96 protein-coding genes, 1 tRNA gene and 5 pseudogenes (1 of these 102 running past the window's edge) are annotated in these 115343 nt (G+C 71.5%); 56 read left to right on the top strand and 46 right to left on the bottom strand.

The window, feature by feature from the left end:
* From ABZ490_RS28555 to ABZ490_RS28540, 4 genes are all read left to right on the top strand, one after another.
* Nucleotides 1–239, top strand: partial view of a hypothetical protein gene (locus ABZ490_RS28555; protein ID WP_358995799.1) — the 3' portion only. 142 nt of this gene lie to the left of the window's left edge; only the last 239 of its 381 coding nucleotides appear in the window; its start codon lies beyond the left edge, outside the window; the stop codon is at nucleotides 237–239.
* Nucleotides 240–523: 284 nt separating this feature from the next.
* Complete coding sequence (locus tag ABZ490_RS28550; protein ID WP_358995796.1) at nucleotides 524–850, top strand: PadR family transcriptional regulator; 327 nt, start codon at nucleotides 524–526, stop codon at nucleotides 848–850.
* Entirely contained in the window at nucleotides 847–1203 is a 357-nt protein-coding gene (locus ABZ490_RS28545; protein ID WP_358995793.1) for a DUF1048 domain-containing protein, read from the top strand. The genes ABZ490_RS28550 and ABZ490_RS28545 overlap by 4 nt, the downstream gene beginning before the upstream one ends.
* Before the next feature lies 1 nt (nucleotide 1204).
* Nucleotides 1205–1531, top strand: a complete 327-nt coding sequence (locus ABZ490_RS28540) for a DUF1048 domain-containing protein (RefSeq protein WP_358995790.1) — start codon at nucleotides 1205–1207, stop codon at nucleotides 1529–1531.
* Nucleotides 1532–2043: 512 nt separating this feature from the next.
* Here the strand turns inward: ABZ490_RS28540 and ABZ490_RS28535 are convergent.
* Together ABZ490_RS28535 and ABZ490_RS28530 are read right to left on the bottom strand one after the other, a co-directional pair.
* Nucleotides 2044–2470 (bottom strand): annotated as a pseudogene (locus tag ABZ490_RS28535) (VOC family protein).
* Nucleotides 2471–2531: 61 nt separating this feature from the next.
* On the bottom strand, nucleotides 2532–3503 hold the full coding sequence (locus ABZ490_RS28530) for an NAD(P)-dependent alcohol dehydrogenase (protein WP_358995787.1): 972 nt from the start codon (nucleotides 3501–3503) through the stop codon (nucleotides 2532–2534).
* A gap of 341 nt (nucleotides 3504–3844) precedes the next feature.
* Here ABZ490_RS28530 and ABZ490_RS28525 point away from each other — a divergent pair.
* From ABZ490_RS28525 to ABZ490_RS28480, 10 genes and pseudogenes are all read left to right on the top strand, one after another.
* Nucleotides 3845–4789 (top strand): annotated as a pseudogene (locus ABZ490_RS28525) (alpha/beta hydrolase).
* Nucleotides 4790–5619: 830 nt separating this feature from the next.
* Complete coding sequence (locus tag ABZ490_RS28520) at nucleotides 5620–6693, top strand: aromatic ring-hydroxylating dioxygenase subunit alpha (RefSeq protein ID WP_358995784.1); 1074 nt, start codon at nucleotides 5620–5622, stop codon at nucleotides 6691–6693.
* Nucleotides 6690–6887: a hypothetical protein gene (locus ABZ490_RS28515; protein ID WP_358995781.1), complete on the top strand. Its 198-nt coding sequence runs from the start codon at nucleotides 6690–6692 to the stop codon at nucleotides 6885–6887. The genes ABZ490_RS28520 and ABZ490_RS28515 overlap by 4 nt, the downstream gene beginning before the upstream one ends.
* Nucleotides 6884–7822, top strand: coding sequence for a PDR/VanB family oxidoreductase (locus ABZ490_RS28510; RefSeq protein ID WP_358995778.1), 939 nt, complete (start codon nucleotides 6884–6886; stop codon nucleotides 7820–7822). The genes ABZ490_RS28515 and ABZ490_RS28510 overlap by 4 nt, the downstream gene beginning before the upstream one ends.
* Before the next feature lie 165 nt (nucleotides 7823–7987).
* Entirely contained in the window at nucleotides 7988–8956 is a 969-nt protein-coding gene (locus ABZ490_RS28505) for an ABC transporter substrate-binding protein (RefSeq protein ID WP_358995775.1), read from the top strand.
* Nucleotides 8953–9726 carry an ABC transporter permease gene (locus ABZ490_RS28500; protein WP_358995771.1) on the top strand — a complete coding sequence of 258 codons (774 nt, stop codon included), beginning with the start codon at nucleotides 8953–8955 and terminating at the stop codon, nucleotides 9724–9726. Before ABZ490_RS28505 ends, ABZ490_RS28500 begins: the two co-directional genes overlap by 4 nt.
* The gene (locus ABZ490_RS28495; RefSeq protein ID WP_358995768.1) at nucleotides 9723–10502 is read left to right on the top strand and encodes an ABC transporter permease subunit; all 780 of its coding nucleotides are present in this window, start codon (nucleotides 9723–9725) and stop codon (nucleotides 10500–10502) included. The genes ABZ490_RS28500 and ABZ490_RS28495 overlap by 4 nt, the downstream gene beginning before the upstream one ends.
* A gap of 29 nt (nucleotides 10503–10531) precedes the next feature.
* A complete protein-coding gene (locus ABZ490_RS28490; protein ID WP_358995765.1) occupies nucleotides 10532–11362 on the top strand; it encodes an ABC transporter ATP-binding protein in 831 nt (276 codons plus the stop codon).
* Between the two features lie 332 nt (nucleotides 11363–11694).
* Nucleotides 11695–12345 (top strand): helix-turn-helix transcriptional regulator, encoded by a 651-nt coding sequence (locus ABZ490_RS28485; RefSeq protein WP_358995762.1) that lies wholly within the window; start codon nucleotides 11695–11697, stop codon nucleotides 12343–12345.
* Between the two features lie 32 nt (nucleotides 12346–12377).
* Nucleotides 12378–12905 (top strand): toxin-antitoxin system, toxin component, encoded by a 528-nt coding sequence (locus ABZ490_RS28480; protein ID WP_358995759.1) that lies wholly within the window; start codon nucleotides 12378–12380, stop codon nucleotides 12903–12905.
* A gap of 16 nt (nucleotides 12906–12921) precedes the next feature.
* Here ABZ490_RS28480 and ABZ490_RS28475 read toward each other — a convergent pair whose 3' ends face one another.
* Nucleotides 12922–13923: an alpha/beta fold hydrolase gene (locus tag ABZ490_RS28475; protein WP_358995888.1), complete on the bottom strand. Its 1002-nt coding sequence runs from the start codon at nucleotides 13921–13923 to the stop codon at nucleotides 12922–12924.
* A gap of 246 nt (nucleotides 13924–14169) precedes the next feature.
* Here ABZ490_RS28475 and ABZ490_RS28470 point away from each other — a divergent pair, with 246 nt between their 5' ends.
* Nucleotides 14170–14430, top strand: a complete 261-nt coding sequence (locus tag ABZ490_RS28470) for a hypothetical protein (RefSeq protein ID WP_358995756.1) — start codon at nucleotides 14170–14172, stop codon at nucleotides 14428–14430.
* Between the two features lie 21 nt (nucleotides 14431–14451).
* On the opposite strand, the gene ABZ490_RS28465 is transcribed toward ABZ490_RS28470, so the two are convergent.
* Together ABZ490_RS28465 and ABZ490_RS28460 are read right to left on the bottom strand one after the other, a co-directional pair.
* On the bottom strand, nucleotides 14452–15141 hold the full coding sequence (locus tag ABZ490_RS28465) for a 4'-phosphopantetheinyl transferase superfamily protein (RefSeq protein ID WP_358995753.1): 690 nt from the start codon (nucleotides 15139–15141) through the stop codon (nucleotides 14452–14454).
* The gene (locus ABZ490_RS28460) at nucleotides 15138–16040 is read right to left on the bottom strand and encodes a metallophosphoesterase (protein WP_358995750.1); all 903 of its coding nucleotides are present in this window, start codon (nucleotides 16038–16040) and stop codon (nucleotides 15138–15140) included. Before ABZ490_RS28460 ends, ABZ490_RS28465 begins: the two co-directional genes overlap by 4 nt.
* A 326-nt stretch (nucleotides 16041–16366) precedes the next feature.
* On the opposite strand from ABZ490_RS28460, the gene ABZ490_RS28455 reads away from it, so the two are divergent.
* The gene (locus ABZ490_RS28455; RefSeq protein WP_358995747.1) at nucleotides 16367–17530 is read left to right on the top strand and encodes an ATP-grasp domain-containing protein; all 1164 of its coding nucleotides are present in this window, start codon (nucleotides 16367–16369) and stop codon (nucleotides 17528–17530) included.
* 134 nt (nucleotides 17531–17664) lie between these two features.
* Entirely contained in the window at nucleotides 17665–19350 is a 1686-nt protein-coding gene (locus ABZ490_RS28450; protein ID WP_358995744.1) for a carbohydrate binding domain-containing protein, read from the top strand.
* 390 nt (nucleotides 19351–19740) lie between these two features.
* On the opposite strand, the gene ABZ490_RS28445 is transcribed toward ABZ490_RS28450, so the two are convergent.
* The 5 genes from ABZ490_RS28445 to ABZ490_RS28425 form a co-directional block, all read right to left on the bottom strand.
* Nucleotides 19741–20571 (bottom strand): sulfotransferase, encoded by an 831-nt coding sequence (locus ABZ490_RS28445; RefSeq protein WP_358995741.1) that lies wholly within the window; start codon nucleotides 20569–20571, stop codon nucleotides 19741–19743.
* A gap of 255 nt (nucleotides 20572–20826) precedes the next feature.
* Complete coding sequence (locus ABZ490_RS28440) at nucleotides 20827–22077, bottom strand: alpha-L-fucosidase (protein ID WP_358995738.1); 1251 nt, start codon at nucleotides 22075–22077, stop codon at nucleotides 20827–20829.
* A 111-nt stretch (nucleotides 22078–22188) separates the two neighbouring features.
* Nucleotides 22189–25248 (bottom strand): glycoside hydrolase family 38 C-terminal domain-containing protein, encoded by a 3060-nt coding sequence (locus ABZ490_RS28435; RefSeq protein WP_358995735.1) that lies wholly within the window; start codon nucleotides 25246–25248, stop codon nucleotides 22189–22191.
* Between the two features lie 101 nt (nucleotides 25249–25349).
* The gene (locus ABZ490_RS28430; RefSeq protein WP_358995732.1) at nucleotides 25350–26690 is read right to left on the bottom strand and encodes a 6-phospho-beta-glucosidase; all 1341 of its coding nucleotides are present in this window, start codon (nucleotides 26688–26690) and stop codon (nucleotides 25350–25352) included.
* On the bottom strand, nucleotides 26687–27451 hold the full coding sequence (locus tag ABZ490_RS28425) for a DeoR/GlpR family DNA-binding transcription regulator (protein ID WP_358995725.1): 765 nt from the start codon (nucleotides 27449–27451) through the stop codon (nucleotides 26687–26689). Before ABZ490_RS28425 ends, ABZ490_RS28430 begins: the two co-directional genes overlap by 4 nt.
* Before the next feature lie 157 nt (nucleotides 27452–27608).
* Between ABZ490_RS28425 and ABZ490_RS28420 the strand changes: the two genes are divergently transcribed.
* The 7 genes from ABZ490_RS28420 (at nucleotide 27609) to ABZ490_RS28390 (ending at nucleotide 38484) form a co-directional block, all read left to right on the top strand.
* The gene (locus ABZ490_RS28420) at nucleotides 27609–28628 is read left to right on the top strand and encodes a carbohydrate kinase family protein (RefSeq protein ID WP_358995885.1); all 1020 of its coding nucleotides are present in this window, start codon (nucleotides 27609–27611) and stop codon (nucleotides 28626–28628) included.
* A 147-nt stretch (nucleotides 28629–28775) separates the two neighbouring features.
* Nucleotides 28776–30062 carry an extracellular solute-binding protein gene (locus tag ABZ490_RS28415; RefSeq protein WP_358995722.1) on the top strand — a complete coding sequence of 429 codons (1287 nt, stop codon included), beginning with the start codon at nucleotides 28776–28778 and terminating at the stop codon, nucleotides 30060–30062.
* Nucleotides 30062–31018, top strand: coding sequence for a sugar ABC transporter permease (locus ABZ490_RS28410; protein ID WP_358995718.1), 957 nt, complete (start codon nucleotides 30062–30064; stop codon nucleotides 31016–31018). The genes ABZ490_RS28415 and ABZ490_RS28410 overlap by 1 nt, the downstream gene beginning before the upstream one ends.
* 14 nt (nucleotides 31019–31032) lie before the next feature.
* Entirely contained in the window at nucleotides 31033–31869 is an 837-nt protein-coding gene (locus ABZ490_RS28405; RefSeq protein WP_358995715.1) for a carbohydrate ABC transporter permease, read from the top strand.
* On the top strand, nucleotides 31866–34808 hold the full coding sequence (locus ABZ490_RS28400) for a glycoside hydrolase family 2 TIM barrel-domain containing protein (RefSeq protein ID WP_358995712.1): 2943 nt from the start codon (nucleotides 31866–31868) through the stop codon (nucleotides 34806–34808). Before ABZ490_RS28405 ends, ABZ490_RS28400 begins: the two co-directional genes overlap by 4 nt.
* Nucleotides 34809–34885: 77 nt before the next feature.
* Entirely contained in the window at nucleotides 34886–36748 is a 1863-nt protein-coding gene (locus ABZ490_RS28395; RefSeq protein WP_358995709.1) for a LamG-like jellyroll fold domain-containing protein, read from the top strand.
* Nucleotides 36749–36816: 68 nt separating this feature from the next.
* Nucleotides 36817–38484: a histidinol-phosphatase gene (locus ABZ490_RS28390; RefSeq protein ID WP_358995706.1), complete on the top strand. Its 1668-nt coding sequence runs from the start codon at nucleotides 36817–36819 to the stop codon at nucleotides 38482–38484.
* Nucleotides 38485–38586: 102 nt separating this feature from the next.
* Here the strand turns inward: ABZ490_RS28390 and ABZ490_RS28385 are convergent, their stop codons facing one another.
* The 4 genes from ABZ490_RS28385 to ABZ490_RS28370 are packed head-to-tail and all read right to left on the bottom strand — an operon-like array spanning nucleotide 38587 to nucleotide 42380.
* Nucleotides 38587–39042, bottom strand: a complete 456-nt coding sequence (locus ABZ490_RS28385) for a MaoC family dehydratase (RefSeq protein WP_358995703.1) — start codon at nucleotides 39040–39042, stop codon at nucleotides 38587–38589.
* A gap of 14 nt (nucleotides 39043–39056) precedes the next feature.
* Nucleotides 39057–40562 carry a long-chain fatty acid--CoA ligase gene (locus tag ABZ490_RS28380; protein ID WP_358995700.1) on the bottom strand — a complete coding sequence of 502 codons (1506 nt, stop codon included), beginning with the start codon at nucleotides 40560–40562 and terminating at the stop codon, nucleotides 39057–39059.
* Between the two features lie 12 nt (nucleotides 40563–40574).
* Nucleotides 40575–41459, bottom strand: a complete 885-nt coding sequence (locus ABZ490_RS28375; protein WP_358995697.1) for an amidohydrolase family protein — start codon at nucleotides 41457–41459, stop codon at nucleotides 40575–40577.
* A gap of 3 nt (nucleotides 41460–41462) precedes the next feature.
* Nucleotides 41463–42380: an SDR family oxidoreductase gene (locus ABZ490_RS28370; protein WP_358995694.1), complete on the bottom strand. Its 918-nt coding sequence runs from the start codon at nucleotides 42378–42380 to the stop codon at nucleotides 41463–41465.
* 256 nt (nucleotides 42381–42636) lie between these two features.
* On the opposite strand from ABZ490_RS28370, the gene ABZ490_RS28365 reads away from it, so the two are divergent.
* The 4 genes from ABZ490_RS28365 to ABZ490_RS28350 all read left to right on the top strand — a co-directional run bounded on the left by ABZ490_RS28365 (nucleotide 42637) and on the right by ABZ490_RS28350 (nucleotide 46841).
* On the top strand, nucleotides 42637–43062 hold the full coding sequence (locus tag ABZ490_RS28365; RefSeq protein WP_358995882.1) for a MarR family transcriptional regulator: 426 nt from the start codon (nucleotides 42637–42639) through the stop codon (nucleotides 43060–43062).
* 28 nt (nucleotides 43063–43090) lie between these two features.
* Nucleotides 43091–43849, top strand: coding sequence for an IclR family transcriptional regulator (locus ABZ490_RS28360; protein WP_358995691.1), 759 nt, complete (start codon nucleotides 43091–43093; stop codon nucleotides 43847–43849).
* Nucleotides 43850–44018: 169 nt separating this feature from the next.
* A complete protein-coding gene (locus tag ABZ490_RS28355) occupies nucleotides 44019–45269 on the top strand; it encodes an Ig-like domain-containing protein (RefSeq protein WP_358995688.1) in 1251 nt (416 codons plus the stop codon).
* 174 nt (nucleotides 45270–45443) lie between these two features.
* Complete coding sequence (locus tag ABZ490_RS28350; RefSeq protein ID WP_358995685.1) at nucleotides 45444–46841, top strand: glycoside hydrolase family 16 protein; 1398 nt, start codon at nucleotides 45444–45446, stop codon at nucleotides 46839–46841.
* A gap of 84 nt (nucleotides 46842–46925) precedes the next feature.
* Here ABZ490_RS28350 and ABZ490_RS28345 read toward each other — a convergent pair whose 3' ends face one another.
* The 3 genes from ABZ490_RS28345 to ABZ490_RS28335 form a co-directional block, all read right to left on the bottom strand.
* Nucleotides 46926–47606 carry an SDR family NAD(P)-dependent oxidoreductase gene (locus ABZ490_RS28345; RefSeq protein WP_358995682.1) on the bottom strand — a complete coding sequence of 227 codons (681 nt, stop codon included), beginning with the start codon at nucleotides 47604–47606 and terminating at the stop codon, nucleotides 46926–46928.
* A gap of 61 nt (nucleotides 47607–47667) precedes the next feature.
* Complete coding sequence (locus tag ABZ490_RS28340) at nucleotides 47668–48438, bottom strand: 2-phosphosulfolactate phosphatase (protein ID WP_358995679.1); 771 nt, start codon at nucleotides 48436–48438, stop codon at nucleotides 47668–47670.
* Nucleotides 48439–48704: 266 nt separating this feature from the next.
* Nucleotides 48705–49601, bottom strand: coding sequence for an AraC family transcriptional regulator (locus ABZ490_RS28335; RefSeq protein WP_358995676.1), 897 nt, complete (start codon nucleotides 49599–49601; stop codon nucleotides 48705–48707).
* 145 nt (nucleotides 49602–49746) lie between these two features.
* Between ABZ490_RS28335 and tkt the strand changes: the two genes are divergently transcribed.
* The 8 genes from tkt to ABZ490_RS28295 are packed head-to-tail and all read left to right on the top strand — an operon-like array spanning nucleotide 49747 to nucleotide 60062.
* Nucleotides 49747–51822, top strand: a complete 2076-nt coding sequence (gene tkt / locus ABZ490_RS28330) for a transketolase (protein ID WP_358995673.1) — start codon at nucleotides 49747–49749, stop codon at nucleotides 51820–51822.
* A 19-nt stretch (nucleotides 51823–51841) separates the two neighbouring features.
* A complete protein-coding gene (tal, locus tag ABZ490_RS28325; RefSeq protein ID WP_358995670.1) occupies nucleotides 51842–52990 on the top strand; it encodes a transaldolase in 1149 nt (382 codons plus the stop codon).
* Nucleotides 52987–54522, top strand: coding sequence for a glucose-6-phosphate dehydrogenase (gene zwf / locus ABZ490_RS28320; RefSeq protein ID WP_358995668.1), 1536 nt, complete (start codon nucleotides 52987–52989; stop codon nucleotides 54520–54522). Before tal ends, zwf begins: the two co-directional genes overlap by 4 nt.
* Nucleotides 54519–55454: a glucose-6-phosphate dehydrogenase assembly protein OpcA gene (opcA, locus tag ABZ490_RS28315; RefSeq protein ID WP_358995665.1), complete on the top strand. Its 936-nt coding sequence runs from the start codon at nucleotides 54519–54521 to the stop codon at nucleotides 55452–55454. The genes zwf and opcA overlap by 4 nt, the downstream gene beginning before the upstream one ends.
* Nucleotides 55447–57087 carry a glucose-6-phosphate isomerase gene (pgi, locus tag ABZ490_RS28310; protein WP_358995662.1) on the top strand — a complete coding sequence of 547 codons (1641 nt, stop codon included), beginning with the start codon at nucleotides 55447–55449 and terminating at the stop codon, nucleotides 57085–57087. Before opcA ends, pgi begins: the two co-directional genes overlap by 8 nt.
* A gap of 9 nt (nucleotides 57088–57096) precedes the next feature.
* Nucleotides 57097–57978 carry a phosphogluconate dehydrogenase (NAD(+)-dependent, decarboxylating) gene (gene gnd, locus ABZ490_RS28305; RefSeq protein ID WP_358995659.1) on the top strand — a complete coding sequence of 294 codons (882 nt, stop codon included), beginning with the start codon at nucleotides 57097–57099 and terminating at the stop codon, nucleotides 57976–57978.
* Nucleotides 57979–57984: 6 nt separating this feature from the next.
* Nucleotides 57985–58578 carry a histidine phosphatase family protein gene (locus ABZ490_RS28300; RefSeq protein WP_358995656.1) on the top strand — a complete coding sequence of 198 codons (594 nt, stop codon included), beginning with the start codon at nucleotides 57985–57987 and terminating at the stop codon, nucleotides 58576–58578.
* A 41-nt stretch (nucleotides 58579–58619) separates the two neighbouring features.
* Complete coding sequence (locus ABZ490_RS28295) at nucleotides 58620–60062, top strand: membrane-associated oxidoreductase (RefSeq protein ID WP_358995653.1); 1443 nt, start codon at nucleotides 58620–58622, stop codon at nucleotides 60060–60062.
* Nucleotides 60063–60081: 19 nt separating this feature from the next.
* On the opposite strand, the gene ABZ490_RS28290 is transcribed toward ABZ490_RS28295, so the two are convergent.
* Nucleotides 60082–61899, bottom strand: coding sequence for a TIM barrel protein (locus tag ABZ490_RS28290; protein ID WP_358995650.1), 1818 nt, complete (start codon nucleotides 61897–61899; stop codon nucleotides 60082–60084).
* Between the two features lie 71 nt (nucleotides 61900–61970).
* Complete coding sequence (locus ABZ490_RS28285) at nucleotides 61971–62849, bottom strand: shikimate dehydrogenase (protein WP_358995879.1); 879 nt, start codon at nucleotides 62847–62849, stop codon at nucleotides 61971–61973.
* A gap of 171 nt (nucleotides 62850–63020) precedes the next feature.
* Between ABZ490_RS28285 and ABZ490_RS28280 the strand changes: the two genes are divergently transcribed.
* Nucleotides 63021–63686, top strand: coding sequence for a TetR/AcrR family transcriptional regulator (locus tag ABZ490_RS28280; RefSeq protein WP_358995647.1), 666 nt, complete (start codon nucleotides 63021–63023; stop codon nucleotides 63684–63686).
* Nucleotides 63687–63961: 275 nt separating this feature from the next.
* Nucleotides 63962–65305, top strand: a complete 1344-nt coding sequence (locus ABZ490_RS28275; protein WP_358995644.1) for an MFS transporter — start codon at nucleotides 63962–63964, stop codon at nucleotides 65303–65305.
* Between the two features lie 206 nt (nucleotides 65306–65511).
* Here the strand turns inward: ABZ490_RS28275 and ABZ490_RS28270 are convergent, their stop codons facing one another.
* A complete protein-coding gene (locus ABZ490_RS28270) occupies nucleotides 65512–65961 on the bottom strand; it encodes a PPOX class F420-dependent oxidoreductase (protein WP_358995642.1) in 450 nt (149 codons plus the stop codon).
* A 141-nt stretch (nucleotides 65962–66102) separates the two neighbouring features.
* On the opposite strand from ABZ490_RS28270, the gene ABZ490_RS28265 reads away from it, so the two are divergent.
* The 3 genes from ABZ490_RS28265 to ABZ490_RS28255 are packed head-to-tail and all read left to right on the top strand — an operon-like array spanning nucleotide 66103 to nucleotide 69414.
* Nucleotides 66103–66693: a TetR/AcrR family transcriptional regulator gene (locus tag ABZ490_RS28265; RefSeq protein WP_358995639.1), complete on the top strand. Its 591-nt coding sequence runs from the start codon at nucleotides 66103–66105 to the stop codon at nucleotides 66691–66693.
* Nucleotides 66690–68126 carry an MFS transporter gene (locus ABZ490_RS28260; RefSeq protein ID WP_358995636.1) on the top strand — a complete coding sequence of 479 codons (1437 nt, stop codon included), beginning with the start codon at nucleotides 66690–66692 and terminating at the stop codon, nucleotides 68124–68126. Before ABZ490_RS28265 ends, ABZ490_RS28260 begins: the two co-directional genes overlap by 4 nt.
* Nucleotides 68127–68184: 58 nt before the next feature.
* Complete coding sequence (locus ABZ490_RS28255) at nucleotides 68185–69414, top strand: serine hydrolase domain-containing protein (protein ID WP_358995633.1); 1230 nt, start codon at nucleotides 68185–68187, stop codon at nucleotides 69412–69414.
* A gap of 3 nt (nucleotides 69415–69417) precedes the next feature.
* On the opposite strand, the gene ABZ490_RS28250 is transcribed toward ABZ490_RS28255, so the two are convergent.
* The 4 genes from ABZ490_RS28250 to ribA all read right to left on the bottom strand — a co-directional run bounded on the left by ABZ490_RS28250 (nucleotide 69418) and on the right by ribA (nucleotide 73617).
* A complete protein-coding gene (locus tag ABZ490_RS28250; protein ID WP_358995630.1) occupies nucleotides 69418–70632 on the bottom strand; it encodes a saccharopine dehydrogenase family protein in 1215 nt (404 codons plus the stop codon).
* Nucleotides 70625–71695 (bottom strand): saccharopine dehydrogenase, encoded by a 1071-nt coding sequence (locus tag ABZ490_RS28245; RefSeq protein WP_358995627.1) that lies wholly within the window; start codon nucleotides 71693–71695, stop codon nucleotides 70625–70627. Before ABZ490_RS28245 ends, ABZ490_RS28250 begins: the two co-directional genes overlap by 8 nt.
* Nucleotides 71692–72837, bottom strand: coding sequence for an FAD-binding oxidoreductase (locus ABZ490_RS28240; RefSeq protein WP_358995624.1), 1146 nt, complete (start codon nucleotides 72835–72837; stop codon nucleotides 71692–71694). The genes ABZ490_RS28245 and ABZ490_RS28240 overlap by 4 nt, the downstream gene beginning before the upstream one ends.
* A gap of 120 nt (nucleotides 72838–72957) precedes the next feature.
* Nucleotides 72958–73617 carry a GTP cyclohydrolase II gene (ribA, locus tag ABZ490_RS28235; RefSeq protein ID WP_358995621.1) on the bottom strand — a complete coding sequence of 220 codons (660 nt, stop codon included), beginning with the start codon at nucleotides 73615–73617 and terminating at the stop codon, nucleotides 72958–72960.
* Nucleotides 73618–73655: 38 nt separating this feature from the next.
* Between ribA and ABZ490_RS28230 the strand changes: the two genes are divergently transcribed.
* A complete protein-coding gene (locus tag ABZ490_RS28230) occupies nucleotides 73656–74462 on the top strand; it encodes a creatininase family protein (protein ID WP_358995618.1) in 807 nt (268 codons plus the stop codon).
* A 239-nt stretch (nucleotides 74463–74701) separates the two neighbouring features.
* On the opposite strand, the pseudogene ABZ490_RS28225 reads toward ABZ490_RS28230, so the two are convergent.
* The 5 genes and pseudogenes from ABZ490_RS28225 to ABZ490_RS28205 form a co-directional block, all read right to left on the bottom strand.
* A pseudogene (locus ABZ490_RS28225) lies at nucleotides 74702–75445 on the bottom strand (lysylphosphatidylglycerol synthase transmembrane domain-containing protein); the annotation flags it as partial.
* A 263-nt stretch (nucleotides 75446–75708) separates the two neighbouring features.
* Nucleotides 75709–76794 (bottom strand): trans-aconitate methyltransferase, encoded by a 1086-nt coding sequence (locus ABZ490_RS28220; protein WP_358995615.1) that lies wholly within the window; start codon nucleotides 76792–76794, stop codon nucleotides 75709–75711.
* Nucleotides 76791–77999, bottom strand: a complete 1209-nt coding sequence (locus ABZ490_RS28215) for a glycosyltransferase family 4 protein (RefSeq protein ID WP_358995612.1) — start codon at nucleotides 77997–77999, stop codon at nucleotides 76791–76793. The genes ABZ490_RS28220 and ABZ490_RS28215 overlap by 4 nt, the downstream gene beginning before the upstream one ends.
* Nucleotides 77996–78394: a 6-carboxytetrahydropterin synthase gene (locus tag ABZ490_RS28210; RefSeq protein WP_358995609.1), complete on the bottom strand. Its 399-nt coding sequence runs from the start codon at nucleotides 78392–78394 to the stop codon at nucleotides 77996–77998. The genes ABZ490_RS28215 and ABZ490_RS28210 overlap by 4 nt, the downstream gene beginning before the upstream one ends.
* A 116-nt stretch (nucleotides 78395–78510) precedes the next feature.
* Complete coding sequence (locus ABZ490_RS28205; protein ID WP_358995606.1) at nucleotides 78511–79515, bottom strand: zinc-binding alcohol dehydrogenase; 1005 nt, start codon at nucleotides 79513–79515, stop codon at nucleotides 78511–78513.
* Between the two features lie 120 nt (nucleotides 79516–79635).
* Here ABZ490_RS28205 and ABZ490_RS28200 point away from each other — a divergent pair, with 120 nt between their 5' ends.
* Complete coding sequence (locus tag ABZ490_RS28200; RefSeq protein WP_055633344.1) at nucleotides 79636–80394, top strand: CDP-alcohol phosphatidyltransferase family protein; 759 nt, start codon at nucleotides 79636–79638, stop codon at nucleotides 80392–80394.
* Nucleotides 80395–80509: 115 nt separating this feature from the next.
* Here the strand turns inward: ABZ490_RS28200 and ABZ490_RS28195 are convergent, their stop codons facing one another.
* Genes ABZ490_RS28195 through ABZ490_RS28180 form a run of 4 tightly spaced genes read right to left on the bottom strand, consistent with a single transcriptional unit; the run spans nucleotide 80510 to nucleotide 85717 of the window.
* Nucleotides 80510–81763 carry an MFS transporter gene (locus ABZ490_RS28195; protein WP_358995603.1) on the bottom strand — a complete coding sequence of 418 codons (1254 nt, stop codon included), beginning with the start codon at nucleotides 81761–81763 and terminating at the stop codon, nucleotides 80510–80512.
* On the bottom strand, nucleotides 81760–83655 hold the full coding sequence (locus tag ABZ490_RS28190; protein WP_358995600.1) for an ABC transporter permease subunit: 1896 nt from the start codon (nucleotides 83653–83655) through the stop codon (nucleotides 81760–81762). Before ABZ490_RS28190 ends, ABZ490_RS28195 begins: the two co-directional genes overlap by 4 nt.
* A 5-nt stretch (nucleotides 83656–83660) precedes the next feature.
* Nucleotides 83661–85160: an ABC transporter substrate-binding protein gene (locus tag ABZ490_RS28185; protein ID WP_358995597.1), complete on the bottom strand. Its 1500-nt coding sequence runs from the start codon at nucleotides 85158–85160 to the stop codon at nucleotides 83661–83663.
* Between the two features lie 14 nt (nucleotides 85161–85174).
* On the bottom strand, nucleotides 85175–85717 hold the full coding sequence (locus ABZ490_RS28180; protein WP_358995593.1) for a GNAT family N-acetyltransferase: 543 nt from the start codon (nucleotides 85715–85717) through the stop codon (nucleotides 85175–85177).
* 157 nt (nucleotides 85718–85874) lie between these two features.
* Here ABZ490_RS28180 and ABZ490_RS28175 point away from each other — a divergent pair, with 157 nt between their 5' ends.
* A complete protein-coding gene (locus tag ABZ490_RS28175) occupies nucleotides 85875–86822 on the top strand; it encodes an ATP-binding protein (RefSeq protein ID WP_358995590.1) in 948 nt (315 codons plus the stop codon).
* An 84-nt stretch (nucleotides 86823–86906) separates the two neighbouring features.
* Nucleotides 86907–87299: an SCO5389 family protein gene (locus ABZ490_RS28170; protein ID WP_358995587.1), complete on the top strand. Its 393-nt coding sequence runs from the start codon at nucleotides 86907–86909 to the stop codon at nucleotides 87297–87299.
* A gap of 110 nt (nucleotides 87300–87409) precedes the next feature.
* On the opposite strand, the pseudogene ABZ490_RS28165 reads toward ABZ490_RS28170, so the two are convergent.
* Nucleotides 87410–87574: pseudogene (locus ABZ490_RS28165) on the bottom strand (sugar ABC transporter permease); the annotation flags it as partial.
* A 4-nt stretch (nucleotides 87575–87578) separates the two neighbouring features.
* Nucleotides 87579–88352, bottom strand: a pseudogene (locus tag ABZ490_RS28160) (extracellular solute-binding protein); the annotation flags it as partial.
* 277 nt (nucleotides 88353–88629) lie between these two features.
* On the opposite strand from ABZ490_RS28160, the gene ABZ490_RS28155 reads away from it, so the two are divergent.
* Nucleotides 88630–90498 carry a coagulation factor 5/8 type domain-containing protein gene (locus ABZ490_RS28155; RefSeq protein ID WP_358995584.1) on the top strand — a complete coding sequence of 623 codons (1869 nt, stop codon included), beginning with the start codon at nucleotides 88630–88632 and terminating at the stop codon, nucleotides 90496–90498.
* A gap of 168 nt (nucleotides 90499–90666) precedes the next feature.
* On the opposite strand, the gene ABZ490_RS28150 is transcribed toward ABZ490_RS28155, so the two are convergent.
* Entirely contained in the window at nucleotides 90667–92838 is a 2172-nt protein-coding gene (locus ABZ490_RS28150) for an elongation factor G (RefSeq protein WP_358995582.1), read from the bottom strand.
* Nucleotides 92839–93183: 345 nt separating this feature from the next.
* Complete coding sequence (locus ABZ490_RS28145; RefSeq protein ID WP_358995579.1) at nucleotides 93184–93885, bottom strand: nucleotidyltransferase domain-containing protein; 702 nt, start codon at nucleotides 93883–93885, stop codon at nucleotides 93184–93186.
* A 198-nt stretch (nucleotides 93886–94083) separates the two neighbouring features.
* Between ABZ490_RS28145 and ABZ490_RS28140 the strand changes: the two genes are divergently transcribed.
* The 7 genes from ABZ490_RS28140 (at nucleotide 94084) to ABZ490_RS28110 (ending at nucleotide 101308) form a co-directional block, all read left to right on the top strand.
* Nucleotides 94084–95244: an FAD-binding oxidoreductase gene (locus ABZ490_RS28140; protein ID WP_358995577.1), complete on the top strand. Its 1161-nt coding sequence runs from the start codon at nucleotides 94084–94086 to the stop codon at nucleotides 95242–95244.
* A 31-nt stretch (nucleotides 95245–95275) separates the two neighbouring features.
* Nucleotides 95276–95575 carry a (2Fe-2S)-binding protein gene (locus ABZ490_RS28135; RefSeq protein WP_358995574.1) on the top strand — a complete coding sequence of 100 codons (300 nt, stop codon included), beginning with the start codon at nucleotides 95276–95278 and terminating at the stop codon, nucleotides 95573–95575.
* Nucleotides 95568–96962, top strand: a complete 1395-nt coding sequence (locus tag ABZ490_RS28130) for an NAD(P)/FAD-dependent oxidoreductase (protein WP_358995572.1) — start codon at nucleotides 95568–95570, stop codon at nucleotides 96960–96962. Before ABZ490_RS28135 ends, ABZ490_RS28130 begins: the two co-directional genes overlap by 8 nt.
* Nucleotides 96963–97080: 118 nt before the next feature.
* Complete coding sequence (locus tag ABZ490_RS28125) at nucleotides 97081–97977, top strand: dihydrodipicolinate synthase family protein (RefSeq protein WP_358995569.1); 897 nt, start codon at nucleotides 97081–97083, stop codon at nucleotides 97975–97977.
* 39 nt (nucleotides 97978–98016) lie between these two features.
* Complete coding sequence (locus ABZ490_RS28120; protein ID WP_358995566.1) at nucleotides 98017–99018, top strand: proline racemase family protein; 1002 nt, start codon at nucleotides 98017–98019, stop codon at nucleotides 99016–99018.
* Between the two features lie 71 nt (nucleotides 99019–99089).
* The gene (locus ABZ490_RS28115) at nucleotides 99090–99800 is read left to right on the top strand and encodes a GntR family transcriptional regulator (protein ID WP_358995563.1); all 711 of its coding nucleotides are present in this window, start codon (nucleotides 99090–99092) and stop codon (nucleotides 99798–99800) included.
* A 209-nt stretch (nucleotides 99801–100009) separates the two neighbouring features.
* A complete protein-coding gene (locus ABZ490_RS28110; protein WP_358995876.1) occupies nucleotides 100010–101308 on the top strand; it encodes an NAD(P)-binding domain-containing protein in 1299 nt (432 codons plus the stop codon).
* Between the two features lie 137 nt (nucleotides 101309–101445).
* Here ABZ490_RS28110 and ABZ490_RS28105 read toward each other — a convergent pair whose 3' ends face one another.
* From ABZ490_RS28105 to sucC, 9 genes are all read right to left on the bottom strand, one after another.
* Entirely contained in the window at nucleotides 101446–102792 is a 1347-nt protein-coding gene (locus ABZ490_RS28105) for a cytochrome P450 (protein ID WP_358995561.1), read from the bottom strand.
* Nucleotides 102793–102800: 8 nt separating this feature from the next.
* Complete coding sequence (locus tag ABZ490_RS28100; protein WP_358995559.1) at nucleotides 102801–103394, bottom strand: ATP/GTP-binding protein; 594 nt, start codon at nucleotides 103392–103394, stop codon at nucleotides 102801–102803.
* Nucleotides 103369–103746, bottom strand: a complete 378-nt coding sequence (locus ABZ490_RS28095; RefSeq protein WP_055639149.1) for a DUF742 domain-containing protein — start codon at nucleotides 103744–103746, stop codon at nucleotides 103369–103371. The genes ABZ490_RS28100 and ABZ490_RS28095 overlap by 26 nt, the downstream gene beginning before the upstream one ends.
* Nucleotides 103743–104144: a roadblock/LC7 domain-containing protein gene (locus tag ABZ490_RS28090; protein ID WP_358995556.1), complete on the bottom strand. Its 402-nt coding sequence runs from the start codon at nucleotides 104142–104144 to the stop codon at nucleotides 103743–103745. Before ABZ490_RS28090 ends, ABZ490_RS28095 begins: the two co-directional genes overlap by 4 nt.
* Nucleotides 104141–105313, bottom strand: coding sequence for an ATP-binding protein (locus ABZ490_RS28085; RefSeq protein WP_358995554.1), 1173 nt, complete (start codon nucleotides 105311–105313; stop codon nucleotides 104141–104143). The genes ABZ490_RS28090 and ABZ490_RS28085 overlap by 4 nt, the downstream gene beginning before the upstream one ends.
* Before the next feature lie 562 nt (nucleotides 105314–105875).
* Nucleotides 105876–105960: transfer RNA gene (locus tag ABZ490_RS28080), tRNA-Leu, on the bottom strand.
* Nucleotides 105961–106326: 366 nt separating this feature from the next.
* Complete coding sequence (locus tag ABZ490_RS28075; protein WP_358995552.1) at nucleotides 106327–107868, bottom strand: aldehyde dehydrogenase family protein; 1542 nt, start codon at nucleotides 107866–107868, stop codon at nucleotides 106327–106329.
* 10 nt (nucleotides 107869–107878) lie between these two features.
* Nucleotides 107879–108847 (bottom strand): succinate--CoA ligase subunit alpha, encoded by a 969-nt coding sequence (gene sucD / locus ABZ490_RS28070; protein WP_358995550.1) that lies wholly within the window; start codon nucleotides 108845–108847, stop codon nucleotides 107879–107881.
* A gap of 17 nt (nucleotides 108848–108864) precedes the next feature.
* Nucleotides 108865–110001, bottom strand: coding sequence for an ADP-forming succinate--CoA ligase subunit beta (gene sucC / locus ABZ490_RS28065; protein ID WP_358995547.1), 1137 nt, complete (start codon nucleotides 109999–110001; stop codon nucleotides 108865–108867).
* A 143-nt stretch (nucleotides 110002–110144) separates the two neighbouring features.
* Here sucC and ABZ490_RS28060 point away from each other — a divergent pair, with 143 nt between their 5' ends.
* From ABZ490_RS28060 to ABZ490_RS28050, 3 genes are read left to right on the top strand one after another with little or no spacing between them, the layout of a single operon-like run.
* Nucleotides 110145–111827 (top strand): thiamine pyrophosphate-binding protein, encoded by a 1683-nt coding sequence (locus tag ABZ490_RS28060; protein ID WP_358995544.1) that lies wholly within the window; start codon nucleotides 110145–110147, stop codon nucleotides 111825–111827.
* Between the two features lie 11 nt (nucleotides 111828–111838).
* The gene (gene frc / locus ABZ490_RS28055; protein WP_358995541.1) at nucleotides 111839–113071 is read left to right on the top strand and encodes a formyl-CoA transferase; all 1233 of its coding nucleotides are present in this window, start codon (nucleotides 111839–111841) and stop codon (nucleotides 113069–113071) included.
* A 4-nt stretch (nucleotides 113072–113075) separates the two neighbouring features.
* Nucleotides 113076–115220: an acetate--CoA ligase family protein gene (locus tag ABZ490_RS28050; protein WP_358995538.1), complete on the top strand. Its 2145-nt coding sequence runs from the start codon at nucleotides 113076–113078 to the stop codon at nucleotides 115218–115220.
* Nucleotides 115221–115343 lie beyond the last annotated feature (123 nt).

The raw sequence follows: 115343 nt of genomic DNA, 5'->3' as shown, positions 1-115343 counted from the left end.
AGCTGCGCCGTCTCGCGGACGCGGGCAACGCCGACGCGACCGACGAGCTCATCCAACTCGCGGCGGAACAAGGGGATCTCGAAGAACTTCGCCGCCTTTCGGACGGCGGCAACGCCACGGCCACCGACCAGCTGATCGAACTCGCAACCGAGCAGGACAACCTGGACGAGCTACGGCGCCTCGCCACCCGGGGCAGCACCACCGCGGCCGAGCAGCTCGCCGAACTCACGGCCGAGTGACCTCGACGCCGGACAGCGCCGTGCCTCGCCGGGGGCGCCCGCAACCCGCCCGCGCGTCGACCGCTTGAGATCGCCACCGTTTGCCGTTAGGCACAAGCCGGCCGGCAAGCCACCTGGGGAAGCGGAGCCGGGCCGATGAGACAGCCGCCGCTGCGCAGCCTGGGGCCTCACAGATGGGTCCCGGGCCTGCCCCTACCGGAGATGCCGCCATTCCCACTACTCGGTGATACCGTATAGTGATACTCGGTAGCACGCAGTACCGACAGGGCCGAGGAGGAATCGCGATGGACGACCTGACGGAAATGCTGAAGGGCACGCTCGAAGGGTGCGTGCTCGAAATCATCGGCAGCGAGGAGACCTACGGGTACGCCATCACCCGTCAGCTGAACGAGCTCGGCTTCGCCGACGTCGTTGAGGGGACGGTGTACACCATCCTGCTGCGACTGGAGAGGAACGGACTCGTCCAGGTGACGAAGCGGCCGTCCGGGGTGGGTCCGCCGCGCAAGTGCTACGCGCTCAACGAAGCCGGACGCGAGGAACTCACGAAGTTCTGGGCGAAATGGCAGTACGTCTCATCACGCATCGACAGGCTGAAGGAAGGCGGGAGATGAACTTCTGGGAGACCATCACCGGCAGCGATCTCACGAGGGAATGGAAAGCGTTCGAAGCCCGGGCCGAGGCCCTGCCGGACGACTACCGGGCAGCGTGGGAACAGATCAAGGACCACCTCTTTCCCCACGGGGACTTCACCGGCCGCAACCTGATGCCGATCCTCGACGCAGCCCTGGGGCTGCTCGAAGAGACAGCGGCGGACGGGCAGAGCGTCCACGAGGTGCTCGGCGACGACATCCGAGGCTTCTGCACGGCGCTGGCCGGTGGAGAGGGGGCTCGAACCTATCGCGACCGGTGGCGCGAGCAGTTGAACAGGAACGTCGCAAGGAAACTGAGCCGGCTGGGAGGCTGACGTGGGCATCCAGGACATCATCGAGGGCAAGAAGCAGTGGCGGGCACACATGGCTCGGGTCAAGGCACTCCCGCCGGACTACCAGATCGTCTACAAGGAGATGCAGAAGTACCTGTTCAAGGTCGGACCGGTCGACCTGCCCGACGGGCCCCTGCTCCCCGGGATCGTCGACTTCTTCGAGGAGGGCGTCGCCGCGGGCAAGGGGGTCCTGGAACTCATCGGCAACGACGTCGCCGCGTTCTGCGACGACCTCGTCAAGGACTCTCCCACCTATGCGGACGTCTACCAGGAATCCATCGGCGGGGAATCGGGCACGGCCGAGAAGTAACACCCGCCGCTCCACGCCGGCGGCGGAGCCCGACCACGCGGTGCATTCACCTCGACGCAGCGCGAACAGGCGCCGGCGGACCGGTCACCAGAAGTAAGAGCGAACGCATCCGGAGCCGTTGCACACTCCGGCTGGAAGCCACACTCCGGGGGCGCGCCCCCGGGGTCGGCAGACCAGCAAGGTCCCGGCCTCACCGCCGACCGCAGGTGCCGTCCTACGGCGTTCGCCCGGTCCGCAGGACAGGCTGCCGACGGCCGGCAGGTCATCCCCGGGACCCTACGCCGGCCTCCTCTCGCTGCCTGCACCTGTGATCAGTTCGTCACCGACGCGGCGGCCCCCCGGACCCACCCACACCCTGCGCACCGGTCACTCTGTCCTCTGAACTTCCCTTCAGCGCCGGGGGAATCGCGGTGATGGGGGCAGCCCAGCTGGCGGCTACGACGAAGGAAGCGCGCGAGGTGACATAACACGTGGGCAGGGCATCGGGCTGGGCACCGATCGGATGCTCTGGCTCAGACGACCGGCCGACCGATGCCCAGCAGGTTCCCCTCGCTGTCACGGAACCAGGCACCGCGTTCACCCCGGGCGCCCTTGCTCGGGCAGTTCCCTTCGATCTCGGCGATCCCGTCCTTCGTCCGAAGCCCAGGTACGTCGACCTCTTCGAACACCACACCGCGCCATTTGAGCTCCGAAACGACTGACTCGATGTCGTCGACCCCCCACCCCATCTGGGTGAAGGTGCCAGGCGAGGCACCCGTCGACCGGAACAGCGCGAAGTCCGCGTCTCCGCACCGGTACAGCAGCCAGCCGGGCCGTTCGTCGACGGGCTCCAGACCGAGCTGCTCAGCGTAGAAGCGCCGTGCCCGGTCAAGGTCCTGCGGTGGGCAGCCTGGTCGCCGCGCGGCCCCGGGCCAGACCGCTCTTGTCGTCTGCGTTCATTTCTCCACTGCGCCGTGGACAGTGGCCGAAGGCGCGGCGACAAGGGGGCACTCGGTCGCGGTCAGTTCAGCGGTACGACGGTGATGACGACGTTGCCGGTCTTGCGTCCGGTCTCGACGTACCGGTAGGCATCGACGATCTGCTCCAACGGGTACCGCCGGTCGATGACCGGCCTGAAATCCCCCGACCCGATCAGGTCCCGGAGATGCCGCACCATCTCCTGGTCCTGCCTCGGAAAGGGAAACCGCACCCTCCTGCCGCGGAACAGGGGTGTGATGAGCGGGAGGAGCAGGTTCTGCCACCACGGGCCCAGCTCCGAGGACAGATACAGCCCGCGAGGCTTCAACAGCCGCCTGCAGCGGCCGAAGGTGCTCTTGCCGACCGCGTCGAACACCGCGTCATAGCTTTGCTCATCCCTGGTGAAGTCCTGGGCCGTGTGGTCGACGACCCGGTCCGCACCCAGGCCCTTCACCAGCTCCACGTGCGCCCCGTCGCACACCGCGGTCACGGTGGCCCCGCGATGCTTCAAGAGCTGCACCGCCGCAGAGCCGATGGCGCCTGTCGCGCCGTAGACGAGGACATCGTGTCCGGACCGGATGCCCGCCGTCCTGATGAACGACAGCGCGTAGTGCGAGCCCTCGGTACCGGGAGCGGCCTCCTCGAAGGTCACGCCCGTCGGCATGGTCGCGATGGCGCCGCTCTGAGGAACGGACAGATACTCCGCATGCGTTCCGAACGCGCCCTCGTTGTACCCGAACACCCGGTCACCGACCATGAAGGACGTGACACCGCTGCCCACCGCCTCCACCATGCCTGCATACTCAGTCCCGAGCACCGTGCACCGCGGCCGGACAAGGCCGGTGAGCATGCGCATGAAGAAGGGGCTGGCCGCCCGGTAGGCACAGTCCGTCCGGTTGACCGTCGTCGCGTGCACCCTCACCAGCACGTCGTGGTCCCCGATCGAGGGCCTGTCCACCTCGACGACCCGGACCACGTCCGGCGGCCCATAACGGCTGTGCACCGCTGCCCTCATGGGCGAACCCTAGCGGCAATGCACCCTGTTCCACACCGGTTGGTGGCGAACGCGACCTCACGGGCAACCCAGCCCTTTCAGCCGGTCCACTGCCAGTTCGCCAGTACCACACCGCCGCGCCCCAGAACGTGGTCCGCCCGGTGCACCGGCGGGCTCCCGGCTGCAGGTCGTGGGCGCGCGGGCGCAACGCCTCGTAGAGGGAGAGTTCACTGCCGCCGGGCAGACGGAGGCCGGTGACGCGTCCCCAACGCACGTCGTGGACAGGTTGGGTGAATTCGACCCCCTGCTTCCTGAGCTCGGCCGGCGGGGCCTCGAAGATGAGCCAGCCGTACTCTCGCCCCATGGTTGAGCATCGCACGGTCGAGGTGAACGGCGTCCAGCTGCACATAGCCGAGCAAGGCGAGGGTCCCCTGGTGGTGCTCCTGCACGGCTTCCCCGAGTCATGGCACTCTAGCGCCACCAGTTCGGGCCACTGGCCGACGCGGGCTTCCACATGGTCGCCCCCGACCAGCGCAGATACGGCCGCAGCGACCACCCCGACGACGTCGACGCCTACAGCATCCTTCACCTGGTCGGCGACGTCGTCGGGCTGGTCCACGCCCTGGGCGAGGAGCAGGCGTACATCGTCGGGCACGACTGGGGCGCTCCGGTGGCCTGGCACACCGCGCTCCTGCGCCCGGACCTGGTCCTCGGGGTGGCCGGCCTCAGCGTGCCGCCACCGTCCCGAGGCACGGAGCCCCCACTGACCGTCATGGACAGGAAATACGGCGGGCACTTCTACTGGAACTGCTTGCAGCGCCCCGGTGTCGCCGACACCGAGTTCGCGCAGGACACGCGCACCGCGCTGCGGAAGTTCCTCTACTCGGCCTCCGGGGACATCCCCGGCGAGCTCAAGCAACCGCTGGTCGACCCCGAACGCGGCTGGCTCGCAGCCATGCGCAATCCGCAGGTCCTGCCCGACTGGCTCACCGAGGAAGACCTCGACACCCTCACCGAGAGCTTCGCCCATGGCTTCACCGGCGCCCTCAACTGGTACCGCAACTGGGAACTGACCGCCCCCCTGGCACGGCGCCCGCATCACCCCGCCCGCCCTGTACATCTACGGCGACCGCGACCCGGTCCCCGCCTTCCCAGGCCCCCCCGAATTCATCGCCACACTCCCCGCCCGCATGCCCAACCTCCACCTCCCACCCCTCGAACTGGCAGGCTGCGGCCACTGGACCCAACAGGAACGCCCCGACGAAGTGAACGCGGCACTCATCGAATTCCTCACGGCCCGTACCTGAATCCGGCACTCCGACGGGGAACATCCACCGTTCGCGCCCTTCAACGCCCCACCAGCACAGGGACCACGCGATCAGCTAGGGCCTGTCGTTTGGATCAGGTCGGCTGGGCCGACGTCGCGTTTCGGCCGACCCGAGCGGGGTGTGGTGCGTGCGGCTGCAAGGCGGAGGAGGGCGGCGACGCGGAGCGTCGGCAACCGACGACAACGCGGCAGACGTGCGTGCCACACCCCGCGACGCGCGGCATGATCCAAACGACAGGCCCTAGCCCACTCCCTCTTTGATTCCGCATCCTCAGTGGGCTCGCTCAGGCTGAAGAACCCGCCCCGACGCCGGGCCGATGACTCCTGCCGGCCTGTGCCCTTCAAGCCTTCGGGTTCACCAACCCCACTCCCGCGGCCGACGCTGCCACCAACTTCTGATCATGCGGTTGACCAGCAACAACTCGTCGCGCGCACGAAAAGAAGGCGAATTCGACCCCGATTCGACCCCGACGCCCACTCATTTCGCGATGCCCAAGCTTGATCTGTGGCTTTGCAACTTCTGCCGCTGTACCAGCCGTATGCCGCCGGAGAAGCGCCAGAGGAGCGCCACAAAAGCAATGATAAGGACATGTCTCGCAATTGAACGGTCGGGGATCAACACCGACCGACACCGCAGGCACACGGCCTGCTGACTATCCCCGTTGTCGGCGGGCAGCGGAACAACGCCTCACATCACTGCTCTCACCAGGCACTTTCCAAGCACGCTTCCGTGACACGGAAGCCGTATTGCGCCCCCGCACACCCCTTCCCGACGATGTCGCCACGACCCAACGACGGGAGCCGAACGCCATGCCGCACACGACCGCCTTCGCCAGGAACCAGTGGTACGTCGCCGCCTACAGCCACGAGGTCGGGCGCGAGGAGCTGCTCGGCCGGACCATCCTCGGTGAGCCCCTCGTGTTCTACCGGACCGAGGAGGAGGGGACCCCGGTCGCGCTGGCCGACCGCTGTGTGCACCGCCGCTTCCCGCTGCACGAGAAGCCCAGCCGGCTCGACGGCGACCGGTTGGTGTGCGGCTACCACGGCTTCACGTACGACACCGGCGGCACCTGTGTGTACGTGCCGGGCCAGAAGCGCATCCCGCGCACGGCCCGGGTCGCGTCGTACCCGGTCGTCGAGCAGGACGCCCTGGTGTGGGTGTGGATCGGCGACCCGGCGCTGGCCGACCCGCTGACGATCCCGCGCGCCCGGCACCTGGACTCCCCCGGCTGGACCACCGTGCGCGGCATGGAGCCCATCGACGCCGACTACGGCCTGCTCGTCGACAACCTGCTCGACCTCTCGCACGAGACGTATCTGCACGGCGGTTACATCGGCACCCCCGAGGTCGCCGAGACGCCGATCACCACCGAGGTCGACGAGGGCGCGGGAGTCGTCCGGGTCAGCCGGCACATGGCCGACGCCGAGTGCCCGCCGTTCTACGCCCGTTCGACCGGTATCGAGGGCCGGATCACCCGCTGGCAGGACATCGAGTACCACGCCCCCTGCCTGTATCTGCTGCACAGCCGGATCGCGCCGGTGGGCGTGCTGCCGGAGGCCGACGGCAGCGACCCGAACGGGTTCCACACCGAGATCACGTACGCCATCACCCCGTCCTCCGACGGCAAGGTGTACGACTTCTGGATGGTCTCGCGGGACTGGGCGACGGACGACGACGAGGTCACCGAGTTCCTGCGGAGCAACAACCACACCGTGGTCATGCAGGATGTCGACGCGCTCAACCTCCTGCAGCGGACGCTGGGTTCGGAGCGGGCGGGCTACCAGGAGCTGAGCATCAACATCGACACCGGCGGTCTGGCGGCCCGCCGGATCCTCGCCCGGCTGGTCGAGGAGGGCGACAAGCCTGTGGAGAGGGTCCTGTGAGCAACAGCCCCACCGGCGAGATCTACCGCATCGACTGGCTGCCCGGCACCGATGTGCTGCACGGTACCTGTCACTGCGGCGCCGAGCACTCCGCCCAGGACCCGGTCGAGATGTGGGAGTGGATGCTCGGTCACCCCGAAGGACACCGGCCGGGCGCCCGGCCGGCCGACGAGCCGCGAGGAACCACCCCATGACCGATGTGTACGAGGCCGAACTCGTCGTCGAGCGAGCAGAGTCGGCTGCCGACGGGGTGCTCGCGCTCACGCTGCGCCATCCGCTCGGCGAGCCGCTCCCGGGCTGGGAGCCGGGCGCCCACGTCGACCTGGTCCTCGGCCCGGGTCTGGAGCGCCAGTACTCGCTGTGCGGTGACCCGGCGGACGTCACGTCGTGGCGGGTCGCGGTGCTGCGGGAGCCGGCCGGACGGGGCGGATCCGCCCATGTGCACGAGCAGGTGGGGCAGGGCGACAAGGTGCGGGTGCGCGGTCCGCGCAATCACTTCGCCCTGCGTCCCGCTCCCCGCTACCGCTTCATCGCGGGCGGCATCGGCATCACCCCGGTCCTGCCGATGGTGGCGGCGGCCGAGGCGGCCGGCGCCGAGTGGAGCCTGCTGTACGGCGGCCGCAGCCGTGACTCGATGGCGTTCACGGGGGAGTTGGCGCGCTACGGCGACCGGGTGACCGTCGCTCCGCAGGACGAGACCGGGCTGCTCGACCTCGGGTCGGTGCTGGACGGGCTGCCCGAGGGGACGCTGGTCTACTGCTGCGGTCCCGGGCCGCTGCTGGACGCGGTGGAGGCACGCTGCCCGGCCGGGGCGCTGCATCTCGAACGGTTCCAGCCCAAGGAGCAACAGGCGGGCGGGGACACGGAGTTCGAGGTGGAGCTGGCGCAGAGCGGCCGTACGCTGACCGTCGCGCCCGGCATGTCCGTCCTGGACACCGTGCGCGCGGCCGGGGTCGAGGTGCTGTACTCCTGCGCCGAGGGCACCTGCGGCACCTGTGAGACGGATGTGCTGGAGGGCACTCCGGAGCATCGCGACTCCGTGCTCTCGGCGGAGGAGCGGGAGGCGGGCGAGACGATGATGATCTGCGTGTCGCGGTGCGCGGGGAAGAAGCTCGTCCTGGATCTGTGAGAGCCCCGGCCCAAGAGGACCTCCCAGACTGTCAACAATTTCGTCAGCCAAAACCATTGACCCCGCCGGACGGCACGATCTACGTTCCCTGCACGCGAATTGAGCACTACTGTGCGGTGCACGCACAGCCTGTCGGAACACCGTTGTCTCTGCACAGGGGGAGCCATGCGTCGTCTGTCAGCCGGTCTCGCGGCCTGTACCTTCCTGCTCGCCACGGCGGCCTGCGGCTCGTCCGACTCCGGTTCGTCCGGCGGGAGTTCGTCGTCCGGCGGGGTCACGACCGTCAAACTGGGCCTCATCCCGATCGTGGACGTGGCGCCCGTCTACCTGGGCGTGCAGAAGGGGTTCTACGAGAAGCACGGACTGAAGCTGTCGATCACCACCGCGCAGGGCGGCGCGGCCATCGTGCCCGGCGTCGTCAGCGGCCAGTTCCAGTTCGGCTTCAGCAACATGACCTCCCTGATGGTCGCCCAGTCCAACAACGTTCCCGTGAAGGCCGTTTCGAACGGCATCGCCTCAACCGGGGTCCAGGGCAAGGACTTCGGGGCGATCACGGTGAAGAAGGACAGCCCCATCACGTCCGCGAAGGACCTGGAGGGCAAGAAGGTCGCCATCAACACCCTGAAGAACATCAACGAGACCGCCGTGCGCGAGTCGGTGCGCAAGGCGGGCGGCGACCCGGACAAGGTGCGGTTCGTGGAGCTCGCCTTCGACCAGATGCCGGCCGCCCTGGCCGGCGGGCAGATCGACGCGGCCATGGTGGTCGAGCCGGCCCTCGCGACCGTCAAGAGCCAGGGCGGGGTGGAGATCGCCTCCCCGCTGGTGGACGTGGCGCCGAACCTCACCGTCGCCATGTACTTCACCTCCACGCAGTACGAGCAGAAGAACCCCGCGGTGGTGAAGAAGTTCCAGGAGGCCACCGCCGAGTCCCTCGCCTACGCCGACGCGCACCCGGACGAGGTGCGGCAGATCGTCACCACCTACACCAAGATCCCCGCGTCGGTGCTGGCGCAGGTCACGCTGCCGGAGTGGCCCGCCGAGGCCGACCGTGCCTCCATCGAGGCGCTGGAGAGGCTGGGCGAGCAGGACAAGCTGTTCAAGACGGCTCCGGACCTGGACAAGCTGCTGCCGTGAGGGGCGCGAACCTCGCACTCGGTACGGCCGGGCTCGCGGCCTTCCTCGCCCTGGGCGAGGCGGTGCCGCGGCTCGGCCTGGTCGACGAGGCCTACTTCCCGCCCACCAGCCGCATCGCCCGGGCCCTGCGCGCCGAACTCGCCGACTCCGCGTTCTGGACCGCGCTCGGCGACACGCTCACCGGCTGGGCGCTGGGCCTGGCGATCGCGGTCGGCGCGGGCGTCGCGGCGGGCGTGCTGATCTCGGTCGTGCCGCATCTGCGCCGGGCGACGGCCTCCACGATCGAGTTCCTGCGCCCGATCCCCTCCGTCGCCCTGATCCCGCTGGCCGTCCTGCTGTACGGCACCGCACTGCGCTCGGTCCTGCTGCTCGTCGTCTACGCCGCGTTCTGGCAGGTCCTCGTCCAGGTCCTGTACGGCGTCCAGGACGTGGACCCGGTCGCCGAGGAGACCGCCCGCTCCTACGGCCTCGGCACCTGGGCGCGGGTGCGGCACGTGCTGTGGCCCACCGCGCTGCCGTACGTCATGACCGGTGTCCGGCTCGCCGCGGCCGTCGCCCTGATCCTCGCCGTCACCGCCGAACTGGTCATCGGCGCACCGGGGTTGGGCGCCCGGATCGCGGTCGCGCAGACCTCGCAGGCGGTACCGGAGATGTACGCGCTGATCGTCGTCACCGGTCTTCTCGGTCTGCTGATCAACGTCGGTGCCCGGGCGGTGGAACGGCGGGCGCTGGCCTGGCACCCGTCGGTGCGCGGGGAGGTGGCGGTGTGAGACGCGTCCTGCTGCGCCTGCTGTTCGCCCTCGGACTGCCGGCCGTGCTGGTGACGGTGTGGTGGCTGGCCTCGGACGGCAGCACGAACGTGTACTGGCCGCCGCTGCGCACGATCCTGAAGGCCTTCCCGGACGTGTGGACCGGCGAGCGGCTGCGCACCGACGTCCGGCCGAGCGTGCTGCGGCTCGCGGGCGGATACACGACGGCGGCCGTCGTCGGGGTCGCGCTGGGCACGGTCATCGGCTCGTACCGGCGGGTGCGGGCGGTGTGCGAGCCGGTGCTGGAGTTCCTGCGGGCGGTGCCGCCGCCCGTCCTGGTTCCGGTGATCATGCTGTTCGCGGGGATCGGCGACACCATGAAGGTGGTCGTTATCGCGAGCGGCTGTGTATGGCCGATCCTTCTCAACACCGTCGAGGGCGTACGGGCGGTGGACCCGGTGCTGGCGGAGACGGCACGGTCGTACGGCATCACGGGCCTGGCACGGCTGCGCTCGGTGGTCCTCAGATCGGCGAGCCCGCAGATCTTCGCGGGCCTGCGCCAGGCGCTGTCCGTCGGGATCATCCTGATGGTGATCAGCGAGATGTTCGCCGCGAGCAACGGGCTCGGTTTCACCATCGTGCAGTTCCAACGGGGCTTCGCCCTCCCTGACATGTGGACCGGCATCCTGCTGCTCGGTCTGCTGGGCTTCGTCCTGTCGGTCCTCTTCCAGGCGGTCGAGCGGCGCGTGCTCGGCTGGTACCACGGGCTGCGCGCCGCCACCCGGCGGTCCCCGTGAGCCGGGTGCCCCTCATGAAAGGGCGGTCCATGCACGGAACGCTTGTCGTCTCCGGCCTGCGCAAGGTGTACGAGGGCTCGGGCCGCCGGGTCGAGGCGGTGCGCGACCTGACGTTCACCGTCGAGGCGGGTGAACTGGTCTGTCTGGTCGGCCCGTCGGGCTGCGGCAAGACCACCCTGCTGAAGTGCATGGCCGGACTGCTCGCCCCGACCTCCGGTGAAGTCCTGCTGGAGGGGCGGCGGGTGACCGGGCCGCCCCCCGGGATGGCGTTCGTGTTCCAGGAGTACGGGCGCAGCCTCTTCCCCTGGATGCGGGTCGGCGCCAACGTCGAACTCCCGCTGAGACAGAAGGGGTTGTCCAAGGAGCGGCGGCGGGAGCTGGTGTCCGACGCACTGGGTTCCGTCGGGCTCGCGGACGCCGCCGGGGCGTACCCGTGGGAGCTGTCCGGGGGCATGCAGCAGCGCGTCGCGATCGCCCGCGCCCTCGCCTACGAGCCCCATGTCCTGCTGATGGACGAGCCGTTCGCCGCCGTGGACGCCCAGACCCGCGCCGATCTGGAGGATCTCGTCCGGGGGCTGTGGCGGGAGCGCGGCATGACCGTCCTGTTCGTCACCCACGACATCGACGAGGCGGTCTACCTCGGCGAGCGGGTGATCGTCCTGTCGGCCTCCCCCACCGTCGTCCGCGAGCAGCTGACGGTCGATCTCCCCGCGGAACGCGACCAGTTGCACACCCGGGTGGCCCCGCGCTTCGCCGAACTGCGCACCCATGTGTACGAGCAGATCCAGGCGGCCAAGCGCGGGGAGTCCGCGGACGCGGCGGCCGCTCCTCCTCGGGACACGGTCACCAAGGACGGCTAGATCCGGCTCTCGGTGAGCCCCACCCCGAGCGGCTTCAGCACCGTCTCCTGGAACACCATCGTCGACCGCGTGTACCCCGTGATCGGAGGCACCAGCCGGCCGCGTGGTCGCCGAGGGGAAAGTGTCCCGAAAACCGATCCCGCTGTCCGGGCACACGATGTAGCAACTATCGTGGCATTCCCTGCTCATTGACGGCTGAAATTGGCCACAGTTGTGGCGAGACCTGGATGTGAGTTCGAAAGACCGGCTACTCTCCACGCAGTTCACGGCGATCGCCTGTGCGGTGGGCCTGTGCCGGTGAGAGCGACGTGAGAGACCTAGGAGACCTGTCGGTGTCGGATGGCTTCGAGGTTCCGGGCGCCACGGCGACGGTGCTGCTGTCGGCCGTCGTCGCCCGTGTCGCCGTGACCGCCGACCGGCTCGGTGTGCCGCACGCGGAGGTCTTCGACACCGGACGGCTGTCCATCGCCTCCGGGGTCCCCGAGTCCGTCGTCAAGGCCCTGCTGAGCGGCCGCCCGGCGGGCGAGCCCGATGTCCAGGCCCGGTTTCTGCAGCGCCTGGACCTGCTGCGCCGCACCCGGCTCAAGCCCAACGGCCGCAAGTACACCCAGCAGGAGATCGCCGACGGCGCCGGCATGTCACGGCAGCAGGCGGGCGCCCTCATCAACGGCGACCGCCGTCCCACGATGGAGCACTGCGACGCGATCCAGCGGTTCTTCCGGGTGCACGCGGGCTTCCTGACCGCGGAGGACCCCGAGGCCCTCGCGGGCGCCCTGCAGCACACCGAGCAGGAGCTGCTGCAGAAGCTCGCCGCACGGGAGGCGGCCGCGGCGGCCGAGGACCCGCTGGAGCGGCTGCTCCAGGACCACGGCGTGCGCGGGATCGCCTGGCGGGCGGCCCAGCTGCCCACCGACCAGCACCGGGACAAGGTCGCGGAGTGGCTGGACATGCTCCTGGAGAGCGTGAAGCGGCCCGAGTCGTGATCCGGGGGAGAACAGTGGGCATCGCCAGGGAAATGCGCCGTCTGTGCGGCGGACTCGTCTCCGAACTGACCCTGCCCGCGCCCGCCGCGCCGGCCGACCTGTACACCGCGCTGTGCGACGGGATGAGCAGACGCCGGGGCCGGCCCGTCCACTTCCGCACGGCGGCCTTCCCGACCGACACGGCGAGCGGGCTGTGGCTCGACATGGCCGACCAGGACCTCGTCGTCATCGAGGAACGCACCGCGCCCGACCACCAGTTGGTGATCCTCGGGCACGAACTGTGGCACATGAACGCGGGCCACTGCGGCCACCACGTCGAGGGCGCCTCGGTCGCGGCCCGTTTACTCACCGACGGGGCCGACCTCCAGGCCACGGTCCGCAAGGTCGCCGCCCGCACCCGCTTCGACCTCTCCGACGAGAAGGACGCCGAGAGCTTCGGGCTGCTCCTCGCCAGCAAGTGCCGTACCTGGCTGGCCGGTTCGTCCCCGCGCGGCCGCGGCCGGGACGATCTGGCGGGCCGTATCGAGACCTCGCTCGGCTATCTGGGACCGAAGAACTGACCTTCGCGTACGACGGTCAGGTCGCGCTGCGCCGGCTCGCCTCCCGGATCTCGCGCACGGCCGCCTCGGGCAGGTCCGGGTGGGCCCGGGGGCGGCCCTCGCGCAGCAGCCGGCGCCAGTGGTCGCGGCTCCAGGCGGCCGGGGCGGTGGTGCGGGTGAACTCCTCGACCAGGGCGAGGAACCGGGCCGGATCGGTGTGGAACGGGAAGTGCCCGGCACCCTCGAAGATCTCCAGCCGGCTGCCCGGCATGGCCTCGTGGGCGCGGTGGGCGTGCCGGACCGGCACCACGCTGTCCCGGTCGCCCCACAGCAGCATGGTGGGCATCCCGGCGGTCAGATAGCAGCGGTCGAGCATGGTCACCACCTGCCCGCGCCAGTCGACGACGGCCCGCAGGGTGCGGATGAAGGCGTCACGGGAGGTGGTGTCCGGCAGGGCGTCGACGAGGTGGAGCAAGTCGGGTGCGTCCTGTCCGAGATCGGTGTCGAGCGCCTTCATCAGCCCCGTCACCAAGCCCAGTTGCAGACGCATACCGGGCAACCGCAGTGCGGATAGCGCCAGATGGGCGCCGGGCAGGGAGACCAGCCGCAGGGCGGGGTTGACCTCGCGGCCCACTCCTCCGGCGCTGACCAGGACGAGCCGCTCGGTGCGCTCGGGGAACTGGTAGGCGAACTGCATGGCCACTCCCCCGCCGAGCGAGTGGCCGACGAGGGTGGCCGACTCGATGCCGAGCGTGGTCAGCAGGTCGCGCAGTCCGTTGGCGTACGCGGCGACGGAGTAGTCGGCGCGCGGCTTGTCGGAGGCGCCGTGGCCGAGGAGGTCGGGGGCGACGACGGTGTGGGTGCGGGCGAGAGCGGGGATCAGGTCGGCCCAGGTCGCCGAGGAGTCGCCGATGCCGTGCACGAGGACCAGGGCGGGGCCCTGTCCGGCCCGGCGGAAGGCCCTGCGGTGACCGTGCACGACCCGGTATTCGAGGGCCGGCTCCCGGTCGCCCGCGCGGCGCGGTCCGGCGGCGCGCACCGGACGCCGCGTCGAGACGTCGAACACCTGTCCTCCTCCCTGGTCGAAACCGCTTCCTCCCAGCGTAGGGAGCGTTTCCACCCGGGGATTTCGGAGAGGTTTCACCTCCGCTAAGCGGGCGAACCGGCGGGCGGCGCGACCGGATTGTCAGTGGTGGGCGGCAAGCTGGGGGGTGCGCCGTCGCAGGGCGGCGTCCGCGCCGCCCCGGCGGCGCGGAGACGACGCCGACACGGGGAGAGCCGACCGATGCCCACTGCCGTACTGACCGATCGCGAGCGCACCGCCGTCCAGGCCTATCTGCGGCTGCTGCACACCGTCCGGGCCGTCTTCGGCGAGGATCCCGGCGGCGAGCGGGGAGGCACCGCCGGCCCGCCGCCCGTCCGGCTGCCCCCGGTGGTCCCGCCCGCCGTGCTGGCGGAGGCGGAGCGGGCGCTGGCGGAGGCGGGACTCGCGGGCAACGAGGAGGAGTTCTTCAGACTGCTGCAGAGCTGGTGCCCGGCGTCCTGACGGGGCTCCGGTCCGGGCTCCTCAGCGGTGGTGGACGGTGACCGCCGTGGCCACCAGACCCCTGCGGACCGTCCAGGAGCCGTCGAAGTGCCCGAGCCGGTGGCCGCCGAGCACCGGTCCGGGCACCAGGAGCCGGGCGCGGAAGGTGCCGCTCCCCTCCCCGTCCGTCCCGGCCGAGATGTCGATGTCGGCCTCGCTGAAGTCCAGCCACTTACGGGTGAGGGGGAACCACGCCTTGTAGACGGACTCCTTGGCGCTGAACAGCAGCCGGTCCCAGTGCACCTCGGGCCGCAGGGCGCTCAGCCGTGCGAGCCGCTCCTGCTCGGCGGCCAGGGCGACGGCCTTCAGCACCCCCTCCGGGAGCGCGTCGTGCGGCTCCGCGTCCATGCCGAGGGAGGCCAGGTCGGCGGCGCGGACCAGGGCGGCCGCGCAGTAGCCCTCGCAGTGGGTCATGGTGCCGGTCAGGCCGTCCGGCCACTGCGGCGCGCCGCGCTCGCCGGGCAGCACCGGCTGCGGCGGCACCCCGAGCTTCTCCATCGCGCGCCGGGCGCAGGAGCGTACGACGGTGAACTCGCGGCGCCGCTTGGGGACCGCGCGCGCCACCAGCGCCTCCTCCTCGGGGTACAGCGGCGCGTCCCCGAACTCCCGGACGCCCTCCTCCCCGAAGGCCTCGACGGCCACCACGGACTCCGGCAGCAGTTCCTCGATCACCGGTCCTCGCTCTCCGCCGGCGTCTCCCGCCGCGTCAGAATGGTGTCCTCGGCGGGTGCGGGCAGGATGCGGCGCAGCCGGCCCGGCGGCTGCACGCGCTGCCGCCACTCGCGCGGATAGCCCACCGAGACCTCCTCGAAGCGGACGCCCTCGTGCCAGGTGGTGCGCGGGATGTGGAGATGGCCGTAGACCATGGTCGCCACCCGGAAGCGGCGGTGCCAGTCGGCGGTCAGCCCGGTGCCGCACCACATGGCGAACTCCGGATGCCACAGCACGTCCATCGGGTGGCGGTGCAGCGGGTAGTGGTTGACGGGAACGACCGGGAGACCGTCCGGCAGTTCGGCGAGCCGGCGTTCGGTCTCGGCGACCCGGGCCCGGCACCAGGCCTCGCGGCTCGGGTACGGGTCGGGGTGCAGCAGGTACTCGTCGTTGCAGACGATGCCGGTCCCCTGCGCGTACGCCAGCCCCTCCTCCTTGGTCGTGCAGCCGGCCGGCAGGAACGAGTAGTCGTACAACAGGAACAGCGGCGCCACGACCACCGGGCCGCCCGGGCCCTCCCACACCGGGTAGGGATCCTCGGGGGTGACCACGCCCAAGTCCCGGCACAGGTGCACGAGATGCTCGTACCGGGCGACGCCGCGCAGGGTGACGGGGTCGGAGGGATGGGTCCACAGCTCGTGGTTGCCGGGCACCCAGACCACCTTGCGGAAACGGCCCGCGAGGGTCTTCAGCGCCCAGCGGATGTCGGCCACGTTCTCCGAGACGTCCCCGGCCACCAGCAGCCAGTCCTCGTCCGTGTCCGGCGCCATCCGCTCGACCAGGGCACGGTTCTCGGGATAGCCGATGTGCAGATCGCTGATGGCCAGCAGCTGCCCGGCACCACCGGCCGTCGACGTCACCTCGCGTCCTTCCGTCCACCACGCACGAAGGTCACCACGACAGCACATTCGCGGGCGCGGAACAAGGCCGCCCCTTTCGTGTCCCTCAGGTGCACGCCACGGTTACCGAGTGGTCACTTCCTTATCGCACGGGGTGACACAGGTGAACAAGATCAGAAAATCCGTAACACGCGCGTTGCACGCGGCACGGCTGGGAAGCCGTATGATCGCCCCAACACCACCGCCATGGAAGCCCCTTCAGCAGGGCGGTTTGGTGACCCTCCAATCCCCCTGCCCGGGCACGGGCCCGCTTTGCCCTGCCCGCGACCCCTGAAAGGCGGCCTCGCATGGTCTCTCGCGTACGCGTCTGGCTCAACCGCACGTACGCGGAGAACGTGTTCTTCATGGATCAGCTGCGGAGAAATCCCAGCGATCGCGCGGTCGAGATCCATGCGACGCACGGCGACGCGGACTCACCCGTGCTGGCCGCCGCCGACACCGCCGACCTGGAGCCGGAGGGCCTGTCCCCCGCCGCCTACGTCGAGTACGCGCTCGACCAGTGCCAGCGCCGCGGCATCGACGTGTTCGTGCCCCGGCTGGAGCAGGCGGCGATCGTGGCGCATCGCGCCGACTTCGAGGCGATCGGCACGGCCCTGCTGGCGCCCACGCCCGAGGCCGTCGCGGTGTTCGAGGACAAGGTCGTCGCGTACGAGGCCGTCCAGGCGATCGGCGTACCGGTGCCGCCGTGGCACCGGGCCCGCAACGCCGACGAACTCGTCGCCGCTGTCGAGGAGTTGGAGGAGGCGGGGTACCGGGCCTGCTTCAAGCCGGCCTCCGGCGCCGGCGGGGTGGGCTTCCGGGTGGTCACGCGCGCCCCCTTCTCGCTCATGCACCTCAGCGGCTTCCCCACGCCGTACGTCCAGCTGGACATGGTCGTCGAGGCGCTGAAGCAGGCCGACGAGGCCGTGGACTGGCTGGTGATGCCCCGTCTGGAGCAGCCGGAGGTGTCCGTGGACTGCCTCACCGGCCCCGACAACCGGGTGCGGATGGCCATCGGCCGCAGCAAGAACGGCCGCCGGCGCGGCTTCACCCTCCAGGAGCAGTGGCTGGAGCCGGCCCGGCGCATCGCCGAGGGCTTCGGGCTGCACTACCTGTCCAACATCCAGTTCCGCATGTTCGGCGACGAGCCGGTCCTGATGGACGTCAACACGCGTCCCGCCGGCGGGCTGCACCAGCTCTCCCTGTGCGGGGTCAACGCCCCATGGGCCGCTGTGCAGTTGGCGCTCGGGGAGGACCCGGGCGAGGTCGTGCCGCCGTTCCTCGGGCAGGACTACACGGTGGTGTCCGGGCCGCGGCCGCTGCGCGCGGTGTCGCTGCCGCACCAGCGGATCGAGGACAGCGCCGAGCCGCTGCTGCCCGCCGTTCCCGCGCAGGCCGAGGCCGTCCTGCCCGTATCGGCCGAGGCCGTCGAGGTGACGCCGGCCGGCGCGGCGGAGGTGCTGCCGCTCTAGCGGGCGTTTCTCTCACCGGTATGGACCAATTCCGTCGCTCACCTTGACAGGCGGATTGGTCCATACCAACTTTGTTGCGCACCCCCTGGCAGTTCTGCACTCCCGAGCACCCCCATACCTTCAGGGAGATCTGCGTGCGCACGACACCCCACAGACGCCCCTGGCGTCGAGCTCTGGCCCTGCTGGGCTCCGCGGCCCTCGCGCTCGCCGGGGCCATCGCCCTGCCCGGCACCGCCGAGGCCGCGAACGTCCTCACCAACCCCGGTCTCGAATCCGGCTCCCTCTCCCCCTGGTCCTGCACCGGCAACCTCGGCCAGGTCGTCTCCTCACCCGTACACGGCGGCTCCAAGGCCCTTGCGGGCGCGGTGAGTTCGAGTGACATCGCCCAGTGCAGCCAGACCGTCGCCGTCCAGCCGAACACGACGTACTCGCTCAGCGGCTGGGTGCGGGGCAGTTACGTCTACCTCGGCGTCGACGGCGGCGCCTCCACCTGGACCTCCTCGCCGTCGGCGTACAGCCGGCTGTCGGTGGCCTTCACCACCGGCGCCGCGCAGACGAGTGCGACCGTCTATGTGCACGGCTGGTACGCCCAGGGCACCTACTACGCCGACGACATCGGCCTGGACGGACCGGGCGGTGGCGGCGGCTCGGACACCCAGGCGCCCACGGCGCCGACCGGCCTGACCTCCACCGGCAAGACCTCCTCCAGCGTGTCGCTCTCCTGGGGCGCCGCCACGGACAACACCGGCGTCACGGCGTACGACGTCTACAGCGGCTCCTCGCGGGTGCTGAGCGTCTCCGGCACCTCCGCCACCGTCGGCGGGCTCTCCCCGAGCACGGGGTACACCTTCAGCGTGCGGGCGCGCGACGCCGCCGGGAACGTCTCCGGAGCGTCCAACTCGGTGTCGGTGACGACGAACGCGGGCAGCGGCGGTACCTCGTTCAAGCAGGCGGCGCCCTATCTGTACGAGGGCTGGGGCGATCCGCCGAACGTGTCCACGGTGATGAGCGCGACCGGCATCAAGTGGTTCACGATGGCGTTCATGCTCGACGGGGGCGGCTGCAACCCGATGTGGGACAGCACCCGTCCGCTGACGGGCGGCGTCGACCAGAGCGTCATCAACCAGGTCCGTGCGGCGGGCGGTGACGTCGTGCCGTCGTTCGGCGGCTGGCAGGGCAGCAAGCTCGGCGCCAACTGCTCCTCCGCGAGCGCCCTCGCGGCCGCGCTCCAGAAGGTGATCGACGCCTACGGTCTCAAGGCGATCGACATGGACATCGAGAACACGGACGAGTTCGAGAACGAGGCCGTGCAGGCGCGGATCCTGACCGCGCTGAAGACCGTGAAGACCAACAATCCCGGACTGAGGACGATCGTCACCTTCGGCACCTCGACCACCGGGCCGACGTACTACGGCAACCGGCTCATCGAGCAGGCCAAGTCCCTCGGCGCCGACATCGACGTCTTCACCATCATGCCGTTCGACTTCGGCGGCGGCTCCGACATGTACGGCAACACCGTGAACGCCACGGAGGGGCTGAAGGCCAAGCTGAAGTCCACCTTCGGCTGGGACGACGCCACCGCCTACGCCCACATCGGCATCTCCGGCATGAACGGGCTGTCCGACCAGCAGGAGAACACCACCCCGGCGATCTGGACGAGCATCCGGGACTGGGCGAACTCCCACCACATCGCGCGGCTCGCCTACTGGGCCGTCAACCGCGACCGCTCCTGCCCCGGCGGCGGCGTGGTGAGCAACTGCTCCGGCATCAGTCAGGGCACCTGGCAGTTCACCTCCATCACGGCGGGCTTCACCGGCTGAGCCGACGGACTCCCGCCGCCCGCCGCCCACTTCCCGGCACCACCCGGCACCCCGCGGCGCCGGTTCCCCGGATCCCGCTCCTGGATCCGGGGAAGTTTCTTTCGCCCGGGGTGTATCAGGGCGCGAGGTGCGGGTTCTAAAGGAGGTAACCGTGAAGGCCCACCGGGGACGACGGGGGAACGTGAGGTCCCGGTGGGCCGGCGCGCAGGCACCGCCGTTCAGGGTTGACCGTTCAGGGTCGGTGCACGGGGGGATCGGGGAAGCACCAGCCCCGGGAGTCATGGGGGATGCCCGGGGGCACGGGGGATCGGGGCGGACGGCCGCTGTCACGGGGAGCGGCCGCCCGCTCCCGCCCTGAGCTCGACCGGCCGGACCACCCCAGGCGGTCCCTCAGCCCGTCGGATAGCCCCAGGCGCGGGCGATCCCGGCCAGCCGGGGCGGCAGGTCGAGGGCGGGGTCGGCGGCACGGGCGGGCTGGATGCGGCCCGACTTGATGGTGCTGGACCAGTCGCCCAGCTTCGGCCGGAACGCGCCGTGGTCACCGCGGCCGTACTCCAGCATCGCGGGCTCCCACGCCACCCCGAGGTGCGCGCACAACTCCCGCGTGACGCGCTCCGGTTCGGCCGTGAGCTCCTCGTACCTGACCACATGGGCGCCGGCCAGGCCCAGCCTGGCCTCCTCCAGCTTCTCGGCGTAGCCGAGCACCTCGGCGCGGATGGCCTCGCGATCGGGGTTCCTGCGGCGGTCGGTGAGGGAGGCGACGACCGCACCCGGGTGCCGCAGCAGCAGGATGTGCCGGGCGTGCGGCCAACATCGGTGCAGCCGGGGCCAGATGAGGGTGTTGGCCGGCGTCTTGTCGACGATGACCTCCTTGCCGCTGCGGGTGAGCTCCCGGTGCAGCACCCGGTCCCAGAGCATGTGCTCCAGTTCCGTGCGGTCGAGTTCGAGCGCCCGCATGGCCTCGGCGGTGAAGTCACGGCTCAGCTTCACGTGCAGGGTGCGCAGATGCATCTCGTGCGGGGCGCGGATCCGGCTGTGGCTGTTGAGGATCACCCGCAGCAGGGTGGACCCCGAGCGCACCGAGGAGAGCACGAACACCGGGGACTCCACCAGCCGGGGGCCCGCCGGGGCGGTGTACGGGTCAACGGCGGGCGCGGGCTCGCAACGCGGGGAGGGGATGGCGTCCAGGGTCCGCCGCGGCGGACTCACCGCCTCCCTCATGAGTCTCCCGCGGCGCTTCAGCCCCTTGCCTATCGCCGCAATGCGCGGATCCCTCACGTCGACACCTCTCTCTCACGCCCGGCGCCCGCATCCCAGGGGCCCAAGACGTCGTCCAGGTGTCCCGCAGATGAAGCGCGGGAGCCACGGAATGCCCCATTCCGCCGCTGACCTGGCCTCTTACCCCTTTCTTAATTGTTCATATGACTTACCTTGGCGCGGGCTGGGTGGGCTGGGGCGAGGGGGCGTACAGGAGGCTCAGAACCGGCCCGAGCCCCGGTAGAGCTCCAGCTCACCGTCCAGTTCCACGGCGAGCACGGTGGCGTACGGATCGAGGTCGGCCTCGGCCGGCGGGTCGATCCACAGCACCCCGACCGCCTCGTGCAGCCCGCCCACGACCTCGTGCCCGAGTTCGGTCCCGGTGCCGAGCACGGTGACCCTGCGCACCGGGGTCGCCAGCCCCCGGACGCCGATCTCCGCGCGCGGGGCGTCGAACAGGGTGAGGTAGAGGGTGCGGCCGTCGGCGGAGAGGGTGCTGGGACCGTAGTGGTGCCCGGCCGGCAGCCCGCGGACCGTCCCGTACACGGCGTCGGCGTGCCGGCGGATCCACTCCCCCAGCCCCTCCAGCCGTTCGACCTGCGGCTGCGGGATGGTGCCGTCCTCCATCGGGCCGACGTCGAGCAGCAGATTGCCGCCCCCGCCGATGGTCTCCGTGAAGTAGCGGATCAGCTGGGCGAGGGACTTGTGGTGGTGGTCGTGGTGCTGGTAGCCCCAGGAGTCGTTGATCGTCAGGCACAGCTCCCAGGGGCCGTCCGGCGGCACGATCGGGGCGCCCTGCTCGGGGGTCGCGTAGTCGCCCTCGCCGAGCATCCGGGCGTTGAAGACGACGTCCGGGCTGTACGACCGGATGAGCGCCGCGAGTTCGGGGATGCGCCACTGCTCCTCGCTGCGGTCCCACTCCCCGTCGAACCACATCAGGTCGGGTCGGTAGCGGGAGGCCAACTCCCTGATCTGGCCGTCCCGGTAGGCGATGAACCGCTCCCAGGCCTGGAGGTCCTCGTCCTCGGCGGAGCACTCCGAGTAGCGGTTGTCCTCCATCTCCGGCGGGCGGCCCGGCTTGCGGGTGCTGGCGTAGTCGGGATGGTTCCAGTCGGAGTGGGAGTAGTACAGGCCGACCTTCAGACCCTTCTCGCGCAGCGCGTCGGCATAGCCGGTGAGGTAGTCGTGCCCGAGGTTCAGATCGCCGTACGCCGTGTCCCACAGGGCCACACCGTCGTGGTGACGGCTCGTCAGGACCGCGTAGCGGGCGCCGGCCCGGGCGAACAGGTCGGCCCAGGCCTTCGGGTCGTAGCGGGCGCCGGTGAACCGGCCGAGCTGGGACATGTACTGCTCGTGCGGCACGATGTCGTCGTAGAACGACCACGACTCCTGGACGCCGTCGACGGCGTAGATGCCCCAGTGGACGAAGATCCCCAACTTGGCGTCGGTGAACCAGGGTTGCATGGGCACGGCTGAACTCCTCGGCAAAGAGCGGGACTTCGGGGGAAGGGCGGGCACGGTGGTGCAGTACCGTGCCCGCCCGGCAGAGGTCCGGGCGTGCCCGCCCGGAAGGGGTGGGACCTACGCGCCGCGCCGCAGGCGGAGCGTGAGGACCTGGAAGGGACGCAGGCTCACCTCGACCGCGCCGCCGGCGTCCGTGGCCGCCTCCGCGTCCTCCTCGCGGGGCCGCTCCAGCAGGTCGGTGACCTGGAAGCCGGCCAGCGGGAACCCGGTGCGCACGAGGCCCCGGGCCCGGCCGCCGCGCGACTCGTACAGCCGCACCACCACGTCGCCCGACCGGTCGTCGGCGAGCTTGACGGCCTCGACGGTCACGCCGTCGCCCTCCACGCTCACGACCGGCTCCGCCGCGCCCGCCGACTCCGCCACCCGCAGCGGCAGGTTGAGCGCGTAGCCCTCGGCGACCGCGTCGCCGATCGTGGCGCCCGGCAGCAGGGAGTAGGTGAAGCGGTGCCGGCCCTGGTCCGCCTCGGGGTCCGGGATGCGCGGGGCGCGCACCAGGCTGAGGGCGACCGTGGTCGTCGTACCGCCGTCCTCGCGGACCGTGCGGGAGACGTCGTGGCCGTACGTCGAGTCGTTGAGGACGGCGACGCCGTAGCCGGGTTCGCCGATGTGCACCCAGCGGTGGCCGGAGACCTCGAAACGGGCCGACTCCCAGCTGGTGTTGGTGTGCGTGGGCCGCTGGACATGACCGAACTGGATCTCGGCCGAGGAGTGCGCGGCACGCACGTCGACCGGGAAGGCCGCCTTGATGATCTTCTCGGCCTCGTGCCAGTCGAGGTCGGTCTCGATGTCGATGCGCGGGCTGCCGGCCCGGACGGTGATCGTCTGAGTGAGGGTCGAGCCCTTGCCGAAGGAGCGGGTGACACGGATCGCCCCGAGGAGCGGGTCGTCCTCGACGACGGTGACCGAGTCGGGGTCGAGCAGGTCCGTGAAGCGGTTCTTGTAGTGCTTGTCGATGTCCCAGGCGTCCCAGTAGTTGGGCAGGTCGGTGTGCAGACGGAGCAGGTTGCCCCGGCCGGCGAGGACCTCGCGGCCCGCCCGGATGTCGTATACGGAAGACAGTGTGCCGTCTTCTGCCACCTGTACACGGACGAGACCGTTGTCGAGGGTCCGGCCGGAGACCGTCACCGGCTGCGGCGAGCCGTCGGCCCCGGCGAGCGGCGCGCTGCCGCTGCCGGGCACCTCGACGTAGGCCGGCGCGCCCGCCGAGGTACGGACGACCTCGGCACGGTCGTACGGACCGGCGTTGAACACCCGGGTGCCGCCCGCGCCGAGCGCGGCGACCGCCTCGGCCGTCAGCGCCTCCAGTTCCTCGGCGACCCGCGCGTACTCGGCCTCGGCCTCGCGGTGCACCCAGGCGATCGAGGAGCCCGGCAGGATGTCGTGGAACTGGTGCAGCAGCACCGTCTTCCACAGCCGGTCCAGCTTCTCGTACGGGTAGGCGTAGCCCGGCGCGTGCAGCGCGGCCGTGGTCGCCCACAGCTCGGCCTCGCGCAGCCGGTGCTCGCTGCGCCGGTTGCCCTGCTTGGTGCGGGCCTGGGAGGTGTAGGTGGCGCGGTGCAGCTCCAGGTAGAGCTCGCCGACCCAGACGGGGGCGTCCGGGTACTCCTCGCGGGCCTTGGCGAAGAACTGGTCGGGGTGCTCGACGACCACCTTGGGCGAGCCCTCGAGGTCGGCGAGACGGCGGGCCCGCTCCATGATCTCGCGGGTGGGGCCGCCACCGCCGTCGCCCCAGCCGAACGGGGCGAGCGAGCGCGTCCCGCCGCCCTTCTCCGAGTAGTTGCGGACCGCGCGGTCCATCTCCTCGCCGCTGAAGCGGGCGTTGTAGGTGTCGACCGGCGGGAAGTGGGTGAAGATCCGGGTGCCGTCGATGCCCTCCCACCAGAAGGTGTGGTGGGGGAACTTGTTCGTCTGGTTCCAGGAGATCTTCTGGGTGAGGAACCAGTCGTTGCCGGCCAGCTTGGCGAGCTGCGGGTAGGCGGCGGTGTAGCCGAAGGAGTCCGGCAGCCAGACGCCCTTCGTCTCGACGCCGAAGTGCTCGATGAAGAACCGCTTGCCGTGGATGAGCTGGCGGGCGATCGCCTCGCCGCCGGGCAGGTTGCCGTCGGCCTCCACCCACATGCCGCCGACCGGCGCCCACTGGCCCTTCTTCACCGACTCCTGGATGCGGGCCCACACGTGCGGGTAGTTGTCGCGCACCCACTCGTACTGCTGGGCCTGCGAGCAGGCGAAGATGAAGTCCTCGTACTCGTCGGCCAGCGACGTCACGTTGGAGAAGGTGCGGGACGTCTTGCGCTTGGTCTCGCGGATCGGCCACAGCCAGGCGGAGTCGATGTGCGCGTGGCCGACGCCCGAGATGGTGTGGGCGCTGGCGTGCGCGGGGCGGGCCAGGACGGGCGCGAGCACCTCGCGGACGGCGGCGGCGCTGCCGGAGACGTCGTCCAGGTCGAGGGCATCCATGGCACGGTCCAGGGCGTGCATGATCTCGTGGCGGCGGGGCTCGTGCTCGCCGAGGTGGACCATCAGCTCGCGCAGCACCTGGAGGTCCAGGTCGAGGTGCCAGACCTGCTCGTCGAGGACGGCGAGGTCGGCACGGCGGAATGTATACAGTGGACGGTCGCCCGCCGTCAGCACATCGCCGAGCAGCGTCGGCTCGGCGAAGTCGTTCGCCAGGATGTCGGGGTTGGAGGCCGCCTCGACCAGGTAGTCGATCCGCTCCCCGCCGGCCGCGGGGTTGCCGACGGCGACGTACTGGTTGAGCGGGTTGACCGCCTTCAGGGGGGTCCCGTCGGGGCGGTGGACCAGTGCCTCGGCCTGGTTGCCGGGCCAGTCGCCGACGAAGCCGAGGTCGATGACGGCCTCGACCCGCCGGCCCGCCCACTCGGCGGGCACCTGCCCGCTCATCCGGAACCACGTGGTCCCCCACGGCGGACCCCACGGGGTGCCCATCGCGAAGGGCTCGTAGGCGGCGCCCGCGGCCTCCTCGAACGGGACGGGCTCCCCCGGCGCCTGCCAGGCCTCGACCTCGAAGGGAACGGTGGCCGCGTAGATCGCGGGCTTGATGCGCTGGTTGTGGACGCGCTCGACGCGCTCCTCGATGCGGCGGCGTTCGTCGTGCATGGGATGTCTCCAGAGAACCGGATGGCCGGGTAGCGGGATGGCCGGGAACAAGGAACCGGATGGGGAGAGCCGTCGGGCTCGGAAAGCGCTTTCTCTCTACGTCAGCGCCTAAGGTACGCGAGCCCCGGATGGACCTCGGTGTAGCCCTCCACCAGCCGGCGGGCGACGTTCACGGAGTCGACCAGCGGATGCAGCGCGAACGCCTTCACCGCGGTCGCCCACGAGCCGGACTCGGCGGTGGCCAGTACCTCGCGCTCGACCGCCTTGACCGCGCACACCAGGCCGGTGGCGTGGCCGGGCAGCGGGTCGACCGCGACCGGGTGGGCACCGTTGGCGTCGACGAGGCAGGGGACCTCGATGACGGCGTCGGCGTCCAGCGCCGACAGGGTGCCCTGGTTGCGCACGTTGAGGATGAGCGTGGTGCGCTCGTCGCGGGCGATGGCCCGCATCAGGGCGAGCGCCACCTTCTCGTAGCCGCCGGAGAGGTCGTCGGCGTCGCGCTCGCCGGCGCCGGCCGTCTCCCGGTTCTCGGCCATGTAGGTGGCCTCGCGCTCGGCGCGGGTGCGGTCCCAGGCGGCCAGGGCCGCCGCGCCGGGGTCGCGCATCTCCTCGTAGAAGTGGGCCTGCTGCTCGCGCAGGAAGGCGCCGCGGGTCCGCTCGGCCTGCTGGTAGGCGCGGACGGCCTCGCGGTTGAAGTAGTAGTAGTGCAGGTACTCGTTCGGGATCGCGCCGAGCGAGCGCAGCCAGTCGACCCCGAACAGCTTGCCCTCCTCGAAGGAGCCGAGCAGGTCCGGGTCGGCGAGCAGGCGCGGCAGTTCGTCGCGGCCCGCGACGCGCAGACCGCGGACCCAGCCGAGGTGGTTGAGGCCGACGTAGTCGATCCACGCGTCCTGCGGGTTCGCGCCGAGGACCCGGGCGATCCGGCGGCCGAGGCCGACCGGCGAGTCGCAGATGCCGATGACCCGGTCGCCGAGGTGGCGGGACATGGCCTCGGTGACCAGTCCGGCCGGGTTGGTGAAGTTGATCAGCCAGGCGTCGGGGGCGAGCCGGGCGACCCGCCGGGCGATGTCGACGGCGACGGGGACCGTCCGCAGACCGTAGGCGATGCCCCCGGCGCCGACCGTCTCCTGGCCGAGGACCCCCTCGGCCAGGGCGACCCGTTCGTCGTCGGCACGGCCCTGGAGGCCGCCGACTCGGATCGCGGAGAAGATGAAGTCGGCACCGCGCAGGGCCTCGTCCAGGTCGGTGGTGGCCTTGACGGTGGGGGCGTCGGGGACGCCGGCGGCCTGTTCGTCCAGTACACGGGCGACTGCATACAGTCGACTGTCGTCGAGATCGTGCAGAACGACTTCGGTGACCCGCCCCTCCGCCCGGTCACCGAGGAGCGCCCCGTACACGAGCGGCACCCGGAACCCGCCGCCGCCCAGAATCGTCAGCTTCACGCTTGCACCTTTCCTGCCACGACCACCTCGACGCCCGCCTCCTCGAAGGAGGTGCGGGTCACCGGGTCGACCGGCGCGTTCGTCACCAGCACGTCCAGGTCCTCGGGACCGCAGACCCTCGCCATCCCGGTACCCGGGAACTTCGCCGTGTCGGCCAGCAGGACAACCTTGTCACCGGCCTTGATCATGGCCCGCTTGACCGGCACCTCGACGACGGTCGTGTCCATCACCTGCCCGCCCGGGCGCACCCCGCTGGTGCCGAGGAAGAGCCAGTCGGCGTGGAGCTGGCGCAGGTTGTCCTCGGTGAGGAAACCGACCAGGGAGCGGTACTCGCGGCGGACCATCCCGCCGAGCAGCACCAGCTCGATGCCCTCGTCGTCGGCGAGCTCCTCGTAGACCACCAGATTGCTGGTGATCACCGTGAGGCGGCGGCCGTGCAGCTGACGGGCGAGGCGGTAGGCGGTGGTGCCGATGTCGAGCAGGACCGACTGGCCGTCGGCGATCATCGCCGCCGCGTGCGCGGCGATGGCGTCCTTCTCGGCCACCCGCACCTCGGCGACCTCGGCGAAGGGCTGGTCGCCCTCGTCGACGACGGCCCCGCCGTGGACCCGGGTGAGCAGGCCCTCCTCCTCGAGTTTGACCAGGTCACGCCGGATCGTGGCGGGGCTCACGCCGAGTTGTTCGGAGAGATCCGTCACTGCCGCGGGACCACCGGAGCGCAGGGCCCGCAGGATGAGTTGATGTCGTCGTTCTGCCAGCACGCCGTGAACACTACTCGTCATCTTCAATCATTTCTATGCTCAATTCTGCTCGGGTATTGACCGGAGGCCGCTGGCGTCGCACGATTCCGGTCACGAAATGAAGAGTTTTGACGATCTCCCCGACAGCGACATCCCGCCCCGACGAGAGGACGCCCCCGTGGACGACGACCGGCCCGACGTACTGCTGACCGGGCTGCTCTTCTACGACCTCGTCCTCACGGGCCTGGGCAAGCCGCCGACGCCGGGCGAGGAGATCTGGACCACCGGCATGGGCTGCGGCCCCGGCGGCATCGCCAACCTCGCGGTCGCCGCCTCCCGCTTCGGCCTGCGCACCTCCCTCGCCACGGTCTTCGGCGACGACTTCTACGGCGCGTACTGCCACGAGGTCATCGCCGGCCAGGAGGGCGTCGACCTCTCGCGCTCCCGGGTCGCGCAGGACTGGCCCACCCCCGTCACCGTCGCCCTCGCGCACGGCCACGACCGGGCGCTCGTCACCCACGGCCAGGAGCCCCCGTACTCCCAGGACGTCCTGATGGGCGACCCGCCCGAGGCGCGCACCGCGCTCGTGCACATCGAGACCGAGCCGCAGGCCTGGCTCGCCAAGGCCGCGGCGAACGGCACACGGATCTACGCCGACGTCGGCTGGGACCCCAGCCAGCAGTGGTCTCCGGAGTTGCTCGAGCAACTCGCCCTGTGCCACGCCTTCCTCCCCAACGAGACCGAGGCGATGGCCTACACCCGCACCGACAGCGCGGTCGCGGCCCTCGGCACGCTCGCCGAACTGGTGCCGGTGGCGGTGGTCACCCGGGGCGGCGACGGCGCGCTCGCGGTGGACCAGACGACCGGCGAGTACGCGGACGTCCCGGCCCTTGACATCGATGTCGTGGACGCGACGGGCGCCGGTGACGTGTTCGGAGCGAGCTTCGTCGCCGCCTCGCTCGGCGGCTGGCCGCTGGAGGAACGGCTGCGGTTCGCCGTACTGGCCGCCGGACTGTCCGTACGCCACCACGGCGGGGCGCTCGCCGCGCCCGGCTGGTACGGCGTCGACCGGTGGTGGCGGTCGCTGCGGGACCCCGAGCTGAAGCGGGCGTACGGATTCCTCGCCGACCGCATCCCGGCGGACGTCGGCCCGCCGGTGCGCCACGCCCCGGTCACCCCGCCCGCCCGGCTGACCTGACCTCCCCTTCACCCCCGTTCTTCTTCGCCCTCCTCTTCTTCGATCTCCTCTTTCCCTGCCCGAAATCTTTCCCTGCCCGAAGCTTTGCCCCTGGTTGTGCATCACGTCTGTGAAGACGCGAACAGATCCGAAAGGCGGTGGGAGCAGTTGCGGCTCTCACGTAGAGGCCTGCTGCGCGCCGGTCTGGCCGGTACGGCCGCGACCGCGCTCGGCGGTCTGGCGTCCGGCTGTGCCGTTCCGACCGGTTCGACCGGCCGGAACATGGTCCTGTGGTACTGGGACGGCGGTCTGGGCGACACCGTCGTCGAGAAGGCCCGGGCCCGCTACGGCGGCACGGTCGACCTCAAGGCCATCAAGATCGGCGGCTACTACCGTTCCAAGCTGATCACCACCATGGCCGGCCGCGCCCACGTCCCCGACGTCGCGGGCCTCAAGGGCGAGGACATGGCGTCCTACCTGCCCAACGCGGACCAGTTCGTGGACCTGCGCACGCTGGGCGCGGAGAAGTACCGGAGCCGGTACCTGGCCTGGAAGTGGGACCAGGGCATCGCCGACGACGGCTCGATGATCGGCTTCCCGATCGACTGCGGCCCGGTCGCGCACTTCTACCAGTACGACGTCTTCCGCAAGGCCGGGCTGCCGTACGAACCGGACGACGTGGCGAAGGAGCTCGACACCTGGGAGAAGTTCTTCGCGGCGGGCGAGCGGCTCAAGCGGCGGATCCCGGGGACGTATCTGCTCACCGACGTGAACTCCGTGTTCGAGAACGCGGTGCAGCAGGGCAGCAGACGGTTCGTCGACAAGGACCGCCACTTCATCGGCGACCAGGAGCATGTGCGCGCCGCCTGGGCGCTCGCCGTCGAGGCCAAGCGGCGCGGGATCGTCTCGGACCTGGTCAACGGCACCCCCGACCAGCTCTCCGCCGTCCAGGACGGCAAGCTGCCCAGCCAGCTCGGCGCCTCCTGGGCGACCAACGACCTCAAGAACGGCGTGCCGAAGACCAAGGGCCGCTGGCGGGTGGCCGACATGCCGGTGCGGCCCTCCAACAACGGCGGTTCGTTCCTGGCGATCACCAAGGCGTGCCGGGAACCCGAGCAGGCGTTCAAGATCATCACCTGGATGCTGGACGCGGCCAACCAGGCGCAGGGGTACGTCGACGCGGGCCTCTTCCCGTCCACGCCCGCCTCGTACGCCCTGGAGCAACTGCGCGAGCCCGACGCGTTCTTCGGCGGCCAGGTCACCATGGACGTCTTCGGGCCCGCCGCGCAGAAGATCGCCGTCGCCTACAACAGCCCGTACGACGTGGCGCTCGGTCAGCCGATCAAGGACGAGATCAAGAACGTCGGTGTCCTCGGCAAGAACCCCGACCAGGCCTGGAAGGACGCCATGAGCAAGTGCCGGCGGATCGCCGACCACCTGGGGGTGAGCCACTGATGGCCACCGCGCTGGACAAGCCCGCGGTCTCCGTGGAGTCCGCCCCCGCTCCCCCGCCCCGCAAGGGCCTGCGCAAGCACTGGCATCTGTACGCGGCGATCTCGCCGTTCTATCTGCTGTTCATCTGTTTCGGCCTGGTCCCGGTCGGCTTCTCGCTGTATCTGTCCTTCCACCGGTGGGACGGGCTCGGCCCGATGGAGTGGGCCGGACTGTCGCAGTACCAGTACCTGCTGGGCGACAGCGACTTCTGGAGCTCGATCGGGAACACGCTCGTCATCTGGGCACTGGCCACCTTCCCCATGATCTTCCTGGCGATGGTGACAGCCGTGCTGCTGAATTCGGCGGTCCGGTTCAAGAACGCCTACCGGTTCGCGTACTTCCTGCCGAACGTCACCTCGGTCGTGGCGATCGCGATCATCTTCGGCTCGGTGTTCTCCACCAACTTCGGCCTGGTGAACGCGCTGCTGCAGGCCGTGGGACTGGACCAGGTGGCCTGGCTGAACACGCCCTGGGGCATCAAGATCGCCATCGCCACGCTGATGACCTGGCAGTGGACGGGATACAACGCGATCATCTTCCTCGCGGGATTGCAGACAATCCCCGGTGAACTGTATGAAGCCGCCCGTATGGACGGGGCCGGTCCGCTGCAGACGTTCTTCCGGATCACGCTGCCGATGATGCGGCCGGTGCTGCTGTTCGTACTCGTGATCTCCACGGTCACCGGTCTGCAGAGCTTCTCCGAGCCGCAGGTCCTGCTGCAGAACACCTCCAACGACTCGACGTTCTCCGGCGGCCCCGGCCACGCCGGCCGGACGATGGTCCTCTACTTCTTCCAGCAGACCTTCGACAACAACGACTTCGGCTACGGCGCTGCCGTGGCGTGGGGCATCTTCCTCGTCGTCGTCCTCTTCTCGATCATCAACTGGCGCCTGGTGCAGCGCCGGGGCGAAGACTAGGAGGCCCCACCCCCATGGCAACCATCAAGGGTTCCCGGCGCCGCGCGCTCGCCCTGCACACGACTCTCGTCGTCGGTGTGCTCCTCTCGGCCTTCCCGTTCTACTGGGCCGTGATCATGTCGACGCACGCGTCGAGCGAGATCTTCTCCTACCCGCCGAAGCTGCTGCCCGGCACCCACTTCCTGGAGAACCTCCGCCACCTCCTGGACGCGATCGACTTCTACGGCTCGATGGCGAACTCGCTGCTGGTGGCGGGGACGGTGACGTTCCTGGTGCTGTTCTTCGACTCGCTGGCGGCGTTCGTCTTCGCCAAGTTCTCCTTCCCGGGCAAGCGCTTTCTGTTCGCCTCGCTTATGATCATCTTCATGGTGCCGGCCCAGCTCTCGGCCATCCCTCAGTTCGTCATCATGGCGAAGCTCGGCTGGATCGGCTCGATGACCTCGCTGATCGTGCCGGCGGCCGCCAACGCCTTCGGCATCTTCTGGATGCGCCAGTACATGAAGAGCGCCATCCACGACGAACTCCTCGACGCCTCCCGCATCGACGGCGCGAACTTCCTCCGCCAGTACTGGCACGTGGCCCTGCCGGTCGTCCGCCCCGGCCTGGCCTTCCTCGGCATCTTCACCTTCATGGGCCAGTGGAACGACTACGCCTGGCCCCTCATCGCCCTCACCAACCCGGACAACGTCACCCTCCAGGTCGCGCTGTCCCAGCTCAACGGAACCCACGGAACGACGGATTACGGAATGGTCATGACCGGCGCGCTGCTCGCGCTCATCCCCCTGCTCATCGTGTTCGCCGTCGGCGCGCGCCAGATCATCGGCGACCTCGCCAAGGGAGCGATCAAGTGACGGACCCCCTGCTGACGCTCCGCCCCTGGACCGCCCCCGAGGTGACCTCCTGGGGGCGGCTGCCCATGAACGCCGTCGACCGGCGCACCGGAGCACACTCCCTGGACGGCGACTGGCGTTTCCAGCTGCTGTCCGCTCCGGACGCGCCGGTCGGCGGTGCCTGGTCCACGGCGGCCGTGCCGGGCGTATGGACCATGCAGAACACCGACGACCCGCTGCGGTCGACGGTCGACCTTCCGCAGTATCTGAACATCCGTATGCCGTATACAGAAATCCCTCCACTGTCGCCGGTCGACGACAACCCGACGGGTGTCTACGAGCGGGAGATCGACATCCCCGCCGACTGGGCCGGCCGCCGCGTCGTCCTCCAGGTCGGCGCCGCCGAGAGCGTGCTGCTGGTGCATGTGGACGGGCGTCCTGTCGGCATCTCCAAGGACTCCCACCTCGCCGCCGACTTCGACCTGACGGACGTCGTGCGCCCCGGCGGCCGGCACACGCTGCGGCTGACGGTGGTCAAGTGGTCGGACGCCTCGCACATCGAGGACCAGGACCACTGGTGGCACGGCGGGATCACCCGCTCGGTGCTGCTGTACACGACGGACCCGCTGCACCTGGCCGATGTCGCCGTACGCGCCTCCCGGGACGGGGAGCTGCGCGTCGACTGCCGGGTGCGGGACACGGGCGGGGCGCTGCCGGAGGGCTGGTACGTCAGCGGGGAGCTGGACGGGCTGGCGCTCGCGCAGGACACGGAGTTCGACCGGGCCAACGCCGAGGACGAGCGCGTCTCCGCCTTCCTCGGTGAGGCACGGATGCAGACCCGCGTGCCCGAGGTGCGCGCCTGGACCGCCGAGACGCCCGAGCTGTACGGCCTGACGGTGCGGCTGCACCGCGCCGACGGCAGCGTCGCCGACCGCTCGCGGCACCGGATCGGCTTCCGGGACGTCGAGATCGTCGGCCGGGACCTGCTGGTCAACGGTGAGCGGATCTACATCCGGGGCGTGAACCGGCACGACTTCCATCCGCTGACGGGGCGGACGGTGTCGTACGACGACATGCGCGCGGACCTGGTCCTGCTGAAGCGTTTCGGCTTCAACGCGATCCGCACCGCGCACTACCCCAACGACCCGACGCTGTACGACCTGGCCGACGAGCTCGGTTTCTACGTGGTCGACGAGGCGGACATCGAGTCCCACGACCACGCCCATGAGATCGCCGACGACCCGCGCTATCTGAACGCGTTCGTGGACCGGGTCTCGCGGATGGTGCTGCGGGACAAGAACCACCCCTCGGTGATCATCTGGTCGCTGGGCAACGAGTCGGACTACGGCGCCAACCACGACGCGGCCGCCGGCTGGGTGCGCCGCCACGACGCGACCCGGCCGCTGCAGTACGAGGGGGCGGCCAAGCGCGGCTGGGCTGACCCGGACCTCGCCTCCGACATCGCCTGCCCGATGTACGCGCCGCTGGAGGACTGCGTGGCGCACGCGCTGTCCGGGGAGCAGACCAAGCCGCTGATCCAGTGCGAGTACTCGCACGCCATGGGCAACAGCAACGGCACGCTGGCCGACCACTGGGCCGCCATCGAGGCCACCCCGGGTCTTCAGGGCGGGTTCATCTGGGAGTTCTGGGACCACGGAATCCTTCAATCCGTGAACGACGGAAGACCGGTCGGGCGCGGGGGCGCCGGGCTCTACGACAACGGTGTCACCGCTCCCGGCTACCGCTGGGCGTACGGCGGTGACTTCGGCGAGAAGGACCACGACGGCGCGTTCATCGCGGACGGCGTGGTCTTCCCCGACCGCACCCCGAAGCCCGTCATGTTCGAGCACCGTGAACTCGCCGCGCCGGTACGGCTGGAGCTGTTCCGGCACGAGGGGCTGGTCGTCTCCAACCACCAGCACTTCCGGGGCCTGGAGTGGCTCGCGGGCGAGTGGGAACTGGCGCTCGCGGACGGCCGTACGCTGACCGCCCCGGCCGAACTCCCCTCGCTGCTCCCGGGGGAGACGGCGGTGGTCCCGCTGCCGCTGGAGCTGCCGGAGGACGGCGGCGAGGCGTGGCTGACGCTGCGGGTGACGACCGCCGAGGATCTGGCGTGGGCTCCGCGCGGTACCGAGGTGTGCGCGCCGCAGGTGCTGCTGCGGGAGGCCGTCGCGGCCGAGGACCTGCCGGTCCCCGGTGCCGTGGAGGTCGACGCGGACGGGCTGCTGGTCCATCCGCTGCTGACCGCCGGGCCCGTGCTGTCCCTGTGGCGGGCGCCCACCGACAACGACGAACTGGGCGGCATGGCGCTGCGCTGGCGGACCTGGGGCCTGGACGCCCTGGTGCGCAAGGTGGTGTCGGTACGGCGTGACGGTGACGCGGTGACCGTGCTCGCGGAGTACGCGGGCACCACCGGCGTGGTCCGGCACCGGCAGGTGTTCACCCCGGTCGAGGGTGGCGTCCGGGTGGACGAACTCGCCGAGCTGCCGGAGGAGTTCGACGACGTGGCGCGGGTCGGGACGGTCTTCGAGACGGTCGCCGGGCTGGACCGCCTGGAGTGGTTCGGGCAGGGCCCCTGGGAGTCCTACCCGGACCGCAGCGGGGGCGCCCCGGTGGGCCATCACGCCCTGGCCGTCGATGAGTTGTTCACCCCCTATCTGCGTCCGCAGGAGAGCGGCGGCCGGCACGGCGTACGGCGCTTCGTCCTCTCCGGTCCGGACGCGCCGGGTCTCGTGGTCACCCCGGACGAGCCCCGGCAGGTCTCCGTCACGCGCTACCGCGCCGACGATCTGACGGCCGCCGCCCATCACGACGAACTGGTGCCGCGCGCGGCCTGCGTGGTGCACGTCGACGCGGCGCACCGGGGCCTCGGCACGGCCTCGTGCGGTCCCGACACCTTCCCCTCCTACCTCGTCGCGCCGGGTGTCCATCGCTGGAGCTGGACCCTGCGCACCCCGTAACCCCCCATCACCGCAAGGACTGTTCGACTCTCCCGACTTTCCCCTGCTCTTCCCGGCTCTTCCCCAACGGAGCACACGTGTGTACTTCGCATGCCCAAGAACCGTGTGAGGCCGCGCAGGCCGGCGCCGGACGGCGCAGCTTCCTGCGGGCCACGGCGCTGCTCGGCGCCGCGGCCACGGCCTCGGTCGCACTGCCCGCGGCCTCCGCCGAGGCGGCCGCCGCGCAGGCGACGTCGGCCGCCTGGCGTCCGGACACCGCGAGCCGCCGCTTCACGCTCGCCGTGATGCCCGACACGCAGTACCTCTTCGACGGCCCGAGCATCGACAAGGCGCCGGTCGAGGCGTCCCTGCGGTACCTCCTGGAGCACGGGGGCGGGAAGGACGAGAACATCGTGTTCCTGTCCCACCTCGGCGATCTCACGCAGAACGGCGCGGCCGCCGAGTTCGCCGCGATCGGGGAGGCGTTCGAGCTGCTCGACCGGCGGGGGGTGGGCTACAGCGTCCTGGCCGGCAACCACGACGTGAGGTCCTCGACGACCGACCAGCGCGGGTCGACCCCGTACCTGGACACCTTCGGTCCCCGCCGGTTCCGGGGGAAGTCCTCCTTCGGCGGGGCCTCCCCCGACGGCTACAACACCTTCCATCTGTTCCGGGCCGCCGGGCGGGAGTGGATGGTGCTGGCGCTGGACTGGCGGCTGTCGGACCAGGGGTACGCCTGGGCGAAGGACGTCCTGGCCGCCCACCCCACGACACCGGTCGTCCTCACCACGCACGAACTCGTCGTCGAGGACGACGCGCTGTCGGCGTACGGGCAGCAGCTGTGGGACCGGCTGATCCACGACCACGACCAGATCTTCCTCACCCTCAACGGGCACTACTGGCCCGCCGGACGGGCGACCCGCAAGAACGCGGCGGGACATGACGTCCATCTGCATCTGACGAACTATCAGAACCGTTACTTCGGCGGCGCGGCGATGATCCGCCTGTACCGCTTCGACCTCGACCGCAAGGTGATCGACGTGGAGACCGTCTCCCCGTGGATCCTCGGCCGGGCCGCGAAGGGGCTCAACGAGCTGGAGCGGCAGGAGATCGAACTCAGCGGTGACGCCGACCGGTTCTCGGTCGACATCGACTTCACCGACCGCTTCTCCGGCTTCGCCCCGGTCCCGGCCCGCCCCGCGCGCCCGGCGTCGAAGGTCCTCACCCGCGACACGGTCGCCTACTGGCGCTTCGACGGCCACGACGACGGTACGGCCGTCTCCGGCACCGTCCGCGACCTGTCCGGACGCGGCAACGACCTCACCCTCGTCACCGTCGGCGGCGGCACCCTGGGCTGGTCCTCGGACCACCACCCGGACCAACCCGGCCACGGCAGCCTGGAGTTCCGCGGCTACAAGTCGCCGCTCAAGGGCGCCTATCTGCGCACGGTCGACGGCGCCCCACTGAACTCCGCGACGTTCGAGGACGGTTACACCCTCGAGGCGTTCTACCGTCTCCCGGCCGACTGGGACCCTGCGCACCACGCCTGGTCGGGGCTGGTCAGCCGGACGGGAACCGGGGGCGCGGCGGGCAAGACGGGCGACGACCCCGACGAGCCGCTCGCCACGCTGTCGCTGTCCAACGACCGCGAGCCGCAGTGGGCGATGCGCCCGCTCAACCAGGAGGGCATCGCCACCAACTGGGGCCAGGAGACCCCGCTGGAGACCTGGTGGCACCTCGCGGTCGTCAACGACGGCACGCACACCACGCTGTACGTCGAGGGCTGCCCGGTCGTGCGCAACCCGAAGGCGAAGGCCGTGGGCATCACCTCCGTCGGCCTGCCGTGGCTGCTCGGCGGCTACGAGTACGGCGGGCAGATCGACCAGATCCTGCACGGCCGCCTCGGCGACGTCCGGATCGTCGCACGGGCGCTGCCCGTCTCCTCCTTCATGAACCACTGATCACGAACCGCTGATCACGAACCGCTGATCATGAACCACTGACGCCCTCGAAGAGGACTCACACCACCATGACCGAGCAGCAGCTCCCCGAGTGGGCCGACCCGTCCGTCTCCCCCGCCGCCCTCGACGCCCAGGGCGTCTCCCGCCGCGGACTCCTGCGCCGCGCGGGTCTGTTCGGCGCCGCGTTCGCCCTCGGCCCGGCCGCGGTGCCCGCGTTCGCCGCCTCCGGCCGCGGCCTCGGCGGCCAGGACCCCCGCCTCGCGTATCTCGTCGGCGACCATCACGTCCACTCCGTCTACAGCCACGACGCCAAGTACACGTTCTCCCAGCAGGCCAGGGCCGCCGCCCGGTACGGCCTGGACTGGATGGTGTTCAACGAGCACTCCAACTTCGGCCACGCCCACTACGGCGCCGCGCTGGAGCACCAGGAGATCCTCAAGGCCCGCGCGGAGAACCCGCGCCAGCTGATCTTCCAGGGCCTGGAGTGGTACATCCCGGCCGCCGAGCACTGCACGGTGTTCGCCGCGCCGGGCGCCCACGAGGTCGACCTGCTCACCCAGTTCGAGCTCGCCTACGACGGCAAGCTGCTCGGCTACACCGAGGGCTCCGCCGGGGCCGCCGACACCGCCCGCAACGAGGCCCACGCCGTCAAGGCGATCAAGTGGCTGGCGGAGCAGCGGCGTTCGGGCTACGTCGACGACGTCCTCGTGCTCGCCAACCACCCGCTGCGGCTGGGCATCGACTCCCCGCACGAGATGCGCAACTGGCGTGACGCGGCCCCCGAGATCATGATCGGCATGGAGGGCGCGCCCGGCGCCCAGGGCGCGGCCATCCCCGGCTGGCGCGCCTCCACCTCGATCCGCGGCGAGTACGAGAACAAGCCGTCGGCGCAGTCGTGGGCGGGCTACCCGGCGGACGCCTACCTCACGTACGGCGGCTTCGACTGGGCGACGGCGACCGTCGGCGGGCTGTGGGACGCGATGCTGGCCGAGGGCCGGCTGTTCACGATCACCACCAACTCCGACAACCACCGGACCGTCTTCGACACCTGGAAGAACGGCGACTGGCCGGCCGGGCAGAACTTCGACAACACCGGCAAGCTGCCCGACCCGGTGAACACCGACACCGCGCAGCCCGGAAGCGACTTCTGGCCCGGCGAGTTCAGCCGCACCCACGTCGGCGTGACCCGCTACGGCTACCGCGCGGTGATGGAGGGCCTGCGGGCCGGCCGTGTCTGGCTGGACCACGGGCACCTGCTGGACGGGCTCGACGTGCGGGTGAAGCGGGACTGCGAGGGCGGCCGGGGCGTCACCCTCGGCGGCCGGCTGCGGGTCCGCAAGGGCGAGCGGATCACGCTGTACGTCACCGTGACGACCGCCTCCCGACCCAACTCCCAGGGAACCCTGCCGGAGTTGGCGCACGTGGACGTGATCCGGGGTGCGGTGCGCGGCCCGGTGACCGACCGGGACACCTGGCGGGCGCCCGACACGAAGGTCGTCCACACGGACGACGTGTCGGGCCGCACGGGGACGTACACCCTGCGTGTCCCGCTGACGGTCGGGGACGAGTCCTTCTACGTCCGGCTGCGCGGCAGCGACGGCAACCGGCACGGGGCCGGCTACCTCGGCGCGGCCGTCGACCCGCACGGCCCGATCCCGCACGAGCCGGGCAACGGCGACCCGTGGGCGGACACCTGGTTCTACTCCAACCCGGTCTTCGTGGACGTCGTGCGCTAGGAGCGCCCGAGCGCCCCGTCAGGGGCACGGGGAACTGCGCGACCGCCACGACGGTCCCGCAGTTCCCCACCACCTCGGACCTACGGCTCCACCGGCGGAGCCCTACGCGTAGAAGCGGGACAGGCTCTGCAGCACAGCCGCCGGCTTGGCGCCGCCCTCGATCTCGATCGCCCCGTCGACGGTGATCTGCACACCGCCCGGCACGTCCTCGACCTCGGCGAGCTTGCCGACGAGGCGGATCCGGGAGCCGACCTTCACCGGCGAGGGGAAACGCACCTTGTTCAGGCCGTAGTTGACCTTCGTCGTCACTCCCTGGACGTCCAGCAGCTCGGTGAACAGCGGGATGAAGAGGGAGAGGGTCAGGTAACCGTGGGCGATCGGGGCGCCGAAGGGCCCGGCCGCCGCCTTCTCCGGGTCCACGTGGATCCACTGGTGGTCGCCGGTCGCGTCGGCGAACGTGTCGATGCGCTCCTGGGTGACCTCGATCCACTCGCTGGTGCCCAGGTCGCTGCCGGCCAGCTTCTTCAGCTCGTCGAGGCCGTTGACCGTGATGCTCATATCGCTGTCCTTAGTTAAGAGTTGGTGCCGAAGCGCTGGCGCACCCGGGCCTTGAGGAGCTTCCCGGAGGCCGTGCGCGGAAGGTCGTCCGCGACCACCACCGACTTGGGGATCTTGTACTTGGCGAGCCGTCCGGCCAGGGAGGCCAGCACCTCGTCGGGGTCCAGCGCGGCGCCCTGGCGGAGCACGACGACGGCGCGCGGCACCTCGCCCCACTTGTCGTCGCGCACACCGATGACGGCGGCCTCGACGATGTCGGGGTGGGAGAGCAGGAGGTCCTCGATCTCGGCGGGGTAGATGTTCTCCCCACCGGAGATGATCATGTCCTTCATACGGTCGACGATGTACACATAACCGTCGTCGTCGACCTTCGCCGCGTCCCCGCTGCGGAACCAGCCGTCGGCGAAGGACGCGGAGGTCTCCTCGGGCAGTCCCCAGTAGCCGGGCATGACGTGCGGACCGCGGACCAGGACCTCGCCCGTCTCGCCGGGTCCGACCGGGGTGAGGTCGGGGGCGAGGACGCGGACGTCGCTGAAGAAGTGCGGGACTCCGGCCGAGCCGGCCTTGCTGATCGCGTGCTCGGCGTCCAGGTACAGCGTGCCGGGGGACGCCTCGGTCATCCCGTACCCCTGGAGGAAGGTGAGTCCGCGTTCCTGGTAGGCGGCGATCAGCGGGGTCGGGACCGGGGAGCCGCCGCAGGTCAGGATGCGCAGGCTGGACAGGTCCGCGTCGGCCCAGCGCGGATGGCGGGCCACCTGGTCGAACATCGTCGGCACCCCGAACATGAAGGTGATCCGGTGCCGTTCGATCAGGTCGAAGGTGGCCTCCGGGTCGAAGGCCTCGACCAGGACGCAGGTGCCGCCCTTGAGGAACACCGGGAGCGTCAGCATGTTCAGGCCGGCCGTGTGGAACAGCGGCGCGGAGACCAGGGCCCGCTCGTCGGCGATCAGGTCGGTGTCGACGAGGACGTTGATCGCGTTCCAGGTGAGGTTGCCGTGCGTGAGCATGGCGCCCTTGGGCCGACCGGTCGTGCCCGAGGTGTACATGATGATGCAGGTGTCGTCGGCGCCGACCGGCTCGTCGATCGGCTCGTCGGAGGCCGCGGCCAGCACGTCCTCGTACTCGGCGCCGACCTCGAGGTACGTCCGTACGTCCGCGCTGCCCGGCAGCCCCGCGACCAGGCCCGCGTGCGAGGGGCCGTAGACGAGGGCCTTGGCGCCGGAGTCGGCGAGCTGGTAGGCGATCTCGGGGCCCGCGAGGCGGGTGTTGAGCGGCACGAAGACCGCGCCGAGCGTGCCGGCCGCGAACAGGCTCTCCAGGTAGGAGGGGTGGTTCGGGCCGAGGTAGGCGACCCGGTCGCCGCGGCGGACGCCCCGGGCGCGCAGGGCGTGGGCCAGCCGCGTGACGCGTGTATGCAATGTGCGGTAGTCCGTCGACCGTTCACCGTGGACCAGGGCGGTGCGGTGCGGGGTCTTGCGCGCCCGGCGTGCGGGCCATGACCCCAGTCCCTCGTTGCGCATCTGCCACGCCCCTTATGGTCTCGTCAGCCCGAGCAGCCGGGCGGCGTTCTCCTTGAGGATCTTCGGCTTCACCTCGTCCTTGATCGTCAGCTTGTCGAAGTCGGCGAGCCAGCGGTCGGGGGTGAGGACGGGGAAGTCGGAGCCGAAGAGGACCTTGTCCTTCAGCAGGGTGTTCGCGTACTGCACGAGCTGCGGCGGGAAGTACTTCGGCGACCAGCCGGACAGGTCGATGTGCACACCCGGCTTGTGGGTGGCGACGGCGAGGGCCTCGTCCTGCCAGGGGAAGGACGGATGCGCCAGGATGATCTTGAGGTGCGGGAAGTCGGCGGCGACGTCGTCGACGTGGAGCGGGTTGGAGTACTTCAGGCGGATGCCGCCGCCTCCCGGGACCCCGGCGCCGATCCCCGTCTGGCCGGTGTGGAAGAGGGCGATGGTGCCGGTCTCCTCGATGACCTCGTACAGGTCGTACGCCACCGCCCGGTCGTTGGGGAAGAAGCCCTGGATGCTGGGGTGGAACTTGAAGCCCTTCACCCCGTACTCCTCGACCAGCCGGCGCGCCTGCCGCACACCCGCCTTCCCGCGGAAGGGGTCGATGGAGGCGAAGGGGATGAGGACGTCGGCGTTGGCGGCGGCGGCCTCGGCGACCTCCTCGTTGGGGACGGGGGCCGTGCCGGTCGCGGACTCGGCGTCCACCGTGAAGATCACGGCGGCCATCCTCCGCTCCCGGTAGTAGGCGGCCGTCTCCTCGATGGTCGGCTTCCGCTTGCCCTCCACCTTGAAATAGGCGGAGGACGCGTCGTGCAGGTCGTCGTCGAGCGAGGAGTGGCCCTTCGAGGACACCTCCGCGTGGGTGTGGACGTCGATCGCGACGAGTTCCTCGACGTTGAGGGTCGTCATGGCTCAGGCCTCCGGGAACTTCGGCGCCGGTATGCCGACGGTCTGCAATTCGGCGCCGACCGAGGTGGGGAAGGCGGCGGCCAGGCTCTCGGGGGTCCAGCCGCCGTCGGCGTAGGCCGCCTTGACCTCCTGCGGATGCGACCAGAGTGCCACCTTGTCGCCGCCGATGCCGATGGCCTGGCCGGTGACGCCCCGGGCGGCCTCGGAGGCGAGGAACGGCACGAGCGCCGCGCAGTCCTCGGGCGTGCCGAAGCCCTCGCCCTTGCGCAGGAAGTCCGGCAGCGGCTCGCCGTTCCGCATGGCCTCGATGTACGGGGCGAAGGCGGGGATGGTCTCGGTCATCGCGGTCGCGGCGACCGGCACGATCGCGTTGACGGTGATGTTCGCGCGGCCCAGCTCCATCGCCCAGGTGCGGGCGAAGGCGGCGATGCCGGCCTTGGCGGCGGCGTAGTTCGTCTGGCCGAAGTTACCGCGCTGGCCGGCCGGTGAGCCGACCAGGATGAGGGTGCCGCCCTCGCCCTGCTCGCGCATCCGCACGGCGGCGGCGCGGGCGCAGGTGAAGGTGCCCTTGAGGTGGGTGGTGATCACCGCGTCGAAGTCGTCGTCGGTCATCTTCCACAGCACCTTGTCGCGCAGGATGCCCGCGTTGGTGACCAGGACGTCCAGCCGGCCGAACTCCTCGACGGCCCGGTTCACCAGCCGCTCGGCGGCCTCGGTGGTGCCGACCGGGACCACCTCGGCGACGGCCGTGCCGCCGGCCTCCACGATGGACTTCACGGCCGCCTCGGCCACGGCCTCGTCGACGTCGTTGATCACCACGCGGGCGCCGTGCGCGGCGAGGGCCTGGGCGTACGCGAGGCCGAGGCCCCGGCCGCTGCCGGTGACGACGGCGACCTTGCCGGTGAGATCGATGCTGGTCACGAGCGAGTCCCTTCAAAAGAGCCATGGCCACGAGGGGGTCACGTGGAGCGGCGGGAGGTGCGACTGCGAGATCGAAGCTAAGAGCAATAATTGTTGACGTCAATAGTTGTTGTCCACCTGCGGGTGAGTCATGCTGGAATCTGTACGACACACCGCCCCCGCCGGCCGAAGGGGGGCCGAGACCAGGGAGCCCGCCATCGCCCGCCAGGACAACGCAGTGAACGCCGCCGCCCCGATCGACGGGAACGAGCCGTGGATGCGGGGACTGCACGCGGACACGGGCTATCTGCTCTACCGGCTGGGCCTGCGCTCCGGCCAGCTCTTCAACTCCTTCCTCCAGGAGTCGGGGCTGCGCCTGCGCCACTACGCCGTGCTGCGCTTCCTGGCCACCGCCGAGGGCGCGCTCCAGCGCGAGCTGAGCGCACGGCTCGGCTACGACCCGAGCGCGATCGTCGGCCTGGTCGACGACCTGGAGAAACTGGATTTCGCCGAACGCCGGCCCGCCCCCGACGACCGGCGCAGCCGGATCGTCGTCCTCACCGAGGACGGCCGCGCCTTCCTGCGCGGCACCGACGAGGCCGGACTGCGGGTGACCAACGAACTCCTCGGCCCGCTGGACCCCGCCGAGCGCGAGACGCTGCACGCCCTGCTGCTGCGGGTCACCGAGGACGGGCCGAGCTGATGCCACGGACCCGCCTCCCGGCCCCGCCATGACCTCCCGTTCCGCGCCCGACCGGCTGCTGGCCGTGCTCGCCGCGTTCGACCACGCCCATCCGGCGCTGTCCCTGAGCGACATCGGCCGGCGCGCCGGGCTGACCCTGACCACCGCCCACCGGCTGGTGGGCGCGCTCACCGCATGGGGCGCGCTGGAGCGGGACGCCTCCGGCCTCTACCACGTCGGGCTGCGGCTGTGGGAGATCGCCGCGCTCGCGCCGCGCGGACTGGCACTGCGGCAGGTGGCACTGCCGTATCTGGAGGACCTGTACGAAGCCACCCATGAGAACGTGCAGCTGGCGGTGCGGGACGGCTCCGAGGTCGTCTACACCGAGTGGATCTCCGGGCGTTCGGCCGTCGGGGTGCACATCCGGGTGGGCGCCCGCTGGCCGCTGCACGTCACCGGGGTCGGCCTCGTCCTGCTGGCCCACGGCGACACGGCACTCCAAGAGACCTACTGCACCGGGTCGTTGGCGTCCTACACCGCCCACACCGTCACCGATCCGGCCCGGTTGCGCCGGATGCTGGCCGAAGTCCGGCGCACCGGCGTCGCGGTGAGCAGCCGTCAGGTGACCGAGGACGCCCTGTCGGTGGCCGCACCCGTGCGCGGGCCGGGCGGTGCGGTGGTCGCCGCCGTGTCGGTGGTCGTTCCCCACGCCGACGCCCAGGTGCCGGTCCTCGCCCCTGCCGTACGGGTCGCCGCGCGCGGTATCTCCCGGGCACTGGGGTGGCAGCCGGAGGGGGCCCGGGACTGAGCCCGCCGCTACTCCCGGGGGTGCGGCGAGCCGGCCGGCGGCGGTGGCGGAGCCCCTCCCAGCCTCTCCTCACGGAAATCTCAGCCTGCGGCATGGGTATTCAAAGGATCAACCAATGTGCGGGGCGCAGGATGCCGGTGCAAAGGTGGACAACTCAGGAAGGCGTGCCGTGGGCGTCTCGCACATATCGAACCGGTTCGGGCGACGGACGGAGGGGTGGTCCCGGCGCGGGATCCTGGCCGTCCTGGGGGTCGCGCCGGCCGCCGCGCTGACCGGCTGCAGTACCGGGTCGGCGGACGCCTCGGAGGGCTCGGGCGGCGCCCGGGCGTCCGCCGCGGCGAAGGCCTCGGCGGCCGCGAGGACGCCGGTGATCGCGGTCACCCCCGCGGACGGCACCAGGAAGGCCGCGTTCGGCAGCCCCGTCGAGGTGGCGGTGACCGACGGCACCCTGGCGTCCGTGAAGGTGACGGGCAACGACGGCTCGACGCTCGAGGGCTCCCTGAACGACGCGAAGACCCGGTGGACGTCGTCGAAGAACCCGTACTCGGGCACGAAGTACACGGTCACCGCGCAGGCCGAGGGCGCCGACGCCGAGACGACCACGTTCACGACCAAGTCGCCCGGCGAGACGTTCGTGGGCTATTTCACCCCGGAGGCGAACTCGACCTCCGGCGTCGGCATGCCCGTGTCGATCAACTTCACCAAGGCCGTGAAGGACCGGGCCGCCGTACAGAAGGCGATCACGGTGACCGCCGAGCCGGCGGTGGAGATCGTGGGCCACTGGTTCAGCGACACCCGGCTGGACTTCCGACCGGAGACGTACTGGGCGTCCGGCACCAAGATCACGCTCGGTCTGCGGTTGAAGGACGTCGAAGGACAGGATGGTGTCTACGGTATCCAGTCGAAGGACGTCACCTTCCACATCGGCCGCAACCAGATCAGCACCGTCGACCTGTCGACCAAGGAGATGGTGGTGAAGCGGGACGGGGCGACCTACGCCACCTACCCCGTCTCCGGCGGCAACGCCGAGCACACCACCTGGGCCGGGATCATGGTGATCAGCGAGCGGTTCAAGCAGACCCGCATGGAGTCCTCGACGGTCGGCCTCGGCGACGAGTACGACATCTCCGACGTGCCGCACGCCCAGCGCCTGACCACCTCCGGCACCTTCGTCCACGGCAACTACTGGGCCTCCACCTCCGTCTTCGGCAGCCAGAACACCAGCCACGGCTGCGTCGGCCTGCACGACACCAAGGGCGCGAGCGACAGCTCGGTCGCGGGCTACAAGTTCTACGAGAGCTCCATGCTCGGCGACGTGGTGATCGTGAAGAACTCGGGCGACAAGACCGTCGAGGCGTCCAACGGCCTCAACGGCTGGAACCTGTCGTGGGCGGACTGGAAGGCGGGCAGCGCGGTTTAGCCCGTTTGCGTGCTTCACTCCCTGAACTTCCTTGCGACGAAAGGACTTTCCTCGCTTTAACTCTTGACGCCTCTCGGGACGGAGAGCACATTGGGCGCACTTTGAGAGCGCTCTCAAAGTGCGCTCCCACCGTGTCACCCGCACCCCACCCCTCCGTACCCGAGAGGTCCCCCCATGAGTGCTCCCTCCGGCATGTCCAGACGGCGACGTGCCCTCGTCGCCGTCCTCGGCACCCTCGGTCTGGCGGCCGCGGCGGCGACCGCCGTCACCCTGCCCGCGAACGCCTCCGCTCCCACACCCCCCTCGGGCTGGACGCAGGTCTTCCTCGACGACTTCAACGGCACCGCGGGCACCGGCGTCAATACCTCCAACTGGCAGTACAGCACCGGGACTTCTTATCCCGGCGGCCCCGCGAACTGGGGCACCGGCGAGGTCGAGACGATGACCAGCAGCACCACCAACGTCTCCCTCGACGGCAGCGGCAATCTGCGCATCACCCCGGTGCGCGACTCCGCGGGCAACTGGACCTCCGGCCGGATCGAGACGGTCCGCACCGACTTCCAGCCCCCGTCCGGCGGCAAACTCCGCGTGGAGGCACGACTCCAGATGCCGAACGTCACCGGCACCGCGGCCGAGGGCTACTGGCCGGCGTTCTGGATGCTGGGCGCCCCGTACCGCGGCAACTACCAGAACTGGCCCGGCGTGGGCGAGTTGGACATCATGGAGAACGTCCAGGGCCTCAACAAGGTCTGGGCGACGATGCACTGCGGCACCAACCCGGGCGGCCCCTGCAACGAGACCACCGGCATCGGCAACTCCACGGCCTGCCCCGGCACCACCTGCCAGTCGGGCTTCCACACCTACACGATGGAATGGGACCGCTCGGTCTCCCCCGAGGCGATCCGCTTCTCCGTCGACGGCGTCAACTACCACACGGTGACGGCCAGTCAGGTCGACGCGACCACCTGGACCAACGCCACCAACCACGGCTTCTTCGTCATCCTGAACGTGGCGATGGGCGGCGCCTTCCCCGACGCCCTCGGCGGCGGCCTCGACAGCGCCACCGAGTCGGGCCACCCGATGGTCGTCGACTATGTGCAGGTGCTCCAGGCCGCGGGCAGTGGGAGCGGTACCACCACGCCCACGCCCACGTCCGGCAGCCGCGACGCCTACTCCACGATCCAGGCCGAGTCCTACGACAGCCAGTCCGGCGTCACGACCGAGACCACCACCGACACCGGCGGCGGCCAGGACATCGGCTACGTCGCCAACGGCGACTGGGCGCTGTACAAGGGCGTCAACTTCAGCTCCACAGCGGCGACCCAGTTCAGTGCGCGGGTCGCCAGCGGAGCGGCCTCCGGGGTCAGCGGGCTGGTCGAAGTACGCCTGGACAGCCCCACGAGCGCACCGGTCGGCAGCTTCTCGGTGGCCAACACCGGTGGCTGGCAGACCTGGAAGACCGTTCCGGCCAACATCAGCTCCGTCACCGGCACGCACGACGTGTATCTCACCTTCACCAGCGGGCAGTCGGCGGACTTCGTCAACGTCAACTGGTTCACGTTCGGCCACTGACACAGCCCCACGCCGGCGGGACGAGAGGCCGCCCCGCCGGCCGGCGAACTCGGACTGATGCGGCGCAGATCTTTTGACGCAACGTCACCAGGGCAGTGGCCGCCCGTCGCGGAAGAAGCCGCCGGTGGGGCCGTCGTCGGGGAGTGTCGCGGCCCATACGATCCCGGCGGCCCCCTCGGCGACGGGCCGGCCGCCCGGACCACCCATGTCGGTGGCGACCCAGCCGGGGCAGACGGAGTTGACCAGCACGCCGTCGGCGCGCAGTTCGCCCGCGAGCAGCCGGGTGAGCGCGTTCAGCGCGGCCTTGGACACCGAGTAGGCGGGCGTGCCGCCGGTCATACCGGCCAGCGACCCGCCCTCGCTGGAGACGTTCACGACCCGTGGCCGACGGCTCGCCCGCAACAGCGGCAGCATGGCCTGCGCCAGCCGCCAAGGCCCGTACAGATTGGTCTCCAAGGCCTCCCGTACGACGTCCAGGTCGGCGCCGACGGCCCGTTGCCAGGTGTCGTAGGTGATCGCCGCGTTGTTGACCAGCACGTCGAGCCCGCCGAACCGCTCCCGCAGCACCCGGGCCGCCTCCTCCGCGTCGCCCGGACTCGTCACGTCCAGCCGCAACGGATGCGCGCCCGTGCCGAGCCCTGCGGCGGCCTCCCGCGCGGCCCGCTCGGACCGGGCGGTGACCAGGACCGTCCAGCCCAGGCCGAGGAATCGACGGGACACCTCGTGCCCGATGCCACGGTTCGCCCCGGTCACCAATGCGATCACTGCGCGCCCCTTCACCACCCGGCCCGTACCGGGCACAAGCCTCGCAGAGGACGGCACCGGATCAGCGGCGCCCCGCCTCCGGTACCGCGGTGAAGGAGCCGTCCGTGAGCACGGGCACGGCGGCGGACACGTCCAGCTCGGTCGCGATCGCCACGTCGTCAGGGAAGCCGCCCCGGATCAGCTCCCGCCCCGAGGCGCAGTCGGCCACCGTGTCCGCCACGTCCGGGGTCCCCATGAAGGCGGCCCGAGCGGCGGACGCCTCGGGCGACAGGGGGCCTGCTCCCTGAACACGCAACTCGGCGATGACGGCACCGGCCCCCAGCAGATCCTCCAGCGCGGGCCGCAGGCTGCCGTCGGTCCAGCGCTCACCGGCGGCGACCACACCGACGGGCCGGTCCTCGGTCCCGTACCCCTGGGCGGCGAGCCGCCGCCCCACGGCCGTCGCGTTGCGCAGACATCCCGCGATCACGGTCGTACCGCCGGCCGCCGCGGCGATCGCCGAACCGTTCGGCGACGGCAGCACCAGCCGCGGAGCGAAGGGCGCCCGACGGAGAGCGGCGGGCGAGAGCGACCAGGGCGCCTCTGCGGTCATCTCCCTGCGGCCGACGGCCAGTTCGGCCTTCTGCGCGTCGGCGAAGGCGCGTGCGGTGGCGTCCCGCCAGGGGTACGGGAAGACCTGGGTACCGCGCTCCACGGCCACGGTGACCGACGTGGTGAACGAGAGGACGTCGACCACCACGAGACAGGCCACGTCCCCGGCCAGCTCCCGCGCACCGACGGGACCCCAGTCGAACCGGACGCCGTGCCCTTGCTGAAGGAACCAGTCAGTCATGAGAGGGCAGTCTCACCGCATACCGTCGCCGGGATCAACCCCCCGCCGGTCGACGGAAGACTGTCCACGATCAACCGGCGACCGTCGAGTGCTGACTGCCGACCGCCGACTGCCGACTGCCGACTGCCGACTGCCGACTGCCGACCGGCAACGAGTGACCGGCGACCGTTGACCTTCGCCAGCCGGCGGTCGACCGTCGACAGTGGACAGCCGACCGCCGACCGCCAACCGCCAACCGCCAACCGCCAACCGCCAAGCATCCGCCCTCACCGCAACTCCGCCCGAAACCCCACCGGCGTCACCCCGGTATGCAAGTGGAAGAACTTCGAGAAGTTCGCCGGATCCGGGAATCCCACCGCCGCCCCGACGCGCCCGATCGGCAGTTCCGTGTGGGCGAGCAGCCGCTTCGCCTCCAGGACGACCCGTTTGTCGATGAAGCCCTTGGGGGTCTCGCCGGTGGCGGCGCGGACCGCGCGGACGAGGGTGCGGCGGGAGTAGCCGAGGGCGTCGGCGTAGGCGCTGACGCTGTGCTGGGTGGCGAAGTCCCGTTCCACCGCGTCCCGGAAGAGGGTGAAGGTCGACTCGGTGCGCCGTCCGGCCTCCGCGGAGCTGGTCGCGAGGTGGGCGAGGCGCAGCAGGAACGCGGTGAGGGAGTGCCGGAGCACGGCCGTGTGCAGGGCGGGGGGCAGGGACGCGCTGTCCTCGTACTCCCGTCGGAGGTGGCCGAGTGCGGCGCGCAGGGCGGCGAGTTGCGGGGCGTCCGGGCGGAGCAGGGGCGGCAGGTCGTAGCGGTAGAGGCCGGTGGCTTCGACGGTGGCGCGGGGTAGGAAACCGGGCTGCATGGTCAGGACGGTGCCGTGGTACTCGCTCGTCGTCGAGAAGCGGTGGACCTGGCCCGGGCGGATCCAGAGCAGTTCGCCTGCGGTCGCCTCGTACTCCGCGAAGTCGATCATGTGCCGTACGGGGCCGTCGTCGAACAGCATCACCACGTGGAAGTCGATGCGGTGGACGCGGTCGAGCGGGGCGTCGCCGGCGTGCCAGGTGCGGCCCGCGCCCATGGGGCCGACCTGCATGCCGACGCCGCCGAGGCTCAGCTCGACGGGGAAGGCGAAGGTTCTGATGCCGTCTCCGGCGGTTCCGTCTTGGGGCCGTCTGTCCGCCATGTCCTTCTCGTGCCGTCCTGCCGCTGCCGCCAGTGTCCCACTTTCACCACAGGCTGACACAGGAAGACCTTCCCCCATAAAAGTCAGACTTTTAAGTTTGAACGCGGCAGAAAGCTTCGCCTCTCCCAATGAGGATTTCTTGAAGATGAGCACGCAGCCTCCGTACCGTTTCGAGTGGACCGAACTCGACCGGCGTGCCGTCGACACCGCCCGCCTTTTGGCGGCTGATGCCGTACAGCGGGTGGGCAACGGCCACCCGGGCACCGCGATGAGCCTGGCGCCCGCCGCGTACACGATCTTTCAGAAGGTGATGCGTCACGATCCGGCCGACCCGGAGTGGACGGGCCGTGATCGCTTCGTCCTCTCCCCCGGCCACACCTCGCTGACGCTCTACACCCAGCTGTTCCTCTCCGGCTACGAGCTGGATCTGGAGGACCTGAAGACCTTCCGGACCCAGGGGTCCAAGACGCCGGGGCACCCCGAGTACGGGCACACGGCGGGCGTCGAGACGACCACGGGCCCGCTGGGCCAGGGGGTCGCCAACGCCGTCGGCATGGCGATGGCCGCCCGCTACGAGCGCGGCCTGTTCGACCCCGAGGCGCCCGCGGGCGAGTCCCCGTTCGACCACACCGTGTGGGCGATCGTCTCCGACGGCGACCTGGAGGAGGGTGTCTCCGCGGAGGCCTCCTCCCTCGCCGGGCACCAGAGGCTCGGCGGCCTGGTCCTCCTCTACGACGACAACCACATCTCCATCGAGGGCGACACCGCGACGGCGTTCTCGGAGGACGTGCTGAAGCGGTACGAGGCCTACGGCTGGCACGTGCGGCGCGTCGACCCGGCGGACAACGGCGACGTCGACGTATACGCCCTGTATACGGCTCTGCAGGCGGCGCAGGCCGAGACCTCGCGTCCCTCGATCGTCGCCCTGCGCACGATCATCGCCTGGCCCGCCCCCCACGCGCAGAACACCGAGGCCTCCCACGGCTCGGCGCTCGGCGCGGAGGAGGTCGCCGCCACCAAGCGCCTCCTCGGCTTCGACCACGAGCGGTCCTTCCAGGTCGACGACGATGTCCTCGCCCACACCCGCGGCTCGCTCGACCGGGGCGCCGAGGCCCACGCCGCCTGGGACAGGCGGCTCGCCGAGTGGCGCGCCGACGCCCCTGAGCGGGCCGCCCTGTTCGACCGGGTCGTTGCGGGACAGCTCCCCGAAGGCTGGGAGGACGCCTTGCCGGTGTTCGAGCCCGGCAGGTCCGTCGCCACGCGTGCCGCCTCCGGCAAGGTGCTCCAGGCCCTCGGCGCGGTGCTGCCCGAGCTCTGGGGCGGCTCCGCCGACCTGGCGGGCTCCAACAACACCACGATCGACGGGAGTTCCTCCTTCCTGCCCGTGGGCAATCCGCTGCCCGGGGCCGACCCCTACGGCCGTACGATCCACTTCGGCATCCGTGAGTTCTCGATGGCCGCGGAGATGAACGGCATCGCGCTGCACGGCAACACCCGTGTCTACGGCGGCACGTTCCTGGTGTTCTCCGACTACATGCGCAACGCCGTGCGGATGTCGGCGCTGATGCAGCTGCCGGTGACGTACGTGTGGACGCACGACTCCATCGGCCTCGGCGAGGACGGCCCGACCCACCAGCCGGTCGAGCACCTGGCCTCGCTGCGCGCCATCCCCGGGCTGAACGTGGTCCGCCCGGCCGACGCCAACGAGACCGCCGTCGCCTGGGCCGAGATCCTCCGGAGGCACGCCACCCGCCCCGCCCCGCACGGGCTGGCGCTGACCCGGCAGGGCGTGCCGACGTACCCCCTCGACCCCGATGCGGCGAAGGGCGGTTACGTCCTGCGCGAGTCGTCGACGCAGACCCCGGAGGTCGTGCTCGTCGCCACCGGCTCGGAGGTGCGGCTCGCCGTCGCCGCGCGGGAACTGCTGGAGGCCGAGGGGGTCGGGACGCGGGTGGTGTCGATGCCGTCCGTGGAGTGGTTCGAGGAGCAGCCGCGGGAGTACCGCGACAGCGTGCTGCCGCCGGCCGTGAAGGCCCGGGTCGCGGTCGAGGCCGGGATCGGTCTCACCTGGCACCGGTACGTCGGGGACGCCGGCCGCGTCGTCTCCCTCGAACACTTCGGCGCCTCCGCCGACGCGGACACCCTGTTCGCCGAGTACGGCTTCACCGCCGAGAACGTCGCCGCCGCAGCCCGGGAATCCCTTGCTGCCGCGCGTGGTTGATCCGAACGCCAGAAAGAAGATGATCACAGTGACCGAAGCGACCGCGCCCCCCGCGGAAGCCCTGAAGCGCCTCTCCGACGAAGGCGTCTCCATCTGGCTGGACGATCTGTCGCGCAAGCGGATCACGTCCGGCAATCTCGCCGACCTCGTCGCCACGCGGCATGTCGTCGGCGTCACCACCAACCCGTCCATCTTCCAGGCCGCCATCGGCTCGGGCGAAGGCTACGAGGAGCAGCTCGCCGAGCTGGCGGTACGGGGTGTGACGGTCGACGAGGCCGTGCGGATGATGACGACGGCCGATGTGCGGGCCGCAGCCGATATCCTGCATTCTGTATACACAACATCGCATGGTGTCGACGGTCGGGTGTCGATCGAGGTCGACCCCCGCCTCGCCCACGACACCGCGGCCACCGTCGCCGAGGCCAAGCAGCTCGCCTGGCTCGTCGACCGCCCCAATGTGATGATCAAGATCCCGGCGACGAAGGCCGGCCTCCCGGCGATCACCGAGGTCATCGGCCTCGGCATCAGCGTCAACGTGACGCTGATCTTCTCGCTGGAGCGCTACCGCGAGGTCATGGACGCCTATCTGGCGGGCCTGGAGCAAGCGCTTTCCAACGGGGTGGACCTCTCCACCGTCCACTCCGTGGCCTCGTTCTTCGTCTCCCGGGTCGACGCCGAGATCGACCGGCGACTGACGGCCCTCGGCACGGACGAGGCGCTCGCGCTGAAGGGCCGGGCGGCGCTGGCGAACGCCCGGCTGGCCTACGAGGCGTACGAGGGCGTCGTCGCCGGTGAGCGCTGGGCCGCGCTGGCACGAGCGGGGGCGAACCGGCAGCGTCCGCTGTGGGCATCCACCGGTGTGAAGGATCCTGCATACAAGGACACGCTGTATGTGGACGATCTGGTCGCGCCGGGCACCGTCAACACCATGCCGGAGGCCACCCTGGCCGCGGTCGCCGACCACGGCGCCGTCACCGGCGACACGGTGACCGGCGGCTACGACCGGGCCCGCGCCGACCTGGCCGCCGTAGCGGCACTCGGCGTCTCGTACGACGAGGTCGTCACCCGTCTGGAGGATGAGGGTGTCGCCAAGTTCGAGGCGGCGTGGGAGGACTTGCTGAACACGGTCACGAAGTCGCTGGAGAGCAAGGGAGCTGACGCGGAATGAGCACCATCCCTGTGTGGGACAACCCCCTGCGGGATCCCCGTGACCGTCGCCTGCCCCGTATCGCGGGCCCGTCGGGTCTGGTGATCTTCGGGGTGACGGGCGACCTGTCCCGCAAGAAGCTGATGCCGGCCGTGTACGACCTGGCCAACCGGGGGCTGCTGCCGCCGGGCTTCTCGCTCGTCGGGTTCGCCCGCCGGGACTGGGAGGACCAGGACTTCGCGCAGGTCGTGCACGACGCGGTGCGTGAGCACGCGCGGACCCCGTTCCGCGAGGAGGTCTGGCAGCAGCTCGCCGAGGGCATGCGGTTCGTGCCGGGCGACTTCGACGACGACACGGCGTTCAAGCAGCTCAAGACGGCCGTCGAGGAGCTGGACACCTCGCGCGGCACCGGCGGCAACTTCGCCTTCTACCTCTCCGTGCCGCCGAAGTTCTTCCCGAAGGTCGTCGAGCAGCTCAAGAAGCACGGGCTGGCGAAGGCCCCGGAGGGTTCCTGGCGACGGGCGGTCATCGAAAAGCCGTTCGGACACAATCTGGCGAGCGCCCGTGAGCTCAACGCGGTCGTGCACGACGTGTTCGAACCGGACCAGGTGTTCCGCATCGACCACTACCTGGGCAAGGAGACCGTCCAGAACATTCTGGCGCTGCGGTTCGCCAACACCATGTTCGAACCGATCTGGAACCGGTCGTTCGTCGACCATGTGCAGATCACCATGGCCGAGGACATCGGCATCGGCGGCCGCGCCGGCTACTACGACGGCATCGGCTCGGCCCGTGACGTCATCCAGAACCACCTGCTCCAGCTGATGGCGCTGACGGCCATGGAGGAGCCCGCCTCGTTCGACGCGGCCTCCCTGCTCACCGAGAAGCTCAAGGTGCTCAAGGCGGTGAAGCTTCCCGAGGACCTCGGGGACCACACCGTGCGGGCGCAGTACGCGGGCGCCTGGCAGGGCGGCGAGAAGGTGCGCGGCTACCTCGAGGAGGAGGGCATCGACCCGGCCTCGACGACGAACACGTACGCCGCCGTGAAGCTGAACGTCGACAACCGGCGCTGGGCGGGCGTCCCGTTCTATCTGCGCACCGGCAAGCGGCTCGGCCGCCGGGTCACCGAGATCGCGGTCGTCTTCCAGTCGGCGCCCCACTCCCCCTTCGACTCCACCGCCACGGAGGAGCTCGGCAAGAACGCGATCGTCATCCGCGTCCAGCCCGACGAGGGCATCACCGTCCGTTTCGGCTCGAAGGTGCCGGGCACGTCGATGGAGATCCGGGACGTGACGATGGACTTCGCCTACGGCGAGTCCTTCACGGAGTCCAGCCCGGAGGCGTACGAGCGCCTCATCCTGGACGTACTGCTCGGCGATGCCAACCTTTTCCCGCGCCACCAGGAAGTGGAAGAGTCCTGGAAGATCCTCGACCCGATCGAGGAGTACTGGGCGGCCCACGGAAGGCCCGCGCAGTACCCCTCGGGCAGCTGGGGACCCGAGGAAGCCGACGAGATGCTCGCACGAGACGGACGGAGCTGGCGCAGGCCATGAAGATCGATCTGACGGACACCACGGCAAGCAAGATCAACAAGGCGCTGGTACAGGGGCGCCGCGCCATCGGCACACCCGCCGTGGGCATGGTCCTGACGATGGTGATCGTCACGGACGAGGAGAACGCCTACGACGCGATCAAGGCGGCCGAGGAGGCCTCGCACGAGCACCCCTCGCGCACCCTGGTCGTCATCAAGCGGCACGCCCGCACCCCGCGGGAGCGCACCCAGTCCCGGCTGGACGCGGAGGTCCGCGTCGGCTCCGAGGCCGGCACCGGCGAGACCGTGATCCTCAGGACCTACGGCGAGGTGTCCGACCACGCCGACTCGGTGGTCCTGCCGCTGCTGCTGCCGGACGCGCCGGTGGTCGTGTGGTGGCCGGTGGACGCGCCCGAGTACCCCGCGAAGGACCCGCTGGGCGCGCTCGCGCAGCGCCGGATCACCGACCTGTATGCAGTCGAGAACCCTCTGCAGACGATGGAGACCCGGAAGCGTTCCTACGCCCCCGGTGACACCGACCTCGCGTGGACCCGGCTGACGCCGTGGCGTTCGATGCTGGCGGCGGCCCTGGACCAGGCCCGGGTGCCGATCGTGTCGGGGGCGGTGGAGGCCGAGGCGGAGAACCCGGCCGCCGAGCTGCTCGCGCGGTGGCTGGAGGCACGGCTCGGGGTCCGGATCGACCGGGTCGTCACCGCCGGACCGGTCGTCACGGCCGTACGGCTGGGCACGGCGGGCGGCGAGATCGTCATCGACCGCCCCGAGGGCCCCCTCGCCACGCTCACCCTGCCGGGCCAGCCCTCGCGCACCCTCGCGCTGAAGGTCCGCACCACCTCCGAACTGATCGCCGAGGAGCTCAGGCGCCTCGACGCGGACGAGATGTACGCCATCGCCCTCAGGGGCGAGGGCACCAAGGAGAACCCCTCTCATGTCTGACTCACCCCAGCTGACGGAGCAGCCCGAGTGGGCCGCCCTGACGGCCCACCGTGCGCAGGGCACCCCGCGACTGCGTGAGCTGTTCGCGGCGGACCCCCTGCGCGCGGAGCGGTACGTGGTGCGCGTCGGCGACCTGCGCATCGACTACTCGAAGAACCTGGTCACCGACGAGACGCTGGCCCTGCTGACCGAACTGGCCGCCGCCACCGACGTGTTCGGGCTGCGGGACGCCATGTTCCGCGGCGAGAAGATCAACACCACCGAGGACCGCGCGGTCCTGCACACCGCCCTGCGCGCCCCCGCCGACGCGGTGATCGAGGTCGACGGCGAGAACGTCGTGCCCCAGGTGCACGCCGTGCTCGCGAAGATGGGCGACTTCGCCGACCGGGTCCGCTCCGGGGCCTGGATCGGCCACACCGGCAAGCGGATCAGGAACGTCGTCAACATCGGCATCGGCGGCTCGGATCTGGGTCCGGCGATGGCCTACGAGGCACTGCGGGCCTACACGGCACGGGACTTGACGGTCCGTTTCGTGTCGAACGTCGACGGTGCCGACCTGCACGAGGCCATCCGCGACCTGGACCCGGCCGAGACGCTGTTCGTCATCGCGTCCAAGACGTTCACCACGATCGAGACGATCACCAACGCCACCTCGGCCCGCACCTGGCTCCTCGACGGCCTCGGCGGCGACGAGAAGGCGGTCGCACGGCACTTCGTCGCCCTGTCGACGAACGCCGGGAAGGTCGCGGACTTCGGCATCGACACGGCCAACATGTTCGAGTTCTGGGACTGGGTCGGCGGCCGCTACTCCTACGACTCCGCCATCGGCCTCTCCCTGATGATCGCCATAGGCCCGGACCGCTTCCGCGAGATGCTCGACGGCTTCCACCTCGTCGACGACCACTTCCGCACCGCCCCCGCCGAGGCCAACGCCCCACTGATCCTGGGCCTGTTGGGCATCTGGTACGGCAACTTCCACGACGCGCAGTCCCACGCGGTGCTGCCCTACAGCCACTACCTGTCCAAGTTCACCGCCTACCTCCAGCAGCTCGACATGGAGTCCAACGGCAAGTCGGTGGACCGCGAGGGCCGGCCGGTCGCGTGGCAGACCGGGCCGGTCGTCTGGGGCACGCCCGGCACCAACGGGCAGCACGCCTACTACCAGTTGATCCACCAGGGCACCAAGCTGATCCCGGCGGACTTCATCGGCTTCGCCCGCCCGGTCGACGAGCTGAGCGGTGAACTCAAGGCCCAGCACGACCTGCTGATGGCGAACTTCTTCGCCCAGACCCAGGCGCTGGCCTTCGGCAAGACGCCCGAGGAGGTGCGCGCGGAGGGCGTGCCGGAGGAGCAGGTCGCGCACCGCACCTTCCGGGGCGACCATCCCACCACCACGATCCTCGCCGCCGAGCTGACCCCGTCGGTCCTCGGCCAGCTCGTCGCCCTCTACGAGCACAAGGTGTTCGTGCAGGGCGCCGTGTGGAACATCGACTCCTTCGACCAGTGGGGCGTGGAGCTCGGCAAGGTCCTCGCCAAGCGTGTCGAACCCGCCCTCACCGAGGGCGTGGACGTCCCCGGCCTCGATCCCTCCACCGCCGCCCTCGTGGCCGCGTACCGCGAACTCAGGAAGTAGTGAACTGATATGCAGCTCGGTCTCATCGGTCTCGGCAAGATGGGCGGCAACATGCGCGAGCGCATCCGCCGCGCCGGCCACACCGTCGTGGGCTACGACCGCAACCCCGACGTCTCCGACGTCAAGGACCTCGCGGAACTCGTCCAGCAGCTGGAAGCGCCGCGCACCGTCTGGGTGATGGTCCCGGCCGGCGCCCCCACCCAGTCCGTCGTCGACGAGCTCGGCGGCCTGCTCCAGGCGGGCGACGTCGTCGTGGACGGAGGCAACTCCCGCTGGACGGACGACGAGAAGCACGCGGCCGAACTCGGCGCCCAGGGCATCGGGTTCGTGGACGCCGGTGTCTCCGGCGGTGTCTGGGGCCTGCAGAACGGCTACGCCCTCATGGTCGGCGGCGACAAGGAGCACGTCGACCGGCTCCAGCCGATCTTCGACGCGCTCAAGCCGGAGGGCCCGTACGGCTATGTCCACGCGGGCAAGGTCGGCGCCGGGCACTTCTCGAAGATGGTCCACAACGGCATCGAGTACGCCATGATGCAGGCCTACGCCGAGGGCTGGGAGCTGCTGGAGAAGGTCGACTCCGTCACGGACGTGCGCGAGGTCTTCCGCTCCTGGCAGGAGGGCACCGTCATCCGCTCCTGGCTGCTCGACCTCGCGGTCAACGCCCTCGCCGAGGACGAGCACCTGGACAAGCTGCGCGGCTGGGCCCAGGACTCCGGCGAGGGACGGTGGACCGTCGAGGCCGCCATCGACCACGCCGTGCCGCTGCCCGCCATCACCGCCTCGCTCTTCGCGCGGTTCACGTCCCGTCAGGACGACTCCCCGCAGATGAAGATGATCGCGGCGCTGCGCAACCAGTTCGGCGGCCACGCCGTCGAGTCGGCCAAGGAGTAGCCGGCCGTGGGGGATCTGCTGCTGGTCCGCCACGGGGAGACGGAGTGGAGCCGGTCGGGACAGCACACCAGCTGGACCGACCTGCCGCTCACCGAGAACGGTGAGCTCCAGGCGAAGTCGCTCGCTCCGTTCTTCTCCCATCGGACCTTCTGTCTCGCCCTGGCCAGCCCGCTCGGCCGCGCGATGCGCACCGCCGAACTCGCGGGCATCGGCGGGGCGGTCGCCGCGCCCGACCTGCACGAGTGGGACTACGGCGGGTACGAGGGAATCACCACCGTCGAGATCCACCGCGACCGGCCCTCCTGGAACCTGTGGACCGACGGGGTGCCGCCCGGCACGGACGGCCACCCCGGTGAGTCGCCCGAGGAGATCGGGCGGCGCGCCGACCGGGTGCTGTCCCGGGTCGACGCGGCGCTCGCCGACTGCGGCGGAGACGCCGTGCTCGTCGCCCACGGGCATTTCCTACGGGTCCTGACGGCCCGTCGGCTCGGACTCCCGCCCGCGCAGGGCCGGTTGTTCCAGCTGGCGACGGGAACGTACAGCAGGCTGTCCACGGAGCACGGGTGGCCCGTGATCGCGGAGTGGAACGTCAGGCCGTAACCGGTTGACACCGTTCAAGGGGCCCGCCAGAGTCGCGGCTGATGGAGATCGACGATCTGACACCGGCCGAACAGCGTGTCTGGCGGGCCTTCGCCACAGGCGCGGAGGTGGACTTCCGCGACGGATCCGACGACTGGGGGCCCGAACGGACCGTACGCGCCTCGGTGTTGCGGGCGCTGCTCCTCAACGGCCCGCGGGAACAGGGGGAGACAGCGGCCCTCAAGGTACGGGGTGCCCGGATCACCGGTGCCCTGGAGCTGCGGTACGCCACCGTCGACAGCGTCGTCCATCTCACCCACTGCCGCTTCGACGAGGCGCCCGACCTCATCGGCGCCCATCTGCGCTACGTCAGCATGCGCGACTCCGACATGCCCGCGCTGTCGGTGACCCGGGCCCGGATCGACGGCAGCCTCAGGCTGACCCGCTGCCGGTTCGCCGGGCCCGTACGCCTGGACGGGGCTCAGATCGCCGGCGCGCTGTTCCTGGAGGAGGCCGAGGCCACCGCCGCGGACACGGACCGTCCGGCCCTCCATCTCCACCAGATCTCCGTCGACGACGACCTGTGCGCCCGTGGTCTGCGCGCCCGGGGGCTGCTCCGGCTCGACGGGGCCACCGTCGCCGGGTCGCTGGACCTGGAGGACGCCGAGCTCAGCAACCCGGACGCCCACGTCGTGGAGGCCGACGCGCTGGAGGTGGGCGCCAATCTGCTCGGCCGCCGACTCAGCGCACGGGGCCGGATCGACCTGCGCGGGGCCCGGATACCCGGCCGGGTGGACCTGCTGCACGCCCGGCTGTCCAACCCCGGCGGCACCGCCCTGCGGGCCAGCAGCTGTGTGATCGGCGAACTCTGGCTGCGCCGGGGCCCCCGGGTGGAGGGGATGCTGAACCTTCGGCGGGCCGAGATCACCCAGCTCAGCCTGGAACCGGCGATGCTCCCCGACCAGGTGCGCCTGCTCGACCTCACCTACACCTTCCTCACCCCGCACGTGCCCGCCGAGGACCGGCTGCCCATGCTGGAGCGGGACGGCCAGGGCTTCGATCCGCACGCATACGAACAACTGACGGCCGCATACCGCAGGACCGGCGACGACCAGGCCGCCCGGGTCGTCCAGCTCGCCAAGCAGCGTCGCCGCCGGTCCACGCTCCCCTGGCACGGGCGGCTGTGGGGCCACCTCCAGGACGCGGCCGTCGGCTACGGCTTCCGCCCGCTGCGCGCCGCCGTCTGGCTGCTGTCGCTGCTCGCCGCCGGTTCGCTCGCGTACGCCGGACACCCGCCGCCGCCCCTCAAGGCGGACGAGGCACCCGAGTTCAACCCCGTCTTCTACACCCTGGACCTGCTGCTGCCGGTGATCTCGTTCGGCCAGGAGGAGGCGTTCGCGCCGCGGGGCGGGTACCAGACGCTGTCGTACGTCCTCGTGGCGACCGGCTGGATCCTGGCCACGACCGTCGCCGCCGGCGTGACCAGGACGATCAGCCGTCAGTAGGCGGGTCCCCGTGGGCCGGTCAGCGGGCGCCGTGCTGCGCGGCGAGCCGCACCGGTGCGTTGGCGGCGCCGTAGCCCCGGTAGCCGCCGTCGCGCTGGACGAGTTCGAAGAAGACGCGGCCCACGGTGCGGGTGTAGCAGTGCCGGAAGACACCGTGCGCGTCCCGGTCGTAGAGGATGCCGAGGTCCCGGTAGGTCTCCAGCTCTCCGTCGGCGAACGCGAAGCGGGCGGCGAGGTCGTCGTAGTAGTTCGCGGGGATCGGCAGGAGCCGTCCGCCGGCCGCGGTGAAGCGGCGGGCGGCGGCGACCACGTCGTCGGTGGCCAGCGCGATGTGCCGGGCGGGCGCGGTGTCGTCACCGGGGGCGGCGCCGACGGTCAGCGGGAAGCGGACGGCGCCGTCGCCGCTGGTCACGGCCCGGCTGCGGAGCAGCCCGTAGGGGTCGGCGACGTCGACGCTCTCCTGCGCGTCGAGACCGAGGACGCCACGGTGGAAGAGGACGGCCTCGTCGAACTGGTGCCAGGGCTGGGTGAGCGCCACATGGTCGACGCGCAGCCCGCCGGGGGGCGCCGGGGTGTGCGGGTCGTCCTCGAAGTCGGCGCGCCAGTCGGGCAGTCCGGGGCGGTGCGTGGCGCAGAGGAAGAGTTCGGTGCCGTCGGGGGCGGCGACCGCGTCGAGCGGGGCGTCCTCGGCGGCGCGGCGGCGGGGCAGCACGGGGGCGAGGAGCGCCTCGGCGCGCCAGGCGGCGGCGGCCGGGTCCGGGGACTCCAGGCCGATCGCGGCGACGGTGGTTCCGTCGAGGGGCGTCCCCGCGCGCGAGCGCAGCCGGGAGTGGGGGAGGGCGGCCGGGCCGGTGTTGACGAGGATCCGGGCCTCGCCCTGCTCCCACAGTTCGACGGGCTTGCGCCGGTGGCGGGCGGTGCGGGCGAAGCCGAGGGTGCCGAGGAGCGCGCTGACGGGTTCCGCGTCGGGGGTGACCAGCTCGGTGAAGGCGATCCCGGTGGGGGTGGCGGGGGCGGGGAGGTCGGCGATGCCGAGTTCCTCCTGGAGGAGGAGCAGGGAGCGGCGGGCGTCGACGGCGGTGGGGCCGGCCTCGGCCTGGCGGAGGACGTCGTTGAAGACTTCGAGGGAGAGCGGGCCGTCGTATCCTGTATGCAATACACGGCGTACGAGATCCACCACATCGAATCCACCCTGTCCCGGGAAGCAGCGATGGTGGCGGCTCCACTGGAGCACGTCCATGCCGAGCAGCGGGGCGTCGGCCAGCTGGAGGAAGAAGATCTTCTCGCCGGGGATGTCCTCGATGCCCTTGGGGTCGGAGCCGCGGGACAGGACGTGGAAGCTGTCCAGGCAGGTGCCGAGCGCGGGATGGCCCGCGGTGTCGACGATGTGCCAGGCGTGGTCGTACGTGCTGACGTGCCGTCCCCAGGCGAGCGCCTCGTAGGCGACCCGGACGCCGAAGTCCTGGGCGAGGTCGGCGAGCCGGGCGAGCTGCTCGGCGGCGAGGGCGTCGTCGTCCTCGGCGAGCGGGGAGACGCTCGAGCAGACCAGGACCGTGTCCGCGCCGAGCCGGTCCATCAGCTCGAACTTGTGGCGGGCGCGGCGCAGATTGCGGGCGAACTCGGCCTCGGGGACGGCCTCGACGTCGCGCATCGGCTGGTAGAGGTCGACGGTGAGCCCGAGGTCCGCGCAGCGGGCGCGGACGTCCTCGGGGGTGAGGGGGCTCGCGAGCAGGTCGTTCTCGAAGATCTCGACGCCGTCGAAGCCGGCGCGGGCGGCGGCCGTCAGCTTCTCGGTGAGGGATCCGCTCAGGGAGACGGTGGCGATGGACGTACGCACCTGGGCACCTCGTGGTTCTGGTCGCTTCAGGATCGCGACGGCATGAGTGCGGGGGGACGGGGAGGAGGCGGCTACTTGGGGGCGGGGACGGCGCCGGCCAGTTCGGCGATGTCGGCGAGCATGCGGGCGCTGTCGGGTTCCCGCCCGGTGAACAGACGGAACGCGTCCGCCGCCTGGAAGACGGCCATGCCGCCGCCGTCGAGGGTGGCGCAGCCGAGGGCGCGGGCGGTGCGCAGCAGTTCGGTCTCCAGGGGACGGTAGACGACCTCGGCGACCCACAGTCCCGGTCGCAGCAGCGCGGCGGGGAAGGGCAGGCCGGGGTGGGCGGCCATGCCGGTCGGGGTGGCGTGGACGACGCCGTCGGCGTGCGCCAGCAGCTCCGGCAGCCGGTCGGGGCCCGACGCGGTGGCCCGGCCCTCGCCGAAGTGACGGTTCAGGGCGGCGGCGAGCTGCGCGGCCCGCTCGGGCAGCGCGTCCACGACGGTGACCCGGCCGGCGCCGAGCGTGAGCGTGGCGTGCGCGACGGCCGCGCCCGCGCCGCCCGCACCCAGCTGCACGACCCGCTCCAGCGGGACGTCCGGCAGCCCGCGGGCGAACGACGCGGCGAACCCGGTGACGTCCGTGTTGTGGCCCACGGCCCGGCCGCCGTCCTCGAGGACGACCGTGTTGACCGCGCCGAGCGCCTCCGCCTGCGGGGACAGCGCGTCGAGGTGCTCGATGACCAGCTGCTTGCACGGGTGGGTGATGTTCAGCCCGTCGAAGCCCAGGTCACGGGCGGCCCGCACCAGATCGCCGACCGCCTGTGGCGCGGCCCCGAGGACGTCGATGTCGATCAGCCGGTACAGATAGCGCAGCCCCTGCCGGTCGGCCTCCCGCTCGTGCAGCGCCGGGCTGAGCGACGGGCCGATTCCGGAACCGATCAGACCCACGAGATACGAGTCCTTGGTCACGTCCTGGGTCACGTCCTTGGTCACGAGGACCTCCTGAGCGGCTGGCTAATGTACGAACTGGTGAGTTAGTCATAGCACCCCGCCGGGCCACCGGGGAAGCCCCTCTCGCCTCACGGGACGGGAACGGCTCCTAGAATCGCTGCACGCAGCCACGCCGCCCGAAGGAACCCGATGACCAGCGTCGACGAACCGGCACGACCCAACGGGCGCACGCGCGACGCCGCCCGGACCCAGGCCGAGATCCTGGACGTGGCGACCCGGGAGTTCGCCCGCGTCGGCTACGCCGGGGCCCGCGTCGACGACATCGCCGCCCGCACCAGCACCACCAAGCGGATGATCTACTACTACTTCGGCGGCAAGGAGCAGCTGTTCACCGCCGTCCTGGAGCGCGCGTACGGCGTGATCCGCGAGGCCGAGCAACGGCTCGACGTCGAGCACCTGGACCCGGTGGCGGCGATCCGGCGCCTGGCCGAGCTGACCTTCGACCACCATGAGCGGCACCCGGACTTCATCCGGCTGGTCAGCATCGAGAACATCCACGAGGCCGAGCACATCGCCGCCTCCGAGAAGCTCGGCCGGATGGGCTCCCCCGCGCTCGACGTGATCCGCCGCATCCTCGCCGCCGGCCGGGAGTCCGGGCTGTTCACCGCCGAGGTGGACGCCGTGGACCTGCACGCGATGATCAGCTCGTTCTGCTTCTTCCGGGTGGCCAACCGGCACACCTTCGGCGCGCTGTTCGGGCGCGACCTGGTGGATCCGGCACAGCGGGAGCACTACCGGACCATGCTCGGGGACATGGTGATCGCGTACCTGACGGCGGAGCGGACGGAGGGCTGAGGGCGACCGTCGACGGTATGCGATCGGCGGACGACCGTCGCCGGTCGACCGCGTACGGCAGATCGCATACCACCGCCCCGCTTCCCTCCGCCGAGACCTATTGACAGCGGCGAAACAACGGCGCAACATCACTGGCCATCCGCTACTAACTACCCAGTGGGTTAATTAGCCGGGGTCATCCACCCGGCGCAGCCGCCCCGCACCCCAGGGATCCGGCCCTTCTCCCCTTTTGTCCCACTCCTGCGTACGTTGGAGTTCCCCCGAAGGAGCACGCCGTGTCCGTCCCCGCCGCAGCACCCCCCGGCCAGCCGAAGAAAGCCGCCACGGCGGCGTGGATCGGGAGCGCCCTGGAGTACTACGACTTCTTCATCTACGGCAGCGCGGCCGCGCTGATCTTCCCGAAGGTCTTCTTCGACGAGTCGGACCCGGCCACCGCGACCCTGCTGTCGCTGGCCACCTTCGGTGTCGCCTACGCGGCCCGGCCGGTCGGGGCGCTCTTCCTCGGGCACTTCGGGGACCGTGTGGGCCGTAAGAAGATCATGGTGTTCACGCTGATCCTGATGGGCGTGTCGACGTTCCTGATCGGCTGCCTGCCCACCCGTGCCCAGGTCGGCACCCTCGCCCCCGTCCTGCTGGTCCTGTGCCGTGTGCTGCAGGGCATCTCCGCCGCCGGCGAGCAGGCCAGCGCCAACTCCATGACGCTCGAACACGCGCCGCCGCACCGGCGCGGCTTCTTCACCAGCTTCACCCTGAGCGGCACGCAGGGCGGGCAGCTGCTGGCCACGCTGGTCTTCATCCCGGTCGCGGCGCTGCCCGAGGACCAGTTGCTGTCGTGGGGCTGGCGGGTGCCGTTCTGGATGAGCATCGCGGTCGCCGTGGTCGGCTATGTGATCCGGCGGAAGCTGGAGGAGACCCCGGCCTTCGAGGCGCAGCAGGCCACCGGCGAGGTCGTGAAGCTGCCGCTGGTGGTGCTGCTGAGGGAGCACTGGGCGGATGTGCTGCGGGTGATCGGGGGCGCGCTGATCGCCTCGGTCAGCACCATCTTCACCGTGTGGGCGCTGGCGTACGCGACGAGCGACGCGGTCGGCATGGACCGTTCCTCGATGCTGTGGGTCGGCGCGCTCGCCAACCTGGTCGCGCTGGGCGCCATCCCGGCGTGGGCCACGCTCTCCGACCGCATCGGCCGCCGTCCCGTGTACCTGATCGGCGCGGTGGGCAGCGCGGTGGCGATGTTCGGGTACCTGTGGGCGATCTCCACCGGCTCCTACCCGCTGATCCTGGTCCTCGGCGTCGTCGCCTTCGGAGTGGTCTACAGCGCCGCGAACGGTGTGTGGCCCTCCTTCTACGGCGAGATGTTCTCGACCCGGGTGCGGCTGTCGGGCATGGCGATCGGCACCCAGATCGGTTTCGCCGTGGCCGGTTTCGCGGTCACCTTCGCGGCGCAGATCGCCGGCCCGGGCGGGGACGACTGGTCCTCCGTCGCCCTGTTCACGGCGGCGCTGTGCGTACCGCCGGTGATCGCGGCGCTGTCGGCCCGGGAGACCGCGAAGATCCCGACCGAGCAGCTCGGCGAGCGGGGTGCCCGAGAGGTGTCCCAGCCGGAGACGGTGACGGCCTGACGGCCGTCCGACCACCTCACCGCACCCCCGTCCCCCGTCCTCCGTCCTCCGTTCCCCGTTCCCCGGACTCCCGAGCCCCCGGACGCCGCCACGGCTCCGGGGGCTCAGGCATGAGCCGTCATGAACCGTCATGAGCCGCACCGGGCCGCACCGGGCCGCCGTGAGCGCTCACGCGTCGCCGTGCGCCGCCGTGCGCCGCCGTGCGCTCACATGGTGTCGGCCGCCCGGGGGATCCCGTACGCGCGCTCCACCCTGAGCCGGGCGACCAGTCGCCGGTCCCGGACCATGGCGGTGCGGAAGTCGTGCCAGTCGGGGTGTTCGCCGAGGACGTCGCGGTAGAGGCGGACGAGTTCCTCGACGGTGTCGTCGTAGGGGTCGGCGGCGACCGGGGTGAGGTCGGCGACGGCCTCGACGACGGTGTAGGCGCGGCGGTCGGCCGTCGTGACGTGGTAGGAGGCGCGGGGGTCGCGGCGGAGGTTGCGGGTCTTGGCGCGGTCGTCGGTGACGGAGATCCGGATCAGGCCCTCGTCCGGGTCGTAGTGGTGGCTGACGTTCGACAGCTGGGGGCGGCCGTCCCGTTTCAGGGTGACCAGTACTCCGCCGCGGCTCTCGGAGAGCAGGGCCAGCAGGGCGTGTCGCGTCGTGTCCCGAGTCATGCTCCATACAACCGGCGCACCACCGAGGCGCATTCCCCCGCCCGCACGCCGTCCGCACGCCGTCCGCACGCCGTCATCGCACTCCAGCCCGCCGCCGACGGGTCGTAGACACTGTCTACTCATCGATGGTAGACAGTGTCTATGAGCGAATCCGAGAAGCCGGACCCCGATCTGCGGACCCGTCTCGTCGACGTCGGCGTGGATCTGGTCGCCCTGGAGGGGGCCGGTGCGCTGACCCTGCGGGAGATCGCCCGGCGGGCCGGTGTGTCCCACGGCGCGCCGCGCCGCTACTTCCCCACCCATCTGGAGCTGCTGTCGGCGATCGCCCGCCGCGGTTTCACCCAGCTGGGGGTCCGGGTGACGGCGACACTCACCGACGGCGACGCGGCCCCCCGCGCCCAGCTCACCGAACTGGGGCAGGCCTACCTGGAGTTCGCCCTGGACCACGCCGGAATGTACGAGCTGATGTTCCGTCATGATCTGCTGGAGAGCGGGCATCTGCGGCTGCGGGACACCAGCCTTCCGCTGTTCGGCGTCCTGGTGGACCTGGTGGACCGGGCCCGTCCCGACACCGACGCACGGGCGGTCGCGGGCGCGCTGTGGGCGAACCTGCACGGCATCGCCCAGCTGTGGGGCTGGGGCAGCCTCCAACTCGCCACGGGAGCGGACGACTTCCGCCCCCTGCTGCGGACCGCTCTCGACGCGCACCTCGGGCCGGAGGGCGGCCGGTGAACCGTCCGGTGACGCTGGCGAGCAGTGTGGCCGGGGCCGTGGTCGTCGCCCTGGACGGGACCGTGCTGACCGTCGCCCAGCCGAGCCTGCGCCACGACCTGCACACCTCGCTCGCCGGTGCGCAGTGGACGAGCACCGGCTATCTCGTCGCCGTGGCGGGCCTGTTGGTGTTCGCCGGGCGGCTCGGCGACCGGTACGGGCACCGCCGTGCCTTCGGGGTCGGCATGCTCGGCTTCGGCGCCGCCTCGGCGGGCATCGCGGTGGCGCCGGGCGTGGGCTGGGTGATCGGACTGCGCGTCGTCCAGGGGGTGTTCGGGGCGCTGCTCCAACCGGCGACGCTCGGGATGCTGCGGGCGTCGTTCCCGCCGGACCGGCTGCGTACGCCGATCGCCGTGCGGACGGCGGCCATCGGGGTGGCGGCCGCGGCCGGGCCGGTGGTGGGCGGGGCGCTCGCCACCTCGTTCGGCTGGCGGGCCGTTTTCCTGCTCAACGTGGTGCCCGCGCTGCTGTTCGGCGTGTTCGCCCTGACCGCACGGGAGGAGGGGCGGCCCCCGGCCGGCACCCCGCTGGACGTCCCCGGCGCCCTGCTGCTCGCCGTGGCGCTGGCCTGTCTGGTGCACGCCCTCGTCACCCTCCCGGGCGCGACCTGGTCCGCGCCGGCCGCGCTCCTCGCCGCGGTCGCCTTCGTGCGGCACGAGCGGCGGGCGCCCGCGCCCCTGCTGCCGTCGGACGTCGTCCGCTCCCCCGCGGTCCGCGGCGCGATCGCCCTGCTGCTGACCGCCTCGGCCGCCTTGAACGGCGGACTGTTCGCCTGTGTCTACGTCCTCCAGGACGGCCTCGGGCTGACCGCCCTGCGCAGTGCGCTGGTCAGTCTGCCGCTGGCGGTGTGCCTGATCGCGGCGGCGCCCGTCTCGGCGGTGCTGCTGCGCCGGGTGGGCGCCCGGGCCGCGGTCACGGGGGCGACGGCCGTACTCGGCACCGGCCTGCTGGTGCTGGCCCGGGCGCCGGGCGAGACGGCCTTCGCCGCCGGGTTCGCGCTGGTGGGCGCCGGGTTCGGGACCGTGATGGTGGCGGCCACCCACGTCGTCGTACGGCAGGCTCCCGCCGAGTCGGCCGGGGTGGCGGGCGGACTCAAGCAGACGGCGATGAACGTCGGACCGGTGCTGGGCGTCGCCTCGGCGACCCTGCTGACGGGTCTCGGCCCGGCCCGGGCCCCGATGGCCGTGCTGGGCGTGGCGGCCCTCGCGGCGCTCCCGTTCTGCCGTGCCCTGCCGGGACGCCCCACGCCCGCCGATACCCCCGGGCCCGCCGGCACCGACGCCCCCGCCCTCACCCCCGCCGGCGTGGCGGCCGGCCGAAGCGACACACCCCACACCGCTCACGGCGTGGAAAGCGGTCCGCACGCCCGTTCCCTGGGCGACCATGAGCACTGAGGTCGTACCGGAGGGGCAACCCGGACCGCACCTCGCACGAACGCACCGGAGGAGAACGATGGCACTGCTGCGACAAGAGGTCGACCCGAGCGAGGTCGGGCTGGACGCGAAGGCGCTGGACCGCCTCGACCAGCACGTCGCCCACTACGTCGACGAGGGACGGCTGCCCGGTTTCCTCTTGGCGGTCTCCCGGGGCGGCCGCGTCGCGCACCTCACCACGCACGGACACCGTGACGTCGCCGCCGGACTGCCCGTCGAGGCCGACACCCTGTACCGGATCTACTCGATGACCAAGCCGGTCACCTCCGTCGCCGCCCTGATACTGATGGAGGAGGGCCGGCTGCGGCTCGACGACCCGGTCGCCGACCATCTCCCGGCCTTCGCCGACCAGCGGGTCCACGCGGGCGGCTCGGGCGCGGACCTCACCACCCGCCCGGTGCGGCAGCCGCTGCTGGTGCGGCATCTGATGACCCACACCTCGGGTCTGACGTTCGCCTTCTACCACTGTCACCCCGTCGACGCCCTGTACCGCGAGGCCGGGCTGGAGTCCGCGGTGCTGCCCGGCTCCAACCTGGCCGAGACCGTGGAGGCGTACGCACGACTGCCCCTCCAGTTCGAGCCGGGCACCCAGTGGAACTACTCGGTGTCCACCAACGTCCTCGGCCGGATCATCGAGGTCGTCTCCGGGCAGCCCCTCGACGAGTTCATCGGCGAGCGGATCCTCCGCCCCCTGGGCATGACGGACGCCGGCTTCCAGGTCACCGACGAGCAGGCGGCCCGGCTGGCCGAGCTGTACGGCGACACCGAAGGCGGCGGTATCGAACCGATCGCCGGTCTGCCCCTGTTCGGCCGCCCCCGGTTCCTGTCGGGGAGCGGCGGTATGGTGGCGACCGCATACGACATCCACCGCTTCAGCGAGCTGCTGCGCCGCCGCGGCGAACTCGACGGGGTGCGGCTGCTGGCCCCCGAGACCGTGGACCTCATGACCCGCAACCACCTCCCCGGCGGCGCGGACCTGCGCGCCTTCGGCAGCCGTCCGGCGCACGACGAACCGGGCAACGACGGTGTCGGCTTCGGCCTGGGCGTGTCCGTGGTCGTCGACCCGGACCGCACCCAGGCCCCGACGGGCCTCGGCACCTACGGCTGGAGCGGTGTCGCCACGACCACCTTCTGGATCGACCCGCAGCACGACCTGAGCGTGCAGTTCCTGACGCAGGTGCGGCCGAGGAGGTCGCTGAAGCTGTACCCCGATCTCAAGCGGCTCGTGCACGAGGCCGTGCTCGACTGACCGTCAGCCGTCCCCGCGCCGAGTGAACTCCAGCCCCTCAGCGGCCAGTTCATCGAGCCACTCCACCGACCGGGCCGCCGTCTCGGCCGCCCGGTGGAGACCCGGCGGCAGCGCGCCCGCCAGGATCTGCCGGACGCCGAGCGCGAGCGTGCGCGAGACGCACCGCGCCATCGCGCTCTCCGCCTCGTCGCCGACCAGGTCCAGCAGGTAACTCCCGGACCAGGAAGCGCCCTTGCCGAAGGCCGCGCCGGCCGCACCCGCACCGGCACCCGCATCCGCATCCGCACCCGCATCCGCATCCGGGGACACCTCAAGGGCGACCTCGAGGATCACCCGGTCGCGGTCCGTGTCGCTCGTCGGATAGGTGGCGGCCAACTCCCGTGCCAGGGCGGCGATCCGGGTGTCGTCGCCCACCTTCAGCTCCTCGAACACCGGCCCCCAGGCGTCCAGCCAGCCGTCCAGGCGCAGGGTACCGCGCACGAACGCGGCCGGCTTCCAGGCCGGCGGCAGCCCGTACTGCTCGACGAAGGGCACGCTGTCCCGGTTGGGGTACACCTCGAAGGGTTCCCCGTCCACGACGTGCCGCCGGGTCGCCTCCCAGGGCCGGACGGCGACGGTCTCGGTGCCGTCATCCAGGTAACGGGCGGGCGAGCGCAGGGCGTTGAGGACGCCCAGGGGTGCCCAGCTGAAGCGGTAGCGGAAGTCGTTGGGGACCGCCGGGACGCCTCCGCAGTACGAGGTGAGACGGTACGAGGCCGCCGTGTCCGCGCCGATCGCCTCCCGTGCGCGGGCCACCAGGGCGTGGGCGAAGAGATGGTCGATGCCGGGGTCGAGCCCGGCCTCGGTGAGGACGACCAGCCCCGCCTTCCCGGCCGCCGGGACCTGCTCCAGCACCGCGTCCGAGACATAACTGGAGCAGGCGAAGTGGGCGCGCCGGGCGACGCAGGCGGCGAGCAGCGGGGCGTGGTCGGGGGCGGGCAGCATCGACACGACGACGTCACCGGGGGCGAGTTCGGCCGTGAGCGCGGCGAGCGTGTAGGCGCGGGGGGCGGCGCGTCCGGTCAGCCCCAGCCGCTCCAGGGCCTCGGCCGCGCGGTCCGCCGTACGGTGCCAGAGGCGGACGCCGTCGGTGCGCGCGCACAGGTCGGCGAGCCCGCTGCCCGTGGACAGTCCGGCGCCCACCCAGTGGACCGCACCGCTCGCGGGTACCTCACTCATGGCCGAACCCCTCTGCCTCGATGCCGAGTTCGCGCCCCGCCCGCCGGAACCGCTCCAGGCAGCGCGCCCACGCGTCCCCCGCGGGGAGTTCCAGGAGCTGGGGCAGCAGGGCCGCGGAGAAGTCGGTGCTGGACTCGCGCGGCAGCAGCGAGGGCAGGTTGTCGATGGCGATCAGGTCCAGCGGGGGTTCCTTGCGCAGGGTGTGCACCGGGTCCGTCCATTCCGTGGTGCGGTCGTAGACGGGCAGGACGTTGAGGGGGGAGCCGACGTCGCAGGTGACGTCGGAGAGGGTGCGCAGCCCGCGGGCCAGGTCGTCCAGGTCCTCCTCGCGGACGAACGGTGGCACGGGGGTGGTCGCCAGAACGCAGTTGACGAGCAGTTCGTGGTCCAGGAGGGCGCGGCGGTCCAGGTCCCGGGTCTCGGCGAGGTCCCAGCAGGTGGGGTCGACGCCGGCCGTGGCGAGGGCGGCGCGGGCGCCCCGGCCGCTGCGGCCCAGGGCGCCGACCACGAGGGCGGTGAACTCCGCGTCGCCGGGGCGCGGGCGCAAGGTCTCGTCCAGGGCGTCCCGGTCGGTGGGGAGCAGCGGTGCGGTGAGCCGGCCCCGGTGGTGGAGCACCGCGAGGGCGGCGCCGAGGTAGCCGGCCCAGAAGCCGAACGCGGCGAGCCTGCGGCCCTGTTCGTCGACCAGGTACTCCAGGTCCAGGAGCGCCCCTCCCCCGGCGGCGAACCGGCGGAGCAGACCGGCCGCGCCGGGCTGCTGCTTGTAGGCGTGCCCGAAGAAGATGTGGCGGTGCGTCAGCTCGGCTGGCTCGTCCGGGAGTTCCTTCAGGCCGAGGACGACCGTGTCCGGCGGCGCCGACACCCAGGAGCCCGCGGGAGTGATCCGGGCGCCCACCGCCTCGTACTCCTCGACGGGGAAGATCCGCTGCGGGGACTCCTCGACGGTCAGCCGCACACCGGCCTCGACGAGGCGGCGGGCGTCGTCGGGGACGACCGGGGTGCGCCGTTCGGTGGAGCGGGCCTCGTGGCGCAGCCACAGGTGGGGGGCGGTCGGTGCCGTCATACGCAGTTGACCTCCGGACGCGGGGCGTCGGCCGCGAACCGGCCGGCGCTCAGGGGGGTGACGTCCACGAAGGGTACGCGGCCCAGGTAGAGGTCGCGGACGACCTCGCCGACGGCCGGTCCCTGGAGGAAGCCGTGCCCGGAGAAACCGGTCGCATACAGAAAACGGGAGACCGAATGCGCCTCGCCGATCAGCGCGTTGTGGTCCGGGGTGACCTCGTACAGGCCCGCCCAGCCGCCCGTGCGGCGCAGCTCGAGGATGTCGGGGGCGCGGTGCTCCAGCGCGGCGGCGAGACGGGGGATCCAGCGGTCGTGGGTGTCGGTGGCGAAGCCGGGACGCTCGTCGGGGTCGGACATGCCGACGAGCAGACCGGGGCCCTCGGAGTGGAAGTAGAGGGTGGTGCTGAAGTCGATCGTCATGGGCAGGTCCGGCGGAAGTCCGGGCACCGCCTCGGTCACCGCGATCTGGCGGCGCAGCGGCTGCACCGGCAGGTCCACGCCCACCATCGCGCCGACCGACCGGGACCAGGCGCCGGCCGCGCAGATCACCGTGTCGGTGGTGACGGGGCCGAGGGTGGTGGTGACGCCGGTGATGGTGTCGCCGCGGGTCTCGATGCCGGTCACCGCGGTCCGGCGCAGGATCCGCGCACCGCACCGGCGGGCGGCGTCCGCGTATCCCTGGACGACGGCCTCCGGCGTGCAGTGGCCGTCGTCGGGCGAGAAGGCGGCGGCCAGTAAGCCGTCGGTGGTGATCAGCGGGGAGAGCCGGCGGGCCTCGGCCGGGTCGATCATGCGGCTGGGCACCCCGAGCGCGTTCTGCAGCCGTACGCCCGCCTCGAAGGAGGCGACCTCCTCGGGGGTGGAGAGCAGGAAGAGATAGCCGACCCGGTGCAGTCCGATGTCGTGCCCGAACTCCTCGCCGAACCGCCCGAACGCCTCCAGGCTGCGCGCCCCGAGCTGGATGTTCAGCTCGTCGGAGAACTGGGCGCGCACCCCTCCGGCGGCCTTCGAGGTCGACCCGGCGGCGAGGTCGTCCCGCTCCACCAGCAGGACGTCCCGTACGCCCGCGGCGGCCAGATGGTAGGCGATGCTGGTCCCGATCACTCCACCGCCGATGACGACGACCGAGGCATGCGTGTTCACGCGAGCGGCTCCTTACTGTGCGGCGGCCCCGGCCCGAGTACCGAGGCCGGGGCTGTCACCTGCACGGGTCGTCGTGATCCCTACCCGCCGGGCGGCGCGGGGATCCCGACCGGAGCGCGCTCAGGACCAGTGCGCCACCGCGTCCAGGTGCGGCAGCCGGTGGTCCATGCGCTCCCGCTTGGTGCGCAGGTAGGTGATGTTGTTCTCGCACGGCTCTATCAGCAGCGGCACCTCCTCGGCGACCTGGATGCCGTTGTCGACGAGCGCCTCGCGCTTGCGCGGGTTGTTCGACATCAGCCGCACGGACCGTACGCCGAGGTCGCGCAGGATGTCGGCGGCCACCTTGTAGTCGCGGGCGTCCACCGGGAAACCGAGCGCGACGTTCGCCTCGACGGTGTCCAGCCCCTCCGCCTGGAGGGCCATCGCGCGCAGCTTGCCGAGCAGACCGATGCCGCGGCCCTCGTGGCCGCGCAGATAGACGACGATGCCGCTGCCCGCGTCGACGACGGCCCGCAGCGCCGACTCCAGCTGGTCGCCGCACTCGCAGTGCTGGGAGCCGAACGCGTCGCCGGTCAGGCACTCCGAGTGCAGCCGGGTCAGCACGTCCTCGCTGCCGATCTCGCCGTACACCAGGGCGACTTGTTCGTCACCGCGGTCGTGGTCGAGGTAGCCCACCGCCTGGAATTTCCCGTACACCGTGGGCAAGGGGGCATTCACCACGCGTTCCACACCGGTGCGCTGCGCGGTCTGCTTGCCGAGTACGCCAATTTTCTCTGTCATGATCTGATTCCTAAGCGGAGACGAAAGGCCGGGAAAAGATGAGTGGTTCGGAGATAAGGACGGCGACGGCGGCGGGGGCGGCGACGGTGGGGGCGGTGCCCGGCCTGGTGCCCGCGGACACCACCGAGGACGTCCGCTCCCGGGGCGCGGGCCTCGCGACGCAGGTGGCGGTCCTGCCGGTCGGCAGCTTCGAACAGCACGGCCCGTACCTGCCGCTCGCCACCGACACGCTGGTCGCCTGCGCCATCGCCCGGGAGATCGCCGGGGCGTACCCGGTGCACCTCCTTCCGCCGGTGACCATCGCCTGCTCGCACGAGCACGCGGCCTGGCCGGGGACCGTCAGCATCTCCTCCGTGACCCTTCACGCGGTGGTACGGGACATCGCGGCGTCGTTGCGCCGCTCGGGCGTCGAGGCCCTGGTGCTGGTCAACGGACACGGCGGGAACTACGTCCTGGGCAACGCGGTCCAGGAGTCCTCCGCCCGCGGTGAGCGGATGGCGCTCTTCCCGGCCCCGGAGGACTGGGAGGCGGCGCGGGAACGGTCCGGGGTGGTGACCTCGCTCCTCACCGACATGCACGCCGGGGAGATCGAGACCTCGATCCTGCTGCACGCCCATCCGGAACTCGTCCGGCCCGGTTTCGAGTCCGCCGATTTCACCGCGGACGACCGTCGCCATCTGCTCACGCTGGGAATGTCCGCCTATACCGATTCGGGCGTCATCGGCCGTCCTTCCCTGGGGTCCGCGGAAAAGGGAAAGGAACTCCTGGCGAGCCTGGCGGATTCCTTCGGCGCGTATTTCTCGCTGCTGACTTCGGAGGACTCCGGAAACACCGGCTCGCTGTAGGCCGCCCGGGAGGCGAGGCCGGAAACAGTCCCACCGGCCTCGGCGGCCTCCGCGGCGTCAGCAGCAGCGGCAGCGGCCTCGGCGACCTCACCGGTCCCGACCGCCCCGGCCGTCTCGTCCCCGCGCGCCGTCCCGTCGGCACGTACGGCCGTGTACCAGCGCACGACGAGGACGACGGCCCCCGGCAGCGCGGCCACGAAGCTCAGCACGCCGTACACCACCGCCACCGACAGGCCGGTGTCCGCGCCGAGGCCGGCCGCGCCGAACGCCCAGGCGGTGACGCCCTCGCGGGGGCCCCAGCCGCCGACGTTCAGCGGCACGGCCATGGCGAGCAGGGCGAGCATCGCGATCGGCAGCAGGCCGAGCACGGAGGCGCCGGAGCCGACCACCCGGGCGGCGACGACGAACATCGCGACGTACCCGGCGAGCACGACCAGCGACGACACGGCGACCCCGGGCCCGTTGCGGCGGGACAGCAGCCCCTCGCGCGCCTCGGCCAGCGCCCTGCCCAGGCGACCGGCGCGGCGCGGCCGGGAGGAGTTCATGCGCAGGGCGAGGACGACGGCGAGCGCGCCCGCCCCGGCCAGCAGGACCAGCGGGGCGAGGCCGCGCAGCTCGCCCATGACCGGGGACGGCAGCACCAGCAGGACCGTCACACCCGCGCCGGCCAGCGCGAGCTGTCCCGCCGTGCGCTCCAGCACGACCGCCCGTACACCGCGCCCGACGTCACCGGCGCTCTGCCCGTGCCGCACGGCGCGGTGCACGTCGCCGAGGATGCCGCCGGGCAGGGCCGCGTTCAGGAACAGCGCCCGGTAGTAGTCCGCGACCGCCGCGCCGAACGGCAGCCGGATCCGCAGCCCGCGGGCCACGAGCGCCCACCGCCAGGCACTGAACACGGTGGTGACGGCGCCGATGCCGAGCGCGATCAGCACGGTCGGTACGTCGATCCGGCGCAGCCCGTCCAGGAACACGCCCGTCCCCATCCGCCACAGCAGCACCGTGAGGATGAGGACACCGGCGACGGTCCCGACGTGGGTGCGCAGGGCGCGCGAGGCGAACGCCCTGCGCCACACCGACGGCGTGCGGTGCGGCTCGGTCACGATGACCCCGATGCGGGCCTCGGACACGGCGGGCCCGGTGCGCGCCGCCGAGGGGGCGCGGGGCGGCCGCCGTACGGCCGTGGTGCCCTCGCCCCGCACCGCGGGCGCGGCCGTCCCGGCCCGCGCGCCCACCGTCTCGGCGCTCATCAGACGCGCCCCGTCGGCCGGGCCAGGGCGAGCAGGTCGCTGTGGTGGACGGTGACCCTCAGTTCGCCCGCCTGGCAGGCGGTGAGGCGGGCGGCGAGATAGTCCTCGGCGCGTTCGGCGAGGTCGGGGCGCTCCTCGACGGCCGCGCCGACCCAGCCGCGCAGCCACTGCGCGGTGAGCGCGGCCTGCTCGGGGCCGAGCCGCCAGGGGCTCGGGTGGACCTTGACGGTGGCGCCGTGGTCGGCGAACGCCTCGCAGGCGACGCCCACCGCGTCGGGGCCGAGGAGGCCGCCGCGCCGCTGGTGCTCGTTGAACGCGGCGGCGAGCTCCTCGTCCAGCGGGTCCGGCGCGGAGAACTCGACCCGGCCGGCCACGGACAGCGTCAGCAGCGCCGGGCAGCCGGCGCCCGCGCAGGCCGCGGCGAGCGTCTCGACCTCCTCACGGGTGAGGACGTCGAGGAGGGCGGAGGCGGTCACGAGGGAGGCGCCGGTCAGGGCGTCCGGGGTGAGCCGGGCGACGTCGCCGCGCCGGGTCTCGACGGTGACCCGGCTGCCGTCGGCGGCCGCGCGCGGCGAGGCGACGGCCGCGAAGTGCAGCAGGTAGGGGTCCCGGTCGTGCAGGATCCAGTGCTGGCCGCCGTCCAGGCGGGGCGCCAGCCAGCGGCCCATCGAGCCGGTGCCGCAGCCCAGGTCGTGCACGGCGAGACCGCCGCTGCGCCCGTTCGGCAGGTTCGCCAGCCGGATCCGCAGCGGGTCCAGCAGGTCCACCGCACGGGCCGCCGCGTCCGCGGGCTCCCGCAGCTGGAGCCACTCGGGCGCGTACCGCGGCTGGTCCTCGGGACCGCCCTCCCGCAGCCGTACGGTGGGCCGCTCGCCGGGGCGGGTGACGGGGCCCGCGCCCGCTATCACCGCGTCGGGGTCGGTCACGTCCTGGGCCAGGGTGTCGGTCACGACGTCGGTCACGTCCTGGGCCACGGTGTCGGTAGCGGTGTCCGTCATGGTGGAGGTCTCCTTCGGGCCCGGCTGGGTGGGGATGGCCCCCACGTGCCGTGCCATGTCCGCCGGGCTCGCCGTCGTCTTCCTCATGCCGCCCTCCGGGGTTCGCCGGGAAGCCGGCCCAGCACGCCGGCCAGGCTCTGGGCGGTGGACGCCCAGCCGTTCAGGGCGGCCCGGCGGCTGCGCGCGGCCGCCTTCAGCCGGCGCCGCACGTCCGCCTCGCCGAACCAGCCGCGCAGCTCCGCGGCGAGCGCGGCCGGGTTCTCCGGCGGGACGAGGATGCCGGGCATCCCGCCGTCGGGGGCGCGGCCGACGGCCTCGGGCAGCCCGCCGACGTCGGTCGCGAGGACCGGGATGCCGCGGGCGAGGGCCTCGGTGACCGCCATGCCGTAGGTCTCGGCGTAGGAGGTGAGGACCATCAGGTCGGCGGAGGCGTACGCGGCGTCGAGTTCGGCGCCCGCCTTCGGGCCGGCCAGCTCCAGCCGGCCCTCGAGGCCGTGGCGGCGGATCAGGCCGCGCAGATGGGCGACGTACTCCGGGTCCTGGGTCAGACCGCCCACGCACACGCAGGACCACCTGAGGTCGGTCACCGCGGCCAGCGCCTCCACCAGCCGGTGCTGCCCCTTGCGCGGGGTCACGGCGGCCACGCACAGCAGCCGCGAGACGCCGTCGGTGCCCGAGGCGAGGGGCGCGATGTCGGCGCCGGGAGCGGCGCAGTGCACCTTCTCCGGGGCCAGGCCGTGGTGCGAGACGAGGCGGCGCACCGCCCAGTCGCTGGTGGCGATCACCGCGGGCACCGCCCGCAGCACGGCCCGCTCCTTGGCGTCGAGCTCGGCGGCCACCAGCGGTTCGAGGCCGGTCTCGTCGCCGAGCGGCAGGTGCACGAGGACCGCGAGCCGCAGCCGCTCCGCCTCCGGCACCACGATCTCCGGGACGCCGCAGGCGACGAGCCCGTCGAGCAGCACGACCGTGCCGTCGGGGAGCTCGGCCAGGGTGCGCGCCAGTTCGGTGCGGGCGGCGGTCTCCGGGCGCGGCCACAGGCCGTTCACCAGGTGCTTGTGAACCTGCCAGCCGAAGCCGGGCAGGTCCAGGCAGACCCGCCGGTCGTAGGCGTTGCCGCCGCTGGGGTTGGCGGTGTCGTAGACCCCGCCCGGCATGACGAAGTGCACGGAGCGCAGAGACATGGGGATGAGGTCACCCGCCTTCCGGGCCGTCGGGGCGGTGGGGGCCTTGGGTGCCGTGGTCTGCACGGGCACGTAGGCGAGCGGGGCCTTCGCCAGGGTCACCTCGGTCACAGCGCACGCTCGAAACTCGCCCAGGCGATGTGCGACTCGTGCAGGGTGACGGAGAGCGAGGCGATGCCGCGGGCGCCCTCACCGAGCGCGCCCTTGTGGATGCGCTCGGCGAGCCGGTCCGCGACGACCTTGGCGAGGAACTCCGTGGAGGTGTTGATCCCGGCGAAGTCGGGCTCGTTGTCCAGGTTGCGGTAGTTCAGCTCGCTGACGACGGCCCCGAGCTCCTGGGTGGCGAGGCCAATGTCGACGACGATGTTGTCGTCGTCCAGCTGCTCGCGGCGGAACGTGGCGTCCACCAGGAACGTCGCTCCGTGCAGGCGCTGCGCGGGTCCGAAGACCTCGCCGCGGAAGCTGTGGGCGATCATGATGTGATCGCGGACGGTGACACTGAACAACGGACGACCCTCCAGGTGCGGCGCGTCTGGTCCCCCGGCCCTTGGCCGCCGGGGGATGCCGTGTAGTACGGCTCCTGCCTTCCCCGTGTTCAGTGCGATCTCACTCTTTTCTCAGGTCAGGCGCTCTTGCTGGTCCCCGACCTGCTCCCCGACGGGTACCTGACACGGTGACAGAGCGCGGGGATCTCGCCCGACGCCAGCCCCGGCATCACCTCCGGCAGCTCCTCGAACGCGCTTTCTCCCGTGACGAGCGCGTCGAGCGCCGGATCGGCCAGCAGGTCGAGGGCGAGCGCGAGCCGGTCGGCGTAGCTGCGGTCGGCGCGGGCCGGGGAGACGGTGCCTACCTGACTGCTGCGCAGCACCAGCCGGCGCGAGTGGAAGGCCTCGCCGAGCGGCAGCGCGATCCTGCGGTCGCCGTACCAGCTCAGTTCGAGGACGGTGCCCTCGGCGCGGAGCAGTTCCAGCGACCGGGTCAGGCCCTGTTCGGTGGCGCTGGCGTGCACGACCAGGTCGCAGCCGCCGAGCGCGTCCCCGGGCAGCGCGAAGCCGACGCCGAGCGCCTCTGCCGTCTTCGCGCGCGCGGGATCGGCGTCCACCAACTGCACGCGCACGCCGGGGAAGCGGGCCAGCAGCGCGGCGACCGAGCAGCCGACCATGCCGCCGCCGACCACCGCGATCCGGTCGCCGACCAGGGGCTTCGCGTCCCACAACGCGTTGACGGCGGTCTCCACGGTGCCGGCGAGCACGGCCCGTCCGGCGGGCACGGAGTCCGGTACGACGGTGACGGCCGTCTCGGGGACGACGTACCGCGTCTGATGCGGATACAGACAGAACACGGTCCGCCCGACGAGCCGCGCGGGCCCCTCCTCCACCACGCCCACATTGAGGTAGCCGTACTTCACGGGCGCCGGGAAGTCGCCCTCCTGGAACGGCGCCCGCATGACCGTGTGCTGGCTCTCGGGCACCTGTCCGCGGAAGACGAGGGTCTCCGTGCCGCGGCTGACCCCGGAGTACAGCGAACGGACGACGACCTCGCCCTCGGCGGGCTCCGGCAGGGCGACGTCCCGGATCCCGCCGCGGCCCGGGGCGTCGATCCAGAACGCGCGTCCGCTGCGGTCCATCGGCATCCTCCTGAACGATCTGCTGAACGATCTGCAACCGGTGCACGTACCGAGGTGTGCACAGGTCGCGCACAGTACGCGGCACTGATCATCTCTGTCACCTGGCCGGAGGAATGTGCGGTGGCCCTGAACAACACTTACGACGCAAGGCTGGTCCAGCAGGAGACCGCTGTGGGAGCGGGCGTACAGATCCTGTTGCTGGCCCTGCTCGGCTCGGCGATCGGCATGGGGCCGGCGGGCTGGGTCACCGGCCTCGTCTTCGCCGTCGCCACCTGGGCGGTCCTCTCCCGGGCGCTGCACCGCTCGCGGCTGCGCTCCTTCGGTCCCGCCAACCGGGTCACGCTCGGCCGCGCCACCCTCGTCGGCGGGGTGACCGCCCTGGTCGCCGACTCCTTCGAGTCCACCCCTCCGGTGACCCTGCTGGTCGGCCTCACCGCCGTCGCCCTCATCCTCGACGGCGTCGACGGCAAGGTCGCCCGCCGCACCGGCACCTCCACCGCGCTGGGCGCGCGCTTCGACATGGAGGTCGACGCGTTCCTCATCCTCGTCCTGAGCGTGTACGTCTCCATGGCGCTCGGCCCGTGGGTGCTGCTGGTCGGCGCGATGCGCTACGTCTTCGTCGCCGCCGCCCGCGTCGCCCCCTGGCTCAACGCCCCGCTCCCGCCGAGCATGGCCCGCAAGACCGTCGCCGCCCTCCAGGGCATCTGCCTGCTGGTCGCGGGCGCCGACCTCCTCCCCCACGCCGGCAACGTCGCCGTCATGCTGCTGGCCCTCGGCACCCTGCTGTGGTCCTTCGGCCGCGACGTGCTGTGGCTGTACCGCACCTCCCGGATCCGCACGGCCCGCCCGGCGGAGCAGCGGGTGCTGGAACTCGCCTAGACCGCACGGGGGTTCACCCCCCTGCCACCACCGCCCCCCACGGGAAAGGGCCCGCATCGTCACGGACGGTCCGGGCCCTTCCGTATGCCCACTTCGGCAGCGGCCCCGGCTGTCTCTACGGCCGTGTCGTGTCCGGTTGTACGGCCGTGTCGGCGACGTCGCTCCGGCGGTGGGCGCGCTCCCGGCCGGGCAGCAGGGCGATCGCGGCGGCCGGCACGGCGGCGAGCAGCAGCCAGGGCACGGCCGACGGGAGCCCGGTGTCGAGGAGCGTGCCGGTGGCCGCGCTGCCGAGCAGCACGATCAGCCCGGAGACCGAGGACAACGCCCCCGTGTACAGGCCGAGTCGGCCCCTCTCCGCGAGGTCGGGGACCCACGCCCGCACGGCGGGCGTGACGAGCATCTGACCGAGGGTCAGCAGCACGACGAACCCCGCGGCGGGCAGCAGCCCCACCGTCCCGGTCCGCCCGGCGGGCAGCGCCGCGGCCACCACCGCGAACCCGGCCGCGATCAGCGCCAGCCCGGCCGCCGCCGAACGGCGGGCGCCGATCCGCTCCCCCGCCCAGCGGGTGACGGGCAGTTGCGCGGTCACCACCAGCAGCGACGACAGCGCGAACAGCCAGGCCAGCGGCGCCTGCGAACCCGCCGCGCGCTCCACCTCGGCGGGCAGGGCGAGGTAGAGCTGGTTGTAGGCGAGGAGGTAGGCGCCGTAGGCGCAACACAGGGCGAGGAAGGGGCGGTTGCGCAGCAACGGGCCCATCCCGCCCCGGACCCGGACCCGCTCCCGGCCGGGCAGGTGCCGCGGCAGCAGCAGGGCGTGCGCGGTGAGCACCAGGACGAAGACACCGGCGCCGACGAGGCACACGGTCCGGAAGTCGACCGCCAGCAGCAGCGCGCCCAGCAGCGGTCCGACGAACGCCCCGGCCTGTCCCGCGACCGTGAACAGGGCCAGCACCCGGGTCCGCGGACCGCCGCCCGCCTCCTCGTGGGCGACGGCCTGCCGGGCCACCTCCGACTCGACCGCCGGGGAGAACAGCGCGGCGGCGAACCCGACGAGCAGCACCGCGCCGGTCACCGACCAGGCCCGCTCGGCGTACCCGAGCCAGACGAACCCGGCGATCCGCAGCGCGCAGCCGGCCAGGACGACGGGCCGCACCCCGTACCGGTCGGCCAGGGCACCGCCGACCACGAACAGCCCCTGCTGGCTGAAGGTCCTGAGCCCCAGCACGAACCCCACGAGCCACCCCGCCATGCCGACGGCCCCGCCCAGATACCCGGACAGGAACGGCAGCACCGCGAAGAAGCCGATGTTGAAGGCGAGTTGAGTGAGGACGAGCAGCCGCAGGAGCGGAGGGAGCCGGAGGATACTCATCGAGCCTTCCCAACGCGCCTACCTGCGGCTCCCGTTGCGGTGACCGCGAGGGCGCCCAGCAGAGCGAGGACGGCGGCGGGGGCGAGCACGGCCCAGGGGGCGCGTTCGGCGTAGGGCTGGTTCTCGGCGAGCAGCAACCCCCACTCGGGCGAAGGCGGTTGGGCACCGAGGCCGAGGAAGCCGAGCGAGGCGAGCGCGAGGGCGATCCCGGGCAGCCGCAGCACGGCGTGCCGGACCACCGGCGGCAGCACGGCGGGCAGGGCCCCCCTCCGCAGCAGGTACCAGCGCCCGGCACCGAGAGCACGGGTGGCGGCCAGATGCACCGCGGCCCGCTCCTGCCGCAGCAGCGCGGAGGTGTGCGCGGCGAGCGGCGCCCACGCCACGACGGCCATCGCGACCGCGGAAGTCGCCTCCCCGCCGCCCCACAACGCGGTGACGAGCAGCGCGGCCACGACGGGCGGCACGGCGTTGACGGTGTCCACGACCGGCCCGGACAGCCGGGGCAGCAACCCGAGCACCACCCCGGCGACCAGGGCCGACGCGCTGACGGCGAAGGAGAGGAGAAGAGTGTCGAGAGCACCGTGCGCGACGCGGGCGAGCAGGTCCCTGCCGAGGGCATCGGTACCGAAGGGGTGGGTGGGGGTGGGGGGTCGGAGACGGGTGGTGGTGTCGACGGTCAGGGGGTCGCGGGGGAGGCCGAGGGCGATGACGGCGGTGAGGAGGAGGGCGTAGGCGGCGGGAGCGCTGTATGCAATAGCCCGCATCCTGCGGACGGTGGACGAGATCCTGCGGACGGTGGACCGCCGACCGTGGACGGTGGACCGCTGACCGTGGACGGTGGACCGCTGACCGTGGACTGTATGCGGTCGCCTGCATGGGGCGTGTGGTGGGCTGGCATGTGTATGCAATGGCCGGTGAACCGCATGCGATGGACGGTGGAGTGTATGCAGCGCCCCGTCGCGCAACGCGGGACCGGCGAGCCGCCCCACGGCGAGGCGGGCGGCGGCCGTCGTGACCGTGGCGAGCGCGACGAGCGTGAGCGTGCCGGCCTGGAGGACGGGGAGGTCCTGGGCGAGGGCGGCCTGGAGGGTGGTCCGGCCCAGGCCGGGGATGTCGAAGATCTGCTCCACGGCGACCGCCCCTCCGGTCAGCCCCACGGCGAACAGCCCGAGGTTGGGCAGCAGTCCGGGCAGGCAGCGGCGCAGGGCGTGACGGGCGACGGTGCGGCCGGGCAGGCCGCGTGCGGTGGCGGCCCGGGCCCAGGGTTCGGCGAAGGCGGCGGGCAGTTGGTCGTCGAGGAGGCGGCCGAGGACGGCGCCGGCGGGCAGGCCGAGGGCGAGGGCGGGCAGGACGGTCCACCGGGGGCCGTACCAGCCGAGGGCGGGCAGCCAGCCGAGGTGGACGCCGACGACCGTGGCGAGGACGGACGCGGTGAGGAACTCGGGCAGCGCGGCGAGCACGGCGGGGACCGAGCCGCCCGGGGTCCGTCCGTGGAGCCGGCGCCGGGCGCCGAGGTGGAGGGCGCGGGCGCACACCGCGGCGGCCGTGCCGCAGGCGACGACGAGCGACACCGCCATCAGCAGCAGGGACGCGCCCAGGGCCTGGGTGACGGCGGGGGTGACCTCGGCGCCGGAGATCCAGGACCGTCCGGCGTCCCCGCGCCACAGCCCGCCGATCCACCGCCCGAGAAGCACCAACGGTCCATCTCCGAGATGGAGTTGGGCGCGTACGGCGGCCAGCGCCTCGGGGTCGGGGTCGCGGTCGGCGGAGCGGGCCTTGAGGACGGTGTGTGCCGGGTCGGTGTGCGAGAGCCAGGGCAGCAGCCCGATCCCGCACAGCAGCGCCGCCGCCGGTCCGGCCCGCCACAGCAGTGTGCCCGCCCTGTGTCCCATGCGGTTCAGCGCCGGGTGCCGGTGCCGACCAGGGTGCGCTCGTACGGGTCGAGGAGCACCCCGCCGACGGTGTCCGCAACCCCGGTGACGACCCGCTGGTGGACCAGGGGGACGACGGCGTCGGTCGCGAGGATCACGGCCTCGGCGGCCAGGGCGGCGTCCTGCCGTTCGCCGGTGTCGACGACGGCTTGGGCCCGCTCGACGGCCCGGTCGACGTCGGTGTCGCACAGCAGGGCCAGGTTGTAGCCGCCGTCGCAGGTGAAGTCGCTCGCGAGCAGGGAGACCGGGTCGCCGGTGTCGAGGAGGCTGTTGCGGGCGCCGACGACGGCGTCGAACCTCCCGGCGAGCGCGTCGCCCTCCAGTCGCGCGTACGCGCGCACCTCCAGCTTCACGGTGAACCCGGCGCTCTCCAGCTGCTGCTTCAACACCTGGGCGAATTCGGGGAGTTCGGGCCGGTTGTCGTAGGTGGCGAGGGTGAGGGAGGCCCCGTCGGGCCGCCCGGCCTTCGCGCGTCCGGTGGGCGCGATCCGTTTGGCCTCCGCCCAGGTGACGGCGGGGCCGAACAGCCCTGCGCCGGGGTCGGCGTGCCCCTCGTAGACGCCTTCGGCGAGCGCGTCGGTGTCGACGGCGGCACGGGCCGCGGCGCGCAGTGCGGGGTTCGTGAACGGGCCCGACTCGGTGTTGAGGAGCAGGCTGGTGGTGCGGGTGGTGGCGGTCTCGCGGCGGCTGTCGGTGTCGAGCGCGGCGGCCTGGGAGACGGGTATCGCCTCGGCGATGTCGATCTGTCCGGTGCGCAGGGCGTTGGCGCGGGCGGTGCCGTCGGCGATGAAGCGGGCGTCGATGCCGGAGGCCTGGGCGCGGCCCGCCCAGTGGTCGTCGAAGCGGTCGAGGGTGGCGGAGGTGGTGCCGTCGACCCCGGTGAGGGTGAAGGGGCCGGTGGCGGTGCCGACCGGGTCGACGGTGTCCTCGTCGGCGTAGGCCTTCGGGGCGAGGACGGCGAGGCCGGGGCCGGCCAGCCGTAGCGGCAGTGCGGGGTCGGGTGCGGTCGTGGTGATCCGTACGCCGGTCGCACCCTGCGCCCGGGCCGTGAGGGTGACGCCGGACAGGGCGGCCGGGGCGGGCGCGGCGCGGCCGGCGCGGGTGAGGGCGGTGACCACGGCGGCGGGGGTGACCTCCGTGCCGTCCTGGAAGACGGCCTCGCGCAGGGTGAACAGCCAGGTCCGGTCGTTCTCCCGGCGCCAGGAGGAGGCGAGCGCGGGTGCCGCGGCGCCGTTGGCGTCGAGGGCGGTCAGGCCCTCGGTCACGCCGAGGCGGCTGAGGATCGTGGCGTCGGCGCCGTACGGGGAGAGGTTCTCGGTGGGCGGGAAGGCGAGGGCGACGCGCAGCCGCGCGCCGTCCTTGCCGTCGGCCGCCCCTCCGGCGTCACCGGTGGAGGCGAAGCAGCCGGTGAGCAGCGGCGCGAGGAGGAACGCGGTGAGGAGGCGGGGGCGGCGGGGAGGGCGCATGGGGGGGGAACGACCTAGCGGGTGAGGGAGGGCAGGGGGACCTCGAAGTGGACGATCCGCTGGCCGCCGGGGTCCTCGCGTTCGTCGTGCACGACCTTGCCCAGCGACCGCCAGAAGCCCTCGGCTCCCTCGACGGCCGGGTCGGTGTGCAGATAGGCGGAGCGGTATCCGCCGTCGGCGGCGGCGAAGGCGAGGAGTTCTGTGACGAGCCGGCGGGCGAGTCCGCGCCGCCGGTGCTCGGGGCGTACGTAGACCCGGCGCAACTGCGCGCTCGCGCCGGACGGGAAGCGTGCGGCGACCTGTCTCGGGTTCGGCGGGTGTGCGGGTCCGCGGGAGTCCAGCGCGGCGGTGCCCACGACTTCTCCGTCGGCGCCGTCCAGCGCCACGAGCAGGGTGTGGCGGACCGGGGCGAGGTAGGCGGCGGCCGGGTCGATGATGTCGCCGTGCCAGCGGGGGACGTATCCGGTGCCGAAGTCGCGGTAGACGGTGTCGAGCATGACGGCTCGGGCACCGTCGAGGTCGTCGGGCCCCGCGGGCCTTATGCAGTAGTCACGCACCTGCACATCATATGCATTAAGACGACTGCCGATGATCACCCCACTCCCGACCACCCCGACACGCCACCACCGCCCCGCCCCGCCGACTTGACAGTGATCACGATCGGGCCCTAAATCTAGGCACATGACATTCATTTTCAAAACGGCGGGCCGCTAGATGCGCATCGCGTTCGTCGGCAAGGGCGGCAGCGGCAAGACCACGCTGTCGGCGCTGTTCGCCCGCGAGCTGGCACGGTCGGGTGCGCCTGTGCTGGCCGTCGACGGCGACATCAACCAGCACCTGGCCGAGGCGCTCGACCCCGGCGCCGGCCCGTTCACCGCTCCTCCCCTGGCCGCGCACACGGGTGAGATCAAGGACCTCCTGCGCGGCACCAACCCGCGGATCACGTCCCGCGAGGCGATGGTGAAGACCACCCCGCCGGGCCGGGGTTCACGCCTGCTGCGACTGCTGGGCGACGACGCGTTGCACACCCGTCACGTCCAACGGGTCGGCGGTGTACCGCTGATGGTCACCGGCGCGTTCGACGAGAGCGATCTGGGGGTGGCCTGCTACCACTCCAAACTCGGCGCCGTCGAGCTCTACCTCGGGCATCTCGTCGACGGCCCCGGCGAGTACGTCGTCGTCGACATGACCGCGGGCGCCGACGCCTTCGCCTCCGGCCTGTTCACCCGCTTCGACATGACGTTCCTGGTGGCCGAACCCACCCGCAGGGGCGTCTCCGTGTACCGGCAGTACCGTGACCACGCCGCCGAGTTCGGCATCCCGCTCGCCGTGGTCGGCAACAAGGTGACCGGCGAGGACGACCTGCTGTTCCTCAAGGAGCAGGTGGGCGACGACCTCCTCACCCACCTGACCCTCTCCCCCTGGGTCCGCTCCGCCGAACGTGGCACAGCCCAGGGCGAGTTGGAGGCGGACAACCGGCACGCGCTCACCGTCCTGCGCGAGACGGTCGACGCCCGTCCCAAGGACTGGACGACCCTGCACCGGCACGCCGTCGAGTTCCATCTGCGCAACGCCCGCGCCTGGGCGGACACGGCGACGGGCCAGGACCTGTCGGCCCAGGTGGACCCGGAGTTCGTCCCCGGTCCCGCGTCCCTCGTCTGACCACCCCGTGACCGCCCCGTGACCAACCCGGCAGCCATCTCCCTTCCCCGCGCTTCCCTCCCCCACGACAGAAACAGGACACCCATGTCTCTCGACGTCTCTCCGAAGCTCCTCGCCGAGGCCGAAGCCGGTGACATCCGCGAGGCGGACTTCGTCGACACCGTCCGCACCTCACTGCCGTACGCCTACGACCTCGTGGAGTCCCTCTCCGTCCGACTGCACGCCGGCATCGCCGAGTTCACCGACAACCAGACCCCGCCGCCGTCCGAGCAGGAGCGCGGCCAGCTGCTGCGCGCCCTCGCCAGCGACGCGATCCGCGGCAGCCTGGAGCGCCACTTCGGCGTGGCCCTCGCCTTCCAGAACTGCCACCGGGTGGCGGCCTTCCGCCCGGAGGCGCGGGACGGACAGACGTACGCCCGCTTCACCTCGACCCGGGCACAGGTACTGAACCAGTCGGCGGAACTGCGGGACTGCTGACCGGCAGACAGGGGGCGCGCTCCGGCGTCACAACCCCCAGTCCGGCAGGCGTGGTTCGCTCACCGCCCCGGGGATGTCGCACCAAGGGCGCAGTTCCTTGTACGCCTTGGCGCGGCCGTGGTGCCGATCAGCCAGCACAGGGCGACGGACACGACGGTGAACGCGACGGTGACCAGCAAGGAGTGGAGGAGTGCCTCGCCGACGGGGGCGTCATAGTCCACCGACGCCCGGTAGTTGTCGACGCCGGACCAGGGGGCGGCGCCCCAGTCGCGGATGCGCCTGGGAGGCGAGGTTGGCGGAGGCGGACTGCCACAGGAGCATCGCGGTACGGCCCTTGGCGAAGTCGCTGACGGACTGGTTCTGCGCGTACTCGGCGCTGCCGGGCGGGACGGCTTTGCCCTTCGCTATGAGGTCGGCGTACTGCTTGATCGCGGCGACGACACCGTCCGAGGTGAAGTCGGGTCTGCCGTCGGCGGTGAAGAACTCGGCGCCGTGCTGCTGGGCGAAGACGAAGACGTGGTGGACGTTCTCGGAGAGGTTGGCTCCCTCGGCGCCGAGGACCTGCTTGCCCGTCGCGCGGATCTTCTTGCCGTCGGCCACCAACTCCGCCCAGGTGGCGGGTGGTCGACTGATTCCGGCGTCGGCGAGGGTCTGCTTGTTGTAGTAGAGCGCGTATGCCATCGAGTACAGGGGGACGGCGGCCGGGTCCTTGCCCTCGGCGCCGGTGGAGCCGAGGGCGGAGTCGACGAACCGGTCCTTGCCGCCGATCTCCGCGAGGTTCGGCCGGTCCCACGGCAGCAGCGCGCCGGTGGCCTGGAGCGAGGCCGACCAGGTGTTGCCGATGTTCAGCACATCGGGGCCCTGCCCCGAAGTCGCCGCCGTGAGGATCCGGTTGAGGAGGTCCGACCAGGGGACGACCTCCAGTTTCACCTCGATCCCGGTCCGCTTCTCGAACTTGTCGAGTTCGGGCCGCAGCACCTTCTGGTCGATCTCGATGCTCGCGCCCTGCTGGGAGGCCCAGTACGTCAGCGACTTGGGCGAGTCGTTCGACCCGCGGCTCTGATGATGCGCATGGGTCGACCCCCTGTACTCATGATTTAATTTAAGACGTGAGTTAAACCGCGGACGAGGGAGGCGTCAAGAGGTGCGGCATCGCTCGGGGAACTCGCGCGCCACCACTTGACGTGAGTGTTCGGGTAGTTGAAGCATTCAGCGACGAGAGAGCGCTCTCAAGAGTGCCGCCGTTCACTTCCTGAATCAGCCGCTTCCGTCCCGTGTGTCAGCCGTTCGCCACGAGCCGCCCGAGCCGCCCCACCGAGGAGAGCCGCCCATGACCCACACCCCAGACCAGTCCACCGAGCCGGCCACCGAGCTTTCCCCCGCACAGTCCGTCACGCAGTCCACCACGCCGTCCCCCGGAGAACCTGCCGCTCCGCGCCGCAGAGCGGTCCTCGCGGCGGCCGCCGCGGTCGCGCCCGCCCTCGCCGGGGTGTCGGCCGTACCGGCCGCGGCCGCTCCCCCCACCTCGTCGGCCCCGCGCCCCCGCCTCCTCCCGGGTGGCGGCGACCTCGGCCCGAACGTCCTGGTCTTCGACCCGTCCACCCCGGACATCCAGGCCCGACTCGACGAAGTGTTCCGGCAGCAGGAGTCCGCCCAATTCGGCACCGGACGGCACGCGTTGCTGTTCAAACCCGGCACGTACCACGGCCTCAACGCCCAACTGGGCTTCTACACCTCCATCGCCGGCCTCGGACTCTCCCCCGACGACACCACCATCAACGGGGACGTGACGGTCGACGCCGGCTGGTTCGGCGGCAACGCCACGCAGAACTTCTGGCGTTCGGCGGAGAACCTCGCGCTCGTCCCCGCGAACGGCACCAACCGGTGGGCCGTCGCCCAGGCGGCCCCCTTCCGCCGGATGCACGTCCATGGCGGCCTCGACCTCGCCCCCTCCGGCTACGGTTGGGCCAGCGGCGGCTACATCGCCGACAGCCGGATCGAGGGCCAGATCGGACCGTACTCGCAGCAGCAGTGGTACACCCGGGACAGCGCGATCGGCAGCTGGCTCAACGGCGTCTGGAACATGGTCTTCTCCGGCGTCGAGGGCGCCCCCGCCCAGAGCTTCCCCGACCCGCCCTACACCACGCTCGACACGACCCCCGTCTCCCGCGAGAAGCCGTTCCTGTACGTCGACGGCGGCGGCGCCTTCCGGGTGTTCCTGCCCGCCAAGCGGACGAACGCGCGCGGGGTCAGCTGGGGCAACGGCACCCCGCGCGGCACCTCCCTGCCTCTGACCCGGTTCTACGTCGCCCGGCCGGGCGTCCCCGCGGCGACCCTCAACCAGGCCCTCGCGCAGGGCCTCCACCTGCTGCTCACCCCGGGCGTCTACCACCTCGACCGGCCGATCCGGGTCGACCGCGCCGGCACCGTCGTCCTGGGCCTCGGATACGCCACCCTCATCCCGGACAACGGCGTCACCGCGCTGAAGGTCGCCGACGTCGACGGGGTCCGCCTCGCGGGCTTCCTGGTCGACGCCGGTCCCGTCAACTCGCCCACCCTGCTGGAGATCGGGCCGCGCGGCGCCTGGCGCGACCACTCCGCCAACCCCACCACCGTCCAGGACGTGTTCGTCCGGATCGGCGGCGCGGGCGCCGGCCGGGCCACCACCAGCCTGGTCGTCAACAACCGGCACACCATCGTCGACCACACCTGGGTCTGGCGCGCCGACCACGGCGACGGCGTCGGCTGGGAGACCAACCGCGCCGACTACGGCGTCGTCGTCAACGGCCACGACGTGCTCGCCACCGGACTGTTCGTGGAGCACTTCAACAAGTACGACGTGCAGTGGTACGGCCAACGCGGCCGCACCATCTTCTTCCAGAACGAGAAGGCCTACGACGCCCCGAACCAGGCCGCCGTCCAGAACGGCCCGGTCAAGGGCTACGCCGCCTACAAGGTCGGCGACGACGTCACCACGCACGAGGCCTGGGGCCTGGGCAGCTACTGCTTCTACAACGTCGACCCCACCATCGTGCAGCACCACGGCTTCGCCGCCCCGAACACCCCGGGCGTGAAGTTCCACGACCTGCTGGTGATCTCCCTGGGCGGCAAGGGCCAGTACGAGGCGGTGATCAACGACACCGGGGCGCCGACGTCGGGGACCTCGACGGTGCCGTCGACGGTGGTGTCGTATCCCTGAGCGGATATCCCGCAGGCGGTATGCAGGATGCGGTGTCCGAGAGGCCGCATCCTGCATACCCGCCGTCCGCATGTCGCATACGGCCGACGGTCGACGGTCGACGGCCGACTCCACGGGGGACCCTCGGGGGCTCCGTGTACAGGAGCCTCCGAGGGCGGCGGCGGGAGCCTACGGCGTCATCGCCGCCGTCGCGGGTGCCGGGGCGTACCCCGTCGGCCGGGCCGTGAAGGTGCCGCGGCCCTGGGTGCGGCTGCGCAGCCGGGTCGCGTAGCCGAACAGCTCCGCCAGCGGGACGGTGGCGGTGACCACCGCCGAACCGCCGCGGACCACCGATTCGGTGACCCGGCCGCGTCGGGCGGCGAGGTCCCCGAGGACCCCGCCGACGGCGTCCTCGGGCACGGTGACCGTGACCTCGACGACCGGTTCCAGCAGGACCATCGCGCAGGCGCGCAGCGCCTCCCGGAGCGCGAACCGGCCCGCCGTGCGGAAGGCCGTGTCGGAGGAGTCCTTCACATGGGTCGCCCCGTCGGTCAGGGTGACCCGCAGCCCCGTCACCGGGTGACCGCCGAGGGGGCCCTCGGCGAGGGCGTCCCGGCAGCCGGCCTCGACGGCCCGCACGTACTCCTGCGGCACGCGTCCGCCGACGACCGACGACCGGAACTCGAACCCGTCCTCCGACGCCTCCACATCGAGTACGACGTGCGCGAACTGCCCGGCCCCGCCGTCCTGTTTGACATGCCGGTACACCACACCGGACACCCCGCGGCCCACCGTCTCCCGGTACGTCACCCTGGGGCGGCCGACGTTGACGTCCAGCCCGAGGGAACGGCGGATCTTCTCCACCGCCACCTCCAGGTGCAGTTCACCCATGCCCGACAGCAGGGTCTGCCCGGTCTCGGGATCGGTCCGCACGACCAGCGACGGATCCTCCTCCGCCAGCCGGGCGAGCGCCGAGGCCAGCCGGTCGGTGTCGGTGCTCCGGCACGCCTCGACCGCCACCGACACGACCGGGTCGGCGACCCCGGGCGGCTCCAGGACCAGCGGGTCCCCGGGCGCGCTGAGGGTCGAGCCCGGCCGGGCCGACTTCAGCCCGACGACGGCCACGATGTCCCCGGCGACCGCCCGGTCCACCTGGGCGTGCCGGTCGGCCTGCACCCGCAGGATCCGGCCGATCCGCTCGACACGACCCGTGCCGGACTCCCACACCGGGTCTCCCTTCTCGATCGTTCCGGAGTACACCCGCAGGTAGGTGAGCCTGCCGGTGGGGGTGGCGCCGACCTTGAAGGCGAGGGCGGCGAACGGGGCGGCGGGGTCGGCGGGGCGTCGCTCGTCGGCGGTGTACGGCATACGGTCGACAGCACGGTGCATACGGTCGGCAGCAGGGTGCATGCGGTCGGCGGCAGAGTGCATACCGTCGACCGTCGCCCCGCTCCGACCGCGCCGCACACCGTCGACACCCTGCCGGATCCCGCATACCGCCGGCACGTCCAGCGGCGACGGCAGATAGTCGACGACGGCGTCCAGCAGCGGTTCGATCCCCCGGTTGCGGTACGCCGATCCGCACAGGACGACCACCCCGTCCCCCGTGCGGGTCAGGTCCCGCAGGGCGGCGGTGAGGGTCTCGGCGGAGAGCGTCTCCCGGTCCCAGAACTCCTCCAGCGCGGCCGGGTGCCGTTCCGCGACCGTCTCCTCCAGGAGCCGGCGCCGGCGCAGCGCCTCCTCCCGCAGCGCCTCCGGTACGTCCCCTTCGACGGCGGTGTCGCTGCCGTCGCCCCAGGTCAGGGCCCGTAGGCGGAGCAGGTCCACGACGCCGGTGAAGGTGTCCTCGGCGCCGATGGGGAGGTGGACGACGAGCGGGACGGGGTGCAGGCGTGCGCGCAGGGAGGCGACGGCGGTGTCGAGGTCGGCGCCCGCGCGGTCCATCTTGTTGACGAACGCGATCCTCGGTACGCCGTGCCGGTCGGCCTGGCGCCACACCGACTCGCTCTGCGGTTCCACGCCGGCGACGGCGTCGAACACCGCCACCGCCCCGTCGAGGACCCGCAGGGCACGCTCCACCTCGTCGGCGAAGTCGACGTGTCCGGGGGTGTCGATCAGGTTGACGCGGTGGCCGTTCCAGTCGCAGCTGACGGCCGCGGCGAAGATGGTGATCCCGCGGTCGCGCTCCTGGGGGTCGAAGTCGGTGACGGTGGTGCCGTCGTGGACCTCGCCGCGCTTGTGCGTGGTCCCGGTGGCATACAGGATCCGCTCGGTGACGGTGGTCTTGCCGGCGTCGACGTGGGCGAGGATGCCCAGGTTGCGCACGGCGGCGAGGTGACGACGGTCGAGGTTGTTGCGCACGGCCCTTGGCCTTTCGGGTGTTCTCGGGGAACGGGCGGCGCGATGGGCTGATGCCGTGTGAGGGGCGCGCCGTCGGCTCGGTGGAGCGGACGGCGCGCCGGTGTACCCGGACGGGCGTCAGCGCATCCGGTGTCCGGCGCGCAGCGGACACCGGACGGACCGGGACACGAGGATCACCTCGTAGCGTGCGCGGGGAGCGACGGCGCGGGTGTGGTCTCGCATGGCCGTGCTCCCTTCGTTCGTGGTGGTGCCGGTGCGTGCTGGTGGGCCGCGGCCCGGTCGTGGGCGGTGCTCGGCCTGCGGTGAGTGTAGGAGCGGGTCGGTGCGCCGCGCACGGCATTTACCTCACGCGGGTGTGGCCGGCTCCGGGTAGAAGTGCCGTCGCACTCGACGCAGCCAGGCCTCCGCCGCGCGTTCGTCGGGCTGTTCGGGCAGCACGCTCGGGGTGTCGGCGAACTCCTCCTCGAAGCCGCGCAGCAGCGGCAGGGCGGCCGCGGGGTCGGCGGCGACCTGTTCGCCGAAGCGGTGGTAGCTCTCCGGGTCGTCGACGCGGATCGTCAACCGGCCCTCGGCGTACAGCTCGTAGCCCTGAGTGCAGAGCCGCTTGAGGTGCCGGGCGTGCTTGGCGATGCGCTTCGTGGTCTGTTCGGTGGGTGTGCCGTCGCCGCGGTTCTGCAGTTTGCGGAACTGCTGGGTGGCGTAGCCGAGGTAGGCGTCGCGGACGCGTCGGGAGCCGAGCAGTGTGGTGCGGATGTCGCGGAGTTCGTCGCCGAGGGGGGTGCGGATCTCGTACAACTCGTCGGGGAGCCAGACGAGTTCCATGACGGTCGGGTTGCCGCCGAGGGCCAGCCGGCACCACTTGGCGGCCTCGTGCAGGGTGCGGTCGGGCGCGGTGGAGACGTGGGACTCCTTCGGCGTGTGCAGGCCGTGCAGGTCCTCGGTGGGGGCGGCGAACATGCCGAGGCGGTCCACGTCGGATCCCGCGTGGGCGAGGCCGTAGGCGGTCGAGCCGACGACGCCGGACAGAAGGATGTTACTGACGGTCACTGGTGCCCCCGTGGGTGGGCGCCCGGCGAGGTGCCCGGGCGTCGGAACCGCCATGATGCCCCGGCGCGCACCCCGCCCACCTCACCTTTTCGGCCGACGGCGACCGCGTCCCGCCCTTCCTGCCTCGTTCCTGCCTCGCCCCCCGGCCCCCGTGCCGGCCTTCTTCCTCACCTCCGCGCCATGTGACATATTACTGGGGTGACCAAGCGACCTTGCGGTGACGTGGTGGTCGTCGGCGCCGGCATGATGGGCGCCGCCTGTGCGCTGTACGCGGCCCGTGCCGGGCTCGATGTCGTGCTGGTGGACCGCGGTCCGGTGGCGGGCGGCACCACCGGTGCGGGTGAGGGCAACCTCCTCGTCTCCGACAAGGAGCCCGGTCCCGAACTCCGACTGGCCCTGCTGTCCCTGCGGTTGTGGGCGGACCTCTCCGAAACGCTGGGCGCGGCGGTGGAGTACGAGCCGAAGGGCGGGCTGGTCGTCGCGTCCACGCCGGAGTCGCTCACCGCGCTGACGGACCTGGCCGCCGGCCAGCGGGCCGCCGGGGTGGAGACCGTCACCGTCGGTGCCGACCAACTCCACGCGTACGAACCGCACTTGGCGCCCGGTCTCGCGGGTGGTGTCCTGTATCCCCAGGACGCCCAGGTGATGCCCACGCTGGCCGCCGCCCATCTGGTGCGGGCCTCCGGCGCCCGCCTGGAGACGGGCCGGACCGTGACGGGCGTCCTGCGCGGCGCCGACGGCGGAGTGCGCGGGGTGCGCACCGACCGGGGCGATCTCCTCGCGCCGGCCGTGGTGAACGCGGCCGGCACCTGGGGCGGTGAGATCGCGGCGATGGCTGGGGCGGCCCTGCCCGTACTCCCCCGCCGCGGGTTCGTGCTGGTCACCGAGCCGCTGCCACCCCGGGTACGGCACAAGGTGTACGCCGCCGACTATGTGGCGGACGTGGCCAGCGACTCCGCCGCGTTGCAGACCTCTCCGGTCGTCGAGGGCACCGCCGCCGGGCCGGTGCTGATCGGCGCGAGCCGGGAACGGGTGGGCTTCGACCGGTCGTTCTCCCTTCCGGTCGTGCGGGCGCTCGCCGCCGGGGCGACCCGGCTCTTCCCCTTCCTGGCGGACGTGCGGGTGATGCGCACGTATCTCGGCTTCCGTCCGTACCTGCCGGACCATCTGCCCGCGATCGGGCCCGACCCGCGTGTGCCGGGGCTGTTCCACGCCTGCGGTCACGAGGGCGCGGGCATCGGGCTGGCCACCGGCACCGGTCATCTCCTCGCGCAGGCGCTGACCGGCAAGAACCCGGAGCTGGACCTGACGCCGTTCCGTCCCGAGCGCTTCGCCGAGATCGAGGAGGCCGCACCGTGAGCACGTACAAGTCCCCCTGTGGAGCACGCTCTTGAACCCGCTGCGGCTGGTGCGGGCCCGGCCCGGCGCACCGTTCACGGTGACCTTCGACGGCCGTGAGGTCGAGGCGCTGCCGGGTCAGACCCTCGCGGCCGTGCTGTGGTCCGCCGGTGTCACCGCCTGGCGGGGCACCCGGGGCGAGGGCCGGCCGCGCGGGGTGTTCTGCGGGATCGGCGTGTGCTTCGACTGCCTGGTCACCGTCGACGGCCGCCCCAACCAGCGCGCCTGCCTGGTTCCCGCCGTACCGGGCGCGGACGTCCGTACGCAGGAGGGGACGGGCCACGATGACTGACCACAGCCCCGTGATGGCGGTGATCGGGGCGGGACCGGCCGGTCTGGCCGCCGCCCTGGCGGCGGCCGCGCGGGGTGTCCGGGTGACGCTGGTCGACTCGGCCGCGGAACCGGGCGGCCAGTTCTACCGGCAGCCCGCGCGCGGCCTCGGCGCCCGCCGTCCCGAGGCGCTCCACCACCAGTGGCGCACCTGGCGGCGCCTGCGTGCCGGACTGGACGCGTGCATCGCCTCCGGGCGGGTCACGTATCTGAGTGAGCGTCATGTGTGGTGCGTGGAGGGGGAGTCGTCCGGTTTCACCGTGCACGCGTTGCTCGGTCCGGAGCAGCGGGAGTCCGTCGCGCTGCGTGCCGACGGGGTGCTGCTGGCGACCGGCGGCTACGAGCGGGTCCTGCCGTTCCCGGGCTGGACGCTGCCCGGTGTGGTGACCGCGGGAGGCGCGCAGGCGCTGCTGAAGGGCGGACTCGTGCTGCCGGGCCGTACCGTGGTCGTGGCGGGGACGGGCCCGCTGCTGCTGCCCGTCGCGACCGGTCTCGCGGCGGCGGGCGCGAGGGTGGCCGCCCTGGTCGAGTCGGCCGACCCGAGGGCCTTCGGACGCCGCGCCCGTTCCCTCGCCGCAGCCCCGGCCAAGCTCGCCGAGGGCGCCGGCTACGCCGCTCAACTCCTCCTGCACAGAGTTCCTGTGATGGTCCGTCATACGGTCCTGGAGGCGCACGGTGACGAGCGCCTGGAGTCCGTGACGGTCGCCGCGCTCGACTCCGAGGGGCGCCCGGTGCCGGGCAGCGCCCACCGCGTCCCCTGCGACACCCTGGCCGTCAGCCATGGACTGCTGCCGCACACCGATCTCGCGGACGGGCTCGGCTGCGGTCTCGACGGGGTGACCGTGCGCGTGGACGGGGAACAGCGCACCGACGTCCCCGGCGTCTGGGCGGCGGGCGAAGCCACGGGCGTCGGCGGCGCGGCCCTGTCGCTGGCCGAGGGTCACATCGCCGGACGCTCGGCCGCGGCCCGCCTGCGGGGCACCGCCCCCGACCCCGGCGGCTGGGCGTCGGCGGCCCGCACCCGAACCCGGCTGCGTGCCTTCTTCGCCGCGGTCGACGGCGCCTACGCCCCCGCGGCCCACTGGGCGGAGCAGGTGACCGACGGGACGGTGGTGTGCCGGTGCGAGGAGGTCACGGCCGGGGAGGTCCGTGCGGCCGTGGGCTCGCTCGGCGCCGGTGATCTGCGTACCGTGAAGCTGCTGACCCGGGCCGGGATGGGCTGGTGCCAGGGCCGGATGTGCGAACCCGGGGTGGCGGGCGTGGCGGGCTGCGCTCCGGCCCCGGCCCGCAGACTGCTGGCCCGCCCCGTCCCCCTCGGGGTCCTGGCCGAACCCCCGCCCCCACCGTGACCCGCTCGCACCGCTCCCCGCCCGAGCGGTGAGCCGTACCGCGCCCACCGCCGCTCCCCTACCACCCAGTGCCATGTCACATGCCATCGGCGAAAGACCGGAAGAGAGGCCCGCTCCCATGACCAGCTCCGAGCACCGCCCCTGGCGGGGCGTCCTCGTCGCCACCGCGCTCCCGCTGCGCGACGACCTCTCCGTCGACCACGACCGCTACGCCGAGCACTGCGCCTGGCTGGTGACGAACGGCTGCGACGGCGTCGTACCGAACGGCTCGCTCGGCGAGTACCAGGTCCTCACCCCCGAGGAGCGCGCCCGGGTGGTGGAGACCGCGGTGGCCGCGATCGGCGGGGACCGGGTGATGCCGGGCGTGGCGGCGTACGGCTCGGCGGAGGCGCGGCGCTGGGCGGAGCAGGCGCGGGAGGCGGGCTGCGGGGCGGTGATGCTGCTGCCGCCCAATGCCTACCGCGCCGACGAGCGGGCGGTGCTGGCGCACTACGCGGAGGTCGCCGGGGCGGGGCTGCCGGTGGTGGCGTACAACAACCCGATCGACACCAAGGTCGACCTGGTGCCGGAGCTGTTGGCCCGGCTGCACGCGGAGGGGCTCGTCCAGGCGGTGAAGGAGTTCTCGGGCGATGTGCGGCGCGCCTACCGGATCGCGGAACTCGCTCCGGAACTTGATCTGTTGATCGGTGCGGACGACGTGCTGCTGGAGTTGGCGGTGGCCGGGGCGAAGGGCTGGGTGGCCGGATACCCCAACGCGCTGCCGAGGGCGTCGGTGGAGCTGTACCGGTCGGCGGTCGCGGGCGATCTCACCACCGCGCTGCCCCTGTACCGGCAGTTGCATCCGCTGCTGCGCTGGGACTCGCGTGTCGAGTTCGTCCAGGCGATCAAACTGTCGATGGACGTGGTGGGCCGGCACGGCGGCCGGTGCCGTCCGCCGCGGGTCCCGCTGCCGCCGGAGCAGGAGGCGGCGGTCCGCGCGGCCACCGAGAAGGCCGTCGCCGCCGGCCTCGCCTAGCCGGACGCGTCACAACCCCACTGCACAGAAGGGCTTTTCATGCGCAGCAGACTCGTCCTGCACGCCGTCGACTCGCACACCGAGGGCATGCCCACGCGGGTGGTGACGGGCGGGATCGGCACCATTCCGGGCGCGACGATGAACGAGCGGCGGCTGTACTTCCGTGAACACCGCGACGACATCAAGCAGTTGCTGATGAACGAGCCGCGCGGCCACTCCGCCATGAGCGGTGCGATCCTTCAGCCGCCCAGTCGGCCGGACTGCGACTGGGGTGTCGTCTACATCGAGGTCTCCGGCTATCTGCCGATGTGCGGGCACGGCACGATCGGCGTGGCGACCGTGCTGGTGGAGACCGGCATGGTCGAGGTCGTCGAGCCGGTCACCACCATCCGGCTGGACACCCCGGCCGGGCCGGTCGTGGCCGAGGTGGCCGTCGAGGACGGCGCGGCCACGGCGGTGACCCTGCGGAACGTGCCGTCGTTCTCCGTCGGCCTGGACCGCAAGGCGACCCTGGCCAACGGCCGGACGGTGACGTACGACCTGGCGTACGGCGGGAACTTCTACGCGATCCTGCCGCTGGAGGAGTTCGGGCTCCCCTTCGACCGGGCCCGCAAGGACGACATCCTGGCGGCCGGGCTGTCGCTGATGGAGGCGATCAACTCCGAGGAGGAACCGGTCCATCCGGAGGATCCGTCGATCCGCGGCTGCCACCACGTCCATCTGTACGCGCCCGGCTCCACCGCCCGCCGCTCCCGGCACGCGATGGCCATCCATCCCGGCTGGTTCGACCGTTCGCCCTGCGGTACGGGCACGAGCGCGCGGATGGCGCAGCTGCACGCGCGCGGTGAACTCCCCCTGCACACCGAGTTCGTGAACGAGTCGTTCATCGGCACCCGGTTCACGGGCCGGCTGCTCGGCACGACGGAGGTGGCCGGGCGTCCCGCCGTTCTTCCCAGCTTCACCGGGCGGGCCTGGATCACCGGAACGGCACAGTACCTGCTGGACCCGAAGGATCCGTTTCCGGCCGGGTTCGTGCTGTGACGCCGGGGACCTCACCGCCGTAGATACTGGTGCTACGTGATATGGCACAGCCCGTACCGAGGAGATCCGCCATGGCCGCCCCGCCCCCGAGCAGCAGCCCGACGCCCGCAGCACCGGCTCCGCTCTCGCTCCCGGTGCTCGGCGGCCGGCGCAGCAGCTACCGCGAGCGGGTCGCCGACGCGCTCAGGGCGGCGCTGATCGCGGGCGAACTGCTGCCCGGGGAGGTGCACTCGGCACCGGCCCTGGCCGCCCGTTTCGGCGTGTCGGCGACCCCGGTGCGCGAGGCGATGCTGGACCTGGCCAAGGAGGGCCTGGTGGACGCGGTGCCCAACAAGGGGTTCCGGGTCACGGACGTCTCCGACCGGCAGCTCGACGAGTACACGCACATCCGTGCCCTCATCGAGATCCCCACGGTGGCGGGGCTGGCGACGACGGCCGACCCGGTGTCGCTGGAGGCGCTGCGGCCGGCCGCCCGGGAGATCGTGGCCGCCGCGGTGGCGGGTGATCTCATCGCCTATGTGGAGGCCGACACCCGTTTCCACCTGGGCCTGCTCGCCCTGGCCGGCAACGCCCATCTCGTGGAGGTGGTGCGGGACCTGCGCGGCCGGGCCCGGCTCTACGGACTGACCGCGCTGTCCGCCTCGGGCCGGCTGCTGGCCTCCGCCGAGGAGCACCTGGAGCTCCTGGACGCCCTGCTGGCGCGCGACGAGCGCGCCGTGCGCGAGATCATGACACGGCACCTCGGGCATGTGCGGGGGCTGTGGGCGTCGGCCCACGGATGACCGCCCAGCCGACCAGCCGACCAGCCGACCAGCCGACCAGCCGACCAGCCGACCGACCAGGGAGTAACCGTTTGCGCCCCTGATCACACCTTCTTCCCCACCGCTTGCCTGTGATCCTTGTCGCGGGCGGGTGAAGCGTGGCCGATGCGCCGGATGGGCAGTCACTTGCCCGTGCGTGAAAGGATGGCATCTCACTTGTGGGGGAATTCGTGCGGCTGTGTGTGATCGGTGCGGGTCTGTCAGGTCTGGCGACGGCACACGCCCTCAGGACCGCGGGGGTCGACTTCGTCTGTCTGGAGCAGGCGGGCGACGTCGGGGGGCTCTGGCGCCGTCCGGAGGCGGGCGAGCGCGGTCCCGGCTATCTGTCGCTGCACCTCAACACCGCCAAGAATCTGACCGGTTACGCGGACCATCCGATGCCGACGTCCTACCCGCTCTATCCGAGGCACGATCAGATCGCCTCGTATCTACGCGCGTTCGCCGACTGGGCCGGCATACGGGACCGTATCGAGCTGGGGACGACCGTGGAGTCCGTACGGCGGGACGCGGACGGCGCGTGGACGGTCGTCAGCCGGGACGCCGAAGGCACGGTGTCGTCCCGCACCTTCAGCCATGTGGTCGTCGCCTCGGGGCACAACTCGGAGCCGTCGATGCCCGAGTTGCCGCGGGGCGCGGAGACGTTCACCGGGACGATCCGCCATTCCCTCGACTACCTCGACGGCGGTGAGTTCGACGGGCAGCGCGTCGTCGTCGTGGGCCTCGGCAACTCCGCCGTGGACATCGCGGCGGACCTCTCCCGGCACGCCGAGCTCACGGTCCTCTCGGTGCGCCGCGGTCTGCACATCATGCCCAAGCAGCTGTTCGGCATGGCGCTCGACCAGATCGCCGACGCCGCGTGGTGGGTCAGCATGTCCCTGCCCGAGCAGCGCCGTTTCATCGAGCAGGCCCTGCTGGTGGCCCGCGGCAAGCTCCGCGACCACGGGCTGCCGGAGCCGGACCATCCGGTGTTCTCCTCCGCCGTCACCATCTCCGACGAGATCCTCAGCCGTATCCGCCACGGCGCGGTCACGCCGAAGCCCTCGATCGACTCCCTCGACGGCGACCGGGTCCTCTTCACCGACGGTACGTCCGTACAGGCCGACGCGATCGTGTACTGCACCGGGTACCGGATGTCCTTCCCGTTCCTGGAGCCGGGCTCACCCATCGGCGCGCAGGGTCTCGTCGAGCTGTACAAGCGGGTCGTCGCCCCGGATCTTCCGGGGCTGTACTTCGTCGGACTGGTCCGCCCCGTCGGTTCGATCACCCGGCTGGTGGAGGCCCAGGCCCAGTGGATCGCGCGGCTCGTCACCGGGGAGGCGGTGCTGCCGGACGAGGAGCTGATGCGCAAGGAGATCGCGACCTACCTGAGCGGTGTCGCGGGTCAGTACGGGCAACGGGAGGGGGCGTCGGTCCAGGTCAACGTGGCGCCGTATCTCCAGGAGTTGCGGGAGGAGTACGCCTCCCGGTGACCCGCCGGACGGGGTGGGCGGGGTCGGCAGGGCCAGCGGGGCCGGCGGGGCAAGGAAATGCCCGCCCCGGAGGGCGGGCATCGTCTTCCCGTGGGTGCGGCCGGCGCTTCAAGGAACCGGCACGGCCACGGGGTGGCTCACTTGGTCAGCCAGTTGAGGAACTTGCTCCACACGCCCGCCTGTTCGGGCTGACGGCCAGCAGGCGCGGCCGGGCGCTGCGGTGCCTGGACGGTGGTCTGCCGGACCGGCCGGGTCACCGGCTTGATCGGGGTGAACCGCGTGGGCAGCGTGACGAGTCCACGGCTGAACGCGCCCGGACGCCACGTCAGGCTCTGCTCGGGCACGCTGATCTCGACGTCGGGCAGCCGGTTGAGGAGGTTCTCGACGGCCGACACGACGATCTGGCGTGCGGGCTCCTTGGAGGGGCAGGCGTGCGGGCCCGCGCTCCAGGCCAGGTGCGCCCGGTTGCTGCCGGCCTTGCGGGCCGCCGACAGCGTGGGGCCGGTGTTGGCGGCGGCGATGCTGACCAGCATCAGGTCGCCGGCGGTGAGCTTCTGCCCGGCGAACTCCATGTCGGACACCGGGTAGTGGGCGGCGAAGTTCGTCATGGGCGGGTTCTCCCACAACGTGTCGTCCATCGCCTCCTCGATCAGTCCGCCCTCGTGGGCGTACCGGTCGTCGGTGAGGATCCGGTGCAGGGTGTTGCCGATGAGGTTGACCAGCGGCTCGGCGCCCGCGCCCAGCAGCAGGGAGACCTGGTGGACCATCTCCTCGTCGGACAGGTTGGTGTGGTGCTTCAGCAGCCAGGAGGTGACGTCCTCGCCGGGCTTGCGCCGCTTGAGGGCGATCAGCTCGCCGACGGCCTGGAACAGCACCTCGGCGGCCTGTTCGGCGTTGATCCCGTCGAACATGCCGGAGATGCCGAAGAAGACACGGTCGCCGATGTCGGCGGTGCAGCCGAACAGTTCGTTGAACACGAACAGCGGGAGCTGCTTGGCGTAGGAGCCGACGAGGTCGGCCGAACCGCGCTCGCTGAACTGGGAGATGAGGAAGTCGGAGATCCGCTCCACGCTCTGGCTCAGCCGCATCGGGTCGATGCGGGCCATGCTGTCCGTGATGGACTGACGCAGCCTCAGATGCTCGGCGCCGTCGGAGGACATGCAGTTGGGCCGGTAGGCGAGCACGGGGAGGACCGGGCTGTCGGGGGCGATACGGCCCTCGTTGAAGTCCCGCCAGCGGCGCGCGTCCTTGCGGAACGAGCCGGAGTCCTGGAGGAGTTGGAGTGCGGTGGCGTACTCGGTGACGAGGGTGGCCTCGACTCCCGGGGCTATCTCCACGGGTGCGGTGGGCCCGTAGTGCCGCAGATAGGTGTAGTAGGCCTGCGGATCGGCCGCGTACTCAGGCCCGTACAGCGGCACTCGGCCGCCGGGCTGGTGCGCCGGGCAACCCGGAGGGGGCACGGGGGCGGTGGGTTGGGCGTCCATTTCTGCTCCTAGTGGGCACGGTCCTGCAAGTGACGGACGAGGGTGATCAGCGCGTGGGCCGAGGACTTCTCGTCCCGTGCGTCGCAGGTGACGACGGGGGTGTCGTCGAGCAGGTCCAGTGCTTCGCGCAGGGCCGTCACGTCACGCGGGGGCGCGCCGTCGAAGTGGTTGACGGCGATGGCGTAGTCGAGTCCGTACTGCTCGATCAGGTCGATCACGGCGAAGGAGTCGGCGAGCCGCTCGGGGTCGACGAGCACCAGCGCGCCGAGCGCGCCGCGCGCCATGTCCTCCCACATCTGTACGAAGCGCTGCTGGCCCGGCGTTCCGAACAGGTACAGCACGACGCGGTCGCTGATGGTCAGCCGGCCGAAGTCCATGGCGACCGTGGTGGTGGTCTTGCCCTGGACTCCCTTGAGGTCGTCGACCGATTCGGCCGCCCGCGTCATCGTCTCCTCGGTGGACAGCGGCTGGATCTCGGAGATGGCCCCGATGAACGTGGTCTTGCCCACCGCGAAGTGGCCGACCACGAGGATCTTCACCGCCGTCTGCGTCGCGCCCTCACGGACGTACGCCGTCTCATCCAAACTTGGCCCTGAGACCATTCAGCACCTCCTCCAGAATCTCCCTGTCGGCGAGCGGGGCCCGCTGTACGGGCGGGCGGGTGACGAGGTAGCCGCCCTCGGTGAGGGCGGCGAGGAGGATCTTGACCACGCCGAGGGGCAGTTGGGTGTGCCCCGCGATCTCGGCGACCGAGAGGTAGCCCGCCGAGCACAGGTCGAGCAGGTTCTGCTCCTCCGGGGACAGCCGGGTGGGCCGCTGCTGCCGGTCGGCGACGGCGGTGACCAGGGTGATGAGGGAGAGCTTGTCCTCATCGGGCAGTCCGCGTCCCTTGGTGATGACGTACGGACGCACTAATTCCGGTGTCTGGGGTTCCAGTTCGTCGAAACCGGTCATGACCGTACGCCGAGGTTCTCGCGCGGCGGGGTCGTCAGTGCCTTGCCGAGCTGACCGACGAGTTGCTGCATCCGGAAGGTGATGTCCTGCATGTCGACGTCGGGTGAGGCGGAGACGCCGAGGTAGGCGCCCACGCCCGCGGAGATCAGGAAGACGTACCCACCGTCGAACTCGACCAGTGTCTGCCGCCACTGCTGGCCGGCGTCCTCGCAGAAGAAGGCGAGCGAGCGGCTGAGCGACTGCACACCGCTCATCGCCGCGGCCACCCGGTCCGCGTCGTCCTTGCCGAAGTCCTGCGTCCGTGCCATCAGCAGGCCGTCGGCGGAGATCAGGACGGCGTGCAGGGCCCCGGGGATCTCCAGGGCGCTGTCAAGCATCCATGACAGGTCGTCGTTCACGAGAACTCATGCCCTTCGCTGCTTGCACCACGGGTGCTGCTCGACTGTTCCGCGGGGTCCGTCTGCGTGGCCCTGCCGGAGCGGGTGCCACGCTGGAAGGCGCCCATGATCGCTGCCGTCTCCGCGCCCGAGCGGGCGGGACCGGCGCCGTTCGAGGCGCTGCCGGGCACGATGGCCATGGGCCGCTTGCGGCGCCGCTTGGGCAGCCCGTCGGCGGTGGTTGCCATGGTCAGCGGGGCCTCGGGACCGCTGTGGACCGGCGCGGCGGCCACGGCGGGCGGGGCGGGGGTCGGGTCCTTCTGCTCGGGTGCGGTGGTGAGCAGGTCGTGCGGCAGGAGGAGCACCGCGCGGACGCCGCCGTACGGGGACGAGGAGTCCACGGACACCTCGAAGCCGAAGCGCTCGCTGAGCACGCCGATGACCGCGAAGCCGAACTGCGGCGGGTTGCCGAGTGCGGAGACGCCGGAGACGCGCTCACTGGACAGGAGCTTGTCGGCGCGGGCCCGTTCCTCGTCGTTCATACCGACACCGGCGTCGTCGACGACGATGCAAATGCCCTTGGGCACGGTGCGGATGTTGATTTCGACGACGGTGTCCGGGCTGGAATAGCTGGTGGCGTTGTCGAGAAGTTCGGCGAGGGCGAGGGCGACCGGTTCGACGGCACGGCTGGTGATGCCGAAGTCGACCTGCGAGAGAATTTCCACCCGGCGGTAATGCCGGACCCTGCCCTGGGCGCTGCGGACGACGTCGTAGACCGAGGCGACATCGCGCTGACGTCCGAGCCAGCCGTCGCAGAGGACGGCGATGGACTGGGCACGTCGGCCGAACTGGGAGTTGGTGTGGTCGATCTCCAGGAGGTCCTGGAGGATGACCGACTCACCGTATTTGTTCTGCAGCCGGGAGACAATCAACTGCTGTTCCGCGGCAAGGCCCTGGAGGGTCCGCATGGCGGACTTCAGGACCGTTTTCGTAGCCTCTTCGGCTCTTTCCTGAGCTGCCTCGACGGATTTCGCGTACCCGTTCTCGAGCTCGGCATGGCGAGCCCGGACATCTGCGAACTCCTGCCTTAACGTCCGCGCCGCCCTGCGCTGGCGAACAATGACGGCGACTGCGACGAGTACGGCGACGAGGAGAGCCCAGAGTACCGGGTTCTGTATGTAATCAGTCATAAGACTCTCTTCAGGCGGCCTCGACTGACGGCCAGTTGCTGAATTCCCGTCAATATGCGGGTGGACCGGCGGACCGCCCGCATCGGGGTTGCCGCCCGGACTGTCCCCGTAGTCGGAGATGTCGTCTTGCACCCATCCGCCCGCTCTACAAGCGAGCGTGATCGTATCACCACAAGATGGCGCTACAGACCGTCAATATGCGGACCCTGATGAACATTGACGGACCGTCAGCCGTACCGGGGGGCGGTCGCGCAACAGCCCGCGCGGGGACGGCGACAGAACAAGTGATAAACGGGCTTCCGCGACATTCGGGCGAGATGCAAACAATTACTGCGCGGCAGGGAAGGGCCGGGAGTGGTCGGAACGGGCGGTCCGGAAGAGCGGTCCGCGACCGTGATCCAGGACAGTGATCCAGGACAGCGGTCCACGACGCCGGTCCACGACAGTGATCTAGGACGGCGGTCCGGTCGAGCGTTGAAACGAGAAAGCCCGCACCGGCAAGAGCCTGGTGCGGGCGTCACGTACTCACCGAGCGAATTCCGCTCCGTGCGGAGAGTAAGAGTGTCCGAGGGGGGACTTGAACCCCCACGCCCGATAAAGGGCACTAGCACCTCAAGCTAGCGCGTCTGCCATTCCGCCACCCGGACAAGGTGTGTGTGTCGGCCGGCAGGGCGTTCCCCGCGGCGACATGGACAACAATACCAAGCTTTCGGAGTGCGTCTCACCTGCATATCCGCACGCCAGACGGCCGCGGCGGGGACGGGGCGAGGGCATCACCTGGGGTGATGGGCCGGTCACCGCGGCGATGTCTCGCTGGGGCGGTCGCGCGGACGGCGCCGCCTGGTCGTCGCCGGCCACCGTCCCGCGATCGCCGAGCCCGACGCCGAGAGGAACCACGTCGTGCTCAGCCGCCGCGGGACGATGTCGTCGCCCGAGTGGGATGACGGGACGGGGACGGGGACGGGGGCGGGGGCGGGGGCGGTGACGAGGACGGGGATGGGGACGGGACGGCGTCAGGGCATCAGCTGGTGCTCCGGGAAGTTCCCCGGCAGCCGCTCCCCCGCCGGTCCCCGGGTCACCGCGCGCACCAGCAGCTCGCCGCCGACGAACGCGCCCCGCCAGGACGCGCCGAAGCCGCCGAACAGCTCCTCGCGGTCGCCGCGCGAGCGGGGCCGGCCGTGTCCGACCTTGAAGGCGCGGATCTGCGGCGCCAGCCGCTCGTACGTGGCGCGGTCGTCCGTGGACAGGGTGGCGACGAGCGCGCCGTTGGACGCGTTCATCGCGGCGAGCAGCTCCGCCTCCGTGTCGACCAGGACGATCGTGTCGACCGGCCCGAACGGCTCCGCGTGGTGCAGCGGCGAGGACGGCGGCGGGTTGAGGAGCGCGACGGGCTGGACGTACGCCGAGGTGTCCTGACCGGGGAGGAACCGGGCCTCGGCCGGGTCGCCGCGGTACAGCGGTACGGCTCCGCGGTCGACGGCCTCGGCGACCTGGTCGCGCAGCTCCTTCGCCTTGGCCGCGTTGATCACCGGTCCGAAGTCCAGCCGGGGGTAGGGGTCGGCGCGCCGCTCGACGGCCAGCGGGTGTCCGACCGTGAGCGTACGCACCGCCGGGAGGTAGGCGGTGAGGAACGCGTCGAACAGTTCGCGCTGGACGACGAACCGCGGATACGCCGTGCAGCGCTGTTTGCCGTAGTCGAACAGCTTGGGGATCACCGCGGTGAGGGTGTCCCAGTCCGAACAGTTCCAGATGCCCCAGGTGTTGAGTCCCTCCTGTTCGAGGACATGGCGTTTGCCGAGGTCGGCGACGGCCGTGGCCACGGCGGCGCCGGTGTCGCGGCCGCCGACGAAGGAGACGCAGCCGATCTCGGGCGCCCGCACCAGCGCCTGCGACAGCTCGCCCCCGCTGCCGCTCAGCAGGGTGACGGGGACGCCCTCCCGGGCGGCCAGCGCGCAGGCGAGCGTCAGACAGGCGACACCGCCGTCGGTGGGGGTCTTGGCGATGACCGCGTTGCCCGCCAGGGCCTGCACCAGCACGGCGTGCACGAGGACGCTCATCGGGTAGTTCCAGCTCGCGATGTTGGAGACCGGACCGTCCAGCGGGGCCCGGCCGGCCAGCATCGGCTCGATCCCGTCGACGTACCAGCGCACCCCGTCGACGGCCCGGTCCACGTCGGCCTGCGCGAGCCGCCACGGCTTGCCGATCTCCCACACCAGCAGCAGGGCGAGGAGTTCACGGTGCTCGGCGAGGGCGTCGAGGGTGGCGGCGATCCGGGCCCGGCGTTCGTCGAGCGGGACGTGCCGCCAGGCGCGGTGCCGGTCGAGGGCGGCGCGGACGGCCCGGTGCGCGGTGTCCGCGTCCAGGCGGGGCGGTCCGGCGACGGGTGTGCCGTCGACGGGGCTGGTGGCGGGCAGCACCCGGCCGTCCGCGTGCCAGCCGGCGTTCCAGAGGTTGAGGACACGGTCGTCGCGGAAGGCCTCCGGGGCGACGGCGAGGCAGCGCCGCCAGGCGTCGTCCCAGGAGGTGCCGGACTTCAGGGTGAGGGCGGGAGCCATGGGGATGCGGTCACGCCCCTTCGTCGTTGGCGTTGTCGTTGCCGTCGGCGTTGTCGTTGCCGTCGTCGTTGTCGTTGCCGTCGTCGTTGCCTTCACCGTTGTCTTCGTCGAGTACGGCGAGGGCGAGCCGCGCGGTCCCGGTCGGCGTGGCGCCCACCCGGACCCCGGCCGCCTCCAGCGCCTCCTTCTTGGCCTGGGCGGTGCCCGACGCGCCGGACACGATCGCGCCCGCGTGGCCCATCGTGCGGCCCTCGGGTGCGGTGAATCCGGCGACATAGGCGACGACGGGCTTGGTCACGTGGTCGCGGATGTAGGCCGCGGCCCGCTCCTCGGCGTCACCGCCGATCTCCCCGATGAGCACGATCAGCTCGGTGTCGGGATCGTCCTGGAAGGCGGCCAGGCAGTCGATGTGGCTGGTGCCGACGACCGGGTCGCCGCCGATGCCGACACACGTCGAGAACCCGATGTCCCGTAGTTCGTACATGAGTTGGTAGGTGAGCGTGCCGGACTTGGAGACCAGTCCGATACGGCCCGGCTTGGCGATGTCGGCCGGGATGATGCCCGCGTTGGACTGCCCGGGGGTGATCAGGCCGGGGCAGTTGGGTCCGACGACCCGGGTGCCGCGTGCCCGCGCGTACGCCGTGAAGGAGACGGAGTCGTGGACCGGGACGCCCTCGGTGATGACGACGACGAGACCGATCCCGGCGTCGGCGGCCTCGGTCACCGCCGCCTTGACGAACGCGGGCGGTACGAAGACGACACTCACATCGGCACCGGTCGACTGCATACAGTCGGCAACCGACCCGTGGACGGGTACGGCACGCTCGCCGAAGTCGACGGTACGGCCCGCCTTGCGCGGGTTGACGCCGCCGACCACGTTGGTGCCGGCGGCGAGCATGCGCCGGGTGTGCTTCATGCCCTCGCCGCCGGTCATGCCCTGGACGAGGACCTTGCTCTCCCTGGTGAGGTAAATGGCCATGGTGTCCTCCGGTGTCCTCAGCCTGCGGTGGCGAGTTCGGCGGCGCGGCGCGCGGCGCCGTCCATCGTGGTGACCTGCTGGACCAGGGGGTGGCGCAGTTCGTCGAGGATCGCGCGCCCCCGGTCCGCGTTGTTGCCGTCGAGCCGGACGACGAGCGGCCTGGTCAGCCGTACCGTGTCCAGGGCCCGCACGATGCCCTCGGCGACCGCGTCGCAGGCGGTGATGCCGCCGAAGACGTTGACGAGGACGGACCGCACGGCGGGGTCGGACAGGATGACGGCCAGTCCGTCGGCCATGACCTGCGCCGACGCTCCGCCGCCGATGTCGAGGAAGTCGGCGGGGCGGGCTCCGCAGCCGGCCACCACGTCGAGGGTGGACATGACGAGGCCGGCGCCGTTGCCGATGACGCCGACCTCGCCGTCGAGCCGGACGTAGTGCAGGCCCCGGGCCGCGGCGGCCGCCTCCAGCGGGTCGGCCGTCCCGTCCGTGTCCGCCTCCGCGGCCCAACGGGCCTGCCGGAACGCGGCGTTGTCGTCCAGGGTGACCTTTCCGTCGAGGGCGAGGATCCGCCCCTGCCGGGTGCGCACCAGCGGGTTGACCTCGACGAGCAGGGCGTCCTCGCGGACCAGGACCTGCCACAGCCGGATGAGGACGTCGGCGGTCTGCGCGGGGAGTCCGGCCGCGGCCGCGATCTCGGCGGCCTTCGCCGAGGTGACCCCCACGGCCGGGTCGACGGGGATCCGGGCGACCGCCTCGGGCCGTTCGGCGGCGACCTTCTCGATGTCCATGCCGCCCTCGGCGGAGGCGATGGCGAGGAACCGGCCGGCCGCGCGGTCCAGCACATAGGACACGTAGAACTCGGTCCCGATGTCGACGGGTTGGGCCAGCATCACCGAGCCGACCGGGTGCCCCTTGATGTCCATGCCCAGGATCTGCCGGGCCGTGAGCTCGGCCGCGGCCGGGTCGGCGGCAAGCTTCACGCCGCCCGCCTTGCCCCGTCCACCTGTCTTGACCTGGGCTTTCACCACGACCCGCCCGCCGAGCCGGCGGGCGATCTCCCGTGCCTCCTTGGGCGAGTCGGTGACCTCGGCCCTCGGCACGGGGATGCCGTGTTCCTTGAAGAGTTCCCTTGCCTGGTGTTCGTACAGGTCCATTCCGGCTCCTGTCTGAAAGTGCCGCACGCCCCCTGGACACCACCCATCGGATGCGGGATAACAAGCTTCATACAGTATTCGTCGACTGTATGCAATGTACTGCATACAGCATCCCACCCCCTACGAAGGGACAGGACTGCGCCATGCCCGACGACACGCAGGACGTGATCTCCGGCGGCCATCTCGTTGCCAAAGCCCTGAAGGCGGAGGGGGTCGACCGCATCTACACCCTGTGCGGCGGCCACATCATCGACATCTACGACGGCTGCGTCGACGAGGGCATAGAAGTCGTCGACGTACGACACGAACAGGTCGCCGCCCACGCCGCCGACGGCTACGCCCGCATCACGGGACGGCCGGGCTGCGCGGTGGTCACGGCAGGACCCGGCACCACCGACGCCGTCACCGGCGTCGCCAACGCCTTCCGCGCGGAGTCCCCGATGCTGCTGATCGGCGGTCAGGGCGCGCTCACCCAGCACAAGATGGGGTCCCTCCAGGACCTGCCGCACGTCGACATGATGACGCCGATCACCAAGTTCGCGGCGACCGTGCCCGACACGGCGCGCGCCGCCGACATGGTGTCGATGGCGTTCCGCGAGTGCTACCACGGCGCGCCCGGGCCGTCCTTCCTGGAGATCCCGCGCGACGTCCTCGACGCCAAGGTGCCGGTGTCCAGGGCCCGTATCCCCACGGCCGGCGCCTACCGCGCCTCGACGCGGTCGGCCGGCGACCCCGAGGCGGTGGAGGAGCTCGCCGACCTCCTCGTGCACGCCGAGAAACCCGCCATCCTGCTGGGCGGCCAGGTCTGGACGACCCGGGCCACGGAGGCCGCCGTCGAGCTGGTGCGCACCCTGAACATCCCCGCGTACATGAACGGCGCGGGCCGCGGCACCCTGCCGCCCGGCGACCCGCACCACTTCCAGCTCTCCCGCCGGTACGCCTTCTCCCACGCCGACGTCATCGTGATCGTCGGCACGCCCTTCGACTTCCGCATGGGCTACGGCAAGCGCCTCTCCCCCGACGCGACCGTCGTGCAGATCGACCTCGACTACCGCACCGTCGGCAAGAACCGCGACATCGACCTCGGCATCGTCGGCGACGCGGGCCTGGTCCTGAAGTCGGTGACGGAGGCGGCCTCCGGGCGGATCAACGGCGGGGCCTCGAAGCGCAAGGAGTGGCTCGACGAGCTGCGCGCCGCCGAACAGAGCGCGATCGAGAAGCGGTTGCCGCAGCTGCGCTCGGACGCCTCCCCCATCCACCCCTACCGTCTGGTGAGCGAGATCAACGACTTCCTCACCGAGGACTCGATCTACATCGGCGACGGCGGCGACATCGTCACCTTCTCCGGCCAGGTCGTCCAGCCCAAGTCGCCCGGCCACTGGATGGATCCGGGCCCGCTGGGCACCCTCGGCGTCGGCGTCCCCTTCGTCCTCGCGGCCAAGCAGGCACGGCCCGACAAGGAGGTCGTGGCGCTGTTCGGCGACGGCGCGTTCTCCCTCACCGGCTGGGACTTCGAGACCCTGGTCCGCTACGACCTGCCGTTCGTCGGGATCGTCGGCAACAACTCCTCGATGAACCAGATCCGTTACGGCCAGGCCGCCAAGTACGGCGTGGAGCGCGAGCGGGTCGGCAACACCCTCGGCGACGTCCCCTACGACCAGTTCGCCCGGATGCTGGGCGGTCACGGCGAGGAGGTGCGCGACCCCGCCGACATCGGCCCGGCGCTGCGCCGCGCCCGCGAGTCGGGCAAGCCCTCGCTGATCAACGTCTGGGTGGACCCGGACGCGTACGCCCCCGGAACCATGAACCAGACCATGTACAAGTGAGGTGAACGCCCATGACCGCCAGGGCACTCGAGGGCATTCGCGTCCTCGACATGACCCACGTCCAGTCCGGGCCCTCCGCGACCCAGCTGCTCGCCTGGCTCGGCGCCGACGTCGTGAAACTGGAGGCACCCTCCGGTGACATCACCCGCAAGCAGCTGCGCGACCTCCCGGACGTGGACTCCCTCTACTTCACGATGCTCAACTGCAACAAGCGGAGCATCACCCTCAACACCAAGACCGAGCGGGGCAAGGAGATCCTCACCGAGCTGATCCGGCGCTCGGACGTGATGGTGGAGAACTTCGGCCCGGGCGCGGTCGACCGTATGGGGTTCACCTGGGATCGCATACAGGAGATCAACCCCCGGATCGTGTATGCGTCCATCAAGGGCTTCGGGGAGGGCCCGTACACCGACTTCAAGGCGTACGAGGTCGTCGCCCAGGCCATGGGCGGGTCGATGGCGACCACCGGATTCGAGGACGGGCCACCGCTGGCGACGGGGGCGCAGATCGGCGACTCGGGCACCGGAGTGCATACAGTGGCCGGGATACTGGCGGCACTCTTCCAGCGCGAGCGGACCGGACGCGGCCAGCGGGTCAATGTCGCCATGCAGCACGCCGTGCTCAACCTGTGCCGGGTGAAGCTGCGCGACCAGCAGCGTCTCGCGCACGGGCCGCTCGCCGAGTACCCCAACGACGACTTCGGCGACGAGGTGCCCCGCTCCGGCAACGCCTCCGGCGGCGGACAGCCCGGCTGGGCGGTCAAGTGCGCGCCGGGCGGCCCCAACGACTACGTGTACGTGATCGTGCAGCCCGTCGGCTGGAAGCCGGTCACCGAGCTGATCGGCCGGCCCGAACTGGCCGACGACCCCGAGTGGGCGACGCCCGAGGCCCGGCTGCCCAAGCTGAACAAGATGTTCCAGCTGATCGAGGAGTGGTCCTCGACACTGCCCAAGTGGGAGGTGCTGGAGCGGCTCAACGCCCACAACATCCCGTGCGGGCCGATCCTGTCCACCCGGGAGATCATCGAGGACGAGTCGCTGGTCGCCAACGAGATGGTGGTCCGCGTCCCGCACCCGCAGCGCGGCGAGTTCACGACCGTCGGCAGCCCGCTGAAGCTGTCCGACTCCCCCGTCGAAGTGACCTCCTCCCCGCTGCTCGGCGAGCACAACGAGGAGATCTACGTCGGCGAACTCGGCCTCGGTGACGAGGAGTTGTCGCTGCTCAAGTCGAACGGGGTGATCTGACGTGATGGCCGAGGACCGGATCGCGCGGGTGCGCGCGCTGCTCGACGCCGTGCGGGAGCAGGGGCGCACCGCGCTCACCGCGCCGGAGGGCAAGGTGCTCGCCGACGCGTACGGGATCGCCGTACCGGGCGAGGAGCTGGCGACGGACGTCGAGGAGGCCGTGGCGTACGCGGCGCGGTTCGGCGGGCCGGTGGTGATGAAGATCGTCTCGCCGGACATCCTGCACAAGACCGACGCCGGCGGGGTCGTCGTGGGCGTCGAGGGCGCGGCGGAGGTGCGGGCCGCGTTCCACCGGATCGTGGAGAACGCGCGGGCCTACGACGCCGGAGCCCGGATCGAGGGCGTGCAGATCCAGGAGCTGCTGCCGAAGGGCCAGGAGGTCATCGTCGGGGCGGTCACCGATCCGACGTTCGGGAAGGTGGTGGCGTTCGGGCTCGGCGGGGTGCTGGTCGAGGTGCTCAAGGACGTCACCTTCCGGCTGGCGCCGGTGGACGCCGACGAGGCGCTGTCGATGCTGGACTCCATCCGGTCGGCGGAGATCCTGCGCGGGGTGCGGGGGCAGGCCGGGGTGGACCGGTGGGCGGTCGCCGAGCAGATCCGGCGGGTGTCGCAACTGGTCGCCGACTTCCCGGAGATCGCGGAGGTCGACCTCAATCCGGTGATCGCGACGCCGGAGGGGGCGGTCGCCGCCGACATCCGAGTGATCCTCAGTCGGTCGCAGCCGGTAGCCCGTCGACGGTATGCACGCGACGAGATCCTGTCGACGATGCGCCGGCTGATGCAGCCCCGCTCCGTCGCCGTCATCGGTGCCTCCAACGAGCAGGGCAAGATCGGCAACTCGGTGATGCGCAACCTCGTCGACGGCGGCTTCGCCGGCGACATCCATCCGGTGAACCCCCGGGCCGATGACATCCTGGGCCGCAAGGCGTACAAGAGTGTCACGGACGTTCCCGGTGAGGTGGATGTGGCGGTCTTCGCGATCCCCGCCAAGTTCGTGGCCTCGGCCCTGGAGGAGGTGGGACGCAAGGGGATCCCCAACGCCGTGCTCATCCCCTCCGGTTTCGCCGAGACCGGTGAACACGAACTCCAGGCGGAGATCGTGGCGATCGCCGAGCGGCACGGCGTCCGTCTGCTGGGGCCCAACATCTACGGCTACTACTCGACCTGGCACGATCTGTGCGCCACGTTCTGCACGCCGTACGACGTGAAGGGCGGGGTGGCGCTGACCTCGCAGTCGGGCGGCATCGGGATGGCGATCCTCGGGTTCGCCCGCACCACGAAGACGGGTGTGTCGGCGATCGTGGGGCTCGGCAACAAGTCGGACCTGGACGAGGACGACCTGCTGACCTGGTTCGGCGAGGACCCGCACACCCAGTGCATCGCGATGCATCTGGAGGACCTCAAGGACGGGCGCGCGTTCGTCGAGGCGGCGCGGGCGACCGTGCCGAGGAAACCGGTCGTCGTCCTGAAGGCGGGGCGTACGGCGGCGGGGGCGAAGGCGGCCGGCTCGCACACCGGGGCGCTCGCCGGCGACGACGCCGTGTACGACGACATCCTGCGGCAGGCGGGCGTGATCCGTGCGCCGGGTCTGAACGACATGCTGGAGTACGCGCGGGCGCTGCCGGTGCTGCCGGCCCCGCAGGGCGACAACGTGGTGATCATCACCGGGGCCGGCGGCAGCGGGGTGCTGCTGTCCGACGCGGTCACCGACAACGGGCTGACCCTGATGGAGATCCCGCCGGACCTGGACGCGGCGTTCCGGGAGTTCATCCCGCCGTTCGGCGCCGCGGGCAACCCGGTCGACATCACCGGGGGCGAGCCGCCGTCGACGTACGAGGCGACGATCCGGCTGGGGCTCGAGGACCCGCGCATCCACGCGCTCGTCCTCGGCTACTGGCACACGATCGTCACCCCGCCGATGGTGTTCGCGGAACTCACCGCGCGGGTGGTCGCCGAGTTCCGTGCACGCGGTATACAAAAGCCCGTCGTCGCGTCGCTCGCCGGTGACGTCGAGGTCGAGGAGGCCTGCCAGTACCTGTTCGAGCGGGGGGTGGTGGCGTACCCGTACACGACCGAGAAACCGGTTGCCGTGCTGGGTGCGAAGTACCGCTGGGCGCGGGCAGCGGGGCTGTTGGGGGGCGGTTCATGAGGTGACGCGGAGGGGGGCGGCCGGGGGGGGGGGGGGGCCCGCCCCCCCCCCCCCCCAGCCCCCCCCCCCCCCCCAACAAAAAGAAGGGGGGGGGGGGCCCAAAAAAAAAAAAAAAGGGGGGAT

It is taken from the genome of Streptomyces sp. NPDC005811 (assembly GCF_040630405.1).
In the GTDB taxonomy this organism is placed as follows: Bacteria; Actinomycetota; Actinomycetes; order Streptomycetales; family Streptomycetaceae; genus Streptomyces.
The sequence above is the reverse complement of the archived record's forward strand: the minus strand, read 5'-3'. Positions and strand labels throughout refer to the sequence as shown.

Coding starts and splice junctions, on each gene's coding strand:
- ABZ490_RS28550 (WP_358995796.1), top strand. CDS start 524: ATGGACGACCTGACGGAAATGCTGAAGGGCACGCTCGAAGGGTGCGTG.
- ABZ490_RS28545 (WP_358995793.1), top strand. CDS start 847: ATGAACTTCTGGGAGACCATCACCGGCAGCGATCTCACGAGGGAATGG.
- ABZ490_RS28530 (WP_358995787.1), bottom strand. CDS start 3,503: ATGAGGGCAGCGGTGCACAGCCGTTATGGGCCGCCGGACGTGGTCCGG.
- ABZ490_RS28520 (WP_358995784.1), top strand. CDS start 5,620: ATGCCGCACACGACCGCCTTCGCCAGGAACCAGTGGTACGTCGCCGCC.
- ABZ490_RS28510 (WP_358995778.1), top strand. CDS start 6,884: ATGACCGATGTGTACGAGGCCGAACTCGTCGTCGAGCGAGCAGAGTCG.
- ABZ490_RS28505 (WP_358995775.1), top strand. CDS start 7,988: ATGCGTCGTCTGTCAGCCGGTCTCGCGGCCTGTACCTTCCTGCTCGCC.
- ABZ490_RS28490 (WP_358995765.1), top strand. CDS start 10,532: ATGCACGGAACGCTTGTCGTCTCCGGCCTGCGCAAGGTGTACGAGGGC.
- ABZ490_RS28480 (WP_358995759.1), top strand. CDS start 12,378: ATGCGCCGTCTGTGCGGCGGACTCGTCTCCGAACTGACCCTGCCCGCG.
- ABZ490_RS28470 (WP_358995756.1), top strand. CDS start 14,170: ATGCCCACTGCCGTACTGACCGATCGCGAGCGCACCGCCGTCCAGGCC.
- ABZ490_RS28455 (WP_358995747.1), top strand. CDS start 16,367: ATGGTCTCTCGCGTACGCGTCTGGCTCAACCGCACGTACGCGGAGAAC.
- ABZ490_RS28445 (WP_358995741.1), bottom strand. CDS start 20,571: ATGAGGGAGGCGGTGAGTCCGCCGCGGCGGACCCTGGACGCCATCCCC.
- ABZ490_RS28435 (WP_358995735.1), bottom strand. CDS start 25,248: ATGCACGACGAACGCCGCCGCATCGAGGAGCGCGTCGAGCGCGTCCAC.
- ABZ490_RS28410 (WP_358995718.1), top strand. CDS start 30,062: ATGGCCACCGCGCTGGACAAGCCCGCGGTCTCCGTGGAGTCCGCCCCC.
- ABZ490_RS28405 (WP_358995715.1), top strand. CDS start 31,033: ATGGCAACCATCAAGGGTTCCCGGCGCCGCGCGCTCGCCCTGCACACG.
- ABZ490_RS28390 (WP_358995706.1), top strand. CDS start 36,817: ATGACCGAGCAGCAGCTCCCCGAGTGGGCCGACCCGTCCGTCTCCCCC.
- ABZ490_RS28385 (WP_358995703.1), bottom strand. CDS start 39,042: ATGAGCATCACGGTCAACGGCCTCGACGAGCTGAAGAAGCTGGCCGGC.
- ABZ490_RS28380 (WP_358995700.1), bottom strand. CDS start 40,562: ATGCGCAACGAGGGACTGGGGTCATGGCCCGCACGCCGGGCGCGCAAG.
- ABZ490_RS28375 (WP_358995697.1), bottom strand. CDS start 41,459: ATGACGACCCTCAACGTCGAGGAACTCGTCGCGATCGACGTCCACACC.
- ABZ490_RS28365 (WP_358995882.1), top strand. CDS start 42,637: ATGCGGGGACTGCACGCGGACACGGGCTATCTGCTCTACCGGCTGGGC.
- ABZ490_RS28360 (WP_358995691.1), top strand. CDS start 43,091: ATGACCTCCCGTTCCGCGCCCGACCGGCTGCTGGCCGTGCTCGCCGCG.
- ABZ490_RS28350 (WP_358995685.1), top strand. CDS start 45,444: ATGAGTGCTCCCTCCGGCATGTCCAGACGGCGACGTGCCCTCGTCGCC.
- ABZ490_RS28340 (WP_358995679.1), bottom strand. CDS start 48,438: ATGACTGACTGGTTCCTTCAGCAAGGGCACGGCGTCCGGTTCGACTGG.
- ABZ490_RS28335 (WP_358995676.1), bottom strand. CDS start 49,601: ATGGCGGACAGACGGCCCCAAGACGGAACCGCCGGAGACGGCATCAGA.
- tkt (WP_358995673.1), top strand. CDS start 49,747: ATGAGCACGCAGCCTCCGTACCGTTTCGAGTGGACCGAACTCGACCGG.
- tal (WP_358995670.1), top strand. CDS start 51,842: ATGATCACAGTGACCGAAGCGACCGCGCCCCCCGCGGAAGCCCTGAAG.
- zwf (WP_358995668.1), top strand. CDS start 52,987: ATGAGCACCATCCCTGTGTGGGACAACCCCCTGCGGGATCCCCGTGAC.
- opcA (WP_358995665.1), top strand. CDS start 54,519: ATGAAGATCGATCTGACGGACACCACGGCAAGCAAGATCAACAAGGCG.
- pgi (WP_358995662.1), top strand. CDS start 55,447: ATGTCTGACTCACCCCAGCTGACGGAGCAGCCCGAGTGGGCCGCCCTG.
- gnd (WP_358995659.1), top strand. CDS start 57,097: ATGCAGCTCGGTCTCATCGGTCTCGGCAAGATGGGCGGCAACATGCGC.
- ABZ490_RS28295 (WP_358995653.1), top strand. CDS start 58,620: ATGGAGATCGACGATCTGACACCGGCCGAACAGCGTGTCTGGCGGGCC.
- ABZ490_RS28280 (WP_358995647.1), top strand. CDS start 63,021: ATGACCAGCGTCGACGAACCGGCACGACCCAACGGGCGCACGCGCGAC.
- ABZ490_RS28270 (WP_358995642.1), bottom strand. CDS start 65,961: ATGACTCGGGACACGACGCGACACGCCCTGCTGGCCCTGCTCTCCGAG.
- ABZ490_RS28265 (WP_358995639.1), top strand. CDS start 66,103: ATGAGCGAATCCGAGAAGCCGGACCCCGATCTGCGGACCCGTCTCGTC.
- ABZ490_RS28255 (WP_358995633.1), top strand. CDS start 68,185: ATGGCACTGCTGCGACAAGAGGTCGACCCGAGCGAGGTCGGGCTGGAC.
- ABZ490_RS28250 (WP_358995630.1), bottom strand. CDS start 70,632: ATGAGTGAGGTACCCGCGAGCGGTGCGGTCCACTGGGTGGGCGCCGGA.
- ABZ490_RS28245 (WP_358995627.1), bottom strand. CDS start 71,695: ATGACGGCACCGACCGCCCCCCACCTGTGGCTGCGCCACGAGGCCCGC.
- ribA (WP_358995621.1), bottom strand. CDS start 73,617: ATGACAGAGAAAATTGGCGTACTCGGCAAGCAGACCGCGCAGCGCACC.
- ABZ490_RS28230 (WP_358995618.1), top strand. CDS start 73,656: ATGAGTGGTTCGGAGATAAGGACGGCGACGGCGGCGGGGGCGGCGACG.
- ABZ490_RS28220 (WP_358995615.1), bottom strand. CDS start 76,794: ATGAGGAAGACGACGGCGAGCCCGGCGGACATGGCACGGCACGTGGGG.
- ABZ490_RS28205 (WP_358995606.1), bottom strand. CDS start 79,515: ATGGACCGCAGCGGACGCGCGTTCTGGATCGACGCCCCGGGCCGCGGC.
- ABZ490_RS28195 (WP_358995603.1), bottom strand. CDS start 81,763: ATGAGTATCCTCCGGCTCCCTCCGCTCCTGCGGCTGCTCGTCCTCACT.
- ABZ490_RS28190 (WP_358995600.1), bottom strand. CDS start 83,655: ATGGGACACAGGGCGGGCACACTGCTGTGGCGGGCCGGACCGGCGGCG.
- ABZ490_RS28185 (WP_358995597.1), bottom strand. CDS start 85,160: ATGCGCCCTCCCCGCCGCCCCCGCCTCCTCACCGCGTTCCTCCTCGCG.
- ABZ490_RS28175 (WP_358995590.1), top strand. CDS start 85,875: ATGCGCATCGCGTTCGTCGGCAAGGGCGGCAGCGGCAAGACCACGCTG.
- ABZ490_RS28170 (WP_358995587.1), top strand. CDS start 86,907: ATGTCTCTCGACGTCTCTCCGAAGCTCCTCGCCGAGGCCGAAGCCGGT.
- ABZ490_RS28155 (WP_358995584.1), top strand. CDS start 88,630: ATGACCCACACCCCAGACCAGTCCACCGAGCCGGCCACCGAGCTTTCC.
- ABZ490_RS28130 (WP_358995572.1), top strand. CDS start 95,568: ATGACTGACCACAGCCCCGTGATGGCGGTGATCGGGGCGGGACCGGCC.
- ABZ490_RS28125 (WP_358995569.1), top strand. CDS start 97,081: ATGACCAGCTCCGAGCACCGCCCCTGGCGGGGCGTCCTCGTCGCCACC.
- ABZ490_RS28120 (WP_358995566.1), top strand. CDS start 98,017: ATGCGCAGCAGACTCGTCCTGCACGCCGTCGACTCGCACACCGAGGGC.
- ABZ490_RS28115 (WP_358995563.1), top strand. CDS start 99,090: ATGGCCGCCCCGCCCCCGAGCAGCAGCCCGACGCCCGCAGCACCGGCT.
- ABZ490_RS28105 (WP_358995561.1), bottom strand. CDS start 102,792: ATGGACGCCCAACCCACCGCCCCCGTGCCCCCTCCGGGTTGCCCGGCG.
- ABZ490_RS28100 (WP_358995559.1), bottom strand. CDS start 103,394: ATGGTCTCAGGGCCAAGTTTGGATGAGACGGCGTACGTCCGTGAGGGC.
- ABZ490_RS28095 (WP_055639149.1), bottom strand. CDS start 103,746: ATGACCGGTTTCGACGAACTGGAACCCCAGACACCGGAATTAGTGCGT.
- ABZ490_RS28085 (WP_358995554.1), bottom strand. CDS start 105,313: ATGACTGATTACATACAGAACCCGGTACTCTGGGCTCTCCTCGTCGCC.
- ABZ490_RS28075 (WP_358995552.1), bottom strand. CDS start 107,868: ATGGCTCCCGCCCTCACCCTGAAGTCCGGCACCTCCTGGGACGACGCC.
- sucD (WP_358995550.1), bottom strand. CDS start 108,847: ATGGCCATTTACCTCACCAGGGAGAGCAAGGTCCTCGTCCAGGGCATG.
- sucC (WP_358995547.1), bottom strand. CDS start 110,001: ATGGACCTGTACGAACACCAGGCAAGGGAACTCTTCAAGGAACACGGC.
- ABZ490_RS28060 (WP_358995544.1), top strand. CDS start 110,145: ATGCCCGACGACACGCAGGACGTGATCTCCGGCGGCCATCTCGTTGCC.
- frc (WP_358995541.1), top strand. CDS start 111,839: ATGACCGCCAGGGCACTCGAGGGCATTCGCGTCCTCGACATGACCCAC.
- ABZ490_RS28050 (WP_358995538.1), top strand. CDS start 113,076: ATGGCCGAGGACCGGATCGCGCGGGTGCGCGCGCTGCTCGACGCCGTG.